Here is a 92,318-nt window from a genome sequence, read left to right on the forward strand (position 1 = left end):
TTCCTGTATTACTTTATTTATTACCGATATTCAGTTGCAGAAATAAAACCCCTTTCGACGAATCAAAATTTATACAACTCTTTTTCTACGCACAATCGATTTTAGGGTCTAGCTGTAGACTCTCTTTTAACAAAAACAAAACAAATTACTTTGGAAATATCTTAACAATAAAGTCCCCGGTCTACTTTTAGACCTAAGTCAAAAATGTTTCAAATTCAACTAATTAACACTCATTAATAGGCAAGTCTATAATTAGACTCGACGAAAATATTCCCTGACCAACTGTTTTTTAAGATAATTCTTTATGTCGATCAAAAAATGATCGCATCAGTGTATGAGGCCTCTTATGAACACCCGTATTGCGCCCGTTTCAGGCAATGAAATAACAACAGTGCTTGGCGCTAAGCCTCTTAAGCACATTGAAAAAATAATCGATAATGTTTTGCCGCATACGGAAAGATGCATCATGGCTAAAGGTGAAGTCATCCATTATTATTCCGGTGATATCCGCCAGTGCTTTTTACTGTTACATGGCAGCGTGGCATTGCATCGTCGAGGTGACGGTATCGTCTTAAATTCCGAATCCGCACCTTTTATACTCGGCGTGAGCAGCCAGTTTTCTTCTGAGCACCTCTACGTCAGAGCGCTGGAAACTTCAGAGGTGGCTAGCGTTACGCTGGAGCGTTTTAATCACGTAGTCGCACAACAGAATTTATGGGAGTCCTTCTCGAACCTGCTGATCTATACCGCATCGCGCGTTTACGAACATTGTGCCCAGATATCGCAGATGTCGGCTTACGACATTATCCGCTTTCAGCTGGTAGAACTGATGCAGGAGCCGGAAGCCATAAGACAAAGCATTACCGCCGCAGCCTATATCAAAAGCCGCACCTATCTTTCACGCAGCGGCATTATGCGGATCCTGGCGGAGTTGCGGACGGGAAAATACATCACTATGGAGCGCGGCGTGCTAATCGAGATCCATCACTTACCCCGCAAGTACTGAGGTTGTTTTTATCTCTGGAGAAGGTGGAAAATAAGAGCGACACTATAGAAAGTACAGTCTCTTTCCAGGTTAACGCTATGTCTTCTGACAAACCATCGCATCGCGGCTCTCCCTATGCCCAGGAACTGATTTCCCACTTACAGCCGCACTGCGCCACGTATAAAACCGATCCCGGTGAGCAACTTGATCTCCAGGTTAACGGGCAGAGTATGTGTTATTTAATTCTCGAGGGCACAATCGCGATATACAGAAGAAGCGACGACATGATGCTTACCACCGCGCGCAGTCCCGCCCTGTTTGGCCTCGCTAACCTGACGGACATATATTTTAACGATTATCTCAAAACGGTGACGCCATGCCTGATCGGCGTGCTAGCAACCGATCGGGCGGCAGAAGTTATCAAAGAGAAGGCGTTATGGGGGCTGCTTTCTAATCATCTGATGTTTGTCTATAACCGCCTTTATCACAACGTCATGCCGAAAGGTGCGCCAACGGCTTACGAGATGATTCGTCAGCAGCTCATGATGCTGATGCAGGAAGATGACAACTACCGACGCAGCGTGACGGCGGAAAGGTACATCCGGGATAAAACCCGGCTTTCCCGCAGCGGCGTAATGCGGATCCTGGCTGACCTGAAAACGGGCGGGTTCATCGAAATGGAAGAAGGCCGGCTCATTAAAATTAACAAACTGCCTGCCAAATACTGAGTTTCAGACACAAAAAAGGCCGCACGGGCGGCCTTTTCTTCACTGCTCAATGGACGTGAACGCCCAACCGCCAGGCAAAGTAGATCTCTTCTTTCAGCTCGTTTGAAGAGAGCGCCAGCAAATCCGTAAATTCCAGCTCAAGTTGTTTCAGCTTTTTCAGGTACTGCGCCGGAGACAGATTGCTTTTATCGCGACGTAAATATTCAATTGCCAGCTGTGTTGGGGTTATTTCAGTATCCATGATGTCCTCGCTTATGTTCAAAACGTGACCAGTATATCACAATCAGGCGGCTAATTTTTGACCAAAAGCAAGACATTCGGAAACTTTACACAACGGCCGTCGTCAGTCTGGATGAACAACACAGGCGATCCTGCTCGTCCAGAATATCAATCTGCCACACCTGATGACGACTTCCGGCGTGCAGTGCGCGGCAAACACCGCGCACGCGCCCGCTGCGAACGGAGCGGATGTGGTTGGCATTGACCTCCAGCCCGACCACCTTCTGCTCCCCTTCCGTACACAGGTAACCTGCGACCGACCCCAGCGTTTCGGCCAGCACGACGGACGCGCCGCCGTGCAGCAGGCCAAACGGTTGATGAGTACGGCTGTCTACTGGCATCGTCGCTTCAAGTTCGGTATCGCCAATGCGCGTAAACTGGATATCCAGCAAACCGACCATGTTTTCCGCACCCATGGCATTTAAGGCCTGCAGAGTGACCGCACGTTTCCAGATCATCCGATAATCTCCAGTAAAGCCTGCAAGGGATGGCGAACGCCGTTACCTTCCACCCGTTTCACCTGGCTGCGGCAGGAGTAGCCCGTCGCCAGACAGCGGTTACGCGGCAGGCGCTGCATTGCCTGGTGCCACGACAGCTCGTAAATGCCGAGCGAGTTAGCGTGGTTTTTGACTTCATGACCGTAGGTTCCGGCCATACCGCAGCAGCCCACGCTGACGCTTTCCAGCTTCGCGCCAAAGCGCGCGAAGATAGAAGCCCATTGGGCAGGCGCCGTCGGCAGCGCGGTCACTTCGGTACAGTGCCCAAACAGGTACCAGGATTCTCCGCTGACCTCCTGAGGGGCCGTTTGCTTCAGCACCGCAGGCAGCCACTCATGCACCAGTAAGACCTGAAAATCACCACGCTTATCGCCGAGCGTCTGCTTATATTCATCCCGGTAACAGAGCACCAGCGCCGGATCGACGCCCACCATTGGCATATCGAGCTGCGCCACGCGATTCAGGAAATCTGAAGTTTTCTGCGCGGTTTTCGCGAAGCGGGTCAGGAAACCTTTAATGTGCTGCGCCTTGCCGTTCGGCGAGAACGGCAGTACCACCGGCTGGTAGCCAATTTTCTCTGCCAGACGGACAAAATCAGCCACCACCTGCGCATCGTAATAGCTGGTAAACGGATCCTGCACCACCAGCACCACCTTCGCTTTCTGCTCAGGGCTTAATGCTTCCAGTTGTTCCAGGGTCATGTTCGCCGAGCGGTGCCCCACCAGCCGACGCTGGAGCGATGGCACCGACAGCAGCGGCAGATCCACCATGCCGATATGTTTTTCAGACAGTTTGCGCACCAGCGGCTGATTGATAAAGAAGTTAAAGGTTTTTGGCGCACGAGCCATTAGCGGCGCGTAACTCTCCACCGTTGCCACCAGATGATCGCGCATCGGGCGCAGATAACGCGTGTGGTACAGCTGGAGGAAGCGGGAACGGAATTCCGGCACGTCAATTTTAATCGGGCACTGGGTTGAACACGCCTTGCACGCCAGGCAGCCGGACATCGCCTCTTTCACCTCATGCGAGAAATCGTATTCGCCTTTATTCGCATGCCAGCTGTTGCGGGTCCGTTCGATGAGCCCGCGCAGGCTGGCGCGTTTTTCCGGCAGCTCCTGTTCCAGCTTGAGCGGGTCAATGCCGCGGTCGGCCAGCAGGCGCAGCCATTCGCGCACCAGCGTCGCACGTCCTTTTGGGGAGTGGATGCGGTTGCTGGTGATTTTCATCGACGGACACATCGGGCTTTTCACATCGAAGTTGAAGCACAGCCCGTTGCCGTTGCACTCCATCGCGCCGCGCCAGGAAGCGCGAACCGCAATCGGAATTTGTCGGTCATAGGTGCCGCGCTTGACGGCGTCTACCTGCAACATCGGCGCATCAACGCCCTCTGGCGGGCAGATTTTACCCGGGTTAAGACGGTTATCAGGATCAAAAGCGGCTTTCACCTTACGCAGCTCGGCGTAGAGTTGTTCACCAAAAAACGCCGGGCTGTACTCGGCGCGGAATCCTTTGCCATGCTCTCCCCATAACAAACCGCCATATTTGGCCGTAAGGGCCACGACCTCGTCGGAGATCTCCTTCATCAGGATCTCCTGCTGCGGATCGCACATGTCCAGCGCCGGGCGCACGTGTAGCACACCCGCGTCAACGTGCCCGAACATGCCATAGCTCAGACCATGGCTGTCGAGCAGCGCACGAAACTCCACAATATAATCCGCCAGATGCTCCGGCGGCACGCAGGTATCTTCCGCAAATGGAATCGGCTTCGCCGCCCCTTTCGCGTTACCGAGCAGCCCCACCGCCTTTTTACGCATCGCGTAGATTCGCTCGATGCCGGAGAGGTCGTTACACAGCTGCCAGCCAATGACGCCGCCTTCCCCCTGTGCAATCAGCTCATCCAGACGCTGGCAGAGCGTGCTCACCTGGCTCTCAATCAGCTCTGCGTCATCGCCGGCGAACTCGACGATGTTCAGACCGAGCATCTCTTTATCCGGCACGTCGGTAATCAGTTCGCTCACCGAATGCCAGACAATATCTTCCCGGGCCAGGTTCAGGACTTTTGAATCAACGGTTTCCACCGACAGCGCCCGCGCCTCCACCATAAACGGGGCATTACGCAGCGCGGAGTCAAAGGAGTTGTATTTGACGTTCACCAGACGGCGCACCTTCGGCAGCGGGGTGATATCCAGACGCGCTTCGGTGATAAAGGCCAGCGTCCCTTCTGACCCGGTCAGTACGCGGGTAAGATCGAACTGGCTCAGATCGTCATTAAAGACATGGCGCAGATCGTAGCCCGTCAGGAAGCGATTGAGCTTCGGGAATTTGTCGAGGATCAGTTCGCGATTTTCGCGGCAGCGCTCCAGCACGGTGCGATAAATCCGTCCGCTGGTGGTGCTCTCTTTTGCCAGCGTTTCAGCCAGTTCGACCGGCAACGGCTGGGTATCGAGAATATCGCCCCCCAGCAGCACCGCCCGCACACCCATGACGTGATCGGAGGTTTTGCCGTAGACCAGCGAGCCCTGCCCTGAGGCATCGGTGTTGATCATCCCGCCAAGGGTTGCGCGGTTACTGGTGGAAAGCTCGGGCGCAAAAAAATAGCCATACGGTTTTAAAAACTGATTCAGCTGATCTTTGATTACCCCCGCTTCCACACGCACCCACCCCTCTTCCGGGTTGATCTCAATGATGCGATTCATATAGCGGGACATATCAACGATGATGCCCTGGTTCAGCGCCTGCCCATTGGTGCCCGTCCCGCCGCCGCGCGGGGTAAAGACCAGGGAGCTGAAACGCTCCTGCGACGCCAGACGGGCGATGAGGGCCACATCGGCGGTAGAGCGCGGGAAAACGACGGCATCGGGAAGAAGCTGGTAAATACTGTTATCGGTTGCCATCGTCAGCCTGTCGGCATAATCGGTGGCGGTATCACCTGTAAAACCCTGTTGCTCCAGTGCCTGCAAAAAATTAAGCACCAGTTGAACGACGCCCGGTGCCTGAGAAATCTGTGGGATCATTGCTGTCGACCCTAATGAGAATAGTGTGAAATCGTTTGCGTTGTGTCTGGAAAGTTTTATCACATTTTTTTCTTATGTGCTTCGTAGAATTACGGGCAAAATCCGCCTGTCAAAAATCGCTGAAATCACTAATGATTAGAGAGATGCGGTTTATATTCCCATCAGCCTTGCTGGTGTTCATTTAAGGAAAGTTTCGTTTATGGTCAATCTTCGTCAGCCCAGGGATGTCGCACAGATACTGCTGTCGGTGCTGTTCTTAGCCATTATGATTATTGCGTGTCTGTGGATTGTTCGTCCTTTCGTGCTCGGATTTGCCTGGGCCGCGACCGTCGTGGTCGCAACCTGGCCTTTACTCTTACGTTTGCAGAAACTGCTGTTTGGTCGCCGCGGCCTTGCCGTGCTGGTGATGACGCTGCTGCTGTTCCTGCTGTTTATTATTCCCATTGCGCTGCTGGTTAACAGCCTGGTTGACAGCAGCGGCCCGGTTATTCGCGCGGTCACCAGCGGTGACATGACGCTGCCGGATCTCGCGTGGCTGAACAGCATTCCTGTTGTGGGCGCAAAACTATACAGCGGCTGGCACAGCCTGCTGGAGATGGGCGGTAGCGCCCTGATGGCCAAAGTGCGCCCGTACATCGGCACAACCACCACCTGGTTTGTCGGGCAGGCTGCACATATTGGTCGCTTCATGATGCACTGTACGTTGATGCTGGTCTTCAGCGCCCTGCTGTACTGGCGCGGCGAGCAGGTTGCGCTGGGGGTACGCCATTTCGCCACCCGACTGGCAGGTAAACGCGGCGATGCGGCCGTGCTGCTGGCAGCCCAGGCCGTTCGCGCGGTGGCGCTCGGCGTGGTGGTCACAGCGCTGGTGCAGGCGGTGCTTGGCGGTATCGGGCTGGCGGTTTCCGGCGTACCTTATGCCACCATTTTCACCGTTGTCATGCTGATGACCTGTCTGGCACAGCTTGGTCCGCTGCTGGTGCTGGTTCCCTGCATTATCTGGCTTTACTGGACGGGGGACACGACCTGGGGCACGGTGCTGCTGGTCTGGAGTTGCGTGGTGGGCACCATGGATAACGTGATTCGTCCTCTCCTCATCCGCATGGGCGCTGATCTGCCGCTGATTCTGATCCTGTCCGGGGTGATCGGGGGGTTGATTGCCTTCGGCATGATTGGCCTGTTTATCGGTCCGGTGCTGCTTGCGGTAACCTGGCGTCTCTTCTCTGCCTGGGTGCATGAAGTGCCGCCACCCGGAACCGATCCGGACCTCATCTTAGGCGAACTTGAAGAGCTGGAAGATAAGAACGCGCAGTAATAACCTTTGCCGGGTGGCGCTAACGCTTACCCGGCCTACACTCTTCGCAGGAATACTTAAACGTTGCTAAACTATTTATTCTCTGCGCACTGGTCAGACCCGCCTTTTCATGCCTAAAACCGTCATTCTCTTCAAGAAATCTTTACCTCCCTTTAACTATTGAGACGAATCCGATCGACTCATAAAGTTGGCATGCCTACTATTAAGACTCGGTTATAAATCAACACCTTGATTTATAAGCATGGAAATCCCCTGAGTGAAACAACGAATTGCTGTGTGTAGTCTTTGCCCATCTCCCACGATGGGCTTTTTTTTATTTAACTTATGCTGAGAGCACAGGATTTTGGCGTGTTTTAAACGAAAAAACCGTTCATTACAGACGAATGAATAGCGATGAAAGAGTTTTACTGTTTAGTTCCATTCGTCATAAGCATATGCCATTTCACTATCTTCTGAATATCTTTCTCGTACCGCTAGCTGTTCCTTTTACTCTGAATTATTAGTAGCCTCTGCCCGTTCATCAGCGCGAGCACGTTCACGTTGTAATGAGCATCACCACGTTTAAGGCGGCTGACCACTCCAGGAGCAGCGCCTGCACCTTTTTCTTCTGTCAATAATAGTTATGTGGGTTATTTTCCCGCCATAAGAAAAAAGATAAACATCAAGGCAAGCACAGTAAATGATATAACAGCCAAACTGGCGTTCCTAAAAACGCCATCATTTAGCTTTATCTTTTATACTTTTTTCAACCTGAGCATGAAGATTCATGCAGTTTATATACCCTTCTCTACGCGCTGCGTTGACTTCCGTAGCGTGTCTTAACTCCATTGCTAACAACTTATCTTCCATGACAGAAAGGCGATAAATCAGGGCGCACACAATCATTAAAAGAATAATGAATAACACCGAAATATCTACAACCACTTAACCTCTCCAGTTACTTATTGAATCCTGAGTTCTGACGCTATGCACTGTAGGTCTTCGTTTTCCCTGCATTGCGTTGTCATGTAGCCGTTGCACAGGGAACTTAAATCAGACAGAGTCCGTATCTTCATTTAAATTTCATCTTTTATAGCTCATCAAACCTATCAGGCTATCTGGCGCAGTCCTGCAACCAGCAGACGGTGAGGAGTAGCTATATCAGTTCCAGGCTCAGAGCAAGGCGGCTAAGACTATTCTTATGCGAACTATTTTTTTAAGTTATTAGTGCTTTGTAAGTTCATTTTCCTCTTTTGATTGCTTGAAAGAGGACTCGCCTTTGTGGCCAGGCGAGTCCTGAATATTAATTTTTACAAATTTCACTCCTACTCAACATCTGCCATTCCCCCTCCAGCACCCGCGTCTCCCCGGTCACCTGCACGTTCACCACCTCGCGAATATCCGCCGAGGACGCGCCAACCTGTAGCTCAAATTCACCTGGCTCGACAATCCGCTTCCCGTCCCGGCGGGTGAAATTAAACATCTCCACCGGCAAGGTAAAGGTCAGGGTGGCGGTTTCTCCCGGTGAAAGCGTAACGCGTTGAAACGCTTTCAGCTCCTGAAGCGGACGAACCTGCGTCGCGACTTTGTCATGCACGTACACCTGTATTACTTCGCTGCCGCTGCGCTCCCCGATGTTGCTGACATCGACGCTTAACACCACCTCTCCGTCGACCGGGACGTGGCTTTCAGCGAGACGCGCCGCACTCCAGTGAAACTGCGTCCAGCCAAGACCGTAACCGAACGGGTAAAGTGCGCCGAAATGGAACGCAAACGGCGTGCCGCCGCTTTTCAGCTTGTGGTTATAGTAGTACGGCATCGCCCCGGCGTTTTTCGGCACGCTGACTACCAGCCTGCCCTGCGGCTCCGCGCGGCCGGTTAAGATATCGGCAATCGCCCAGCCCCCTTCCTGCCCCGGCGCCCAGGCCATCATCAGCGCGGCCACCTTCTCTTCCAGCCCCTGAAGGTTATAAGGACGCCCGCCCGTCATGACGACAATTACCGGCTTGCCGGTTGCCACCAGCTCCTCAAGCAGCTGTTGCTGCACGCCCGGCAGATTCAGCGAATCGGTATCCGATCCTTCCCCCACGGTGCCGCTCTGGAATAGCCCGGCGAGGTCGCCCACGCAGGCCACCACCACGTCACTCTCTTTTGCCGCGCTCACGGCTTCGGGGATCAAATCCGTGCGTTGTGAAACCGGCGATTGCTGCATCGGTTTACCGCCGCTGTCGCCCGGGAACACCGGCGCACCCGCCATCCGTTTTTCGATAATGTGGCACCCTTTGGCGTAACGTATCTGCGATGCACCAAGGTACTGTTCCAGCGCCGCGCGCGGGGTTGTCACCTGCGAGGTCTCTTCAACCATATCGCTGATGATCAGGTGAACCGGGAAGCTGTAGCCGCTCAGCAACGCCAGCGGATCGTCCGCCGTCGGCCCCACTACCGCTACACGGGGTTTTCCGCCGAGGGGCAAAATGCCGTTATTTTCCAGCAGCGTGATCGATTTTGTTGCCACCTCGCGCGCCACCTGCCGGGTCGCCTCATTCTGCAAATCGATACCTTTTTCGTCGGCGTACGGTTTTTCAAACAGCCCGAGACGGAATTTTTCACTTAGCACGCGCGCCACAATCTCATCCACTTTCGCCATTGAGATAAGCCCACGCTCTACCGCTTCCGCCAGATGACGGGCGCAGTCATCCTTCGGCAATTCCACGTCCAGCCCGGCGTTAAACGCCAGCGCCGCCGATTCTGCTGGATCGTGAGAAATCCCGTGGTGCTGGTGCAGCAGGCTGACGCCGCCGTAATCCGCGACAATAATGCCGTCGAAGCCCCACTGATCACGCAGCACGGTGGTGAGCAAGAAATGGTCGCTGTGCCCTGGCTGATTATCGATGTCATGATAGGCTGGCATCACCGAACCAGCGTTGGCCAGCTTCACCGCCATCTCAAACGGTAGCAGGAAGGTATCGTTTAGCTCGCTGAAACCCAGATGGACCGGCGCATGATTGCGCGCCCCTTCGCTGAAGGAGTGCCCCACGTAATGTTTCAGGGTCGCCAGCAGATCGCGCTTATCGCCCTGCAACCCCTTCACGTACGCCGTCGCCATCACCCCTACCAGCCACGGATCTTCCCCAAAGGTCTCTTCCGTCCGTCCCCAGCGCACATCGCGCGAGACATCCAGCACCGGGGCCAGCCCCTGCTGGCACCCGACAGACCGGGCCTCGTTGCCAATCTGCTCCGCCGCGCGCTGCACCAGCGCCGGGTCCCAGGTGGAACCGTAGTTCAGCGACGACGGGAACAGGGTTGCATCTTTGCACAGCAGCCCCACCAGACACTCCTCATGAAACAGCGCCGGAATGCCGAGCCGGGTCTCCTCCATCATCATACGTTGCAGGCTGTTAGCGGCACGCACGCCGGTTTTTGCATCAACAATGTGCGTGCCGAGCGGACGGGTGATCTGCCCGACGCCCAGCTTCAGCCTTTCGCTGAGGGACGCCTGTTCGCTCACGCCAGCGAACTCATCGCTCAAATCGCTGCGTTCGCGGTGGTTGCCGTGTTCATCGAGGATCAGCCAGTACGCGTGCATCTGGGCAAATTTCTCTTCCGGCGTCATACGCGCCAGTAAATCGGCGACACGCTCGTGTACGGGACGTCCCGCGTCCTTGTAGATCGCAGTCATGGTTTACTCCTGTAGTGCGGATTGGGTTACCGGGCTGAGCTGCCCCGCATCGTTTCGAATTTCTCGCTTGCTGGCCAGCTCACGGGCAATGGAATCCACCAGTCGGCTGTTGAGTTTGTAGATAGCAAGGAGCGCCACCATGCAGAGGAACAGCGCGCAGGGGATCAGGGTGAACAGGGCATTGATGGTTGCGAGGACGTGAGGCGCCTGGTTTGCCTGTCCGGGCGCGTAATCCACCATGCCCAGCACCCAACCGACTACCGCCCCACCCAGCGCCAACCCAAACTTGATGGCAAACAGGGCGGTAGAAAAGACCAGCCCGTCCAGACGGCGGCCGCTGCGGTGTTCTTCGTAGTCCACCACATCGGAGAACATGGTCCATTGCAGCGGCGTGGTCAGGTTCTGAATAAAACTAAACACAATATTCAGACCGAATATCAGCCACACCTGCGAAGGAGGAATGAAGAAAATCAACGCGCCAAAAATAACGAAAGAAATAATGGTCCACTGATAGGCACGTACGCGATCAAATTTCCCCAGCAGGCGTTCAGATAATAATGCGCCGCTTAAGGATGCCACCATGCCGGAAACAATAAAGGCAAAGACCAGTTCAGGACGTAACAGAACATAGTTAACGTAATACATGGTCGCAGAGCCACGCGTCACGACGGCGGTTAACAGTAAAATATTAAACAGAAAAACAATTCGCCACTGGCTGTTGGCGGCCAGCAGTTTTAAATCCGTCAGCATCGAGCCGGAGGTGTCATTGCGTGGCGAGTAACGCTCCCGGGTCATAAAGAAGCAGCAGAAGAATAAAATAATACCCAGCAGCCCCATCAGGCTCATGGCATAGAAATAACCTTTTTGCACATTCCCCTGACCTAATAATGAGACCAGCGGCAGCGCGATGACCGTTACAATCAACCCGCCGATAAACGACAGGCCAAAGCGCCAGGATTGCAGCGAGTGGCGCTCGCGCGGGTCGAGCGTCAGCGCGCCGGGCATGGCGCAGTATGGAACGTTAATCGCGGAGTAGATCAGGCTCAGGATGGCATAGGTTACGCAGGCATAGACAATTTTCGCCGTCTGCCCGGCATCCGGTACGTAGAAGGTAATCAGGCAGCTCACGCCAAACGGAATGGCAAACCAGAGCAGCCAGGGACGAAAACGACCGTGGCGGGTCTGAGTGCGGTCCACCAGCGCGCCAATGCACGGATCGACAAACGCATCGATCACGCGCACCACTAAAAACATGGTGCCCATAATGGCCGCCGGCAAACCGAATACGTCCGTATAGAAATACGCGAGAAATAACGTTGCCGTTTGCCAGACCAGCGCGCTGGCCATATCACCGAGGCCATAACCTATTTTATCTTTGGTACGTAATACAGAGGAGATTGTCATTGTTATTTGCCTTTTTATCAGGTTAAAACGTATTTCAACCAGTCGCGCATCATCCCGACGGATGTACGCGGTAAGGCTCAAGTATTAGCAACGCCCTGCCCACTAACAATTGTCTAAATTAACAGATAAATTATGATATTTGGTTTTTTGCTTTATTTGTGATGGTGAGCATATTCGCAGGAAAATAAAAAAGGCGAGGACAGATCTCCTCGCCTTTTTCAGATTATGCAGGTTTTACTTGTTCAGCTCTGCCAGGCTCAGCCAGGTTTGCACCACGGTGTCCGGGTTCAGGGAGAGGCTATCAATCCCCTCATCCATCAGCCAGGCCGCAAAGTCTTCATGGTCAGAAGGACCCTGCCCGCAGATCCCGACATATTTACCCTGTTTCTTCGCCGCACGGATGGCCATGGAGAGCAGCGCTTTCACCGCCTCGTTACGCTCATCAAACAGCTCAGAGACAACGCCGGAGTCGCGGTCCAGGCCGAGCGCCAGCTGCGTCATATCATTCGAACCAATGGAGAAGCCGTCGAAGTGCTCCAGGAACTGCTCGGCCAGCAGGGCGTTGGACGGAATTTCACACATCATGATGATCTTCAGCCCGTTCTCGCCGCGCTTCAGCCCCTGACGCGCCAGCTCATCCACCACCGCTTCCGCCTGATCCACGGTACGGACGAACGGGATCATGATTTCCACGTTGGTCAGCCCCATGTCGTTGCGCACGCGTTTTACCGCTTCGCACTCCAGCGCGAAGCAGTCGCGGAAGCTTTCCGACACGTAGCGTCCGGCGCCGCGGAAGCCCAGCATCGGGTTCTCTTCTTCCGGCTCGTAGCGTTCGCCGCCCACCAGGTTGGCATATTCGTTGGACTTAAAGTCCGACAGACGCACGATCACGCGTTTCGGGTAGAAGGCCGCGCCGAGCGTGGCGATGCCTTCCGTCAGGCGGCCGACATAGAACTCTCTCGGCGAGTCGTAACCCTTCATCATCTCGCGGATTTCGTTTTGCAGCTTCGCGTCCTGGTCGTCAAACTCCAGCAGCGCGCGCGGGTGAACGCCGATCATGCGGTTGATGATGAATTCCAGACGCGCCAGGCCCACGCCTTCGTTCGGCAGGCAGGCGAAGTCAAACGCGCGATCCGGGTTACCGACGTTCATCATGATTTTCAGCGGCAGGTCCGGCATGGTATCCACGCTGGAGCTCTTCACGCTGAAGTCGAGGATATCGGCATACACGTAACCGGTATCGCCTTCGGCACAGGAGACCGTCACGTTCTGGTCGTCCTTCATGCGTTCGGTCGCGTCACCGCAGCCGACCACCGCCGGGATCCCCAGCTCACGGGCGATAATAGCCGCGTGGCAGGTACGGCCACCGCGGTTGGTGACGATAGCAGCCGCTTTCTTCATGATCGGCTCCCAGTCCGGGTCGGTCATGTCGGTCACCAGCACGTCGCCAGGCTGAATGCGATTCATCTCGCTGATGTCGTGGATCACTTTCACCGGACCGGCACCGATGCGGTGGCCGATTGCGCGGCCTTCCGCGACAATTTTGCCCTGCGCGTGCAGGGTGTAGCGCTCCATGACCTGACCGCGCGAACGGACGGTTTCCGGACGCGCCTGCACGATAAACAGCTTGCCGGTGTGTCCGTCTTTGGCCCACTCAATGTCCATCGGACGGCCATAGTGTTTTTCAATCTGCACCGCCTGCTTTGCCAGCTCTTCCACTTCGGCGTCGGTGAGCGAGAAGCGATCCCGCTGCTCCTGCGGCACATCTTCAATGGTGACCTGCTTGCCATGCTCTTGCGTCGGGGCATAGATCATGCGGATTTTTTTCGAGCCCATGGTGCGGCGAACCACTGCCGGACGGTTAGCCGCCAGCGTAGGCTTGTGCACGTAGAATTCGTCAGGGTTCACCGCCCCCTGCACCACCATCTCGCCCAGACCCCACGCGGAGGTGATAAACACCACCTGGTCGAAGCCGGATTCCGTGTCGATAGAGAACATCACGCCGGAAGAGCCCACGTCGGAGCGCACCATGCGCTGTACGCCTGCGGAGAGCGCGACGCCGCGGTGGTCATAGCCCTGATGCACGCGATAGGAGATGGCGCGGTCGTTGAACAGGGAAGCAAACACATGCTTCACCGCCACCAGTACCGCCTCGTAACCCTGGACGTTGAGGAAGGTTTCCTGCTGTCCGGCGAAAGAGGCATCCGGCATATCTTCCGCGGTAGCGGAAGAGCGCACGGCAAAGGAGGCCTGCGCGTCGTCAGCGGAGAGCTGGTTGTAGGCGTCATGGATCGCTTTTTCCAGTTCCGGCTGGAAAGGTGTGTCGATAATCCACTGGCGGATTTGCGCCCCGGCTTTGGCAAGCTCGGTGACATCATCAATATCCGTTTTATCCAGCAGGTCGTAAATGCGCTGGTTTACACCGATCTGGTCTAAAAACAGGTTAAACGCATCGGCGGTTGTGGCAAACCCGTTTGGTACGGAGACACCCATACCGGACAGATTTGTAATCATTTCACCCAGGGAGGCATTTTTGCCCCCAACTCTGTCTACATCATTCATGCCGAGTTGGTTATACCAAAGCACCAGCGGTGACGAGCCATTGTTGGACATCGAAACAATCCTTTTGTGATATTTGATCGGAGTAAGAAACACCTGACTACGTATTTATACTGGCATATTTATTTCCGCTAAAAAAACGGTGAATCGTGTAAGCAATTTAAATTTTCAACTTTTCGGACAGTTTCCCCGCACTCGCTAACCCGATGATTCCTATAGATTCCGGCAAAAACCATAGAAATAACGCCGCTAATCAGAAAATGAAATCCACTTTTCAGGAAAATCAAAAACACCATTTCATTTTAAATTCAGATAAGTTCTTTGCTGTGCAATTAACTTTTTTAATTTATGCTTTCAGGCAATTACGTACGCTATTCAGGGTGGATAAAATGGATAATGCTGTCGATCGCCACGTTTTTTATATTTCTGATGGGACGGCGATTACCGCCGAGGTGCTGGGACACGCGGTGATGTCGCAGTTTCCCGTGTCGATAAACAGCATCACGCTGCCGTTCGTGGAAAACGAGAGCCGGGCCAAAGCGGTCAAGGACCAGATCGACGCCATTTACCAGCAGACCGGTGTTCGTCCGCTGGTGTTCTATTCCATTGTGATCCCTGAGATCCGCAACATCATTCTGCAAAGCGAGGGCTTCTGTCAGGATATCGTGCAGGCGCTGGTTGCACCCTTGCAAAGCGAGCTGAAGCTCGACCCGACGCCGATCGCTCACCGTACCCACGGGCTGAACCCCGGCAACCTGACCAAATACGATGCGCGTATTGCCGCCATTGACTACACTCTGGCGCACGACGACGGGATCTCGCTGCGCAATCTGGACCAGGCGCAGGTCATTTTGCTAGGTGTGTCGCGCTGCGGTAAAACCCCCACCAGCCTTTACCTGGCAATGCAGTTTGGCATTCGCGCCGCTAACTACCCCTTTATTGCCGATGATATGGACAACCTGGTGCTGCCTGCCGCGCTCAAGCCGCTTCAGCATAAGCTATTTGGGCTGACCATCAACCCGGAACGACTGGCGGCGATCCGCGAAGAACGTCGCGAGAACAGCCGCTACGCCTCAATGCGCCAGTGCCGAATGGAAGTCTCCGAAGTCGAAGCGCTGTACCGGAAAAATCAGATCCCCTGGCTGAACAGTACCAACTATTCAGTAGAAGAAATTGCCACCAAGATCCTCGATATCATGGGACTGAATCGCCGCATGTACTAATATGCTAGTACATTAATCCAGTTTCAGTTATTATCATGCCATCCTCGGGGCGACGTGCCCCGAACTTGAAATCAGCAGGGATTGGTTTAAGGTGATGCCCATCACTTCCCGGTAGTCTGCCGATGAAGCAAAAAATTTCTGAGACATTCCATGAACAAAACCGACGAACTGCGCACCGCGCGCATTGATAGCCTGGTCACCCCGGCTGAACTGGCCCGGCTGCACCCCGTTTCCGACGAGGTGGCGGACCATGTGACGGCCTCCCGTCGCCGCATCGAAAAAATTCTCAATGGTGAAGACAAACGTCTTCTGGTAGTAATTGGCCCCTGCTCCATCCACGACCTGGACGCGGCGATGGATTATGCACAACGCCTTCAGACGCTGCGCGGCACGTATCAGGATCGCCTGGAGATCGTGATGCGTACCTACTTTGAAAAACCGCGTACTGTCGTGGGCTGGAAAGGATTGATATCCGATCCCGATCTGAACGGTAGTTACCGGGTGAATCACGGCATTGCGCTGGCGCGTAAGCTGCTGCTACAGGTTAACGAGCTGGGCGTGCCGACCGCTACCGAATTTCTGGATATGGTGACCGGACAGTTTATTGCCGACCTCATTAGCTGGGGCGCGATTGGCGCGCGTACCACCGAAAGCCAGATCCACCGTGAAATGGCGTCGGCGCTCTCTTGCCCGGTGGGCTTCAAAAACGGAACGGACGGCAATACCCGCATCGCCGTTGATGCCATCCGCGCGTCACGCGCCAGCCATATGTTCCTCTCCCCGGATAAAAACGGCCAGATGACCATCTACCAGACCAGCGGCAACCCGTTCGGACATATCATTATGCGTGGCGGTAAAAAACCGAATTACCATGCAGAAGATATTGCCGCCGCCTGCGAAACGCTGGCGGAATTTGACCTGCCGGAGCATCTGGTGGTGGATTTCAGCCACGGCAACTGCCAGAAACAGCACCGCCGCCAGCTGGACGTCTGCGATGAAGTCTGCCAGCAGATCCGCAGCGGCTCGACCGCCATTGCAGGAATTATGGCGGAGAGCTTTATCAAAGAAGGCACGCAGAAGATCGTCGCCGGACAGCAAATGGTGTACGGCCAGTCGATCACCGACCCGTGCCTGAGCTGGGAAGACAGCGAGCTGCTGCTGGAGAAGCTGGCTTCAGCCGTGGACACGCGCTTTTAAAATCCTGCCGGGTGACGCTGCGCTTACCCGGCCTACGGTACGTGCCCTTCTCCCTCTCCCCGTGGGAGAAGGTCGGGGTGAGGGCATCAGACCGCACCTCTCCCCCAAATTTGATCCCGTCACACAATTTTCATAAAAACGCTTGCCGTGAATTTGCAGTTTATTGATAATGATTATCATTGTTACATTGATTGTTATTTATAAACATTATGTCACCGACCGATAACAGCGCGGCAACGCCAGTAAAAACACACACAGCGCCGTCCCCTGCTCCCACCGATCGCCGAATCGACAGCAAAAGCCTGTTGGGTGAGGAGGGACGGGTCATTATCGAGCATGACGGCCAGCACTACCTGCTGCGCCAGACCAATGCCGGAAAACTGATCCTGACTAAATAATCCAGACAACACATTCGCCAGCCACCCAGGTGATCCCCAGGCAGCCAGCGCTTTTCAATTCTTATGGAGAGTTGCTATGCCACACCTGCAATCCGCGTCTTTACGCCCGTCTCTTCTGGCGCTGGCAATTGTCAGCACCCTGCCGGGCGTTGCGTTTGCCGCCACAGACGATATCACCGTTACCGCCACCGGCAATGCCCGCAGCGCCTTCGAAGCCCCCATGATGGTAAGCGTGATTGACGCCACCGCGCCGGAAAACCAGACCGCCAGCTCCGCCGCCGACCTGCTGCGCAAGGTGCCCGGCCTGACGCTGGACGGCACCGGGCGCACCAACGGTCAGGACGTTAACCTGCGCGGTTACGACCGACGTGGCGTGCTGGTGCTGGTGGATGGCGTACGCCAGGGCACCGATACCGGACACCTGAACAGCACGTTCCTCGATCCGGCGCTGATCAAACGTATCGAAGTGGTACGTGGCCCTTCCGCCTTGCTGTACGGCAGCGGCGCGCTGGGCGGCGTAATTTCATATGACACCGTCGACGCCAGCGATCTGCTGGACGCAGGTAAAAATAGCGGCTATCGCGTATTTGCTACCGGTGCAACGGGCGATCACAGCATCGGGATGGGCGCCAGCGCCTATGGCCGCACCGATACCCTGGACGGTGTGGTCTCCTGGTCCAGTCGCGATCGCGGCGACATTCGCCAGAGTGACGGCGCGAGGGCGCCAAACGACGAATCCATCAACAATATGCTGGCGAAAGGCAGCTGGAAAATTGATCCGGCTCAGACGCTGAGCGGCTCCCTGCGCTACTACAACAACGACGCGCAGGAGCCGAAAAACCCGCAGACCACGGATGCCAGCAGCAGTAACCCGATGACCGATCGTTCCACCATTCAGCGCGATGCCCAGCTTGGCTACCGCATTGCGCCAGCCGGAAACGACTGGCTGAACGCCGATGCGAAAATTTACTGGTCCGAAGCGCGGATCAACGCCCAGAACATCGACGCCAGCGGCGAGTTCCGTAAGCAGACCACCAAAGGCGGCAAAGTGGAAAACCGCACCCGCCTGTTCAGCGACTCCTTCGCCTCGCACCTGCTGACCTACGGCGGGGAATACTACCGTCAGGAGCAACACCCTGGCGGCGCGACCACCGGCTTCCCGGACGCTAAAATCGACTTCAGCTCCGGCTGGTTGCAGGATGAGATCACCCTGCGCGACCTGCCGGTAACGCTTCTCGGCGGGACGCGTTACGACAACTACCGCGGCAGCAGCGACGGTTACGACGACGTGGATGCGGATAAATGGTCATCACGCGCCGGGTTAACCGTGAGTCCAACCGACTGGCTGATGCTCTTCGGCTCTTACGCCCAGGCCTTCCGCGCGCCAACGATGGGGGAGATGTATAACGACTCAAAGCACTTCTCTATCGGCAGCTTCTACACTAACTACTGGGTGCCGAACCCGAACCTGCGTCCGGAGACCAACGAAACCCAGGAGTTCGGTTTTGGGCTGCGTTTTGACGATCTGCTACTCGCCAACGACGCGCTGGAGTTCAAAGCCAGCTACTTCGACACCAAAGCAAAAGATTACATCTCTACCACCGTCGATTTTGCGGCGGCCACTACCATGTCCTATAACGTACCAAATGCCAAAATCTGGGGCTGGGACATGATGGCAACCTACGCCACCAGCCTGTTCAACCTCGACGTGGCCTACAACCGCACGCGCGGGAAAGATACCGACACGGGTGAATATATCTCCAGCATCAACCCGGACACCGTCACCAGCAAGCTGGATATCCCGGTGGCGCAAAGCGGCTTCTCCGTGGGCTGGATCGGCACCTTCGTCGAACGTTCAACGCACATCAGCAGCAGCTACAGCGAGCAGCCTGGCTACGCAGTAAATGATTTCTACGTCAGCTATAAAGGCCAGCAGCAGTTCAAAGGCGTCACCACCACCCTCGTGCTGGGGAACGCCTTCGACAAAGCCTACTGGTCACCGCAGGGCATCCCGCAGGATGGCCGCAACGGCAAGATCTTCGTCAGTTATCAATGGTAATTCCCTTCGGGGCAACGATTCAGAAGGATAAGATTATGGGTCACTACACACGCTGGCTTGAGCTTAAAGAAGAACATCCGGGTAAGTACGCCCGTGATATCGCCGGATTAATGCACATCAGCGAAGCAGAGCTGGCATTTGCGCGCGTTGGACACGACGCCTGGCGGCTGCGCGGTGAAATCCGCGAGATTCTGGCAGCGCTGGAGTCCGTGGGGGAAACCAAATGCATCTGCCGTAACGAATACGCCGTTCACGAACAGGTTGGAGCGTTTACTCACCAGCACCTCGGCGGTCATGCCGGGCTGGTGCTGAATCCGCGCGCGCTGGATCTGCGTTTGTTCCTCAACCAGTGGGCGAGCGCGTTTCACATTAGCGAAACGAACTCCCGCGGCGAACGTCAGAGCATTCAGTTCTTCGATCATCAGGGCGACGCTTTACTGAAGGTCTACACCACGGATCACACCGACGTTGCCGCCTGGGGCGACGTCCTGACCCGTTTTATCATTGCCGATAACCCCGCTCTGGCGCTGAAGGCTGTCGAAGCCCCCGCGCATTCCGACGGTGCAGATGCAGGCTCGGTGGAGAAAGAGTGGCGCGCCATGACCGACGTGCATCAATTCTTTAGCTTATTGAAGCGCCATAACCTGAGCCGCCAGCAGGCGTTTCGTCTGGTGAGTGACGATCTGGCCTGTAAGGTGGATAACAGCGCGCTGGCACAACTGCTGGAGAGGGCGCAACAGGACGGAAACGAAATCATGATCTTCGTCGGCAACCGCGGTTGCGTGCAGATCTTCACCGGTGTGGTGGAAAAACTGACGCCCATGAAGGGCTGGCTGAACATCTTCAACCCAACCTTTACCCTGCATCTGCTGGAGGAGACTATCGCGGAGACGTGGGTTACGCGTAAGCCCACGGCAGACGGACACGTTACCAGCCTGGAGCTGTTTGCTGCGGATGGAACTCAGATCGCCCAGCTCTACGGGCAGCGTACCGAAGGCGAGCCGGAGCAGAGCCAGTGGCGCCGCCAGATTGACGCTCTGACGCCAGAAGGGCTGGCCGCATGAAAAACTGGTTTGCCCTGCTCTGCGCCCTGCCGCTGGTCGCCGTCGCCGCGCCGGAGAGAATTGTCGCCCTCGGCGGCGACGTGACGGAGATCGTCTACGCCCTCGGCGCGGAGTCTTCTCTGGTTGCGCGCGACAGTACCAGCCAGTGGCCGCAGGCGACAAAGGCGCTGCCTGACGTGGGGTATCTCCGCCAGCTGAATGCGGAGGGAATTCTGTCTGTACGCCCGACGTTGGTGCTGGCAAGCGACCAGGCGCAACCCTCTCTGGCGCTGAAACAGGTTGAACAGAGCCACGTCCGGGTAGTTACCGTTCCCGGCACGCCTGACCTGCGCACGATTGACGAAAAAGTGCGGGTGATAGCTCAGGCGACGCATCATGAGGTGCAAGGGGAAACCCTGCGCAACTCGCTGCGTCAGGCGCTGGCGGCTCTGCCCTCAACACCGCTCAACAAGCGGGTGCTGTTTATCCTCAGCCACGGCGGAATGACCGCAATGGCGGCCGGGCAACAGACCGGCGCGGATGCGGCAATACGCGCCGCCGGGTTGCAGAACGCCATGCAGGGCTTTACCCGCTATCAGCCGCTCTCCCAGGAGGGGGTAATGGCCAGCCAGCCGGATCTGGTGGTGATTTCGCAGGACGGCCTTAACGCGCTGGGCGGCGAACAAAATCTGTGGAAACTGCCCGGTCTGGCGCAAACGCCAGCGGGGCGAAGCAAGCAGGTGCTGGCTATTGATGACATGGCACTGCTGGGCTTCAGCGTCCGCACGCCGAAAGCCATACAACAGTTGCGTGCCAGAGCGGAGCAACTGCCCTGATGTCCCGGCGCATCACGTTATCGTTATGGCTTCTGGCGGGGTTGCTTACCGTCATGACGTTCATGGCTACCGGTTTTGGGGCGTTACGCCTGCCGGTGAACGTGCTGTGGAGCGGCAGCGATGAGACGCTACGCCAGATCTGGCTCACCATCCGTCTGCCCCGCGTGCTGCTGGCGCTGGTGATTGGCGGGTCGCTGGCGCTCGCCGGCTGCGTCATGCAGGGGCTGTTCCGCAATCCGCTGGCCGACCCGGGCCTGCTCGGGATCAGCAGCGGTGCGGCGCTGGCCGTCGCCCTGTGGGTGGTGCTCCCGCTCTCGCTGCCCGCGCTGGTGATGCTTTATGCTCCGATGCTGGCGGCATTTTTTGGGGCGCTGGCAGCCACAGGCGTGATCTTCCTGCTCAGCAAGCAGCGTGACACCTCTCTGTCACGTCTGTTGCTGGTGGGTATCGCCATCAATGCCCTGTGCGGTGCGGCAGTGGGTGTGCTTTCGTGGGTCAGCAATGACGCCCAGTTGCGTCAGCTTTCACTCTGGGGAATGGGAAGTCTCGGTCAGGCGCAGTGGTCAACGCTGCTCGCCGTGATCTCGCTGATGGTGCCTGCCGCTCTGGCGATCTGGCGTTGTGCCAGCGCGTTAAATTTACTGCAACTGGGTGAAGAGGAAGCGCATTATCTCGGCGTGGACGTTGCCCTTGTACAGCGAATATTACTGTTATGCAGCGCTCTGCTGGTCGCTGCGGCTGTCGCCGTCAGCGGCGTGATTGGCTTTGTCGGACTCGTGGTGCCGCACCTGATGCGCATGTGGCTGGGCGCCGATCACCGGGCAACCCTCCCCGGCACGGTTCTCGCGGGCGCTTTTCTGCTGCTGGTGGCGGATACGGTAGCCCGCACTCTGGTCGCCCCGGCAGAAATGCCGGTCGGGTTGCTCACCAGCATCCTTGGCGCCCCCTGGTTCTTATGGCTCATTTTTCGTCGTGGAGAACAGCATGGCTGAACGTTATACGGCTGAAAATCTGACTTTTACCCGGTCTGGCCGCACGCTGACAGATAACGTTTCGCTGTCACTGTCGCAGGGAGAGCTGGTTACATTGATCGGTCCCAACGGCGCGGGGAAATCCACGCTGCTGCGACTGCTGACCGGCTACCTGAAACCCGACAGCGGCGGCTGTTCGCTGGCGGGGAAAGCGCTGGATGAATGGCACCCGGAGACGCTGTCCCGCTATCGGGCAGTGATGCGTCAGCATACTCAGCCTGGATTTGACTGGCTGGTGGAGGAGATCGTTGGAATGGGGCGTGCGCCCTGGTCGCGTCAACCTGAACCGTCGATTGTGCGTGAGGTGATGCAGCTGACCGGTTGCCTGCCGCTGGCTGGCAGACGTTATCATTCCCTCTCGGGCGGCGAGCAGCAGCGCGTTCAGCTCGCCCGCGCGCTGGCGCAGCTGTGGCGTGAGGGTACGCCGCGCGGCTGGCTGTTTCTCGACGAACCCACTTCAGCGCTGGATCTCTACCACCAGCAGCATCTGCTGCGCCTGTTGAAATCGCTGACCCGTCTGGGTCATCTTCACGCCTGCGTGGTGCTGCACGATCTTAATCTCGCCGCGTTATGGTCGGACCGGATCCTGCTGTTACACAACGGCAGGATTGTTTCTCAGGGCATACCGGAGACGGTATTGCAGGCCGACGCGCTGGCGCGCTGGTACGGTGCGCAGGTGCACGTCGGCAGACATCCGGCGCACGCCGCGCCGCAGGTTTTTCTCGCCCCTTAGCTTGAGCAGCTCACTTCCAGTCGCTTGCCCCAGTCCGGCGGGCGGCTGACATAGTCATCCTCCCGGTCAGCAAACGGCGTGCGCAGGGCGATATGCAGCCGATGCAGCTCGGCATAATCCCCCTGCTCTGCCTGCTCAATAGCCCGCTGCGCCAGCCAGTTGCGCAACACCATCGCCGGGTTAACCGCCTTCATCCGCGCCTGGCGGGTATCGTCATCAATCTGTTCCTGCTGTAAACGCGCCCGGTAAGTGGCAAACCAGTCATCAAACGCCTGTCGATCGATGAACTCGTCACGCAGCGGTGAAGCGGCGCTCTGTTGCGCCGTCTGGCTTAGCATACGGAAGGTTCGGGTATAGTCGCTGCCTTCACGCGCCATGATGGCAAACAGCCCATTCAGCAGCGCGTTATCGCCTTTTTCCTGCGTCATCAGCCCCAGCTTGTTGCGCATTAACACACCATATTCCCGCAGCAAGACCTCCTGATAGGTGTCGAGCGCATCGTTCAGGGCATCGACGTCGATAAACGGCGACAGGCTTTGCGCAAGCCGCTGAAGGTTCCACAGCCCCACCGCAGGCTGGTTGTCGAAACGGTAACGCCCCTGATAGTCCGAATGGTTACAGATGTAACCCGGTTGATAGTCATCAAGGAAGCCGTACGGACCGTAGTCAAACGTCAGCCCTAACAGGGACATGTTGTCGGTATTCATCACCCCGTGGGCAAAGCCGACGGCCTGCCAGCGGGCAATCATTGAGGCGGTGCGCGCGACAATATCACGGAACCAGAGAACATAGCAGTCCGGTTCGTCTTGCAGGTGCGGCCAGTGACGTCGAAGGGCGTAGTCGGCAAGCTGGCGGACTTTATCCGGCTCGCGGCGATAGTAGAAGTGTTCAAAATGACCGAAACGCAGATGGCTTTCCGCCACGCGGATCAGCATCGCCCCCTGCTCTATCGTCTCACGGGCCACCGGCGTGTCGCTGGTGACAATGGACAGCGCGCGTGAGGTGGGGATCCCCAGGGCATGCATCGCCTCGGAAGCCAGACTTTCACGAATGGTTGAACGCAGCACCGCGCGGCCATCCCCCATGCGTGAGTACGGTGTTAACCCTGCCCCTTTCAGGTGCCAGTCGAGCGTTTCGCCATTCGGCAGAACCTGTTCACCCAGCAGGATGCCGCGACCATCGCCGAGCTGTCCCGCCCAGACGCCAAACTGATGTCCGCTGTAGACCTGAGCCAGAGGCTTCATGCCCGGAAGCAGCGTTTCGCCGCCCCAGACACCGGCGCCCTTTTCTGGCTGAAAAAGTGTCGAAGGGATGCCAAGCGAATCCGCTAATGCATCGTTATGCCAGATAAGACGCGCGTTCTGTAAAGGCGTGGGCTTAAGCGCGGTGTAAAAGCCGGGTAATTCATCGTGCCAGTGAGCAGTAAAAGACAGGGTCATAAGTCCTCCTGCTTTAAGTGTAGAGGGTTTCCCTTGACGTAAACACGGGAGAAGAAAGGGGTTATTGCTGAACGAGGGTCGTTACGCGTTCTGCCGGGACGGCAGGCCACAGGGTTCCCTGCATTGCGCCAAAATTGAAGGGCAGCACGCGTTGTAAGATGCCGTGATCGTCAATTCCCGAGACCATGACCGACTGACAATGCGGCGCGATCTGCCAGAGAATGGCGCGCATAAATGGCTCGAAAGAGAGCGCCGAGACGCGCTGATGAATAAAGTTTTTATCCAGAATCACCCGTTTGAACAGACCATCATAAACCGGTTTAAGGGATGCAGCCCCTGCACCAAAGTTAGCCAGCACTAAGGGGAAATGGATCGCCATTCTTGCAAGCGTCAGATCGTCTTTCCCGTTATTTAAACCTGGATAGTTCTCATTAACAGTAAACTCAAGAAACGGATAACGATCAAGGATTGAAACAGCGTTCTCATTAGTTAATAAAAACTCAACAATTGCAGGTATAATATTGATCCATGCAATTAACTGATGCTGAATAAAAAATAGCTTACAGGTATCGAGTAATTGCAGTTTTTCCTGAAACAGCACTAATTCATCTTCCTGAGAAAGATGAGGGATAACCAGTTCAGTCGGGATTCGTACGTCCGTACCCACGCCAGTAAAGTTAACCAAAATCTCTAAACCTTTAAGCAAACCTGCACTATCACGCGCCGGAAGGAGTAAAAGTTCAGACTGGTAAGCATTATCTAGCGTAATAATCATCGCCCTTGTCCTGCATTAAAGATGAGAGAGAACATCCTGGAGCAATTGCAGGCACAATTCCACTGTCTTGATTTTAATAAGATTAATTTCATTCTTTCCGTATTAATTTTCAGATTTTTCCCTGAATCTAAAATAATCTTATCCTGGTTATTGAATAATAGCCAGTTTTAGATAAAACAGGCACATGCTGACAAAAATAAGTGGGCAAAAATTTTACTTTAATCCACCCGCAAGAAAAGCCTGACGTCTATTTTCACCGCCAGGCCCTCCGCACTGCATCTTTATGCAGCGGTTAAATACGCCTGGCCTGCCAGAAATTTTTACGCCAGTAAACATTATCGAGAGAGGAGCGCATCACGCCGCGGCTGGTCGAGGCATGAATGAACTGATTATCGGTGTCATAAATGCCGACATGAAGGCCGCTTTCACCGGAACCTGTTTTAAAAAAGACCAGATCGCCGGGCAGGAGCTCGTCTTTATCAATTTCAGTGCCGATTTTCGCCTGCATACGCGTTTCACGCGGAAGCTGTAGGTCAAATTTATCGCGGAAAGTCATCAGCACAAATCCCGAGCAATCCACCCCGCCCCGGCTCATCCCGCCGTAGCGATAAGGGGTGCCGCGCCAGTTGCTGAGCTGATCGTTCAGGCTGGCAATGACCGTAATGGAATCGGAAAGCCGTGGGTTAGGCGGAGGTGCACGATGGCTGCTGCATCCTGCAAGAAATAGCGCCGCAACAAGGAGAAACCAGAATCGCATTTCAGACGAATCCTCTGCTTTTTTTGTTCTTTCGGTAATTTAGCGTGCATCTATGCGGCTGTGCAAGAAAGGTTATTCCTGCGCCGTGGAAATGAGCATCTTGTGGCCTTCAATATCCAGCCTCCGGAACGACATGTGGTAAGCATTCGCAAGATTGGGGGCCGTCAGCACGCTGTCGCGCGTTCCGCTGGCAATCAGTTTGCCACGCGCCAGCAACCACACCCGATGCGCGTGGCGCAACGTATGGTTTAAATCATGGCTGCTCATCACAATGGCGATGCCCTTGCGACACAGCGCGCTGAGCAGAGTATCCAGCGCTGCCTGCTGGGCAACGTCCAGTCCGCTCATCGGCTCGTCCAGCAGCAGCAACCGCCCGTGAGGATTTCCCACCGGATGAACCTGAAGGATGACGGCGGCCAGACGCACGCGCTGCCATTCGCCACCGGAAAGCTGGCTGGCCTGTCGGGTGAGCTTATCGTCTAACCCGAGCGCCGTAGTAACGTCATGGAGCAATGCTACCTGATTTTTATCAGGCAGGTGCAGCGTCAGGTAGTGCCAGACGGGCATTGCAAAGGGCGGAATCTGCTGCTGAACCAGATAGCTTCGACGGGAGGCAAGTGTAGAGGGTAGCCAGTTGACGAGCGATTGCCCGAGAAAGGTAATCTCCCCTTCCCCGCAAGTCAGCCCCGCCATGCGCGCCAGCAGCGTGCTTTTTCCGGCGCCGTTAGGCCCAACCAGGTGAAGGATTTCACCTGCGTTGACTGCGGCGGTAACAGGCTCAAGACGTCCCTTCCCGGCAACGCCTGTGAGCTGCATCAGCAGCGTCATTATTTCGCCAGCGCCAGTTTGATTGATTCCATCACGATAGGATCTTCAGGCGTCATGTCAGGCGAGAAACGCTGCACGACCTGACCGTCACGGCCAATCAGGAATTTTTCGAAGTTCCACAGAATATCGTCCGGATAGAGCGGCGCGCGACCTTTGCTCGCCATACGCTCATAGAAACCACTCTCTTCAGGCGCAACGGCGGTCGGCGCCGCGGCCACCAGTTTGGCATACAGCGGATGTCGATTCTCCCCGTTCACATCAATTTTGCTGAACATCGGGAACGTCACACCATAGGTTGTGCTGCAAAAGGTCTTAATCTCCTCTTCGCTGCCCGGCTCCTGGCCCAGGAACTGGTTGCACGGGAAGCCGAGTACGGTAAAGCCGTCTTTTTCCCAGGCTTTATGAATGTTTTCCAGCTGTTCATACTGCGGCGTAAGGCCACATTTCGATGCCACGTTCACGATGAGCAGTACCTTGCCCTTGTAGCCTTCCAGCGTGGTTTTCTCGCCGTCAATGGTAGTCACTTCGGTATTCAGAATATCAGACTGCATAGCATTCCCTCAGGTTGACTTACAGGTTGTGTTTTAACGTCCAGCTTTTAATAGTAGCCAGATAAAGACCGGTGCGCCCAGCGTTGCGGTCACCACGCCTATCGGCAACTCAGCGGCCGTCAGCGCAAGCCGGGCGATGATATCGGCAATCAGCAGCGTTGCCGCCCCGGCAACCGCCGAGGCCGGAAGCAGGGTTCGGTGGTCCGTAATACCGCACAGGCGCAGCATATGCGGGATCACCAGCCCAATAAAGCCAATCGCCCCCGCCAGCGCCACGCTTACGCCCACCATCCAGCCGATAGCGATAACCAGCACGTTGCGCCAGAAGCCAATCGGCATCCCAAGCTGGCGAGCAGACGTTTCGCCCAGCGCGAGAATATTTAGCGGCTGCGCCTGGAACGCCGTCCACAGGATGACCGGGATCAGGAGCACCATCAGCCACCCCTGACGCCAGTCAACGCCACCAAATCCCCCCATCATCCAGTACATTAACTGGCGCAGATCGAAAGAGGTGGAGAAGTAGACGGCCCATGTCATCAGCGCGCTACAGATGATCCCCAACGCTACCCCGGCAAGCAGCAGCCGGCTGGTGGATAAATGGCGACGAGCAAAGCGCAGAAGGATAAGGGTTATCAACAGCGCGCCAAGGATGGCGCTGAGGCTAATCCCCCAGGCGGAGAGCTCGCCTCCCCCCAGCATCACGGCGGCGATAAGCCCGACGCCTGCGCCATTCGACACCCCGAGAAGTCCGGGTTCCGCCAGAGGGTTTTCAAATAATGCCTGCATGATCGTGCCGCACAGCGCCAGCGCAGCGCCGACTAAAAGCACAGCCAGCGTCCGTGGCAGGCGGATCTGCCAGACAAAGAGCTGTCCCTCAGGCGTAAACCAGCTTTCCGGTCCCAGCCACCGATCGCCCGCACACAGGCTGACGGTGGTGGCGACAATCATCAGCACCCCGAGCAGACACAGGCGGCGGAGATCGGAGCGGTGCTGAAGACGGGCAAGATCAAGCATAGACGATAGGTTATCCGGTTGAGATATCATTGATTTTACGGCGGGTTTAGCAAATAGCGCAAAGAAAAAAGGCCGCGTGAGCGGCCTTTTTAGTTAGTTCATATTACTCTGCTTTGGGCGTTGCGTTTTCGACACGGCTTTTTAACTTCTGTCCGGGTCTGAAGGTCACCACGCGGCGGGCTGTAATGGGAATATCTTCCCCCGTCTTCGGGTTACGGCCCGGACGTTGGTTTTTGTCTCGCAAATCAAAATTGCCAAAGCCGGAGAGTTTAACCTGCTCACCATTTTCCAGAGCACGACGGATCTCTTCGAAAAACAGCTCTACCAGCTCTTTGGCATCCCGTTTGCTAAGCCCTAGCTTATCAAACAGATATTCTGACATTTCAGCTTTTGTAAGCGCCATAGGTTCAATCCCTCAATGATGCCTGGAATCGCTCTTTTAATGCCTCTACACATTTGGCGACGGTAGCGGCAATCTCCTCTTCTTCGAGTGTACGGCTGGTATCCTGAAGGATAAGGCTAATAGCGAGGCTCTTGAAACCTTCTGCTACGCCCTTGCCGCGGTACACGTCAAATAAGTTTACGCCAACTACCTGATTTACGCCAACTTTCTTACATTCGGCCAAAATATCTGCTGCGGGCACATTTTCAGCGACCACAACCGCGATATCACGGCGGTTTGCCGGGAAGCGTGAGACGTCCTTTGCCTGAGGAATGACGCGGTCTGCAACCGGGTTCCACTCCAGCTCGAATACGATGGTACGGCCATTCAGATCCAGCTTACGTTCCAGCTCCGGGTGAACAACCCCAATAAAACCAACACGTTTGCCGTCTAAATAGATCGCCGCACTCTGGCCCGGATGCAGGGCTGGAATCGCTTCTGCGCGGAATTCAATTTCGGATAATTTACCGGTCAGATCGAGAATCGCTTCCAGATCGCCCTTCATATCGTAGAAATCAACCGTCCCTTTTGCCAGGTCCCAGTGCTCTTCATAGCGGTTACCGCTGATGGCGCCGGCCAGCATGAGATCCTGACGGATGCCTAAATTGGCCTGAGTATCCGGTACAAAGCGCAAACCGCTTTCGAAAATACGCACGCGGTTCTGCTGACGGTTCTGGTTATAAACGATAGTACCCAGCAGTCCCGTCCACAGGGACAGACGCATCGCTGACATCTCGCTGGAGATCGGGCTTGGCAGGATCAGCGCTTCCTGACCCGGGTGGATCAGCTGTTGCAGCTTAGGATCAACGAAGCTGTAGGTGATCACTTCCTGGTAGCCTTTGTCGTTCAGCATGGTTTTCACACGCTTCAGTGACAGATCGGCTTCGCGATGGCTGCCCATCACCAGACCCGCCTGCACCGGCTCGTCAGGAATATTGTTGTAGCCGTACACGCGGGCCACTTCTTCCACCAGATCTTCTTCGATCTCCATGTCGAAACGCCAGGATGGCGCAACGGCTTTCCACTCATCCTGACCTTCAGTCACTTCGCAGCCCAGACGCGTCAGAATGTCGGTCACCTGCGCATCGGCAACGTGGTGACCAATCAAACGATCCAGCTTGCTGCGGCGCAGAGTAATGGTCGCACGCTTCGGCAGCGCCGCTTGGTTGGTCACATCGATAACCGGACCCGCTTCGCCGCCGCAGATGTCGATCAGCAGGCGAGTCGCACGCTCCATCGCTTTGTATTGCAGCGCAGGATCCACCCCACGCTCATAGCGGTGAGAAGCGTCAGTGTGCAGACCGTGACGGCGTGCGCGGCCGGTGATGGAGAGCGGGCTGAAGAACGCGCATTCCAGCAGGACGTTTTGCGTTTCGTCGTTGACGCCAGAGTGCTCGCCGCCGAAGATCCCGCCCATCGCCAGCGCTTTGTTGTGATCGGCAATTACCAGAGTGTCGGCGTTCAGTTTCGCTTCGCTGCCGTCCAGCAGAACCAGGGTTTCGCCCTCTTTCGCCATGCGCACAATAATACCCCCTTCGATACGATCTTTATCGAAGGCGTGCATTGGCTGGCCCTGCTCCAGCAGAACATAGTTGGTCACGTCAACCACAGCGTCGATAGAACGGATACCACAGCGACGCAGTTTCTCTTTCATCCACAGCGGGGTTGGCGCTTTAACGTTAATACCTTTCACCACACGACCGAGGTAGCGCGGGCAGGCCTCAGGCGCGTCAACCTGAATCGGCAGCACATCACTGATGGTTGCCTCAACCGGAGCGATCTCCGGCTCGTTCAGTTCGGTCTGGTTCAGCACGGCCACGTCGCGGGCTACACCGATGATACCTAAGCAGTCGGCACGGTTTGGCGTCACGCTGATTTCGATGGTGTTGTCATCAAGCTTCAGGTATTCGCGGATATCGGTACCCACTGGTGCATCCTGCGGCAGCTCGATAATCCCGGAGTGATCGTCGGAAATGCCCAGCTCGGAGAAGGAGCACAGCATGCCTTCAGACGGCTCACCGCGCAGCTTAGCCGCTTTGATTTTGAAATCGCCCGGCAGTACCGCGCCGACGGTCGCCACGGCTACCCTCAGGCCCTGTCGGCAGTTTGGCGCACCGCAGACGATATCCAGCAGACGGTCACCGCCCACATTGACTTTTGTTACGCGCAGTTTGTCGGCGTTAGGGTGCTGACCACACTCAACCACTTCACCTACCACGACGCCGGTAAAGGCGCCAGAAACAGGATCCACGCCATCAACTTCCAGACCCGCCATGGTGATCTGGTTAGAAAGCGCGTCGCTGTCCAGCGTGGTGTTAACCCATTCGCGTAACCACAGTTCACTGAATTTCATTGTTCTTTCCTGCCCTTATTTAAACTGTTTGAGGAAACGCAGATCGTTTTCGAAGAACGCACGTAAGTCGGTTACGCCGTAGCGCAGCATGGTAAGACGCTCCATGCCCATACCGAACGCAAAGCCGGAGTATACTTCCGGATCGATACCTACGTTGCGCAGTACGTTTGGATGCACCATGCCGCAGCCCAGCACTTCCAGCCATTTACCGTTTTTACCCATCACGTCAACTTCCGCAGAAGGTTCAGTGAACGGGAAGTAGGACGGACGGAAACGAACCTGCAAATCTTCCTCAAAGAAGTTGTTCAGGAAATCGTGCAGTGTGCCTTTCAGGTTGGTGAAGCTGATGTTTTTATCAACAATCAGACCTTCCATCTGGTGGAACATTGGGGTGTGGGTCTGATCGTAGTCGTTACGGTATACGCGACCCGGCGCGATGATGCGGATCGGTGGAGCCTGCTCCTTCATGGTACGGATCTGAACGCCAGAAGTCTGAGTACGCAGCAGACGGGTGGCGTCAAACCAGAAAGTGTCGTGGTCAGCGCGTGCCGGATGATGGCCAGGAATGTTAAGGGCATCGAAGTTGTGGTAGTCATCTTCAATTTCCGGGCCAGTCGCCACGGTAAAGCCGAGCTCACCGAAGAAACTTTCAATACGATCGATAGTACGGGTAACCGGATGCAGACCGCCGTTTTCGATACGGCGACCCGGCAGAGAAACGTCAATCGTTTCTGCCGCCAGACGCGCATTCAGTACTGCACTTTCCAGCTCGGCTTTACGTGCGTTCAGCGCCTGTTGTACCTGCTCTTTGGCTTCGTTAATCACCGCACCTGCTGCCGGGCGCTCCTCTGCTGGCAGTTCACGCAGGGTAGTCATCTGAAGGGTCAGATGCCCTTTCTTGCCCAGATATTCGACGCGGACATTGTCTAACGCGGCAACATCTGAGGCCTGGTTAATGGCGGCCGTTGCACTGGCAACCAGCTCTGCGAGATGTGACATGGTTTTCCTCATTATGTCGGTGCAGACACCGAATTGTTGGACGTAATCTCTCAAATTCAGGCACAAAAAAAGCCTCCATCGGGAGGCTTATCTGGCGCTGTTTTTCGTTTCATCTTTCACGCGCTAGCCTCCTGAAGTCAGGTGCTAAAGTAAAAGAAGAAGCGGAAAATAGCAGCATTCATGCTTGCGTTACCTTGTAGGGTAAAAACCGTTAAGACCTTATTGAAAAGCCTGGACGGGTAAATGTCAATCTTCTGATAAGGCGATATGAAAAGAGGGAGCAAAGCCCCCTCTTTCAACTGGCTTATGCCAGTGCTGCTTTCGCTTTTTCGACCAGAGCGGTGAACGCTACTTTGTCGAATACTGCGATGTCAGCCAGGATCTTACGGTCGATTTCAACAGAGGCTTTTTTCAGGCCGTTGATGAATTTGCTGTAAGAAATACCGTTCTGACGTGCTGCTGCGTTGATACGCGCAATCCACAGTTGACGGAACTGACGCTTACGCTGACGACGGTCACGGTAAGCGTACTGACCTGCTTTGATAACAGCCTGGAAGGCAACGCGGTATACGCGTGAACGCGCACCGTAGTAGCCTTTAGCTTGTTTCAAAATTTTCTTGTGACGTGCACGTGCAATTACACCACGTTTTACGCGAGCCATGTGTGCTCTCCTGTATCTATTCTAAGTTAAAAAAGTTAAACGTTAACGACTTATGCGTACGGCAGGCACGCGATGACCAGGCCCAGATCGCCTTTAGAAACCATGGCTTTTGGACGCAGGTGACGTTTACGCTTGGTAGCTTTCTTAGTCAGAATGTGACGCAGGTTAGCGTGCTTGTGCTTAAAACCACCTTTACCGGTTTTTTTGAAGCGCTTAGCAGCACCGCGTACGGTCTTAATTTTTGGCATTTTAATAACTTCCACTTCGCATTGTTAAATAAACGAAACATAGGCGAACAAAACCTATGGGGCCCGAAGGCTCCACAGATTTTGCTGCTTGAAGGCCTTACTGTTTCTTCTTAGGAGCGAGCACCATGATCATCTGGCGGCCTTCGATCTTCGTTGGGAAGGATTCGACTACTGCCAGTTCACTCAGATCTTCACGGACGCGGTTAAGCACTTCCATACCAATCTGTTGGTGGGCCATCTCACGACCGCGGAAACGCAGCGTGATCTTGGCCTTATCGCCATCTTCCAGAAAGCGAATCAGGCTGCGGAGTTTTACCTGATAATCGCCATCGTCGGTACCAGGACGGAATTTGATTTCCTTAACCTGGATAACTTTTTGCTTCTTCTTCTGTTCCTTAGAAGATTTACTCTTTTCATAAAGGAACTTGCCGTAGTCCATAATACGACAAACTGGCGGTTCGGCGTTAGGGCTGATTTCAACTAAATCTACTCCAGCTTCTTCAGCTTTTTCGATCGCTTCTCTCAGACTCACAATCCCCAGTGGTTCACCTTCAAGATCTGTTAAGCGAACTTCCTGGGCGCGAATCTCGCCATTGATACGATTCGGACGTGCCGTTTGAACTCGTTTTCCGCCTTTAATACCTTATTCCTCCAGTTGTTGAAGACTGCGGCTGCGAATCTCTTGTTGCAGCTTCTCAATCACTTCACTTACGTCCAGGCTCCCCAGATCTTTACCACGGCGGGTGCGAACGGCAACTTTGCCTGCTTCCACCTCTTTATCACCACAGACCAACATATACGGGACACGACGTAAAGTGTGCTCGCGGATTTTAAAGCCAATCTTCTCATTTCTCAAGTCTGCTTTTACGCGAATGCCCGCATTTTGTAGTTTCTGCGTCAATTCTTTAACGTAATCCGCCTGAGAATCGGTAATGTTCATCACAACTACCTGCACTGGCGCAAGCCAGGTTGGGAAGAAGCCCGCGAACTCTTCAGTCAGGATGCCGATGAAGCGCTCCAGTGAACCGAGAATCGCACGGTGAATCATAACCGGCACCTGACGCTCGTTGTCTTCGCCAACATAAGAGGCGCTTAAACGCTGCGGCAGGGAGAAGTCCAGCTGTACCGTTCCGCACTGCCATGCGCGATCGAGGCAGTCATACAGGGTAAATTCAATTTTTGGACCGTAGAATGCGCCCTCGCCCAGCTGGTATTCGAACGGAATACCGTTCTCTTCCAGCGCCACGGCGAGATCCGCCTCTGCGCGATCCCATGTCTCATCGCTACCGATACGTTTTTCCGGACGCGTTGAGAGTTTGACCACGATCTTCTCGAAGCCAAAGGTGCTGTACATATCGTAGACCATACGAATACAGGCGTTAACTTCATCACGTACCTGATCTTCAGTACAGAAGATATGCGCATCATCCTGAGTAAAGCCACGAACACGCATCAGACCGTGCAGCGCACCTGATGGCTCGTTACGGTGGCAGCTACCGAACTCCGCCATACGCAGCGGCAGATCGCGGTAGGATTTCAGACCCTGGTTGAAGATCTGAACGTGGCCCGGACAGTTCATTGGCTTGATGCAGTATTCACGGTTCTCAGACGAAGTGGTGAACATAGCATCTTTGTAGTTGTCCCAGTGGCCGGTTTTTTCCCACAGCACACGGTCCATCATGAACGGGCCTTTCACTTCCTGATACTGGTACTCTTTCAGCTTGGAGCGCACGAACGTTTCCAGTTCACGGAAGATTGTCCAGCCGTCGTTATGCCAGAACACCATCCCCGGCGCTTCTTCCTGCATATGATACAGGTCAAGCTGCTTACCGATTTTACGGTGGTCACGCTTAGCCGCCTCTTCCAGGCGTTGCAGGTACGCGTTCAGGGCTTTCTTATCGGCCCATGCGGTACCATAGATACGCTGCAACATTTTATTGTTGCTGTCGCCACGCCAGTAGGCGCCTGCGATTTTCATCAGTTTGAAGTGATGACAGAAGCGCATATTCGGCACGTGCGGTCCACGGCACATGTCGACATATTCTTCGTGATGGTACAAGCCAGGCTTGTCATCATGAGCGATGTTTTCATCAAGAATCGAGACTTTATAGCTCTCGCCGCGCTTCACGAAGGTTTCACGCGCTTCATGCCAGCTGACTTTCTTCTTGATGACGTCATAGTTCGTTTCGGCGAGCTCATGCATACGTTTTTCGAGCGCGTCGATATCTTCCTGTGTCAGGGTGTGGTCAAGGTCAACGTCGTAGTAGAAGCCGTTGTCGATAACCGGGCCGATCGCCATTTTGGTGTTGGGCCACAGCTGCTTAATAGCATGACCTAACAGGTGCGCACAGGAGTGACGAATGATCTCCAGACCTTCTTCGTCTTTCGCGGTGATGATCGCAAGCGTTGCATCGCTTTCAATCAGATCGGACGCGTCTACCAGCTCACCGTTTACGCGGCCTGCAATGGTTGCTTTTGCGAGTCCAGGACCGATATCCAGGGCAACATCCATTGGGCTTACAGCGTGGTCGAAATGGCGTTGGCTGCCATCAGGAAGAGTAATTACAGGCATTTTATATCCTTATTTGCAGTGATGCCCCACACATAAGAGCATATACAAAGAAAATAATCGTGATTAAACAGTAGATTACGAAACCATCTGACCAACAATCGTCAAATTGGTTCGTCATCATGCACCTGCCGATTCAGATAAATGCGGATTTACGGCAAGCAGCGTAATGGTAACACTATTAACAGGGCGAATGCACCTTCCCGCGACCGATTTGAACCGCTCATCCTTATGTCTGCGTTCATGAACTTTTGTTGACGGGGGCTCGCAATCCGAAAGTGCTGAGCTATTCTTGATCTGGTCCTTAAACATCGAAGGGGTATCACATGAATGTATCGAGCAGAACCGTTGTGATATTGAATCTACTTTCCGCTGCTGGTCTGGTATTGATACTGGCCGACAGATTCCACTGGTTTTAAGCCGAACCGCTGTTCTGACATAACCTGTTGTCCCGGGTAAAGCGCTTTCTGGCGCAGACTTTGGTAGACTAAGGGTATCAACTGACAAGGATTGGGTTATGCCAACAAAAAGATTTGCCGTTAAGCACTGGAAAATGGTCGTGGTGTTAATCGCTATTTGCGGCGCGATGTTGCTGCTGCGCTGGGCCGCGATGATCTGGGGCTAATATTATGTCAGCGAAAACGTGCCGTGAATTTACTGAATAAATCTTAACTATCTTTACGAAAATTTATGGCCCAAAACCGGTACGTCATAATCCGGTTTTCGCCAGGCTGTGACAGCGTATATATTCCATCACATGTGGCAGTTGAAATATCAGGACCACTCACCCGCCACCAGCTTGTGTACATCAAATGCATCATTCATTGACTGGCCGGTAGACTGGGAGCCAGGGGCAATGTTGGAGCCTGCTTCAACATCAGAGGCTTTAGCGATCCCGACTGGGCTGTTAACGTCACTGGCAGGTTGCGTCATATTATCAGCAGCAAATACGCCAAATGAAAGTGCGGAAAGCACCATCGCTGCTGTAGCGGTTTTGATTTTTTTCATAATTCTGTTCTCATACTTAATTAATGCAGAAATGCCTGAGGCGAGTTTTTTGCCTGTACCGTAAGTGTAGATCTGGATCACACTTTTGCCTAGTCAAATTATTTATCAAATCGTGTCAAATAAACTGAATAAGGCCTGGTCGCCTAATTATGGAGAAATTATGAAGACGAAAGCATGCCTATTATTTCAAAACGCCGTTTAATATAAATAAGCACAGTTTCAAAAAATAAAAAACAGGCCGAGAATAGTCCCGGCCCGAAGAAATTACATTTTATAACCTAAAGAAATCGTGGTTCGGCGATCGGTATGTTCCGGCGCGGAATCAGGCGGTGAAGAGTTCCAGGTTACGTTGTACGCCACCTTGAGTCCAAAGTGTTCATTGATAGCCACGTTCAACGCACTTTCAGAGTTCAGCGTTGTATCTTCAGCACCAAACACCGACACACCCTGGGTGAATTTCGCGTTGTCAGTCATTTGCCATGCGTAGGTGCCCGATGCATAACCCAGCGGCTGGGTTTCATCTTCGCCGTTGGTGTACTCGTCGTAACGGATACCCGGACCGAATTCAAAACGGAGGCTGTGCACTGGTCCATTCAGGAACTGACGACCATAACCCGCAGTCATGACATCGCGCTGGCGATAGCCGTTGTAGCGGTCAGTAAGCCAACTCGCCTGCCCAAACAGGTAGTCATAATCTGTCATGTTGTATCGGCTACGCCCACCTACCGCGTATTTCTCAGAGGAGCGTTCATCGTTAGCAGACGTGTTGCTGGCATTGCCCCACAGCGACCAGGCCGTGGTGTTGCCGTACCAGGTCAGGGTGCTGTCTGCGGTCATGGAGGAGCTTTTCGTGTTACCGGATTGCGCCAGATACCCGGCATTCACGTTACCTTCAAAGGGTTTTTTGGCAGTGGAGGGATCGTCCATGACAGTAAAAACGGTATCATCGGCGGTTGCATTCAGTGACGCAAATACGCCACCCGCCAGCATCAGTGCTGCGGGTACTGTCTTCAAAAGCTTCATTTATTTTAGGAGTCCGTACAACATAAAAAGAGACCGTCACGGTCTCGGAAACTTTCTTGCGGATCAATGACAAGGCGACCATAGAAAGGTAACAAATTATAAAAAGCCGCAAATAACATAGCAATAATTTCTTCTTTCATTTTTTGAATAAGAACGATCCCAAAACGCGATTTAATGTATATACCCGGCCAAGGTTTTTTGTCAGCATTCATTTTTAAAATCATACTGTTATTTACGTTGCCTTCCTGCCAAACGGTGCCAGGCTTAAAATAACCCATGATAAAAGGAGGTCATGATGGCTTCGATTTACACGCTGACGCTCTCCCCTTCCCTCGACTCTGCGACCATGACGCCGCAAATCTATCCAGAAGGTAAGCTGCGCTGTAGCGCGCCGGTGTTTGAGCCGGGCGGCGGCGGCATTAACGTGGCGCGCGCAATTACCCATCTCGGCGGAAAAGCAACCGCCATCTTCCCCGCTGGCGGCGCCACGGGTGAGCATCTGGTTGCGTTGCTGGCAGATGAACAGGTTGCCGTAGATACCGTTGACGCCAGAGACTGGACCCGGCAAAACCTGCATGTCCATGTTGAATCCAGCGGCGAGCAATATCGTTTTGTGATGCCAGGGGCGAAGTTGAGCGATGATGAGTTTCGTCAACTGGAAGAGAAAGTGCTGACCATTGAAAGCGGCTCATTGCTGGTGATCAGCGGTAGCCTGCCGCCGGGCGTCAAAACAGAAAAGCTGACGGCACTGGTTCAGGCGGTGCTCCAGCGCGGCATCCGCTGCATTGTCGATAGCTCAGGCGATGCCCTGAAGGCGGCGTTAGAGCCCGGACAACTTGAACTTGTCAAACCTAACCAGAAAGAGCTCAGTGCGCTTGTCAATCGCGAGCTCAACCAGCCTGATGACGTGCGTACTGCCGCAGAAGAGCTGGTACGCACGGGCAAAGCGCATCGCGTTGTAGTCTCTCTCGGTCCTCAGGGTGCGCTGGCCGTCGACAAGACGGGCTGCGTGCAGGTTGTTCCACCACCGATGAAAAGTCAGAGTACCGTGGGTGCCGGTGACAGTATGGTTGGCGCGATGGTGCTGAAGCTGGCGCAGGGCGCTTCGCTTCTGGAGATGGCACGCTATGGCGTCGCGGCAGGGAGCGCTGCCACCATCAATCAGGGAACCCGTCTGTGTTCGCTTGCGGATACCCAGAAAATTGTCGATTACCTGGCGAGAAGCTGAACGTGCTTCCCCTTCCCGTGGAGGGGGAAGTCGCCAAATATGGCTTATCGACTATGCTAAGAAAACTTTCAGGATAACAACGAGGTGAATTATGAGCAGTGGTGATATCACCCGCTACGTCGTAACCGTCAATATTCATGAAGCATCGCTGACCGAACTGAATGAACTCAACAACGCTTTCACGCGGGCGAATTTTCTGCTCACGCTGACGGACGATGAGGGCAATATTCACGATCTCGGCTCGCTGGCCTTTGGCCTGATAAGCCCGCTGAGTCAGGAGGAGGTGAAGGCGCTGGCCAGTAGCCTGGTGGAAAGCGTGACTGACAAAGCCACGGAAATTGATGTGGATAGCTGGGAAAACTGGCATAAAAAAGAACAATAAGTGCCCTGTACAAAATTAAACCGCTCAGTTGTGCGTTAGTTCCTGTTTTTTTATAGCCGTTTTGCGCTAACTTTATGATCTGGCAGACAACATGGGAGAGACATCATGTGGCAGGCTATCAGTCATCTTTTAAGTGAGCAACTGGGTGAAGGTGAAATTGAACTGCGTAACGAACTGCCAGGCGGAGAGATCCATGCCGCATGGCATTTACGTTACGCCGGGCGCGATCTCTTCGTGAAATGTGATGAGCGCGAATTGCTCCCCATTTTTACGGCCGAAGCCGATCAGCTTGAGTTGTTATCGCGCAGTAAAACAGTCAACGTTCCACAGGTTTTAGCCGTTGGCAGCGATCGTGACTACAGCTTTCTGGTGATGAACTATCTTCCGGCGCGCCCTCTGGATGCGCACAACGCCTTTATTCTCGGCCAACAGATCGCCCGTTTGCACCAGTGGAGCGATCAACCTCAGTTTGGGCTCGATTTCGATAACGACCTCTCTACCACCCCACAGCCAAACGCGTGGCAACGCCGCTGGTCGACTTTTTTCGCCGAGCAGCGCATAGGCTGGCAGCTGGAGCTGGCCGCTGAAAAGGGACTAGCGTTCGGCAACATCGACGCGATTGTTGAACACATTCAGCAGCGTCTGGCTTCGCATCAGCCTCAGGCTTCCCTTCTGCACGGTGATTTATGGTCGAACAACTGCGCGCTTGGGCCTGATGGTCCCTATATATTTGACCCGGCCTGCTACTGGGGCGACAGAGAATGTGACCTGGCGATGCTGCCGTTGCACCCTGAACAGCCGCCGCAAATTTATGATGGCTATCAGTCTGTCTCGCCGTTACCTGCGGGTTTCCTTGAACGTCAGCCGGTTTATCAGCTGTACACCTTGCTAAACCGGGCGATTTTGTTTGGCGGGAGTCATCTTTTGAATGCCCAGCGGGCGCTGGACCGTATCCTGGCGGCATAGCGGGAGGGGGCGGCAATTCGCCCCCTTTGACATTACAGGAAGCCGAGCAGCGTAAAGAAGAAATACCCGGCCACAATGATAATAACCGGCAGGATATAGAGCGGGAAAAACTGCACAAAAATGGTATGACGCGGAACGACAATGCGCGATTCGATCTGCTCGCGGCTCATCCCGTCAGGGCCTTTCGCCTTCTCAAGTATCAGCTGATCTTCTACCCCTTCGCGTAAAAAGCGGGTCTGGCGGCTCATGCGCGCGCCGGAGGCCTGCAACGCCATCGCGATAAAGATCAACGCATAGATTATCCAGAACCCGACATTCAGCTGGTGGTGAAAATCCGGGGTGGGCGAGTTGAACCAGAAGACGTTCAGGAATGGGGTGTTAAACCGCATCATCTCAATCATGACGTGGGCAAAATCGAGCATGACGGCATTAATGCCCGGCTGTTTTTCGCTGTGATCGTACATAAATTTAAGTACGGAGATCAGCGTTGAAATCAGGGCGGGAATGAAAATAACCCAACCAGCAATACGTTTTAAGACTGCGATGCGTCCAGCTTGTTGATACGTCATTAGTTCCTCTTCATAAAGACGCGTTATTTGTGCCTAAGTCTACCTGCTGTCGGTCATTTTCGCCCGATCTTTGAATGCAATATGCTAAATTGCTTGTGCTTAGCACCGTTCGTCTTACCCCCAAGATAAGGAGATGTTGTAATGTCGACACCGTGCCAGATACTTGCCGCTATTTTTGACATGGATGGATTGTTGATTGATTCCGAACCCCTGTGGGATCGGGCTGAACTGGACGTGATGGCCAGCCTCGGCGCCGATATCAGTCGTCGTAATGAGCTTCCCGATACCCTGGGGCTGCGCATCGATATGGTGGTTGACCTTTGGTATGCCCACCAGCCATGGGTTGGCCCGGATCGCGACGAAGTTACGGCGCGCATTATCAACCGTGCTATCTCCCTTGTAGAAGAGAATAAGCCTCTGTTACCGGGCGTACGCGACGCTATCGCCCTGTGCAAGGCGCAAGGGCTGAAAGTGGGGCTTGCCTCTGCCTCACCTCTGCATATGCTGGAAAAAGTGCTGACGATGTTCGGGCTGCGCGACAGCTTCGACGCGCTGGCCTCGGCCGAAAAGCTTCCTTACAGCAAGCCACATCCGCAGGTGTATATGGACTGCGCCGCGAAACTGGGGCTGGATCCGCTTACCTGTGTGGCGCTGGAAGATTCGGTTAACGGCATGGTGGCGTCCAAAGCCGCACGTATGCGCTCCATCGTTGTGCCGGCTGAAGAAGGCCGACACGATCCCCGCTTTGCCCTCGCGGATGTCAGGCTGACGTCTCTTGAAGAATTGACTGCCCGCCATCTGCGCGGAGAGTAACGCTCTTTCAGGCAGCTTCGGCTGCCTGTATCACAAAATCAAAACAACGTTTTACTTTATTTGCTTTTCTCATTCCAGACTCCTATCCTTACGTGCAGAATGACAATAACCTGACTTCTGAGGCGCGTATGATAGTGGATGCTTTTACTCTGGCAGGAAAAGTGGCGATGGTGACCGGGTGCGATACCGGTCTGGGGCAAGGCATGGCCATTGCCCTCGCCCAGGCAGGATGCGATATCGTGGGGGTAAACCGCAAGGTTCCTGACGAAACGGCAGCGCGCGTCACGGCGCTGGGACGGCGCTTTATCGCAATTCGCGCCGATCTCGGCAAGCATGAGAGTATTCAGAGCGTCGTGGATACCGCCATCACAGAGATGGGCCGCATCGATATTCTGGTTAATAATGCCGGCACCATTCGTCGGTGCGATGCGCTGGAATTTAGCGAGAAGGACTGGGACGAGGTCATCGATCTCAATCTGAAATCGGTCTTTTTCCTCTCTCAGGCAGTAGCGAAACAGTTTATCGTGCAGGGTCAGGGCGGCAAGATTATTAACATTGCCTCCATGCTCTCCTTCCAGGGCGGCATTCGGGTGCCGTCCTATACGGCTTCGAAAAGCGGCGTCCTCGGGCTCACCCGCCTGCTGGCAAACGAATGGGCGCCGCTAGGTATTAACGTGAACGCTATCGCGCCGGGTTATATGGCGACAAATAACACCCAACAACTTCGCGATGATGAGCAGCGCAGCCAGGCGATCCTCGACCGTATTCCGGCGGGCCGCTGGGGACTTCCGGAGGATTTACAGGGTCCGGTGGTGTTTCTGGCCTCGGCGGCGTCGGATTACGTTAACGGCCATACCCTTGCCGTAGACGGTGGCTGGCTGGCGCGCTAACCGCCGGTTTGTGACAAAGAGTTACACCGTCACCTCTTTCACACACTGTATAAAAACCCTATACTGTATGGATTGACAGTTTACCGGGTTTTATCATGACGGCGGAAGGCCACCTGCTTTTTTCACTTGCCTGTGCAGTGTTTGCTAAAAACGCTGAACTGACCCCTGTGCTGGCCCAGGGGGACTGGTGGCATATTGTCCCTTCTGCCGTGCTGACCTGCCTGCTGCCGGACATCGACCATCCAAAATCATTCCTTGGTCAGCGGCTGAAGTGGATTTCAAAACCCATCGCCAGAGCCTTTGGTCATCGAGGTTTTACCCACAGCCTGCTGGCCGTATTTGGCCTGCTTACACTCTTCTATTTGAAGGTTCCCGAGAGTTGGATAGTCCCGGCGGATGCCATTCAGGGCATGGTGCTCGGCTACTTAAGCCATATCCTCGCCGATATGCTGACGCCAGCGGGCGTTCCGCTGCTCTGGCCCTGCCGCTGGCGTTTCCGCCTGCCAATCCTCGTGCCGCAAAAAGGCAACCAGCTGGAGCGCGTTCTGTGCATGGCGCTGTTTGCCTATGCCGTCTGGATGCCGCAGACATTGCCCGAAAATGGTGCAGTGCGCTGGTCATCGCAGATGATCAACTCGCTGCAATTTCAGTTCAATCGTTTTATTAATCACCAGATTGAACATTAAACCGACAATATAATCACTTTTGTCATAAACCATTCCATATGGATATAAGCGCTACATCACACTTCTGATAACCTTGCGCCAACAGGTTCGGTAAAAACCGACCGTATAATAAATCAGGAGAACGGGGATGAATTTTCCACTCATCGCGAACATTGTTGTGTTCGTCGTATTGCTATTGCTTCTCGCCCAGGCTCGCCACAAACAGTGGAGCCTGGCGAAAAAGGTACTGGTTGGTCTTGTCATGGGCGTGGTGTTTGGCCTGGCCTTACACGCTATTTACGGCTCCGACAGCCCGGTACTGAAAGATTCCATTCAGTGGTTCAACATTGTCGGTAACGGCTATGTACAGCTGCTGCAAATGATCGTTATGCCGCTGGTATTCGCCTCAATTCTGAGCGCCGTAGCCCGCCTGCATAATGCTTCTCAACTGGGTAAAATCAGTTTCCTGACCATTGGCACCCTGCTCTTCACAACGCTGATTGCGGCGCTGGTGGGTGTGCTGGTTACCAATCTGTTTGGCCTGACTGCTGAAGGTCTGGTGCAGGGTAGCGCTGAAACCGCGCGTCTGACGGCGATTGAGACCAACTACGTGGGTAAAGTGGCCGATCTGACCGTTCCGCAGATGGTGCTCTCCTTCATTCCGAAAAACCCGTTTGCTGACCTGACCGGTGCAAGCCCAACCTCCATTATCAGCGTAGTGATCTTCGCTGCGTTCCTGGGCGTGGCTGCGCTGAAGCTGCTGAAGGACGATGCGCCGAAAGGCGAGCGGGTTCTGACTGCCATCGATACCCTGCAAAGCTGGGTAATGAAGCTGGTGCGTCTGGTCATGCAGCTGACGCCGTACGGTGTCCTGGCGCTGATGACCAAAGTCGTGGCAGGTTCTAACCTGCAAGACATCATCAAGCTTGGCAGCTTTGTGATTGCCTCGTACCTCGGTCTGGGCATCATGTTTGTTGTGCACGGCATCCTGCTGGCGGTGAACGGCGTTGGCCCGCTGAAATATTTCCGCAAAGTCTGGCCGGTGCTGACCTTCGCCTTCACCAGCCGTTCCAGCGCGGCATCGATTCCGCTGAACGTGGAAGCACAGACACGTCGTCTGGGCGTACCCGAGTCTATCGCCAGCTTCTCGGCCTCCTTTGGCGCCACCATCGGGCAGAACGGCTGTGCGGGTCTCTACCCGGCGATGCTGGCCGTGATGGTTGCCCCAACCGTGGGTATTAACCCGCTGGATCCGGTCTGGATTGCGACGCTGGTCGGTATCGTGACCATTAGCTCCGCCGGTGTTGCGGGCGTGGGCGGCGGCGCGACCTTCGCTGCGCTGATCGTTCTGCCTGCGCTGGGGCTGCCGGTAACGCTGGTTGCCCTGCTGATCTCTGTTGAACCACTGATCGATATGGGTCGTACCGCGTTGAACGTGAGTGGTTCAATGACCGCCGGTACCCTGACCAGCCAGTGGCTGAAGCAGACCGACAAAACGATTCTCGACAGTGAAGATGATGCCGAACTGGCACATCGTTAATAACTGCTGAAATAAAAAAACCGCCATCGGGCGGTTTTTTTATGGCTGTTATTCTTCAACCTCTTCATCCTGGCGGGTCTGCATTGCCCATCGCTGCGCCGATTCCGGCACCGTAAACGCAGGGGAGCGACGGAAGTGCTCGCCAATCAGCACGAAGGCAACGTATTTACCCCGCAGCATCCAGACATCGCGAAAACCATCCACCTTCAGGGCATGGTCTGGCGGCGCGGGCTCAACGCGGGGTACATAGCTAATAACCTGGCGGTTTTGTTGACGAAGAGGTTTCATAAGCGACGGGTTCACTAAAGCAAATTCTTAAAGCAGGAAATTTCTATCATAGCCGATTCTCCCCCCGCCCGTCGCGCCTGACGTATCGCAGATGGCTCCTTTCGCTAATCAATATCTGAAAACGCTTCGTTCGCCTGCTAATTCTTAACATTGTTCTATCCTTAATAGGGTTTTTAGGAATGAACAAAGGAGAAGCGTGCAATGTCGAACAATGATAAACCACATCAGTCACCCATTCATGGGACTGAAGAATCTCAACCGGGAATGGACTCACTTGCCCCAGCCGACGGCTCACACAAACCATCACCGGGTCCTTCCGCACCGGGTGAACAGCCTACCGCCCCGGGCAGCATGAAAGCCCCGGAAACGGAAAACGAAAAGCTGAAATCGCTCGATCCTCACCGCAAGGGCGGTGAAGGCCATGCGCTGACCACGAACCAGGGCGTTCGCATTGCCGATGATCAGAACTCCCTGCGCGCCGGAACGCGCGGCCCGACGCTGCTGGAAGATTTCATCCTGCGCGAAAAAATCACCCATTTCGACCATGAGCGTATCCCTGAGCGTATCGTCCACGCTCGCGGCTCCGCGGCGCACGGCTATTTCCAGCCGTACAAGAGCCTGAAGGAGATCACCAAAGCAGATTTCCTTTCCGATCCGAACAAAATCACACCGGTGTTTGTGCGTTTCTCTACCGTACAGGGCGGCGCGGGTTCGGCCGACACGGTGCGTGATATCCGCGGCTTCGCCACCAAATTCTATACCGAAGAGGGCATTTTCGACCTCGTCGGGAATAACACCCCGGTTTTCTTCATACAGGACGCGCATAAGTTCCCTGACTTTGTCCATGCGGTAAAACCAGAACCACACTGGGCCATACCGCAGGGACAAAGTGCGCATGACACATTCTGGGACTACGTCTCCCTGCAACCGGAAACCCTTCACAACGTGATGTGGGCGATGTCTGACCGGGGGATCCCGCGCAGCTATCGCACCATGGAAGGCTTTGGTATTCATACCTTCCGTCTGATTAACGCTGAAGGTAAAGCGACGTTTGTGCGTTTCCACTGGAAACCGGTCGCGGGGAAAGCGTCGCTGGTGTGGGATGAAGCGCAGAAGCTGACCGGACGCGATCCGGACTTCCACCGTCGCGAACTGTGGGAATCCATTGAAGCCGGTGATTTCCCGGAATACGAGCTGGGGTTACAGCTGATCCCGGAAGAAGACGAGTTCAAATTCGACTTCGACCTGCTCGACCCGACCAAGCTTATTCCTGAAGAGTTGGTGCCGGTTCAGCTGGTGGGTAAAATGGTGCTTAACCGCAACCCGGATAACTTCTTCGCGGAAAATGAGCAGGCAGCGTTCCACCCGGGCCATATTGTGCCGGGGCTGGACTTCACCAACGATCCGCTGCTGCAGGGTCGTCTGTTCTCTTACACCGATACGCAGATCAGCCGTCTTGGTGGACCTAACTTCCATGAGCTCCCAATCAACCGTCCGACCTGTCCGTACCATAACTTCCAGCGTGACGGGATGCATCGCCAGGATATCGATACCAACCCGGCGAACTACGAGCCGAACTCCATTAACGATAACTGGCCGCGTGAAACCCCGCCGGGGCCAAAACGTGGCGGATTCGAGTCGTATCAGGAGCGCGTGGACGGAACAAAAATTCGCGAGCGCAGCCCGTCATTCGGCGAATATTACGCTCAGCCTCGCCTGTTCTGGAACAGCCAGACCCCGATCGAACAGCAGCACATTATCGGCGGCTTCAGCTTCGAGCTGAGCAAAGTGGTGCGTACCTACATTCGCGAGCGCGTGGTCGACCATCTGGCGCATATTGATATCCAGCTTGCTCAGGGCGTGGCGAATAATCTCGGCATTACGCTGACTGACGAGCAATGCCATGCTGCACCGCCTAAAGACGTGAACGGGCTTAAGAAGGATCCGTCCCTGAGCCTGTACGCGGTACCTGGCGGGACGATCAAAGGCCGCGTAGTGGCTATCCTGCTGAACGATAAACCGCGCGCCAGCGACGTGCTGGGGATCATGAGGGCGCTCAAGACTCAGGGCGTACATGCCAAACTGCTTTACTCACGCATGGGTGAAGTGACGGCCGATGATGGCTCCGTCCTGCCGATTGCCGCGACCTTCGCCGGGGCACCGTCCCTGACGGTTGATGCGGTGATTATGCCGTGCGGCGACGTTGAGAGTCTGCTCGGTAACGGTGATGCCGCCTATTATCTGCTGGAAGCCTATAAGCACCTGAAGCCAATCGCCCTCGCAGGCGATGCGCGGAAGTTTAAATCGCTGCTGAAGGTACCGGATCAAGGGGAAGAAGGCATTGTCGAAGGTGATAACATTGACGATGCGTTTATGACCCGGCTGTTTGACCTGCTCGCCGCGCACCGCGTGTGGTCGCGCAGCAGCAAGATTGACCAGATACCGGCGTAAAAAAAACCGGGTGGCGCTACGCTTACCCGGCCTATATTTCGACTGATGTTGTAGGCCCGGTAAGGCGAAGCCGTCCCCGGGCTTTATTTTGCTCACAAATCCCTGAACGTCCCCAGACGATACCCACGCTCGGCAATCGCATACTTCAACGACGCCGACGTTAGCACGTCCAGTTCCGCCAGACGCGGCCAGCAGTAGGCGCTCTTACGTACGATGTTATCGACAAACGCCGGATGCGCCATTACCTCAAGCGAGCGCTCCCCTTTTGCGGCGGAGGCATCCAGCACCTTCAGGAACAGCGCTTCGTCGATATCGTCGCCATAAAATGCGCTGCTGAACCCCTCCGTTGACGTCACCGCAACGTCCGGCAGTCCGCGCACCTCCCGATCCACGCGCATCGCCACGCCTTTACGTTTGGCAAATTCTGCCACAAGCGGGAAAATCGCCGGGATCATATGCACATGATGATGACTGTCGATATGGGTGGGCTCGCGGCCAAACACATCCACAAAGCGGTTAAACTGGCAGTCCAGCTCGCGGACAATCTCATCAAGCGGCAAAGCGTCCTGCTCCGCCATTTCCCAAATCCATTTACCCAGTTGCCCGTCGCGCGTCAGCCCCGGCATCGGTGAAAGGGGCAACCCAAGCGTCAGCACAAAGTGCATGCCCACGCCCAGTTCGGGCAGCTCACGGCTTAACTGCGCCGCATGTTCCACCGCCTCACCGTTGATGAGCGCTGTTGTAGAGGTCACGACGCCCCGGCGACAGGCTTCGATAATGCCGTAGTTCTGCCCTTTTGACAGGCCGAAATCATCGGCATTGACGATCAGCAGGTTTTCCATCGCGCCTCCTCTTAACGGTGTGTGAGTTTCAGTTTCTCAACCGTTGCAGCAAAGTTTGGCAGCCATTTCTCATGCGCCAGGATCATCTCACTCGCGAGTTTTTCAGCGTCACGGTCAGAATGCACCAGCGGGCTCAGGTTCAGCGCCAGCAGCACGTCATTCAGCTCGCCGCTCAGGGCCGCATTGCTCGCCGCCACTTCAAAGCCTTTGATGGTGTGAATCAGGCCCATCACCTTATCGTCGAAGTGGGTAATGCGGGGATGCGGTTTTGCACCCTCGCGCCCAAGGATGCAGGTCATCTCCACGGCCCAGTCTGCCGGGATATTGTCGATGTGCCCATGATGCGGAACGTTCACATAGTGCTCGGCCTGCTTGTCATTGTAAATGGCGTTGATCACTTCACACGCGGCATCTGAATAGTATGCCCCACCGCGCTGCTCAAGCTCTTTCGGTTTGACGTTCAGGTTCGGATCTTTATACAAATCAAAAAGCTGCTTCTCTACTTTCTGTACAACCTGAGCGCGTGCGCCACCTTTGTAGTATTCGCCCATTTCAATCGCCAGCATCTCTTTCTGCTTGAAGTAGTAAAGCAGATACGAGCACGGCAGCAGATTCAGGGAGCGGATCAGCCCTTCGCTGAACGGCAGATCGAAGATGTTTTTCACCGAGGCCGCGGTCAGGCGACCAGAGGCAACGCCATCAAGCAGCTCCGCAAAGCGCGATTGCCCGTTCACAATCACATCTTTGATAAAGACCATGTGGTTCAGGCCGAACAGGTCAATGGACAATTCATCGTTATCGGTTAGCGCCAGCACATCGCGGATGAACATCTTCATGCCGATCGGAATATTGCAGACGCCGATAAAGCGTTTGAAACCGGTGTGACGATAGACTGCCTCGGTGACCATCCCGGCCGGGTTGGTAAAGTTAATCACCCACGCGTTCGGGCAGATCTCCTCCACGTCTTTAATGATGTCAAAAATGACCGGAATAGTACGCAGACCTTTAAACAGGCCACCTGCCCCGTTGGTTTCCTGGCCCAGATAACCGTGGCTCAGCGGAATACGCTCGTCCAGCTCACGCGCCTTCAGCTGGCCGACGCGCAGCTGGGTGGTCACGAAGTCAGCATCTTTCAGCGCCAGGCGGCGATCCAGCGTTTTATGCACGGTTAAAGGCACGCCCGCTTTTTCAACCATGCGTTTGCACAGTTCAAAAATAATATTTAGCTTCTCCTGACCTTCTTCAACATCCACCAGCCATAATTCGCTGACCGGTAATTCATGATAACGTTTCAGGAAACCTTCAAGTAATTCCGGGGTATAGCTGCTTCCGCCACCAATGGTTACGACTTTTAATTTCTTTTGCATAAACTCTCCCTTAGCTTATCAGGGTAATCGCCTGCAAGGTATAGCGTACTCTTCCCGCTATTTGGGCAAGCCATTACGTCAATATTCCTGGCGGATAAACCGCCGAAAGTTAATTAATTACCGTTAAATTTTTGCGGTAACTGTTCGGTGTGAATGAAGTCATTTTCTTAAAGGTTTTAATAAACAGGCTGGGGCTGCTGTAACCCGATTCGTAAGCGATATCGGTGACAGAGTAGTTAGTAATTTCCAGCTGTTTTTTGGCAAAATTGATGCGGATTTCATTAATAATTTGAACAGGCGTTTTACGGTAATAGCGCTGCGTGGCGCGCGTTAAATATTCCTGCGATTTACCCGACAGCGCCACCATGTTTTCCAGGGCGTTATCGCTGAACTGTCCTTTGTCGTGCATCAGCTCCACGGTACTGCGCAGCCACTGAGGAATATCATCCACCACCTGCTGTTCTTCACGGTGATGGCGAAGACGGTTCATGACGTAGAACGTCACGGTTTCAATAAATTCATCAAATTCATTGTCGCGGAAATTCAGCGAGGCGATAACCGTTTCAATCCAGGTCATAAACTCATTTTTAACGCGATACACCTGTGACGCCACAAAGCAGAACGGAACCAGCGGCAGATAGTGCTTCTCGAAGAAACGTCTGCTCACCCCTACGTTAAGAATGCGCGTCGCACCAAACTCATAAAAGCTCTGGTGATAGGACCCCATCGGCAGGAAGACGAAATCGCCACGCTCAAGCAGGACGCGCTTACCGTTAATCTCCTGATAGTAGCGGCCGGTCAGAACAATCGTGAACTCGTAGTAGTCATGCTGGTGCAGACCGCTGGCGCTCTCCGTTTTGTTGTAAATCACCACGTGAAAATTCTTGCCATTAAACAGCTGCTGCTCATGTGCGGTTTTGATTTCCATCGTGCTGACCTCCTGGTGCCTGTTCAGACTTACTGCATCTTCTCGTGAAGCTCGATGAGCTCCGCTACCATCTCGCGCGCCAGCATGGAGGTCATCAGGTGATCCTGCGCATGTACCAGCACCAGACTCACTTTCATCTTTCCTTCGCCCTGGTCGCTTTCGATGAGTTTCGTCTGCACCAGATGCGCTTCGTTTAACGCCGTACGGGACTGCTCCATCATGGTTTTCGCGGCAACAAAATCGCCCTGCTTAGCCTGCTTAAGCGCCGCATACGCCAGGCTTCGCGCCTGCCCGGAATTGATGATGAGCCCCATCACCACCTCTTCCAGATCGTTCACTGCGGTTTCTTCGGCAACGATACTCTCTAAATCTAACATCTTTAAGCTCCTTTACGCTGGCGCGGGTTGCCCCGCGCCGTGCAATTTTAGAATTTCAGTGCGAGGGCGATATCCTCTTCGCTCTCTTCTTCATCGATAACCGTTGCAGCCTTGTTCGCAATCGCCACGAACGGCATGTAGAGCAGGGTTGCAATCCCGAGGTTGAATATCGCCAGCAGGAAGGCGGCCACGCTACCGTTGGTGTTGAAGAACGCGCCCAGACCAGCTGGCATCGTCCACGGCGCAATGTTGGTCACCGGCGGGATAATGCCCAGGTAATACGCCGTCAGCGTAATCGCGGCCAGCAGCGGCTGAACCAGGATGAATGGAATGAACATCACCGGGTTCATGATAATTGGCAGACCAAACAGGATCGGCTCGTTAATCTGGAAGATGCCTGACGGCAGGGCCAGCTTCGCAACCTGACGATGGTCGGCGCGGCGAGAGACAATAAAGACCGCGATGATCAGACCCAGCGTCGCCCCGGTACCGCCCAGGAAGATATAGGAGTCAAGCATCGGCTTCGCCCACACATGGAAGGTTTTACCGGCCGCCAGCGCCGCATCGACGGAGCCGTACTGCTGGTAAAGCGCGACGTTTTCCAGTGCCCACGGGGTCATAATACCGCTGTCCAGCGCCGCCAGTGCCAGTGAACCATGCACGCCGAAGAACCACAGCAGGGAGGTAAAGATGACATACGCCCAACCGACCACGCTACCCATCGACGCCAGCGGCGTTGAGATAGAGTCCATAATGATCTGGTGGAAGTTAGTCCCCCAGTGAGAGAGCGCCCAGGCAATAATCCCCATGATGGAGAGAATAATGAAGCCCGGTATCAACGCGGAAAATGAACGAGAAACGGAGGCCGGAACGCTATCCGGCAAGCGGATAACCCAGTTGCGGCGAATAATAAAGGTGAACATTTCGGCCACCACCAGTCCGATAATAATACCGGAAATGATGTTTGCTCCACCCAGCCAGTTGGCGCCCACGGCGTAAGCGTCGCCCACGCTGTACGGCGTGACGGTCATAAACGCGGCAATGGACAGTAAGCCCGCCGCCAGCGGATCCACTTTACGCTCTTCCGCCAGCGCCATTCCAATAAAGAAAGGCGCCATTAGCGACATAATACCCAACGTACCGTTGTATACGTTGCCGCCAATGGCTTTTAAACCATTAAGGGTTTCAATAGTGGAAGCATCTAACCTAATTCCTAATGAATAAAAAAAGGAACCTTCTCCAAAGCTGAGAAAAACGTTGTTAATTAAAACGAACATTGCCCCGGCTAATGTCAACGGCATTAATTTAATAAAGCCGTTCTTAATGGCATTAACGTGAGGCTGCTTTCCTATTTTAACAGCAAAAGGAAGGAGTACCTTTTCAAGTGAAGCGATGACTTTACTCATAGGAAAATACCCTTAAATGCCGCAACGACCGTTACGGCGTATTGTGTGTGAAATAACTCTTTGACGGGAAAAATAAAAAATTAATTAGCAGCTTTTTTAATCGCCGCAACAGCAGCTTTTAATACACCTAAACCATCAATCTTGCCGTATAAAACGGAATCGATCACTTCGACCGGCTTATTAGGGAGCAAACGTTGAATTTCTGGCAGCATATAAGCGATTTGTGGCCCGAGTAAAATTACATCTGCTGTCTGGCCCTTTTCGCCCGCCAGCGTTTCCGGAAACGCCTCAATCACCACAGGGACTTCATATTTTTCGGCCTGCGCGCGCATTTTTGAAACCAGCAGCGAAGTGGACATGCCCGCAGAGCAGAACAAGTAGATATGTTTCTTTTCCATGATAATTTCCCTCTTATTGGTCTGACCGCCGTCGCGCTATCACTCGACTCGCTATCCTGGCTGACGGGCAGTGTGCTGAACATTGTTTGTCGTTGAAGTGAGTATACGCAATGGTACAGGGAGGGGATAATTCTGGATAGACTCAAATTGTCTCTCATTGACCTGGCTTGTTGACTACCTTCACATTTCAGGCAAATATTTCGCGCTAAGAAATAAGATTTACGTATGCATAAAAAAACCGGCCATCAGGCCGGTTTGTTAACACTTTCAGGCAAGCGCGGTTACTGCGCCTTAGGTGCCTGTGGATCAGTGTCGTATTCAGCGCAGGTCTGGTAACCCGAATTGATCACGTGACCGGTATCATCCAGGGCGACAAAGTAGGTTTCTGCCTTACCATTACGTTGACCCAGAATATAGGTCTGGCAGGTGCCACGCGCGTGGATCATAGTGACTTCTGAAGAAGGTTTACCGGCAATGGCTGCAACCTGGGAACGCGTCATGCCTTTTTTGACGTCTTTTACCACTGGCTGTGTGAACTGATCTGTGGTGCGATCGTAAGCTGTACACCCAGCCAGCATAGTCAGTACCGCCGCTGCGCTTAAAATTCCTGCTACGTTCTTGTTCATATTCCGTCCTCTTGTTTATCAGCGTGTTAACTAAGCATGGGATAAAAATTACTATTGTTCAACTTTGCGAGTTACGCCAGACGAATTTCGGAAAATTCTAATAAAACAACGATAAGCTGCTAAATCGCTGTAAAACAGTACACTCAAAACTGTGATCCTTGTCGTTTCCCCGACAAAGGGTTAGTTTTAACAGATCACACTTTCTGTTTGGTTCTGCATAGGGAGGGCGTAATGGCTCTGCAACAAGAAATTATTCAGGCGCTGGGCGCGAAACCTGCGATTAATGCCAATGAAGAGATCCGTCGTAGCGTTGATTTTTTGAAAGCTTACCTGTCCGCACACCCTTTCCTGAAGACGCTGGTACTGGGTATCAGCGGCGGTCAGGACTCCACTCTGGCCGGTAAACTAAGCCAGATGGCCATCACCGAGCTGCGTGACGAGACCGGTGACACCGCACTGCAATTTATTGCCGTACGTCTGCCGTATGGCGTGCAGGCCGACGAGCAGGACTGTCAGGATGCGATCGCCTTTATTCAGCCGGACCGTGTTCTTACCGTAAACATCAAAGGTTCGGTACTGGCAAGCGAGCAGGCCTTGCGTGAAGCCGGTATTGAACTGAGCGATTTTGTTCGTGGCAACGAGAAAGCCCGTGAGCGCATGAAAGCGCAGTACAGTATCGCAGGGATGACCAAAGGGGTCGTCGTCGGCACCGACCACGCCGCGGAAGCCATCACCGGTTTCTTCACCAAATACGGCGATGGCGGCACGGACATCAACCCCCTCTTCCGCCTGAACAAGCGTCAGGGTAAGCAACTGCTGGCGGCGTTGGGCTGCCCGGAGCACCTGTATAAGAAGGCGCCAACGGCAGACCTGGAAGACGATCGCCCTTCCCTGCCGGATGAAGCCGCGCTGGGTGTGACCTATGACAACATCGATGATTATCTGGAAGGCAAAACGCTCGACGAAGGTACCGCAAAAATTATTGAAGGCTGGTATCTGAAAACCGAGCACAAACGCCGTCCACCCATTACGGTGTTTGATGATTTCTGGAAAAAGTAAAAGCAAAACGGTAACTCAGTTTTGCAGGCCGGGTAAGGCGTAGCCGCCACCCGGCTCTTTTTTAACCACCAAACACCTGCTACACTGTATGCCTGAACAGTATATGGAGCAGTATGTGAGCAGGCGTCAATCCGCCCCGCGTCTTGAGTTTGAAGCGGCGGCTATCTACGAATATCCCGAGCATCTTCGCCCCTGGCTTGAGGCGCTGCCTAAACAGCCTGGCGTCTATTTCTTCCACGGCGACAGCGACACCATGCCGCTCTATATCGGCAAAAGCGTAAATATCCGCAGTCGGGTGATGTCGCACCTGCGTACGCCGGACGAAGCATCGATGCTCAGACAGTCCCGGCGGATCACCTGGATCGAGACGGCAGGTGAACTGGGCGCGCTTCTGCTCGAAGCCCGGCTCATCAAGGAACAGCAGCCGCTGTTTAACAAACGCCTGCGCCGCAACCGCCAGCTGTGTTCCTTGCAGGTTAACGCGGGAAAACCGCAGGTCGTTTATGCCCGGGAAGTGGATTTTTCGCATGAACCGAATCTTTACGGTCTGTTTGCCAACAAACGTGCCGCACTGCAAACTCTGCAATCCCTTGCTGATGAATTACAGCTTTGTTACGGCCTGTTAGGACTGGAAGCGACTACCCGCGGTCGCGCCTGTTTCCGCTCCGCGTTGAAACGCTGCGCCGGGGCGTGTTGTGGAAAAGAGAGCGTTGAAGAACATCATGCCCGGTTTATGGCTGGCCTGGCCTCAATCAGCGTCAACTGCTGGCCGTGGGAAGGCGCGGTGGCGTTGAAAGAGACCCGCGATGCGATGACGCACTATCACGTCATCCGCAACTGGCTCTGGCTTGGCGCGGTTGAAAGTCTGGATGACGCTGCCGCCCTGCTGCGCACACCTGCCGGGTTCGATCAGGATGGCTACAAAATTCTCTGTAAGCCGCTGTTAACCGGTAAATATGAGATAGTCATGCTCAATGACCCGGCAGCCAGGTAATTTCACTGAACAGCAGCGACCCCTTCGTTTCCAGTAGACGGAGGGTATGGCTGCCCTCTTGCCAGCTGGCGCCCTGATCGGCGGTCAGTAATTTATCGCCCAGTTGCCAGGCGCCGCTTAATACGAACGCCACGCCACCGCGTGATGCGAAGGTAGTGAACGTTCGGGTAGCAACGCGCACTTTTGCCTGGCAGTGCTCCCGTCGGGTCATGACATTGAAATCCATCGACATCTGCCCCTCCGTGAGCACGGCTTTCACCGTCAAATCGCCCGCAAAGCCGTAAGGCTGATGGTGTTTCAGGGTATGGCAAAACGCCCTCCCCGCATCCAGCGTCACCTCGCCGCCTTCCAGCAGCGTAATCACCCGGTCAACGCCCGGAAACGCGGAGAATTCGCCGTTACTGGCGATGGAGGCGATGCTGGCCCGCCAGGAAAAATCCCGCGTCGCGGGAGGGAAACAGCAAATCTCACGCGTCTCGCCCGCGCCGTTACGCCAGAGACTGACGGGTATTTTACGGATATCAAAGAATTCCATGACCACTCCTGAAGGACGCACCGTGCGCCAGGGCATTTTCACAGACGTATTATCGGCAACGGTAAGGCCAGACCTTAGGCATGGGGCAAAAGAAAAACCGCCGGTCCTGTCCACAGCGTTTTCGCTTGTGTAGACAGGAGCCCGGCGGTCTTAAGAGAGTGAACCGATTATTCGGCTGGTGCAGGCATTTTACCTTCCGGCGCTGCACGTTCTGTCAGACGCTTCTCAAAATTGGCATTAAATTGCTTTTTCTGTTCCGGCGTCAGAATGTTGTAAATCTTGTTCTGGGTTTCCATGTGGGCCAGCATGCGCGCTTTATGCTGCTCGGCCATTTTGTCGATCTGCGCTTCTGCTTTTGCTTTGTCGAAGCTGTCGCTGGCAATGATGTCATGCATCGCGCGGCGCTCTTCCAGCGGAGGACGTTTCATCTGGTCACGCTGACTTTTCCTGATGTCGCGGATCTGCTGCTTCTGCGCATCGGTCAGGTTCAGATCTTTAAACATCATCATCTCATGATGCATACCCGGCTTGCCTTTATGATGCATCATCATTTTGCCTTCTGCCGGCGCGGCGGTAGTGGTCGCGGTATCGGCGGCGAACGCCATGCTGGTAGCGCCCAGAGCCAGGGTAGAGGCAACAAACAGTGCAGTTAATTTACGCATAATGTCTTTCCTTACTTTCAGTTATTCTTCGGCGCTATGCCGTGTTGACGAGATTAACTTTACGGGGTTTATCGTCAATTAGTCAGAGCAACGGTAAAACAATGAAAGTATAAAAAACACGTTTTCGCCAATTATGGAGAAATTAAGGAAAAAGCGTGGAGAGATGAAACAAAAATATTCAACAGGATGATTTTAAAGAGATTGTGGAGGAGTATAGCGAAGTGCCGTTTAATAATAAAGCAATTCTCCAGGAATATTCCGCAAACACTTCCAGAGCGCTTTTAACGTTAAGAAATTAATTCTTCGTTTCCCCTCCGGTCTGCGCGAGGGGAGACGATCAGGGCATTTTTTCCAGCATCAACCCGGCTCGTAAACCAAACGCGACTGACGGGTTAGGAAATAAAACATATTCCGTGGGGTTCTGTACCGCATAGCGCGTCTCACCATCTTCCGCCAGCAGGACGCCCTGGCGAAACGGCGTGAAGTTCAGCGTATGGGGCGCCATATGAAGCTGGAAAGCTTCACTTTGACGCGTGATCTGCTGTACGACCCGATAGCGCACGACAGGTTCCCGGGTGGGTTCCGGCGCAACCCCTGCGAGCAACGCCCGAAGCGCCTGATGCGTAGGGGCAAAACGCGTCAGGTCGTTTTGCCCGAACGGCAGCGCTTTTCCCAGCTCCAGCGTGCAGGACAGCGCGCCGAAATTCTCGCAGGTGAAGTGGGTAAACGTGCCGCCCGGCGTCTGGTGGAAAACCAGCGCTTCCAGTCCCGCGTCGCCAAGCCAGGTCAGAAACGCCTCATCCCACGGCTGATGGCGCTGCGGTAACACGCCAAAACGTACGTGGTACGAGGCGCGGATGGCGGTATGCAGATCGAGGTGCCAGCGCGTCTCCCCCGCCCCGGCAAAAAACGCCGTGACCACCTTCTCCAGCCATTGCGCACGTGTCGTTTCATCACTCTGTGGAAATTGCGCCCAGCGGCCACCAAACATTCGGTTGATGTCGCTCACGAGATACCGTTTGTTTTGCGCCAGCGCAGGCGGATTTCCCAGTACCACCAGCAGACGGCAGTGCAGCGTGATCTCTGCGCGATACAGCGCGCGCAGCAACAGATCGACAATCTCCACGGGCGCGGTTTCATTCCCGTGAATGCCGGTAGAAAGCAGCAGCGACAGGTTATATTGCCACGTCGGCGTCAGTTCAAGCACGCCCGGCCCCAGCCATCGCCAGTGGAACGAAGGGCCTTCCCCCTCGTGCCGCTCCGGTGTCTCTTCAGCCAGCGTCAGCGCCAGAAAGTTTTCCATATCGTCTCCTTAGCGCTGGAACGGATAAACCGATCCCAGTTGCAGGATGGTCGATAATGCATCCAGCGCCTCGCGGCCTTCGCGCAGCAGCTGCGGATCAACCAGATCGGCCTGAACCAGACGGTCACGATAGTAGCGGTCCACCCAGTCATTGAGGGTATTGAACAGCGTGTCGTTCATCATCACCGACGGATTCACGGCCTGCATTTCCTCCGGCGTTAACACCACGCGCAGTCGCAGGCACGCCGGTCCCCCGCCGTTGGCCATACTTTCCCGCAGATCAAACACGCGCAGTTCATCAATCGGGTTATCCGCCTGCACCAGTTCGCTGAGATAGCGCCAGACGCCCTGATGGTTGCGGGACTCCTGCGGCAGCACCAGCATCATGCTGCCGTCATCCCGGCTCAGCAGCTGGCTGTTGAACAGATACGTTTCGACCGCATCCTGCACGCTTACCGCCTGCGTGGGCACCTGAATCGGCATAAATCCCGGCACGCGTTCGCGCAGCGTGGCCAGCAACTTTTCCTGATGGGCAAACGCCTGCTCGTGGCAGAACAGCACCTGACGGTTGGAAACGGCAATCACGTCGTTATGAAAAACGCCCTGGTCGATCACCTGCGGATTTTGCTGGGCAATAATCACCTGAGTAGGATTAACCTGGTTCAGCCGTGCAACCGCCTGGCTTGCGGCTAAGGTTTGTCTCGCCGGATAACGAACCGGCGCGGCGTGGCCGCCCTCTTCCCGTCCATAGATAAACAGCTGCAAACCCGGATCGCCGTAATCGCCACCCAGACGGTTGTGGTTTGCCGCCCCTTCGTCGCCAAACATCGCGACCTGCGGCAGCGCCGAATGCACCTCAAAATGCGCATCATGATTAAAAATGGCGCGCAGCACGCGCCCGGTGGTCTCCGCTTCGCTGGCGCGGTGGAATTTGTTGTTCAGGTTAGCGACAGTCAGATGCACTTTGCCGTCCAGCGTATCCGCCGACGGCGCGACGGTGGCGGCATTCGCTACCCACATTGAAGAGGCTGAACTGGCCGCGGAAAGCAGCTGTGGGGACTGCGTACCGGCTTTTTCAACCACCTGTTCATCCGTACCGCTGAAGCCCAGCTGGCGCAGCACGGCCACGTTCGGCCGCTCCTGCGGCGGGATCACCGCCTGCGGGAAACCGGCATCGGACAGCGCCTTCATTTTCAATAGCCCCTGCTTGGCCGCCAGCTTCGGGTTCGAGACCTGGAAACGGTGCTTCGTCGAAGCTTCATTGCCGAACGACAGCCCGGCATAGTGGTGCGTCAGCCCCACCAGTCCGTCAAAGTTAACCTCACGCGCTTTCATGGGCGTCACCCTCTGTAAAATCCAGCCCCGGATTCAACGTCTCCGGCAGCGTCAGCGCCGGGGTTTCCAGGCTTGCCATCGGCCACGCGCAGTAATCGGCGGCATACCAGGCGCTGGCGCGATGGTTGCCCGATGCCCCTACGCCACCAAACGGCGCGGTGCTCGCCGCGCCGGTCAGCGGTTTGTTCCAGTTCACGATCCCGGCGCGCGCTTCCAGCAGCAGCTGGTCGAATTTCTCGCGATGCGGGGATATCAGGCCGCTCGACAGGCCATAGCGGGTGTTGTTGGCCATCTCGATCGCCGATGCAAAATCGTCATAGCGCCAGACGCACAGCAGCGGGCCAAAGACCTCTTCATCCGGCACGTTGCTCGTCGCACTCATCTCAATAATCCCCGGCGTCAGCAGCGATGTGCCCGGCAGAACCAGCTTCGGCTCCAGCAGGGTTTTCGCCCCGCGCGCCACGTGCTCCTGCCACGCTTTCAGCACGTTCAGCGCCGCCTGCCCGGAGATCAGCCCGCCGATAAACGGCTGCGGCTCGGTATCCCATTTCGCGGGAACCAGACGCCCGCTCACCTCCACCAGACGCTTAAGAAACGCATCCCCCTGCGCGCCGCGTTTAACCAGCAGGCGGCGGGCGCAGGTGCAGCGCTGTCCGGCGGTAATGAATGCCGACTGAATGGTCAGGTGGACCGCAGCATCGATATCATCCGGATCTTCCACAATCAGCGGGTTGTTGCCACCCATCTCCAGCGCCAGAATTTTTTCCGGCTGCCCCGCCAGCTGACGATGCAGCTGATAACCCGTTCCGGCACTGCCGGTAAACAGCAGACCGTCAATGTCGCTCAGCGCACTCAGCGCCTGACCGGTTTCACGCCCGCCCTGCACCAGATTCAGCACGCCCGGCGGCAGCCCCGCCTGCTCCCAGAGTTTTACCACCGCTTCTCCGGTTAAGGGGGTTAACTCACTCGGCTTGAAGATGACGGTATTTCCCGCCAGCAGCGCAGGCACAATATGCCCGTTCGGCAGATGCCCGGGGAAGTTGTACGGGCCAAACACCGCCAACACCCCGTGCGGACGGTGGCGCAGCGTGGCGGCGCCGTCCGGCATCCCGGTATGCTGCTCACCGGTGCGGGCATGGTACGCCTTCACCGATATACCGATTTTATTGATCATCGCCGTCACTTCGGTTGTTGCCTCCCAGCGCGGCTTGCTGGTTTCGCAGGCAATGATGCGGGTCAGCTCTGCTTTATTGGCCTCCAGCAGCGCAGCAAATTTCTCAACCAGCGCCTGGCGCTCGGAGAATGGCCGTTTCGCCCATGCCGGAAACGCGCGGCGTGCAGCCTGGTAGGCCTGCTTAACCTGCCCGGCGCTGGCGTCGCTCCCCGACCAGAGCACCTCCTGGCCGACCGGGTTAGTTTTTGTCCGCGCATCACCTTCGCCCGTTACCCAGTCACCGTTAATCCATAGAGTCATGCTGTTTTCTCCTCAGGGCAGAGCCGCACCAGGCGAACCGTGTCGCCAGCGTTACATTTCAGGGCATCCAGTTGCGCAGCCGTCAGTACCAGACGCTCGCATGTTGGGTTGGTTCGCACCAGCATGGCGCGGAAGTTGGCGTAATTCTCGTTCGAGACCAGGCAGGCTGGCCACTCGCCCGGCGCGGGCTGGCCTTCTGAAACCTCAACCAGGCGGCTTTTTCGGATGGCGCGTACGCGGTCAATGTCGCATTCCAGCGTCGGACCGCCGTCAAAGATGTCGACGTAATTACGGTAGCGAAATCCCTCTTTCTCCAGCACTGCACGGGCCGGAGCGGTTTGCGGGTGAACTTCGCCGATCACCGCCTGCGCTTCCGGCGTTAAGAAATGGGTATAAATAGGATGCTTCGGCATTAACTCGGCGATAAACGCCTTCTGACCGGTACCGCACAGGTAATCCGCCCGGCTGAATTCCATGGAGAAGAAGCGTTCGCCCAGGCTCTCCCAGAACGGCGAGTAGCCCGTCTCATCAATTACGCCGCGCATCTCCGCGACCACTTTTTCGTTGAAGCGGTCGCGAAAGGCGGCCATAAACATGAAGCGCGATTTGGAGAGCAGATAACCGTTACCCTCTTTGCGCCAGTCCGGATCGAGAAACAGGGTGCAGAGTTCGCTGGCGCCGGTATGGTCATTACAGAGAAAGAGCGTCGGCAGCGCGTTGTAGACGTTCAGCTCTTTCGAGGCGTGGACCATCGTGCCGACGCGGTAGTTGTACCACGGATCGTTGAGCCCGACGGCCACCTCAATGGCGCAAATCCCCGCCACGGTTCCCGTGTCGGTCTCTTCCAGCACGAACACATAGCCCTGTTCGCTTTTTGGCAACGTCCCCTGCCAGGTTTGCAGGGCGCGCTCAATGCGCGCCGACAGCGTTTTTTCATCGGCAGGCAGCGAGGTCAGCCCGCCCCCTGTCTTACCGGCAAGCTGCATAAGCCCGGCGAGATCGCCGTGCGCAACGGGACGGATGACCATCATGATGACACCCCGGACTTCACCTGTTCGCAGGCCAGCGCAAAACGATCTAACCCGGTTCTGACCTCTTCCTCACTGACGATCAGCGCAGGGGCAAACCGCACCACGTTAGCGCCGGCAATCAACACCATCACGCCCTGCTTTGCCGCTTCCTGTGAAATCAGCTTCGCTTTGCCAGCAAACTCAGGGGCAAGCTCACAGCCTATCAACAGCCCCAGACCGCGGATCTCTTTGAACATGCCGGTCTGGTTATTGATGGCGGTAAGACGCTCAACAAACCACTGGTGACGCTGCTTCACGCCGCTAAGCACCTCAGGAGTGTTGATGATATCCAGCACCTGTCCGGCGACAGCGGTTGCCAGCGGGTTACCGCCGTAAGTGGTGCCATGGGTGCCCACGGTCATCACGCTGGCGAATGTATCGGTGGTCAGCATCGCCCCCACCGGGAAGCCGCCGCCGAGCGCTTTGGCTGTTGAAAGCACATCCGGGGTCACGCCATAGTGCATGTAGGCGTACAGCTCACCCGTGCGGCCCACGCCGGTCTGGACTTCGTCAAAAATCAGGACCGCGTTATGCCGATCGCACAGCTCGCGCAGCCCTTGCAGGAACGCTTTCTGGGCGGGCATGACGCCGCCTTCCCCCTGCATGGGCTCGACAATCACCGCACAGGTGGTGTCGTCAATCAGCTCGCTGGCAGAGTGTAAATCGTTATACGCCGCATGACGGATATCCGGCGGCAGCGGCGCAAAATCCTGAGAATATGAGGGCTGACCACCCGCACTGACGGTAAACAGCGTGCGGCCATGGAAGGCATTTTTAAAGGCTACGATGCCGCTCTTGTGCGGGCCGAATTTATCGTGCGCATATTTGCGCGCCAGCTTCAGCGCCGCTTCGTTCGCTTCCGCGCCGGAGTTACAGAAAAAGACTTTTTCTGCGAAAGTGGCGTCGATCAGCTTCTTCGCCAGACGCAACGCCGGTTCGTTGGTATAACCGTTGCCGGTATGCCAGAATTTCGCCGCCTGATCATTCAGCGCCTGCCGCAGCGCCGGGTTTGCATGCCCCAGCGCATTCACCGCAATCCCACCCGCAAAGTCGATATACTCTTTGCCCTGCTGATCCCACAGGCGAGAGCCTTCCCCACGTACCGGAATAAAAGCCGCCGGAGCGTATACCGGCATCATCCATTCATCAAAATTTTCACGCGTAACTGACAGAGACATAGCGACCTCATCCGGTAAATAAAAGGTTGTTTAAATGTTAAATAATTGAGTGTTTGCACTGTGAATGTAGATTGCAGCGTTCGTGCCAGCCAGCGATAAAAATGCATAAACGGATTTGGGTAACAGAATATCAATGAGTTACAATATGGAGTTATTCACTATTAATGCATAAATAGTGAATATTTTTACAGCAAGCGGCGCTTTGCCGCACGAAAACAAGAAAGAGTATGCACATGCCAAATATAATTCTGGAATTGTGATCGCTCGCGAAATTTATCGGTCCTTTACGCCCTGTTCGAGGGCAAAACGCGTCGAAATGGTGCAAATATTGCACCGTCGGCATTATCTGTCGCAGTAATTGGGCGAAGCGGATAACAGACGACGTAAATTCTGCTACCATCCTTGCACTATTCACCTTGCATTGGCAGCGACTATGAAATTTGTCTCTTTTAATATCAACGGCCTGCGTGCCCGCCCTCACCAGCTCGAAGCGATTGTTGAGCAACATCAGCCAGATGTGATCGGCTTGCAGGAGACAAAAGTTCACGACGATATGTTCCCGCTCGAAGAGGTAGCGAAGCTGGGCTATAACGTTTTTTACCACGGTCAGAAAGGCCACTACGGCGTTGCGCTGCTGACCAAAGATACGCCGGTGTCGGTGCGTCGTGGCTTTCCGGGTGACGGTGAAGAAGCACAGCGTCGTCTCATCATGGCTGAGCTGCCTTCCCCGCTGGGTAACATCACAGTGATTAATGGTTACTTCCCGCAGGGTGAAAGCCGCGACCACCCGACCAAATTCCCGGCCAAAGCCAAATTTTATCAGGATCTGCAAAACTACCTTACGACCGAACTCAACAAAGATAATCCGGTGCTGATCATGGGGGATGTGAATATCAGCCCGACTGATCTGGACATTGGCATTGGCGAAGACAGCCGCAAGCGCTGGCTGCGCACCGGGAAATGTTCCTTCCTGCCGGAAGAGCGCGAGTGGATGCAGCGCTTGCTTGACTGGGGGCTGGTGGATACCTTCCGCACCGCTAACCCGGAGACGCAGGATCGCTTCTCGTGGTTTGACTACCGCTCTAAAGGCTTCGATGACAACCGGGGCCTGCGTATTGATCTGCTGCTGGCGAGCGCCCCCCTGGCCGAACGCTGCATCGAAACCGGTATCGACTATGATATTCGCAGCATGGAAAAACCGTCCGACCATGCGCCGGTATGGGCAACGTTCAAGCTGTAATCCTCAGTGAATATAAAAAAAATCAGTCTCCTGTGCGCCCTTCTGGGCGCATTTGTTTTAATCGTTGTTTTGCTTCCTCCGGGCATGCTCTCCCTCGACACGCTAAAAATACACCAGCAAACGTTGCTCGATCGTGTGGAGCAGGCGCCCCTTCAGAGCGCGCTGATCTATTTTGCGGTTTACGTTCTGGTCTCTGCGCTGTCGATACCCGGGGCTGCGCTTCTGACGCTGCTCGGCGGGGCGATTTTCAACCTGTGGGAGGCGACGCTGTTGGTGTCATTGGCCTCGACGCTCGGCGCCACGCTTGCCATGCTCGTCAGCCGTTATCTGCTGCGTGACTGGGTGCAACGGCGCTTTGCCGCACAGATGAACACGATCGATGTGGGGATGGTTCGCGATGGCGCGCGCTACCTTTTTGCCCTGCGCCTGATGCCGTTGTTTCCGTTCTTTCTGGTCAATTTGCTGATGGGGCTAACCCGTATCCAGGTGCGTCACTACTGGTGGGTCAGCCAGCTTGCGATGCTACCTGCCACCGTCATTTATCTGAACGCCGGACGCGAGCTGGGAAAACTCACCACGCTGCGCGATATTCTGTCGCCGGGACTGCTGTTCGCCTTTACACTATTAGGGTTATTACCGCTGGTCACTCGCTGGCTGTTTTCCCGTTACATCCCTTCGATTAAAAAGTGAGGCATTATGCGCCGGGTGCGTTTTTGCGCGTTTCTGACGAGTCTGCTGCTGGCAACCTCTGCCTTCGCCGCAGAAAGCTGGCAATCCATTCAGCAACAGGCCACCGGGCAGACCGTCTGGTTTAACGCCTGGGGCGGTGACGAGGCCGTTAACCGCTACCTCGACTGGGTGAGCGGCGAGATGAAAACGCACTACGCCATTAACCTGAAGATCGTTCATCTGGCCGATGCCGCCGATGCGGTGAAGCGGATCCAGACGGAACAGGCCGCAGGACGTAGCAGTAACGGGTCGGTGGATCTACTCTGGGTAAACGGGGAAAACTTCCGCACGCTGAAGGAGGCAAACCTGCTGCTCACCGGCTGGGCGCAAACCCTGCCCAACTGGCATTACGTCGATACCCGTAAACCGGTCACGGAAGATTTTGCCATCCCGACCGATGGGGCGGAATCCCCATGGGGCGGCGCGCAATTAACCTTCATCGCCCGTAAAGCGAGTATGCCGATGCCTCCGGCAGATCCCCACGCGCTGCTGGCTTACGCTCAGCAGCACCCTGGCAAGGTGAGCTATCCGCGACCGCCGGATTTTACCGGCACGGCGTTTCTTGAACAGCTTCTGCTGGCATTGACCGCCCATCCGGAGGCGTTAAAAAACGCGCCGGACGGCACCTTTGCAGAGATCACCGCGCCGCTGTGGGACTATCTTGATACGCTGCATCCCCTGCTGTGGCGCGAAGGGAACGATTTTCCTCCGTCGCCTGCGCGCATGGATACGCTGCTGGCCAGCGGCAGCCTGAACCTGTCGCTCACCTTTAACCCCGCTCATGCGATGCAAAAGGTGGCGAGCGGTGAACTGCCTGCCGACAGCTACAGTTTCGGCTTTCTCAAAGGCATGATCGGCAACGTCCATTTTGTCGCTATCCCGGCAAATGCCAGTGCGAGCGCAGGGGCGAAAGTGGTGGCAAATTTCCTGCTGTCACCGCAGGCGCAGATCCGCAAAGCCGATCCTGCCGTCTGGGGTGACCCGAGCGTGCTGGATGGTGCCAAACTACCTGCGAAAGCGGCAAAACAGCTTCATGCCTTTACCCCTTCAGGCACGCCTGATGTGCTTCCCGAACCGCACGCCGCCTGGGTTAACGCCCTGGAGCAGGAATGGCTTCGCCGCTACGGAACCCACTAAGCGGGCTGGTCTGGGCGGCAATGGCGGTCATCTATCTGCCACTGCTTCCCGCCAGCGGCATGCTGCTGGCCCCGGCGTTTTCTCTCAGTAACTGGGCGGCGCTGTTTGCCGACCCGCAGCTGCCGCAGGCGCTGGCCGCTACGCTGGTATCAACCCTCATCGCGACGCTGGGTTCACTGTTTATCGCCCTGAGCCTGCTTGCGCTTCTCTGGCCGGGTGATGGCTGGCAGCGCCTGAGCACCCGTCTGCCGTGGCTGTTAGCCGTGCCGCACGTCGCCTTCGCCACCAGCGCGCTGCTGCTGTTTGCGGAAGGCGGTCAGTTTTACCGGATCTGTACAGTCTGTTCGCCGCAGCTTGACCGCTACGGTATCGGGCTTGGCCTGACGCTTGCGGTCAAAGAGAGCGCGTTCGTTCTGTGGGCAATCTACGCCGCGCTGCCTGAAAAGCGCCTCGCACAGCAGAAAATTGTCCTGCATACCTTCGGCTACGGACGAATGCAGGCGCTCAACTGGCTCGTCCTCCCGGCTATCGCCCCCGCGCTGGGCGCCGTGATGCTGGCGGTGCTCGCCTGGTCGCTTTCCGTGGTGGATGTGGCGATCGTGCTCGGGCCGGGCAACCCACCTACGCTGGCGGTGCTGGCCTGGCAGTGGCTCACCCAGGGCGATGCGCAGCAGCAGACAAAAGGAACGTTGCTGTGTCTGGTGTTGCTCCTGCTGCTGGCCGCACTTGCCGCGGTGGGATACAGCCTCTGGACGGCTTGGCGGCGCGCCCAGCCTGACGTCTCGGGGGTACGTCGCGCTTCGCATACCGCGTTGCCCGCACGGACGCTGGGCGGGTTACTGCCGCTGTGCGGCGTGCTCTGTGCGCTGGTTCTGCTGATGCTGGCACGCCGGGGCGACATCGGCCCCGTCAGCGACAGCCTTTCACTGGGACTGCTGTCCAGCCTGACAGCGCTGGCCATCCTCATGATCTGGCTTGAGTGGGGACCCCAGCGCGGCGCGGTGTGGATCTGGCTGCCGCTTGCCCTCCCGGCGCTGCCCCTCGTGTCCGGGCAGTATGCCGTGGCGCTGTGGCTGGGCATCGACGGCCAGTACGCTGCGGTGCTCTGGAGCCATATGCTCTGGGTTCTCCCGTGGATGCTCCTGGTGCTGCAACCGGCCTGGCGCAGGCTCGATCCCCGGCTTATCCTCACCGCCAGAACGCTGGGCTGGCGACAGGCGAAAATTTTCTGGTTAGTGAAATGTCCCCTGATGGTTCGTCCGGCCCTGCTGGCCTTTGCGACCGGCTTTTCCGTGAGCATGGCCCAGTACATGCCCACCCTCTGGCTGGGAGCGGGTCGTTTTACTACTCTGACGACGGAGGCGGTCGCCCTCAGCAGCGGCGGCAGCGTTCCGATCCTCGCCAGCCGGGCGCTGGGTCTGTTGCTGTTGACCAGCAGCGTATTTGCCCTTGCCGCGCTGCTCGCCCGGTTCGTGGGCCGTCACAGACAAGGATTACGTTAATGCTGAACGTGAAAAATCTCACCATTGCGCCACTCTTACGTGAGGTCAACTTCCGCGTCCCGGCAGGGGAGATTCTCACGCTGATGGGACCCTCCGGGAGCGGGAAATCGACCCTTTTCGCCTGGATGGTGGGCGCGTTATCCGCTGATTTTAAGGCGCACGGCGAGCTGTGGCTGAACGATCGTCGCTGCGATATGCTCCCCGTGGAAACGCGCGGGATCGGCATTCTGTTTCAGGATGCCCTGCTGTTTGACGCCTTCAGCGTGGGGCAAAACCTGATGCTGGCGTTGCCGGCGCACATTGCCGGACGCGCGCGGCGCGACGCGGTAGAGCAGGCTCTTGAATCTGCCGGGCTGGAAAACCTCTACGCCAGCGATCCGGCGACCCTTTCCGGCGGCGAGCGCGCCCGGGTCAGCCTGCTGCGCGCCCTTCTCGCCCAGCCGCAGGCATTGCTGCTCGACGAACCGTTCAGCCGACTGGATAAAACGCTCCGCGCTTCATTCCGGGCGTGGGTATTCGAAACCACTCGCCAGCGCAAGATCCCGGTGGTGCTGGTCACGCATGATGAGGAAGATATCCCGCCCGGCGGAGAGGTGTTTGAGATTTCTCGCTGGCAATAATGTGCTAACGCAATGTTTTTGGCTTCAGGAGAGACGACAATGCCACCCTCTTTTAATGACGTCAGGTTTTTCGATGAAACGTGTTTCTCAACTGACCGCGCTGGCTCTGATCTGCGGCCTCGCCTCACTCTCCTCCATGGCGGCTGATATGCCCCACTCCCTCACGCTGGACCAGCTCCAGGCGCAAAACGGCGCGGTAATTGATACGCGCGTCAGTGCGTTCTTTAACGGCTGGCCGCAGACGCTGCGCGGAACGTCCGGGCATGAACCCGCCGCGCTTAATCTCTCTGCAGGCTGGCTTGGGGCAATGAGCGATGAACAGCTCAGCGGCTGGGCAAAACAGCATCGGATTACGCCCGACATGCCGGTTGCGCTCTATGGCAACGATGATGACAACAAGACCGTCAAAACGCGGCTGGAAAAAGCGGGTTTTACCCACGTTTCCATCCTGAGCGATGCCCTGCAACAATCCGACCGTTTGCAACGTCTGGCACATTTTGAACAGCTGGTTTATCCGCAGTGGATCCACCTGTTGCAGCAGGGCAAACCCGTTACCGCCGCACCAGCCGGAGAGTGGAAGGTGATCGAGGCTGGCTGGGGTGCGCCGAAGCTTTATCTCCTGAGCCACATTCCCGGCGCGGGCTACATCGACACCAATGAAGTGGAAAGCGAACCGCTGTGGAATAAGGTCGCTGACGAAAAGTTGAAAGCGATGCTGGCGAAGCACGGGATCCGTCACGATACCACCGTCATTCTGTACGGTCGCGACGTATATGCCGCCGCGCGCGTGGCGCAGATCATGCTCTACGCGGGCGTGAAGGATGTGCGTATTCTGGACGGCGGCTGGAAGGCATGGTCAGACGCCAGCCTGCCCGTTGAGCGCGGAACGCCTGAGAACGTGAAGCCAGCCCCTGATTTTGGCGCGCCGATCCCGGGCCAGCCCCGGCTGATGGTGGATATGGAACAGGCCCGGGGAATGCTGCACCGTCAGGATGCATCCCTGGTGAGCATTCGTTCCTGGCCAGAGTTTATCGGTGAAACCAGCGGCTACAGCTATATCAAGCCAAAAGGTGACATTGCCGGTGCGCGCTGGGGCCATGCGGGTAGCGACGCGACCCACATGGAAGATTTCCACAATCCGGATGGCACCATGCGCAGCGCCGATGATATTGCCGCCATGTGGAAGACGTGGAATATCCTGCCGGAGCAGCACGTTGCGTTCTACTGTGGTACCGGCTGGCGCGCGTCTGAAGCCTTTATGTACGCCCGCGCCATGGGCTGGCAAAACGTTGCCGTCTACGACGGCGGCTGGTACGAATGGAGCAGCCATCCGCAGAACCCGGTCTCCACCGGGGAGCGTGGACCGGAGAGCGCACGCTAGCGGGGGAGTGACTTTAGCGTCACGTAACCGCTCCAGATGCGCGTTGTGGTGGTCAGCCAGCACAACGCGCCAAACGCCCAGGCGAACAGCGTGAAGTGTGCCGGAAACAGGCAGCACAGCACAAACAGCGCGATGGTCTCCGTTCCTTCCGTTAATCCTCCAATGTAATAAAGCGACTTGTGCGCGTAGCCGGCGTTGTCGATATTATGCTTCCCCGCCAGCGCGGCAAAGGCCAGGAAACTGCTGCCCGTCCCCATAAACGCGAACAGCAGCCAGGCGGCGGCGATCGCATTGTCAGCCGGAGCGGCCAGCGCGAAGCCAAACGGTACCAGCGCGTAAAACAGGAAGTCGAGGGCGATATCAAGAAATCCTCCCGCGTCCGTCAGGCCACGGCGACGCGCCAGCGCACCGTCCAGACCATCCAGCAGCCGGTTCAGCACAATGGCGACCAGCGCCGCCAGATACCAGCCCAACGCCAGAAACGGTAACGCCAGTACGCCAATCGCAAACCCGGCGAGCGTTAACCCATCAGGCGTAATAAACGGTTTATCCAGCGCGGCGGCCAGCTGATTTAACCCGGGCTTCAGCCGTGGATGCAGATGTTTATCCAGCATGCGGTTCACCTTTAAACGTGGCACACAGGCCCTGAGCCGGGATATCCAGCGCGGCGTTAAAGCGGGCGGAAAGGTTCTGAAAGGCAATCAGAGCCGTCATTTCGGTGATAGTCTCTTCGCTAAAGTGGCGCTTCAGCTGGTTTTTGATATTTTCATCCACCTGAGGCGGCGTGGCGGTGACCGCTTCCGCATAGGCCAGCGCCGCGCGCTCCTCTTCGCTGAACAGGGTGGAATTTTGCCAGTCGTTGACGGCCTGCACTTTATCCAGCGCCCCGCTCCGCTCGGCCAGACGCAGGCTGTTGGCATCAATACAAAATGCGCAGTGGCAGATCTGCGAGACCCGCGTCATTAGTAACGAACGCAGAACCGGCGTCAAACGCGCCTTGCGCCGCTCCAGATAGCCAACAAATAGCGCTACCAGCCAGAAAAGACGCGGCATACGCCCCCACCAGCGCGTGGGGTTCAGCACCGCGCCGAAGTGTTTTTTCTGCATGGCAGCAATGGGCTTGAGGCTGACGGGAAGGGTTTCCATGGGCGCAACCCAGGCGGCTGTCTCTTTCACCTGATTCTCCTGATGACTGGACTCTTTGGCAGGGCACGATAATATGTCGTTTTTCGCTATTAATTATTGACGAACATGCTGAAAACACTCGATGTTGTTGCGGCCATCCTCGAAAAAGAGGGCAAGATCTTGCTGGCGCAGCGTCCCGAACATGCCGATCAGCCAGGAATGTGGGAATTTGCGGGCGGAAAGGTTGAAGCCGGTGAGACCCAGCAGGAAGCGCTGATCCGCGAACTACGCGAAGAGCTCGGCATTGAAGCCGTGCCCGCGCGGTATGTGGCAAGCCACCAGCGGGAAGTGTCGCAGCGGCTGATCCACCTCCACGCCTGGCACGTGCCGGAATTTAGCGGCGAGCTGAAGGCGCACTACCACTCGGCGCTGGTGTGGTGCACGCCAGAAGACGCGTTCACGTATGATTTAGCCCCGGCGGATATACCGCTCCTGGAAGCGTTTATTCTTTTACGCGACGCCAGACCAGCGGGTTTGTACTGAGGGTGCGCTCATCACGCTGGCACTGCAACAGCACGCCATCCGCCCTGACCACTGCGCCTTCGGAATAGTTTTGATCCTGATAGATACAGCACTGATTACACGGCTGCGCACGCTGGCCGCCAGCGCTAAAAACCTCTGGCGGTACGTTAACTTCGACATCCGGGCGAATACGATCAGCCTGTGCCCCGGCGGACACCATCAAACATAACGCGGCCATTGCGAAACGGTTCATAGACTTAATTTCCTTTGCATCGTTTATATCTATAACGGTAGATCCTGGCGGGATCTTTAATTTATCTCGTCATCGCTTTTGGTTATGACGCGCGGCTTGTCATTAATTTCCCTTTCGGCCTAAATTTCTGCTTGCCTCTCAAAGCGGTGCGGGTGGTATAGTCAAAAAAACGACACAAAACATCTCCGCCACACGCACAAATTATTATAAGAGGTTCTTATATCTATGGATCAGACACGCTCTCTGGAAAGCTTTCTTGCCCATGTTCAGCAGCGCGACCCGCACCAAAGCGAGTTTGCCCAGGCCGTTCGTGAAGTCATGACCACCCTGTGGCCCTTCCTTGAGGAAAATCCGCGCTACCGCCAGATGGCGCTGCTTGAACGTCTGGTGGAGCCGGAGCGCGTCATCCAGTTCCGCGTGGCGTGGGTGGACGATCGCAATCAGGTACAGGTCAACCGCGCGTGGCGCGTGCAGTTTAACTCCGCCATTGGGCCGTTTAAGGGCGGGATGCGCTTCCATCCCTCGGTGAACCTGTCGATTCTGAAATTCCTCGGCTTCGAGCAGACCTTTAAAAATGCGCTCACTACCCTGCCGATGGGCGGCGGTAAAGGCGGGAGTGATTTCGATCCGAAAGGCAAGAGCGAAGGCGAAGTGATGCGCTTCTGCCAGGCGCTGGTCACTGAGCTCTATCGCCACCTTGGGCCGGACACCGACGTTCCTGCCGGGGATATCGGCGTGGGTGGTCGTGAAGTGGGCTTTATGGCCGGGATGATGAAAAAGCTCTCCAACAACAGCGCCTGCGTCTTTACCGGCAAAGGTCTGTCGTTTGGCGGCAGCCTGATTCGTCCGGAAGCGACGGGTTACGGTCTGGTCTATTTCACTGAAGCGATGCTTAAGCGTCACGGGCTGAGCTTCGAGGGGATGCGCGTGGCGGTCTCCGGCTCCGGCAACGTGGCGCAGTACGCTATCGAGAAAGCGATGGCGTTTGGCGCGCGCGTAGTGACCGCCTCCGACTCCAGCGGCACCGTGGTGGATGAAGCTGGCTTCACAGCAGAAAAACTGGCGCGTCTGTGCGAAATCAAAGCCAGCCGTGACGGCCGCGTGGCGGATTATGCCCGAGAGTTTAGCCTGACCTATCTGGAAGGTAAACAGCCGTGGGGTGTGCCGGTGGATATCGCCCTGCCGTGCGCGACGCAAAACGAGCTGGATGTGGATGCCGCCCGGACGCTGATTAGCAATGGCGTGAAGGCGGTAGCGGAAGGGGCAAATATGCCCACCACCATTGAAGCGACCGATCTGTTCCTGGACGCGGGCGTACTCTTTGCGCCAGGCAAGGCGGCGAACGCGGGCGGGGTGGCAACATCCGGTCTGGAAATGGCACAAAACGCCGCGAGAATGGGCTGGAAGGCGGAGAAAGTGGATGCCCGTCTGCACCACATTATGCTTGATATTCACCATGCCTGCGTGGAGTACGGCGGTGAGGCTTCACAGACCAACTACGTGCGCGGCGCCAACATCGCCGGGTTCGTGAAGGTGGCCGATGCGATGATCGGGCAGGGTGTGATTTAGTTTCGCTGCATTCTCGCCCTTGCAGGCCCGGTAAGCGTTAGCGCCACCGGGCTTTTTTCAGGCCGCAGAGCTGCTTTTTGCCGGGTGGCGGCTTCGCCTTACCCGGCCTACGGTTTAAGCGGTGGTATTTTTGGCTGCGCTTTTTTTCTTTTTGAACGGTTTCTTCGCCCCGCCACCCGGGGCAACCATCCCCCGGAATCGCTTCACTGGCGTGCTGCGCGCCTGATCAATCAGCTGATAAAGCGTCCCCACCAGCGGCTGCATAAAGTCCTGGTAACGGCACTGCTTTTCGCTGATCTGCGTCAGCACCGACTCCCAGTGCGCGGTCATGTCCGGTCTGGCGGCCAGCTCTGGCAAGGAGTGAATCAGTGCCCGGCCCGGCTCTGTCGAATGGATATAGCGCCCTTTTTTCTCGAGAAAACCACGCTTAAACAGCAACTCGATAATCCCCGCGCGGGTTGCTTCCGTACCCAGACCGTCGGTGGCGCGGAGGATCTTCTTCAGATCTTTATTCTGCACAAAACGGGCGATCCCGGTCATGGCCGAAAGCAGCGTCGCATCGGTGAAGTGGCGCGGCGGCTGGGTCTGACGTTCAACCACTTCGCCTTTTTCGCACAGCAGTTCATCGCCTTTGGCTACGACCGGCAGCGGCGTGCCGTCGTTCTCTTCGTCACGCTCTTTGTTGCCGAGCAGCGTGCGCCAGCCCGCTTCCGCGAGGAAACGCGCTTTGGCGATAAATTTGCCTTTGGCAATTTCCAGCTCAATAACGCACTTGCGGAAAACCGCGTCCGGGCAGAACTGCATCAGATACTGACGCGCGATCAGGTTATAGACCTTTGCTTCGTTGTCGTTCAGGTTGACGTTGCTGGTGCGCGCCGTCGGGATTATCGCGTGGTGGGCATCGACTTTTTTATCGTCCCAGCAGCGGTTATGGGTATCCGGGTTTACCGCCGGCTGCGGCAACAGATCCGGCGCATGGACACCAATGGCATTCATCACCGAGTGGCGTCCGGCGAAGTGTTCCTCCGGCAGATAGCGGCTGTCCGAACGCGGATAGGTGATCAGCTTGTGGGTTTCATAGAGCTTCTGGCAGATATCGAGCACGTTCTGCGCGCTCAGGCCAAACTTTTTCGCGGCCTCGATCTGCAACGCCGAAAGGGAGAACGGCAGCGGTGCGGGCTCTGATTCCCGTTTGTCGTTATAGCTGGTAACGATCGCGGGCTGGCCGGTAATGCGGTTAACCACGTGCTCCGCCAGCGGACGATGCAGCAGCCGTCCCTCTTCGTCCTGATATGACTCACAGGCATCGCTCGGCTGCCAGACGGCGGTAAAGCGTTCGTCTTTCGGCGTGACGATATGCGCTTTGACTTCGAAGAAGTCTTTGGCGACGAAATTTTCGATCTCTTCGTCGCGACGCACCACCAGCCCCAGCACCGGGGTTTGAACACGCCCAACAGAGAGTACGCCCTGATAGCCCGCATTGCGTCCCAGGATGGTGTAGGCGCGGGTCATGTTGATCCCGTACAGCCAGTCGGCACGCGCACGCGCCAGCGCGGAGACACACAGGGGAATAAATTCGCTGTTGGCGCGCAGGCGCGAAATCGCGCGCTCCACCGCCTGCGGGTTGAGGTCGTTAATTAAACAGCGCTGCACCTGCTGGCGCTTTTCCGGTGCCAACTCCAGGTAGTCGAGCACTTCGTCGACAAGCAGTTGCCCTTCCCTGTCCGGGTCACCCGCGTGGACCACTTCCGTCGCCTCATGCAGGAAACGCTTAATGACGTTGAGCTGTTTGGTGACGGAAGGACGCGGTTGCAGACGCCACTTTTCCGGCACGATCGGCAGATCGTTGAGGTTCCAGCGGGCGTAGCGGTTGTCGTAGACATCCGGCTGCGCCTGTTCAAGCAGGTGACCGATACACCAGGTGACCACCTGCCCGTTACCGCATTCGATAAAGCCATCACCTTTGCGATGCGGCTTGGGCAGCACGTCGGCGATGGCTCGCGCCAGACTCGGCTTTTCGGCAATAAACAACCGCATCGAATTAACGGATCTCAATCATCGGGCGGCCACCGCGGGCGGTCACCAGCTCGCCAATGGCCGTCAGGGTGATGCCAAACTCGGCCGCCGTTGCCTGAACGTCAGCTTCTGCTTCCGGCGTCACCGCCAGCAGCAGGCCGCCGGAGGTTTGCGGATCGCACAGCAGATTGCGCCACGCTTCCGGCATTTCGCCCATTAAATGGCCGTAGCTGGCGAAGTTGCGCTGCGTCCCGCCCGGAACGGCGCCCTGAGCAATGTACTCTTCCACGCCCGGCAGCTTCGGCACATCCTGATACCAGACCTGCGCCTGCACGCCCGCGCCCTGACAGACTTCAGAGAGGTGTCCCAGCAGACCAAAGCCGGTCACGTCGGTCATGGCCTTCACGCCGTCGATACTGGCGAATGCCGCACCGGCAAGGTTCATCTGGCACATCACTTCCGTTGCCAGACCAATATGCTCGGGCTTCAGCAGGGATTTTTTCTCGGCGGTTGTCAGTACGCCAATGCCCAGCGGCTTGGTGAGGAACAGCTTGCAGCCCGCCTGCGCGGTGCTGTTGCGCTTCACGCGTTCGGTCGGCACCACGCCGGTGACGGCCAGGCCGAAGATCGGCTCCGGCGCATCGATAGAGTGACCACCGGCCAGGGCAATACCCGCCTGCTGGCAGGCAAAGCGTCCGCCTTCGATGACATCGCGGGCAATCTCCGGCGGGAGGGTGTTAATCGGCCAGCCCAGAATGGCGATCGCCATAATCGGCTTACCGCCCATCGCGAAGATATCGCTGATGGCGTTGGTGGCCGCAATGCGTCCGAAGTCGAACGGGTTGTCGACAATCGGCATAAAGAAGTCAGTGGTGCTGATAATGCTGGTGCCGTTACCTAAGTCATAAACCGCTGCATCGTCACGCGTTTCGTTACCGACAAGCAGGTTCGGGTCGACAAACTTCGCCTGTTCACTGTGCAGGATGGTCTCCAGCACTTTCGGGGAAATTTTACAACCGCAACCGGCTCCGTGGCTGTATTGCGTTAAACGAATGGTTTGCTCGCTCATGGACGTCTCCTGTCATCTCAATCGCGCTATGGTAGCGCTCATTCCATAAAGAGGTAAGTATGACTGTCTGAATTCTGCGGCGGATGCTCAGAATCCAGACAGTTTAGCGCGTGTAATTAAAAACGGCTGACGAAAGGCGTGGTGTCCGGCACGCTAATGGTGCTGGAGGCTTTAAGCTGTGGGGTGCCGAGATAGAGGAAGCCGACAATTTTATCGTGTTCACCGCAGGAGAAGCCTTCCCGCACGGCGGCGCTCCCGGTCAACGGCCCGGTACGCCAGATGCCGTTAAAGCCCTGCGCGACGGCGGCCATCTGCATTGCCATTACCGCGCAACCGGCAGACATCTCCTGCTCCCAGACCGGCACTTTATGGTCGGCCTGGCATTTTGCGACTACCGCGATGATCATCGGCGCACGGAACGGCGCGTTGCGGGCTTTATCAATCCCCTTCTCATCCTGGCCTGCGGCAACCGCCCCCTGCTCCAGCAGCTGGCTGAAGCGGTCGCGCCCTTCGCCTTCAATAATAAAGAAGTGCCACGGCTGCAATGTGCCATGGTCCGGCGCACGCATTCCGGCACGCAGAATGTTTTCCAGCTGTTCGCCGACGGGGGCCGGGTCGGCCAGGCGGGAAGCGCTACGACGGTTAACAAGCAGTTCAAGTGCGTCCATTGGTTAACTCCTTTCGTGAAATTTACTCACAAAATTAACACGACAGCAGAATTTGTTACAGCGTGGCAGGCGATTCCTGCTGACAAGTGGCGGTTGGGTCATTACGATAACCGCACATTACCGTCCTGTGGCGACGGAAACAGTCCTTTTCTGGTTAGGGAGAATACATGCGAACCCTTTGGCGAATCTTTGCCGGTTTCTTTAAATGGACGTGGCGACTGCTCAACTTCGTCCGCAACCTGGTGATGAATATCTTCTTCATCTTCCTGGTCCTGGTATGCGCAGGTATCTGGATGCATCTCAGCAGCGCCAACCAGGCGCAGAATTCGACGCGCGGCGCACTGCTCCTCGATATCACCGGGGTGATTGTTGATAAGCCATCGACCAGCAATCGTCTGGGCGTGATTGGCCGCCAGCTGTTCGGCGCGACTTCAGACCGCCTGCAGGAAAACTCCCTGTTTGATATCGTCGACACGATCCGTCAGGCCAAAGACGATCGCAACATTACCGGTATCGTGCTGGATCTGAAAGATTTTGCCGGAGCCGATCAGCCTTCGATGCAGTACATCGGGAAAGCGCTGCGGGAATTCCGCGACAGCGGTAAACCGGTCATTGCCGTCGGCGACAGCTACACCCAGGGGCAATATTATCTGGCGAGCTTTGCTAACAAAATCTGGCTCTCTCCGCAGGGCACGGTCGATCTGCATGGCTTCGCCACAAATGGTCTGTACTACAAATCGCTGCTCGACAAGCTGAAGGTCACTACCCACGTCTTCCGCGTCGGGACCTATAAATCTGCCGTGGAGCCGTTTATCCGTGATGATATGTCCCCTGCCGCCCGTGAAGCGGACAGCCGCTGGATTGGCGAGCTGTGGCAGAACTATCTCGGCACCATTGCCGCTAACCGTCAAATGACCGCTGAGCAGGTCTTCCCGGGCGCGCGCGGTGTGCTGGAGGGCCTGCGCAAAGTGGACGGCGATACAGCGAAATACGCGCTTGATAACAAACTGGTCGATCGGCTGGGTTCCAGCGCTGAAATCGAAAAAGCGCTGACCAAACAGTTCGGCTGGAGTAAAGAGGACAAGAACTACAGCGCCATCAGCATGTATGACTACGCCGCGAAAAAGCCGGATGACAGCGGTGACAGCATCGCCGTGGTGTTTGCTAACGGGGCCATTATGGACGGTGAAGAAACGCCGGGGAACGTCGGCGGGGACACCACCGCGTCGCAGATCCGCGATGCGCGTCTGGATCCGCAAGTGAAGGCGATTGTCCTGCGGGTGAACAGCCCTGGCGGCAGCGTCAGCGCCTCCGAGGTGATCCGTGCTGAGCTGGCCGCCGCGCGTGCCGCGGGCAAGCCGGTCGTGGTCTCGATGGGGGGCATGGCGGCTTCAGGGGGGTACTGGATCTCGACGCCAGCCAACTACATTGTGGCTAACCCAAGCACGCTGACCGGTTCGATTGGCATCTTCGGCGTGATCAACACCGTAGAGAACAGCCTGGATTATCTCGGCGTTCATACCGACGGCGTTTCCACCTCGCCGCTGGCGGATGTGTCCGTGACTAAATCTCTGCCGCCTGAGGTGTCCGAGATGATGCAGCTCAGCATTGAGAGTGGCTATAAGCGCTTCATCACGCTGGTGGCGGATTCCCGTAAAAAGACGCCAGACCAGATTGACCAGATCGCGCAGGGCCACGTCTGGACCGGCCAGGATGCGAAGAGCAACGGTCTGGTAGACAGCCTGGGTGACTTCGACGATGCCGTGAAGAAAGCGGCGGAACTGGCGAAGCTCAAGCAGTGGCACGTTGACTATTATCAGGACGAACCGACGTTCTTCGATATGGTCATGGACAGCATGTCCGGCTCCGTCCGCGCCATGCTGCCGGAAGCGCTTCAGGCGTATCTGCCGGCGCCGGTGGCGACGGCGGCTAAAGCCATGAAAGCGGAGAGCGATAAGCTCGCGACTTTCAACGATCCGCAAAGCCGTTACGCGTTTTGCCTGACCTGTGCGAACGTGCGTTAAAAACCGTCCCCTCTTCCCGTGAAGAGGGGATTTTTTCTTTTGAAGAACAAGAACTCATTACCATGCAGAAGAAATCAATATATGTCGCCTATACCGGCGGTACCATCGGTATGCAGCGCTCAGAAAATGGCTATATCCCGGTTTCTGGCCACTTGCAGCGCCAGCTGGCGCTGATGCCTGAATTCCACCGTCCGGAAATGCCGGACTTTACCATCCACGAATATGAGCCGCTGATGGACTCCTCCGACATGACGCCGGAAGACTGGCAGCATATTGCGGACGATATTAAAGCCCATTACGACCAGTACGACGGCTTCGTGATCCTGCACGGCACCGACACCATGGCGTTCACCGCCTCGGCGCTCTCCTTCATGCTGGAGAACCTGGGCAAGCCCGTCATCGTGACCGGTTCGCAGATCCCGCTGGCGGAACTGCGTTCAGACGGGCAGATCAACCTGCTTAACTCCCTGTACGTGGCCGCTAATTACCCGATCAACGAGGTAACGCTGTTCTTCAACAACCGACTGTACCGCGGGAACCGTACCACTAAAGCGCACGCTGACGGCTTTGACGCGTTTGCCTCACCTAACCTGCAACCGCTGCTGGAAGCGGGGATCCATATCCGTCGTCTGGGCACGCCGCCCGCGCCAAATACTGCAGGCGAGCTGATCGTTCACCCGATCACCCCGCAGCCGATTGGCGTGGTGACGATTTATCCGGGTATTTCCGCCGACGTGGTGCGCAACTTCCTGCGCCAGCCGGTGAAGGCGCTGATCCTGCGCTCCTATGGTGTGGGTAACGCCCCGCAGAACGGTGAGTTCCTGAAAGAGCTTCAGGAGGCGAGCGATCGCGGGATTGTGGTGGTCAACCTCACCCAGTGTATGTCCGGTAAGGTCAATATGGGCGGCTACGCCACCGGCAACGCCCTGGCGCACGCTGGCGTGATCAGTGGTTTCGATATGACCGTTGAGGCAACGCTGACTAAACTTCACTATTTACTGAGTCAGGATCTGGATATTGATTCCATTCGCCGCGCCATGATGCAAAACCTGCGCGGTGAACTGACGCCGGACGAATAAGGAGTTCCCATGAAGCAACGCGCCCTGTTACTGGTTGATTTGCAAAATGATTTCTGTGCGGGCGGTGCGCTGGCCGTCGCGGAAGGCGACAGCACCGTAGACGTCGCGAATTCGTTGATTGAGTGGTGTAAGGCTCGTGGTGAAGCGGTGGTGGCGAGTCAGGACTGGCATCCGGCAAACCACGGCAGCTTTGCCAGCCAGCACAACGTTGAGCCTTACAGCCAGGGCGAACTGGACGGACTGGCGCAAACCTTCTGGCCCGATCACTGCGTGCAGCAGACGGAAGGCGCTAAGCTGCATCCGCTACTGAACCAGAAGGCCATCGACGCGGTGTTCCACAAAGGTGAAAACCCAACCATCGACAGCTACAGCGCATTCTTCGATAACGGTCACCGCCAGAAGACGGCGCTTGACGCATGGTTACGCCATCATGAGATCACCGAGCTGATTGTGCTGGGCCTGGCGACGGATTACTGCGTGAAGTTCACCGTGCTGGATGCGCTCCAGTTGGGCTATACCGTGAATGTCATTACCGACGGCTGTCGCGGGGTGAATATTCAGCCGCATGACAGCGCCCAGGCGTTTATGGATATGGCCGCAGAAGGCGCAACGCTGTATACGCTGGCTGACTGGATGGAGACGCAGGCGTAAGCTTTTTTAGCCGTGTGGCGGCTTCGCCTTACCCGGCCTACTTTCTCTGGTTTTGTAGGCCGGGTAAGCATCAGCGCCACCCGGCAAAACCCCTCCCCGATCTCCCGTAAAGTGAACTCCCTCGCATCACAAGCGAGGCGGCGATGGTATTCTCTTCAGGCTGTTTTTTCGCCACGCCTTTTCTGTGGCGTGGTTATTTTTATTCAGTCAAAGAGGAACTTATATGAAACGTTTGCCCTTGCTGGCAGCATTACCCTTGCTTTGTGCGTCACTGGCTTCCGCCGCGCCCCTGATGTCCGTGGGCTACTTCAATGGCGGTGGCGATGTTACCGCCGGACCGGGTGGCGATATCAATAAACTCGATGTCCGCCAGATCACACACCTCAACTACTCGTTTGGTCTGGTCTATAACAACGAGAAAGACGAGACCAACCCTGCACTGAAAGATCCGGCAAAACTGCATCAAATCTGGTTATCACCCAAGGTGGCATCCGACCTGGCGTTACTTCCTCAGCTTCGTAAACAAAACCCGAATTTAAAAGTGCTGCTTTCCGTTGGCGGCTGGGGCGCACGTGGTTTTTCTGGCGCAGCGGCTACCAAAGAGAGCCGCGCGGTGTTTATTCGCTCCGCGCAGCAGATCGTCAGTCAATACGGCCTGGACGGGATCGATCTCGACTGGGAGTTCCCGGTCAACGGCGCGTGGGGACTGGTCGAGAGCACCCCAGCCGACAGGGATAATTTCACCGCGCTGTTAAAAGAGATGCGTGACGCGTTTGGTAAGAAAAAACTTGTCACGATTGCGGTGGGCGCAAATGCAGAAAGTCCGAAAAGCTGGGTGGATGTGAAGGCCATTGCCCCCCTGCTCGATTACATCAACCTGATGACCTACGACATGGCGTACGGGACGCAGTATTTTAACGCGAATCTGTATGACTCCAGCGCCTGGCCAACGGTGGCTGCCGCAGACAAATACAGCGTTGATTTTGTGGTGAATAACTATCTGGCCGCCGGCCTAAAGCCGCAGCAAATGAACCTCGGAATCGGTTTTTACGGTCGTGTACCGAAGCGCGCCGTTGAACCGGGTATCGACTGGAGTAAACCGGACGCGCAAAACAATCCGGTCACCCAGCCCTACTTCGGGCCGCAGGAACTGGGCCTGTTCAAATCGCTTGGCTATGACCTGACCAAAGATACCTACGTGAAATACAACGATATCGTCCGCAAACTGCTAAACGATCCGCAGAAACGCTTTACCGAGCACTGGGACGAACAGGCGAAGGTGCCGTGGCTGTCGGTAAAATCCGGCGACGGGAAGGCGCTGTTTGCGATCTCCTATGAGAACCCGCGTTCCGTGGCGATTAAAGCAGATTACATCAAGGAGAAAGGTCTCGCCGGGGCGATGTTCTGGGAGTATGGCGCGGATGACAACAACCAGTTAGCGAAGCAGCTGGCGGAGTCGCTTGGGATCCCGCACTAAGGTGTAGTGTGCCGGGTGGCGGCTTCGCCTTACCCGGCCTACATGGGAGATTTATTTGAAGGTTGCAATCGGCTTCGGCGTGATGCCGAAGTCTTCTTTCAGTTCGCGCTTACTTTTCATCACCATCTGACCGTTAGTGTCGATGGTCATGTGCTGGGCGTTGGTATTGTGACGCGCCTGCCACAGCATCACCAGCTGCAAGCTGTTCTCTTTTTGCTCAGGTGTGAGCGCCACACCGTCCGGCCATTTTCCCAGCTCAACGGCCGTCACCAGGCGCTGATAAACCTCCGGGGTCATGCCTGCAATCATGTCATCAATATTCACGATCTCTCCCTTTCAAAGGAATAATTTGCTGAATCGTTTTTTCAACCCTTGGTCTGGTCGCCGTTTTCGTCATCGGTAAAGCTCATCGAAGCCGAATTTACGCAGAAACGCTCCCCCGTCGGCTGCGGGCCATCCGGGAAGACATGCCCGAGATGGGCGTCGCAATTCCCACAACGAATTTCGGTGCGCACCATGCCGTGCGAGGAGTCCGTCAGATAGCGGATCGCATCATCGCTGACAGGCTCGTAAAAGCTTGGCCAGCCGCAGCCAGAATCGTACTTAGTCTGGGAGTTAAACAGCGGTGCATCACACACCAGGCAGTGGTAGACGCCTTCCCGTTTATTGTGCAGCAAACGCCCGGTAAACGGCGGTTCCGTGCCGTGATTTTGCGTTACGTAAAACTGCATCTCTGTAAGGTTTTTTTTCAAATCGTCGGGGTTATGTTGGTTCGACATATGCTTACATCTCGCTGTTGAAACAGACATCTTTTAACCCAGATTCTAACAAAACATTAACACCCGCGCGTGCACTTTTGATCTAAACTTATGTGTCGCGAAAAGGCGGTCAGGCAATTGTGATCAATTTCACATTTTAATCCTGCGAGGCCTTTAAAATTCCGGGCGCAGCCCCCATGTGGTTGCTAGCTCAAAGGGAAAGTGAGGCGAGTCAGTCGCACAAACGTTAGTCACAGGATTGATTTGTCGCAATGATTGACACGATTCCGCTTGACGCTGCGTAAGGTTTTTGTAATTTTACAGGCAACCTTTTATTCACTAACAAATAGCTGGTGGAATATATGACTATCAAAGTAGGTATCAACGGTTTTGGCCGTATCGGCCGTATTGTTTTCCGTGCTGCTCAGAAACGTTCTGACATCGAAATCGTTGGTATCAACGATCTCCTGGACGCTGAATACATGGCGTACATGCTGAAGTACGACTCAACTCACGGTCGTTTCGACGGCACCGTTGAAGTGAAAGACGGCCACCTGGTTGTTAACGGCAAAACCATCCGCGTTACTGCTGAGAAAGACCCAGCTAACCTGAAATGGAACGAAATCGGTGTTGACGTTGTAGCTGAAGCTACCGGTATCTTCCTGACCGACGAAACTGCACGTAAACACATCACTGCGGGTGCGAAGAAAGTTGTTCTGACTGGTCCTTCCAAAGACAACACCCCAATGTTCGTTCGCGGTGCAAACTTCGAAACTTACGCTGGCCAGGACATCGTTTCCAACGCATCCTGCACCACCAACTGCCTGGCACCGCTGGCTAAAGTTATCAACGACAACTTCGGCATCATCGAAGGTCTGATGACTACCGTTCACGCTACCACCGCTACTCAGAAAACCGTTGATGGCCCGTCTCACAAAGACTGGCGCGGCGGCCGTGGCGCGGCTCAGAACATCATCCCATCTTCTACCGGTGCTGCTAAAGCAGTAGGTAAAGTACTGCCAGAACTGAATGGCAAACTGACTGGTATGGCGTTCCGCGTTCCAACTCCTAACGTATCCGTTGTTGACCTGACCGTTCGTCTGGAAAAAGCTGCTTCTTACGAAGAAATTAAGAAAGCAATCAAAGCTGCTTCCGAAGGCCCAATGAAAGGCGTTCTGGGTTACACCGAAGACGACGTTGTTTCTACCGATTTCAACGGCGAAGTGTGCACTTCCGTGTTCGATGCTAAAGCAGGTATCGCACTGAACGACAACTTCGTGAAACTGGTTTCCTGGTACGACAACGAAACTGGCTACTCTAACAAAGTACTGGACCTGATCGCTCACATCTCCAAATAAGTTGAGATGAGTGCTTGATCCTAAAAGGCGACTTCGGTCGCCTTTTTTATTGTTTTTAGACAGAGGATTGCTTAATGATTAATAAAATTTTTGCACTTCCGGTAGTCGAACAACTTACCCCTGTGCTCTCCCGCCGTCAGAGTGACGGCGCCGATATCATCGTCGTCGATCATCCGCGCGTTAAAGCCTCCGTAGCGCTCAATGGCGCCCACCTGCTCTCCTGGAAACCAGAAGGCGAAGAAGAAGGCCTGTGGCTGAGCGAGGCCACCTCGTTCAAAAAAGGGGCGGCGATCCGTGGCGGCGTACCGATCTGCTGGCCATGGTTTGGTCCGTCAGCGCAGCAGGGATTGCCGTCTCACGGTTTCGCCCGTAACCAGCAGTGGACGCTGAAAGCCCACAACGAAGATGATAACGGCGCGGTGTTGACCTTTGAACTTCAGGCAAATGATGAAACGCGCGCCCTGTGGCCACATGAATTCACCCTCTATGCCCGCTTCAAGCTGGGTAAAACCTGCGAGATTGAACTGGAAGCGCACGGCGAATTCGAAACAACGTCCGCCCTGCACACCTATTTCAACGTAGGCGACATTCAGGCCGTTAAGGTGAGCGGACTTGGCGATACCTTTATCGACAAAGTGGACAACGCGAAAGAAGGCAGGCTGGACGACGGCGTTCAGAGCTTCCCGGACCGTACCGACCGCGTGTATCTGCACCCGGAAGCCTGTAGCGTCATCCACGACAGCGCGTTGAACCGCGGCATTGACGTGGTTCACCACCACCATAGCAACGTGGTGGGCTGGAACCCGGGCCCTGCCCTTTCCGTCAGCATGGCAGATATCCCTGATGACGGTTACAAGACCTTCGTGTGTGTGGAAACCGCGTGCGTGACCGCCCCGCAGAAAACCAGCGAAGAAAAACCGTCCCGCTTAGGCCAAACGATCAAGATTGTGAAGCGCTAATATTTATCAGGCACCATAAAAAACAAACGGGGCGCAAGCGCCCCGTTTTAATACATCACGTTCTGGTCAGAACTTGTAGGTCACACCCACGGAGAAGATGCCGGACCAGGACTTGTCGACCATCGGACTGTCCTTCACTTCGTCGCTCAGACGGGTATAACGGCCAGTACCGTACACGTTCCAGTCACCGAGGAAGTTATACGAGGCGGTGAGTTCCAGGTACGGATCCCAGCCATCATCAGCGCTGTAGCTCTTCAGACCACTGCGGCGAGACTCAGCCTTAGACACGCCATAGTAGTAGTCATTGTAATTCTCGCTGCTGTACTGCACACCGATACCCGGCGTCAGGGTCACCGCGCCGTTGGTATAGCGATAAAGCCACGCCAGATCCCAGATGAAGCCATTGCTGTTGTCCAGGGTATCGCCCGCCAGCGCCGTGCGCAGGAAGCCATACTGGGTGTTATGCACATATGAAAGCCCCGCCATCAGCGAGCTTCTGCGCTTGTCCAGCTGACGAAGCGCATTGCTGTCGCTGTCGCCTGGTTTAAAGTACGTTGGGTCGTAATAGGCCATGATGGAGAGCTTATCGGCCGTATCGTTCCACAGATAGTAGCCGCCGCCCAATCCACGGAACCAGAAGTTATCGCCTTCATAGGTGACAACGGGGACAGGATAAACGTCGCGGTCATACTGCTTGTACGGGCTGTTGATCACGCCAGCACCCGCGCCAACAGTCCACTGGCTCTCAGCCTGTACGGTGCTCGCTGCGGTAGCGGCAAGGATGCCCAATGCCAGAAGTTTGAGTTTGGTCACAATCCATTCTTTCCTGTAGTCAAATAATCAGCGGGTGAAGTGTAACCGCCATTCCCGTACATCCCAAAATTTTTTGCGCGCGAATCCATTTGATTAACCCGTTATTTTTCATTTTTCAGATGACATCCCGCTTTCATTTATGTGACCGATAAATGAAAAACCCCCTTTTCGCTTATAACCGCAGTGGAAATTTTTGGATGAGTTATTGATATGTCATTGAAAGTAGATTTTATCCGTATGCAAGTTTTGCAATTGCCATCTACGCTTTAATTTAAGAAGAGGTTTTGCTGAACACCCTGCGGTTCATAGCCTTCGACCTGGCACACAGGTTGCTGCTCTGGCAGTGAGGTGCGAAAGATTCTCTTCCGGGAGCCTCCACTACTCATACGAACGGCTCTTATCCTGTGCTAAAAAACGAAAGGACGGCATGCCATGAATATATTCGATCACTATCGCCAGCGCTACGAAGCTGCCAAGGACGAAGAGTTCACACTGCAGGAGTTTCTTACCATTTGTCGGCAAGATCGCAGTGCCTATGCCAATGCGGCAGAACGGCTATTGATGGCTATCGGTGAGCCAAACATGGTTGATACTGCCCTGGAGCCACGGCTTTCCCGTCTTTTTTCGAATCGGGTAGTCGCCCGATACCCGGCGTTTGAAGAGTTCTATGGTATGGAAGATGCCATTGAGCAGATCGTCTCCTACCTGAAGCATGCCGCTCAGGGGCTGGAAGAGAAGAAACAGATCCTTTACCTGCTGGGTCCCGTCGGCGGGGGTAAATCCTCCCTGGCTGAACGGCTGAAAGCGCTGATGCAGCGCGTGCCGATCTATGTGCTGAGCGCCAACGGCGAGCGCAGCCCGGTCAATGACCATCCGCTGTGCCTGTTTAATCCGCAAGAGGATGCGCAAATTCTGGAAAAAGAGTTTGGCATTCCGCATCGCTATCTCGGTACGATCATGTCGCCGTGGGCGGCAAAACGCCTGCACGAGTTTGGTGGGGACATCACCAAATTCCGCGTCGTGAAAGTGTGGCCGTCTATCCTCGAGCAGATCGCCATTGCTAAAACTGAACCCGGTGACGAGAACAACCAGGACATCTCGGCGCTGGTGGGTAAAGTCGATATCCGTAAGCTGGAACATCACGCGCAAAACGACCCGGATGCCTACGGCTATTCCGGTGCGCTATGCCGCGCCAACCAGGGGATTATGGAATTCGTCGAGATGTTTAAAGCACCGATCAAAGTGCTGCATCCGCTGCTGACCGCCACCCAGGAGGGGAACTACAACGGGACGGAAGGTATTTCCGCCCTGCCGTTTAACGGGATTATCCTCGCCCACTCGAACGAATCTGAATGGGTGACCTTCCGTAACAACAAAAACAATGAGGCGTTCCTTGACCGTGTGTACATCGTCAAAGTGCCTTATTGCCTGCGGATCTCCGAGGAGATCAAGATTTACGAAAAACTGCTCAACCACAGTGAGCTGGTCCATGCCCCTTGCGCACCGGGAACGCTGGAAACGCTGTCGCGCTTCTCGATTCTGTCGCGCCTGAAAGAGCCGGAAAACTCCAGCATTTACTCCAAAATGCGCGTGTATGACGGCGAAAGCCTGAAGGATACCGACCCGAAAGCCAAATCGTACCAGGAATACCGCGATTACGCCGGGGTCGAGGAAGGGATGAACGGCCTGTCGACACGTTTCGCGTTTAAGATCCTCTCCCGCGTCTTTAACTTCGACCACGCAGAGGTGGCCGCCAACCCGGTTCATCTGTTCTACGTGCTGGAACAGCAAATTGAACGTGAACAGTTCCCACAGGAGCAGGCTGAACGCTACCTGGAGTTCCTGAAAGGCTACCTGATCCCGAAATACGCCGAGTTTATCGGCAAAGAGATCCAGACCGCCTACCTGGAATCCTATTCCGAATACGGCCAGAACATTTTCGATCGGTACGTCACCTACGCTGACTTCTGGATCCAGGATCAGGAGTACCGCGACCCGGATACCGGCCAGCTGTTTGACCGTGAATCTCTGAACGCAGAGCTGGAAAAAATTGAGAAACCGGCCGGGATCAGCAACCCGAAAGACTTCCGAAACGAGATTGTGAACTTCGTGCTGCGCGCCAGAGCGCATAACAACGGCCGCAATCCAAACTGGACCAGCTACGAAAAACTGCGCACAGTTATAGAGAAGAAAATGTTCTCTAACACGGAAGAGCTGTTGCCGGTTATCTCGTTCAACGCCAAAACCTCAACCGACGAGCAGAAAAAGCACGACGATTTTGTCGACCGTATGATGGAAAAAGGCTATACGCGCAAACAGGTCCGCCTGCTTTGTGAATGGTATCTGCGCGTGCGTAAATCGTCTTAAAACAAGTGCCCGGTAACGCGCTTACCGGGCCAACAAAATGTCCGGCACTTACGGACGCTGCAAGTTGGCAAATGCAGTACGGGGGATATATGACCTGGTTTATTGACCGGCGTCTTAACGGCAAAAACAAGAGCACGGTGAATCGCCAGCGCTTCTTGCGCCGTTATAAAGCGCAAATTAAACAGTCGATCTCCGAGGCCATCAACAAACGCTCGGTGACCGACGTCGACAGCGGCGAATCCGTCTCCATTCCCAACGATGACATCAGCGAACCGATGTTTCATCAGGGGCGTGGCGGTCTTCGCCATCGCGTGCACCCAGGTAATGACCACTTCGTCCAGAATGACAGAATCGAGCGGCCACAAGGCGGAGGCGGCGGTTCTGGCAGCGGTCAGGGACAGGCCAGCCAGGACGGTGAAGGCCAGGATGAGTTCGTCTTTCAGATTTCAAAAGACGAATATCTCGACCTGCTTTTTGAGGATCTGGCCCTGCCGAATCTGAGAAAGAATCAGCACCGTCAGCTCAACGAATACAAAACCCATCGCGCGGGTTATACCGCAAACGGGGTGCCCGCCAACATCAGCGTGGTGCGTTCACTGCAAAACTCGCTGGCGCGACGCACGGCGATGACGGCAGGCAAACGGCGCGAACTGCGCGAGCTGGAAACCAACCTGAAAGTGGTGGAAAACACCGAACCGGCGCAACTACTGGAAGAGGAGCGCCTGCGAAAAGAGATTGCCGAACTGCGGGCGAAGATCGACCGGGTGCCGTTTATCGACACGTTCGACCTGCGCTATAAGAACTACGAAAAACGTCCGGAGCCTTCCAGCCAGGCGGTGATGTTCTGCCTGATGGACGTGTCAGGTTCAATGGATCAGGCCACCAAGGATATGGCTAAGCGTTTTTATATTCTGCTCTATCTGTTCCTGAGCAGAACGTATAAGAACGTGGAGGTGGTCTACATCCGCCATCACACTCAGGCGAAAGAGGTGGATGAGCATGAGTTTTTCTACTCGCAGGAGACCGGTGGCACCATCGTGTCGAGCGCCCTTAAGCTGATGGATGAGGTGGTGAAGGAGCGCTACGACCCGGCGCAGTGGAACATCTACGCCGCCCAGGCATCGGATGGCGATAACTGGGCGGATGACTCGCCCCTGTGTCATGAAATTCTGGCGAAGAAGATCCTGCCGGTGGTGCGCTACTACAGTTACATTGAAATTACCCGTCGCGCCCACCAGACGCTGTGGCGAGAGTATGAGCATCTGCAAGCGATGTTCGATAACTTTGCGATGCAGCACATTCGAGACCAGGATGACATCTATCCGGTCTTCCGGGAACTGTTCCAGAAGCAGAGTTCTACAACCTCCAATTAAATGTTATTAATCAGCCAGTTAACTATGTTTTTCTGGCTGATTTTATTGCATTTTTATCCTTAATTTTCACTATATTTTTCATTCGCTTAGCTTTTATTTTGGGGAATGCGATTTTTAAGAAGTGCTTATGCAAAACTTCCTTTAAGCTTTAGAATGACCATCATGCGATGGAGGTAAAATCCTATCGAGCCCACCAAAACTACACAAAAAAAACCAGCCGCTTATGGCTGGTTTTTTGCCTTCAATGACGTAGGGTGAAACTCTACCTATATTGCAGGGCAATCATCATCTAATGCTCGGTTGATGAAAAACGTCACTCTTCCCAATACTTCTACCTCTTCCAGAGCGGTTCCCTCAATCGCTTCACCATCATCAGTTATGAGCGCCCTGTCCATCAGCTTGGCAAACTGCGTATGACCGTCGCAAAGGATAAGTAACACATTTCCAGGTGTCTTGTTCACTACAGGTTCGATAATCGCAAACCCCAAATCAGTTTCGAGTACACGACTATCGGCACCCATGTTGCACAATACTTCGGGAGTGATCTGGCGCTCGACGTAATCGGAAGCGGGTGATGCAAACCCCATTACAAGACCCTCCCCATATTGCGCAGGATCCAGTACCTGTTATCGCTGTTGTCAGTGGTTTTGTCGGCGAAGTCAGGCTGGTAACGCTCTATCTAGGTGTTAGCATCAGATCGGGTGAAGTGCCAATTGAAAACCCGCAACTTCTCAATGAAGACATCTGTGCTCAGATAGCGATAACCCTTGGGATTGAGCTGTATGGCCGCAACGAAGGCGGTGTGTATATCTGCTGTGCGTGGCATAATTACCTCACAAAATAACTGTATGTATATACAGTATCGTTAATTATGAGGGTCGATCAAGTTTCACAGTGGTGCTAAACTTGAGGCCTTTCAGAATTTACTGATTTATATAATGTTAAAGTTATTCGCCAAGTACACATCAATAGGTGTTATCAACACAATCATTCATTGGGTTGTGTTTGCTGTTTGCATTTATGCGTTTCACTCAGGGCAAGCTCTTGGAAACTTCGCCGGGTTCGTCGTGGCGGTGTCATTCAGCTTCTTTGCAAACGCTAGGTTCACGTTTAAGTCTTCCACAACAACGATGCGCTACATGCTCTATGTAGGGTTTATGGGCTCGCTGAGCGCAGCTGTTGGTTGGGCTGCCGATAAGTCCGGTATGGCGCCGATTGTGACTCTCATTCTCTTCTCCGCAATCAGTCTGGTGTGCGGTTTTATTTATTCAAAGTTCATTGTCTTTAGGGATGCGAAATGAAAATTTCTCTGGTCGTTCCCGTCTTCAACGAAGAAGACGCGATACCTATTTTTTATAAAACGGTTCGGGAATTTGAAGGGCTACAGCAGCATGAAGTTGAGATAGTCTTCATCAATGATGGCAGCAAAGACACTACAGAATCAATCATCAACACGCTTGCTGTTGCCGATCCGCTTGTTGTTCCTCTGTCATTCACAAGAAACTTTGGCAAAGAACCCGCTCTGTTTGCTGGACTTGATCACGCTACCGGCGAAGCGATTATCCCGATTGACGTTGACTTGCAGGATCCAATAGAAGTGATTCCGCACCTAATAGAAAAATGGCAGGCAGGGGCTGATATGGTGCTGGCTAAGCGCTCCGATCGCTCAACTGATGGTCGGCTGAAGCGAAAGACCGCTGAATGGTTCTATAAGCTGCATAATAAAATAAGCAATCCGCAAATTGAAGAGAACGTTGGAGATTTTCGTCTGATGTCTCGCGAGATTGTCGAAAATATCAAGCTTTTACCAGAGCGTAATCTTTTCATGAAAGGTGTGCTTAGCTGGGTTGGCGGCCGTACCGATGTTGTCGAATATGCCCGCGCCGAGCGTATTGCCGGCAGCACAAAATTCAACGGATGGAAGTTGTGGAATTTGGCACTCGAAGGAATAACCAGCTTCTCAACGTTCCCTCTACGCATTTGGACTTACATCGGCCTTCTCGTTGCTGGAGTTGCATTCCTATACGGAGCCTGGATGATTATTGACACGCTTGCATTTGGTAATGCTGTCAGAGGTTATCCTTCCCTTCTCGTTTCCATACTATTCCTTGGTGGAGTTCAGCTAATAGGCATTGGTGTTTTAGGTGAGTATATTGGAAGGATTTATGTAGAAGCAAAGCAACGCCCAAGATATATAAAAAAGATTAGTAAATTAAATGGAGAAGGTAATGAATAATTTAATTAGGAATAACTGGTGCAAGTTTGCTTTATTCATTTTTGCATTTATTTTGATATGGCTTAGGAGGCCAGACATACTTACAAACGCACAATTTTGGGCAGAGGATTCAGTTTTTTGGTACAAGGACGCATATGAAAACGGATTTATTAATTCACTAACAACCCCTAGGAATGGATATTTCCAGACCGTATCTACATTTATAGTGGGTTTGACCACATTATTAAATCCAGATTATGCACCTTTTGTTGCCAATTTCTTTGGAATAATATTCCGCGCGATAATTATATGGTTTTTATTCACAGAAAGATTTAATTTCCTAGGGTTAACAACTAGAGCTTTCTTATCTGTTTATTTGGTTTGTATGCCTGGATTAAGTGAAGTCCATGCCAATATAACCAATGCACATTGGTACTTATC

The 92,318-nt window shown here is 55.2% G+C and carries 91 protein-coding genes, 1 other RNA gene, 2 pseudogenes and 1 other annotated feature; of the genes and pseudogenes, 43 read left to right on the forward strand and 51 right to left on the reverse strand.

Going from position 1 to position 92,318, the window contains the following annotated elements; genetic code table 11:
• The first annotated feature begins 346 nt into the window (after nucleotides 1–346).
• Both IPZ49_RS20690 and IPZ49_RS20695 read left to right on the forward strand, forming a co-directional pair.
• Entirely contained in the window at nucleotides 347–1,006 is a 660-nt protein-coding gene (locus IPZ49_RS20690; protein WP_022647860.1) for a winged helix-turn-helix transcriptional regulator, read from the forward strand.
• A gap of 77 nt (nucleotides 1,007–1,083) precedes the next feature.
• On the forward strand, nucleotides 1,084–1,713 hold the full coding sequence (locus IPZ49_RS20695; protein ID WP_063146058.1) for a helix-turn-helix domain-containing protein: 630 nt from the start codon (nucleotides 1,084–1,086) through the stop codon (nucleotides 1,711–1,713).
• Between the two features lie 46 nt (nucleotides 1,714–1,759).
• Here the strand turns inward: IPZ49_RS20695 and IPZ49_RS20700 are convergent, their stop codons facing one another.
• The 3 genes from IPZ49_RS20700 to IPZ49_RS20710 all read right to left on the reverse strand — a co-directional run bounded on the left by IPZ49_RS20700 (nucleotide 1,760) and on the right by IPZ49_RS20710 (nucleotide 5,503).
• Nucleotides 1,760–1,954 (reverse strand): YdiH family protein, encoded by a 195-nt coding sequence (locus IPZ49_RS20700; protein WP_003857766.1) that lies wholly within the window; start codon nucleotides 1,952–1,954, stop codon nucleotides 1,760–1,762.
• A gap of 85 nt (nucleotides 1,955–2,039) precedes the next feature.
• A complete protein-coding gene (gene menI, locus IPZ49_RS20705) occupies nucleotides 2,040–2,450 on the reverse strand; it encodes a 1,4-dihydroxy-2-naphthoyl-CoA hydrolase (protein WP_022647858.1) in 411 nt (136 codons plus the stop codon).
• A complete protein-coding gene (locus IPZ49_RS20710) occupies nucleotides 2,447–5,503 on the reverse strand; it encodes an FAD-binding and (Fe-S)-binding domain-containing protein (RefSeq protein WP_063146059.1) in 3,057 nt (1,018 codons plus the stop codon). Before IPZ49_RS20710 ends, menI begins: the two co-directional genes overlap by 4 nt.
• Nucleotides 5,504–5,702: 199 nt before the next feature.
• On the opposite strand from IPZ49_RS20710, the gene ydiK reads away from it, so the two are divergent.
• Nucleotides 5,703–6,818: an AI-2E family transporter YdiK gene (gene ydiK, locus IPZ49_RS20715; RefSeq protein WP_063146060.1), complete on the forward strand. Its 1,116-nt coding sequence runs from the start codon at nucleotides 5,703–5,705 to the stop codon at nucleotides 6,816–6,818.
• A 209-nt stretch (nucleotides 6,819–7,027) separates the two neighbouring features.
• Nucleotides 7,028–7,135: antisense sRNA RprA (gene rprA, locus IPZ49_RS20720), an RNA gene on the forward strand.
• A 400-nt stretch (nucleotides 7,136–7,535) separates the two neighbouring features.
• Here rprA and IPZ49_RS20725 read toward each other — a convergent pair.
• The 4 genes from IPZ49_RS20725 to ppsA all read right to left on the reverse strand — a co-directional run bounded on the left by IPZ49_RS20725 (nucleotide 7,536) and on the right by ppsA (nucleotide 14,493).
• A complete protein-coding gene (locus IPZ49_RS20725; protein WP_022647855.1) occupies nucleotides 7,536–7,742 on the reverse strand; it encodes a hypothetical protein in 207 nt (68 codons plus the stop codon).
• Nucleotides 7,743–8,100: 358 nt separating this feature from the next.
• Complete coding sequence (locus IPZ49_RS20730; RefSeq protein WP_063146061.1) at nucleotides 8,101–10,476, reverse strand: glycoside hydrolase family 3 N-terminal domain-containing protein; 2,376 nt, start codon at nucleotides 10,474–10,476, stop codon at nucleotides 8,101–8,103.
• Between the two features lie 3 nt (nucleotides 10,477–10,479).
• Nucleotides 10,480–11,880 carry an MFS transporter gene (locus tag IPZ49_RS20735; RefSeq protein ID WP_022647853.1) on the reverse strand — a complete coding sequence of 467 codons (1,401 nt, stop codon included), beginning with the start codon at nucleotides 11,878–11,880 and terminating at the stop codon, nucleotides 10,480–10,482.
• A 234-nt stretch (nucleotides 11,881–12,114) separates the two neighbouring features.
• Nucleotides 12,115–14,493, reverse strand: coding sequence for a phosphoenolpyruvate synthase (ppsA, locus tag IPZ49_RS20740; RefSeq protein WP_193762868.1), 2,379 nt, complete (start codon nucleotides 14,491–14,493; stop codon nucleotides 12,115–12,117).
• 335 nt (nucleotides 14,494–14,828) lie between these two features.
• Between ppsA and ppsR the strand changes: the two genes are divergently transcribed.
• From ppsR to IPZ49_RS20780, 8 genes are all read left to right on the forward strand, one after another.
• Nucleotides 14,829–15,662: a posphoenolpyruvate synthetase regulatory kinase/phosphorylase PpsR gene (gene ppsR, locus IPZ49_RS20745; protein ID WP_017384644.1), complete on the forward strand. Its 834-nt coding sequence runs from the start codon at nucleotides 14,829–14,831 to the stop codon at nucleotides 15,660–15,662.
• Between the two features lie 150 nt (nucleotides 15,663–15,812).
• Nucleotides 15,813–16,859 carry a 3-deoxy-7-phosphoheptulonate synthase AroH gene (gene aroH, locus IPZ49_RS20750; RefSeq protein WP_063146063.1) on the forward strand — a complete coding sequence of 349 codons (1,047 nt, stop codon included), beginning with the start codon at nucleotides 15,813–15,815 and terminating at the stop codon, nucleotides 16,857–16,859.
• A gap of 209 nt (nucleotides 16,860–17,068) precedes the next feature.
• On the forward strand, nucleotides 17,069–17,257 hold the full coding sequence (hemP, locus tag IPZ49_RS20755) for a hemin uptake protein HemP (RefSeq protein ID WP_022647850.1): 189 nt from the start codon (nucleotides 17,069–17,071) through the stop codon (nucleotides 17,255–17,257).
• A gap of 76 nt (nucleotides 17,258–17,333) precedes the next feature.
• A complete protein-coding gene (locus IPZ49_RS20760) occupies nucleotides 17,334–19,316 on the forward strand; it encodes a TonB-dependent hemoglobin/transferrin/lactoferrin family receptor (protein ID WP_063146064.1) in 1,983 nt (660 codons plus the stop codon).
• A 35-nt stretch (nucleotides 19,317–19,351) separates the two neighbouring features.
• Nucleotides 19,352–20,380 (forward strand): hematinate-forming heme oxygenase ChuS, encoded by a 1,029-nt coding sequence (gene chuS / locus IPZ49_RS20765; protein ID WP_063146209.1) that lies wholly within the window; start codon nucleotides 19,352–19,354, stop codon nucleotides 20,378–20,380.
• On the forward strand, nucleotides 20,377–21,195 hold the full coding sequence (locus IPZ49_RS20770; RefSeq protein ID WP_045621453.1) for a hemin ABC transporter substrate-binding protein: 819 nt from the start codon (nucleotides 20,377–20,379) through the stop codon (nucleotides 21,193–21,195). Before chuS ends, IPZ49_RS20770 begins: the two co-directional genes overlap by 4 nt.
• Nucleotides 21,195–22,187 carry an iron ABC transporter permease gene (locus IPZ49_RS20775; RefSeq protein ID WP_023299913.1) on the forward strand — a complete coding sequence of 331 codons (993 nt, stop codon included), beginning with the start codon at nucleotides 21,195–21,197 and terminating at the stop codon, nucleotides 22,185–22,187. Before IPZ49_RS20770 ends, IPZ49_RS20775 begins: the two co-directional genes overlap by 1 nt.
• Nucleotides 22,180–22,959: a heme ABC transporter ATP-binding protein gene (locus IPZ49_RS20780; RefSeq protein WP_045621450.1), complete on the forward strand. Its 780-nt coding sequence runs from the start codon at nucleotides 22,180–22,182 to the stop codon at nucleotides 22,957–22,959. Before IPZ49_RS20775 ends, IPZ49_RS20780 begins: the two co-directional genes overlap by 8 nt.
• On the opposite strand, the gene selO is transcribed toward IPZ49_RS20780, so the two are convergent.
• The 14 genes from selO to thrS all read right to left on the reverse strand — a co-directional run bounded on the left by selO (nucleotide 22,956) and on the right by thrS (nucleotide 35,598).
• Complete coding sequence (gene selO / locus IPZ49_RS20785; protein ID WP_063146065.1) at nucleotides 22,956–24,398, reverse strand: protein adenylyltransferase SelO; 1,443 nt, start codon at nucleotides 24,396–24,398, stop codon at nucleotides 22,956–22,958. The genes IPZ49_RS20780 and selO overlap by 4 nt on opposite strands.
• A 61-nt stretch (nucleotides 24,399–24,459) precedes the next feature.
• Nucleotides 24,460–25,173: an EAL domain-containing protein gene (locus IPZ49_RS20790; RefSeq protein ID WP_063146066.1), complete on the reverse strand. Its 714-nt coding sequence runs from the start codon at nucleotides 25,171–25,173 to the stop codon at nucleotides 24,460–24,462.
• Between the two features lie 292 nt (nucleotides 25,174–25,465).
• Nucleotides 25,466–25,930 carry an NlpC/P60 family protein gene (locus tag IPZ49_RS20795; RefSeq protein ID WP_015570730.1) on the reverse strand — a complete coding sequence of 155 codons (465 nt, stop codon included), beginning with the start codon at nucleotides 25,928–25,930 and terminating at the stop codon, nucleotides 25,466–25,468.
• A gap of 72 nt (nucleotides 25,931–26,002) precedes the next feature.
• On the reverse strand, nucleotides 26,003–26,758 hold the full coding sequence (btuD, locus tag IPZ49_RS20800; RefSeq protein WP_063146067.1) for a vitamin B12 ABC transporter ATP-binding protein BtuD: 756 nt from the start codon (nucleotides 26,756–26,758) through the stop codon (nucleotides 26,003–26,005).
• The gene (locus IPZ49_RS20805; RefSeq protein WP_022650905.1) at nucleotides 26,758–27,309 is read right to left on the reverse strand and encodes a glutathione peroxidase; all 552 of its coding nucleotides are present in this window, start codon (nucleotides 27,307–27,309) and stop codon (nucleotides 26,758–26,760) included. Before IPZ49_RS20805 ends, btuD begins: the two co-directional genes overlap by 1 nt.
• A gap of 33 nt (nucleotides 27,310–27,342) precedes the next feature.
• Nucleotides 27,343–28,323, reverse strand: a complete 981-nt coding sequence (gene btuC / locus IPZ49_RS20810; protein ID WP_023305965.1) for a vitamin B12 ABC transporter permease BtuC — start codon at nucleotides 28,321–28,323, stop codon at nucleotides 27,343–27,345.
• 103 nt (nucleotides 28,324–28,426) lie between these two features.
• Entirely contained in the window at nucleotides 28,427–28,726 is a 300-nt protein-coding gene (gene ihfA, locus IPZ49_RS20815) for an integration host factor subunit alpha (protein ID WP_003857805.1), read from the reverse strand.
• Between the two features lie 4 nt (nucleotides 28,727–28,730).
• On the reverse strand, nucleotides 28,731–31,118 hold the full coding sequence (gene pheT / locus IPZ49_RS20820; protein ID WP_063146068.1) for a phenylalanine--tRNA ligase subunit beta: 2,388 nt from the start codon (nucleotides 31,116–31,118) through the stop codon (nucleotides 28,731–28,733).
• A gap of 15 nt (nucleotides 31,119–31,133) precedes the next feature.
• Nucleotides 31,134–32,117, reverse strand: coding sequence for a phenylalanine--tRNA ligase subunit alpha (pheS, locus tag IPZ49_RS20825; protein ID WP_022647837.1), 984 nt, complete (start codon nucleotides 32,115–32,117; stop codon nucleotides 31,134–31,136).
• 62 nt (nucleotides 32,118–32,179) lie between these two features.
• Nucleotides 32,180–32,304, reverse strand: a sequence feature (Phe leader region).
• Nucleotides 32,255–32,299: a pheST operon leader peptide PheM gene (pheM, locus tag IPZ49_RS20830; RefSeq protein WP_001386830.1), complete on the reverse strand. Its 45-nt coding sequence runs from the start codon at nucleotides 32,297–32,299 to the stop codon at nucleotides 32,255–32,257. It overlaps the preceding feature by 45 nt.
• A 117-nt stretch (nucleotides 32,305–32,421) precedes the next feature.
• Nucleotides 32,422–32,778 carry a 50S ribosomal protein L20 gene (rplT, locus tag IPZ49_RS20835; RefSeq protein WP_000124850.1) on the reverse strand — a complete coding sequence of 119 codons (357 nt, stop codon included), beginning with the start codon at nucleotides 32,776–32,778 and terminating at the stop codon, nucleotides 32,422–32,424.
• 50 nt (nucleotides 32,779–32,828) lie between these two features.
• A complete protein-coding gene (rpmI, locus tag IPZ49_RS20840) occupies nucleotides 32,829–33,026 on the reverse strand; it encodes a 50S ribosomal protein L35 (protein ID WP_001124225.1) in 198 nt (65 codons plus the stop codon).
• Nucleotides 33,027–33,123: 97 nt separating this feature from the next.
• Nucleotides 33,124–33,666 (reverse strand): translation initiation factor IF-3, encoded by a 543-nt coding sequence (infC, locus tag IPZ49_RS20845; RefSeq protein ID WP_059443439.1) that lies wholly within the window; start codon nucleotides 33,664–33,666, stop codon nucleotides 33,124–33,126.
• A 3-nt stretch (nucleotides 33,667–33,669) separates the two neighbouring features.
• A complete protein-coding gene (thrS, locus tag IPZ49_RS20850) occupies nucleotides 33,670–35,598 on the reverse strand; it encodes a threonine--tRNA ligase (protein ID WP_006809077.1) in 1,929 nt (642 codons plus the stop codon).
• A gap of 323 nt (nucleotides 35,599–35,921) precedes the next feature.
• On the opposite strand from thrS, the gene yncL reads away from it, so the two are divergent.
• Nucleotides 35,922–36,014 (forward strand): stress response membrane protein YncL, encoded by a 93-nt coding sequence (yncL, locus tag IPZ49_RS20855; RefSeq protein WP_071785204.1) that lies wholly within the window; start codon nucleotides 35,922–35,924, stop codon nucleotides 36,012–36,014.
• Between the two features lie 98 nt (nucleotides 36,015–36,112).
• Complete coding sequence (gene yniD, locus IPZ49_RS20860; protein WP_003857815.1) at nucleotides 36,113–36,220, forward strand: small membrane protein YniD; 108 nt, start codon at nucleotides 36,113–36,115, stop codon at nucleotides 36,218–36,220.
• 149 nt (nucleotides 36,221–36,369) lie between these two features.
• Here yniD and IPZ49_RS20865 read toward each other — a convergent pair whose 3' ends face one another.
• The 3 genes from IPZ49_RS20865 to IPZ49_RS20875 form a co-directional block, all read right to left on the reverse strand.
• Entirely contained in the window at nucleotides 36,370–36,603 is a 234-nt protein-coding gene (locus IPZ49_RS20865) for a hypothetical protein (RefSeq protein ID WP_032622263.1), read from the reverse strand.
• A gap of 264 nt (nucleotides 36,604–36,867) precedes the next feature.
• Nucleotides 36,868–37,626 carry a YdiY family protein gene (locus tag IPZ49_RS20870; protein ID WP_063146069.1) on the reverse strand — a complete coding sequence of 253 codons (759 nt, stop codon included), beginning with the start codon at nucleotides 37,624–37,626 and terminating at the stop codon, nucleotides 36,868–36,870.
• 5 nt (nucleotides 37,627–37,631) lie between these two features.
• Nucleotides 37,632–37,904, reverse strand: coding sequence for a hypothetical protein (locus IPZ49_RS20875; RefSeq protein WP_022647832.1), 273 nt, complete (start codon nucleotides 37,902–37,904; stop codon nucleotides 37,632–37,634).
• A 17-nt stretch (nucleotides 37,905–37,921) separates the two neighbouring features.
• Here IPZ49_RS20875 and pfkB point away from each other — a divergent pair, with 17 nt between their 5' ends.
• The 3 genes from pfkB (at nucleotide 37,922) to IPZ49_RS20890 (ending at nucleotide 40,202) form a co-directional block, all read left to right on the forward strand.
• Entirely contained in the window at nucleotides 37,922–38,854 is a 933-nt protein-coding gene (gene pfkB, locus IPZ49_RS20880; RefSeq protein ID WP_022647831.1) for a 6-phosphofructokinase II, read from the forward strand.
• Nucleotides 38,855–38,945: 91 nt separating this feature from the next.
• Nucleotides 38,946–39,236 (forward strand): type V toxin-antitoxin system endoribonuclease antitoxin GhoS, encoded by a 291-nt coding sequence (ghoS, locus tag IPZ49_RS20885; RefSeq protein ID WP_003857822.1) that lies wholly within the window; start codon nucleotides 38,946–38,948, stop codon nucleotides 39,234–39,236.
• Between the two features lie 105 nt (nucleotides 39,237–39,341).
• Entirely contained in the window at nucleotides 39,342–40,202 is an 861-nt protein-coding gene (locus IPZ49_RS20890; RefSeq protein WP_048966333.1) for a fructosamine kinase family protein, read from the forward strand.
• Nucleotides 40,203–40,234: 32 nt separating this feature from the next.
• On the opposite strand, the gene IPZ49_RS20895 is transcribed toward IPZ49_RS20890, so the two are convergent.
• The gene (locus IPZ49_RS20895) at nucleotides 40,235–40,771 is read right to left on the reverse strand and encodes a YniB family protein (protein ID WP_015570741.1); all 537 of its coding nucleotides are present in this window, start codon (nucleotides 40,769–40,771) and stop codon (nucleotides 40,235–40,237) included.
• Between the two features lie 141 nt (nucleotides 40,772–40,912).
• Here IPZ49_RS20895 and hxpB point away from each other — a divergent pair, with 141 nt between their 5' ends.
• From hxpB to tcyP, 4 genes are all read left to right on the forward strand, one after another.
• Nucleotides 40,913–41,584, forward strand: coding sequence for a hexitol phosphatase HxpB (gene hxpB, locus IPZ49_RS20900; RefSeq protein ID WP_063146070.1), 672 nt, complete (start codon nucleotides 40,913–40,915; stop codon nucleotides 41,582–41,584).
• A 128-nt stretch (nucleotides 41,585–41,712) separates the two neighbouring features.
• A complete protein-coding gene (gene kduD / locus IPZ49_RS20905; protein WP_063146071.1) occupies nucleotides 41,713–42,474 on the forward strand; it encodes a 2-dehydro-3-deoxy-D-gluconate 5-dehydrogenase KduD in 762 nt (253 codons plus the stop codon).
• A 95-nt stretch (nucleotides 42,475–42,569) separates the two neighbouring features.
• Nucleotides 42,570–43,160: a metal-dependent hydrolase gene (locus IPZ49_RS20910; protein WP_015570742.1), complete on the forward strand. Its 591-nt coding sequence runs from the start codon at nucleotides 42,570–42,572 to the stop codon at nucleotides 43,158–43,160.
• A 127-nt stretch (nucleotides 43,161–43,287) separates the two neighbouring features.
• Nucleotides 43,288–44,679, forward strand: a complete 1,392-nt coding sequence (gene tcyP, locus IPZ49_RS20915; RefSeq protein WP_022647826.1) for a cystine/sulfocysteine:cation symporter — start codon at nucleotides 43,288–43,290, stop codon at nucleotides 44,677–44,679.
• A 48-nt stretch (nucleotides 44,680–44,727) separates the two neighbouring features.
• On the opposite strand, the gene cedA is transcribed toward tcyP, so the two are convergent.
• A complete protein-coding gene (cedA, locus tag IPZ49_RS20920; RefSeq protein WP_022647825.1) occupies nucleotides 44,728–44,967 on the reverse strand; it encodes a cell division activator CedA in 240 nt (79 codons plus the stop codon).
• Between the two features lie 201 nt (nucleotides 44,968–45,168).
• Here cedA and katE point away from each other — a divergent pair, with 201 nt between their 5' ends.
• Nucleotides 45,169–47,418, forward strand: a complete 2,250-nt coding sequence (katE, locus tag IPZ49_RS20925) for a catalase HPII (RefSeq protein WP_023299905.1) — start codon at nucleotides 45,169–45,171, stop codon at nucleotides 47,416–47,418.
• Between the two features lie 92 nt (nucleotides 47,419–47,510).
• Here katE and chbG read toward each other — a convergent pair whose 3' ends face one another.
• The 7 genes from chbG to osmE all read right to left on the reverse strand — a co-directional run bounded on the left by chbG (nucleotide 47,511) and on the right by osmE (nucleotide 53,362).
• Nucleotides 47,511–48,260: a chitin disaccharide deacetylase gene (gene chbG / locus IPZ49_RS20930; RefSeq protein ID WP_058647213.1), complete on the reverse strand. Its 750-nt coding sequence runs from the start codon at nucleotides 48,258–48,260 to the stop codon at nucleotides 47,511–47,513.
• An 11-nt stretch (nucleotides 48,261–48,271) separates the two neighbouring features.
• Nucleotides 48,272–49,627, reverse strand: a complete 1,356-nt coding sequence (locus tag IPZ49_RS20935; RefSeq protein WP_022647822.1) for a 6-phospho-beta-glucosidase — start codon at nucleotides 49,625–49,627, stop codon at nucleotides 48,272–48,274.
• A gap of 109 nt (nucleotides 49,628–49,736) precedes the next feature.
• Nucleotides 49,737–50,582, reverse strand: coding sequence for a transcriptional regulator ChbR (gene chbR / locus IPZ49_RS20940; protein ID WP_255248587.1), 846 nt, complete (start codon nucleotides 50,580–50,582; stop codon nucleotides 49,737–49,739).
• A 2-nt stretch (nucleotides 50,583–50,584) separates the two neighbouring features.
• Nucleotides 50,585–50,932 carry a PTS N,N'-diacetylchitobiose transporter subunit IIA gene (gene chbA / locus IPZ49_RS20945; RefSeq protein WP_022647820.1) on the reverse strand — a complete coding sequence of 116 codons (348 nt, stop codon included), beginning with the start codon at nucleotides 50,930–50,932 and terminating at the stop codon, nucleotides 50,585–50,587.
• Between the two features lie 47 nt (nucleotides 50,933–50,979).
• The gene (chbC, locus tag IPZ49_RS20950; RefSeq protein ID WP_017384664.1) at nucleotides 50,980–52,338 is read right to left on the reverse strand and encodes a PTS N,N'-diacetylchitobiose transporter subunit IIC; all 1,359 of its coding nucleotides are present in this window, start codon (nucleotides 52,336–52,338) and stop codon (nucleotides 50,980–50,982) included.
• A gap of 80 nt (nucleotides 52,339–52,418) precedes the next feature.
• Nucleotides 52,419–52,742 (reverse strand): PTS N,N'-diacetylchitobiose transporter subunit IIB, encoded by a 324-nt coding sequence (gene chbB / locus IPZ49_RS20955; protein WP_225303350.1) that lies wholly within the window; start codon nucleotides 52,740–52,742, stop codon nucleotides 52,419–52,421.
• A gap of 275 nt (nucleotides 52,743–53,017) precedes the next feature.
• Nucleotides 53,018–53,362: an osmotically-inducible lipoprotein OsmE gene (gene osmE / locus IPZ49_RS20960; RefSeq protein WP_022647818.1), complete on the reverse strand. Its 345-nt coding sequence runs from the start codon at nucleotides 53,360–53,362 to the stop codon at nucleotides 53,018–53,020.
• A gap of 231 nt (nucleotides 53,363–53,593) precedes the next feature.
• Here osmE and nadE point away from each other — a divergent pair, with 231 nt between their 5' ends.
• Together nadE and cho are read left to right on the forward strand one after the other, a co-directional pair.
• Complete coding sequence (gene nadE / locus IPZ49_RS20965; protein WP_022647817.1) at nucleotides 53,594–54,421, forward strand: ammonia-dependent NAD(+) synthetase; 828 nt, start codon at nucleotides 53,594–53,596, stop codon at nucleotides 54,419–54,421.
• 115 nt (nucleotides 54,422–54,536) lie between these two features.
• Nucleotides 54,537–55,415, forward strand: coding sequence for an excinuclease Cho (cho, locus tag IPZ49_RS20970; RefSeq protein ID WP_032624399.1), 879 nt, complete (start codon nucleotides 54,537–54,539; stop codon nucleotides 55,413–55,415).
• Here cho and ves read toward each other — a convergent pair.
• The 7 genes from ves to IPZ49_RS21005 form a co-directional block, all read right to left on the reverse strand.
• On the reverse strand, nucleotides 55,393–55,950 hold the full coding sequence (gene ves, locus IPZ49_RS20975) for an environmental stress-induced protein Ves (RefSeq protein WP_022647815.1): 558 nt from the start codon (nucleotides 55,948–55,950) through the stop codon (nucleotides 55,393–55,395). The two genes, cho and ves, sit on opposite strands and share 23 nt — an antisense overlap.
• Before the next feature lie 167 nt (nucleotides 55,951–56,117).
• Nucleotides 56,118–56,612 carry an ATP-independent periplasmic protein-refolding chaperone Spy gene (spy, locus tag IPZ49_RS20980; protein ID WP_022647814.1) on the reverse strand — a complete coding sequence of 165 codons (495 nt, stop codon included), beginning with the start codon at nucleotides 56,610–56,612 and terminating at the stop codon, nucleotides 56,118–56,120.
• A 337-nt stretch (nucleotides 56,613–56,949) separates the two neighbouring features.
• Nucleotides 56,950–57,915 carry a succinylglutamate desuccinylase gene (gene astE / locus IPZ49_RS20985; RefSeq protein WP_063146072.1) on the reverse strand — a complete coding sequence of 322 codons (966 nt, stop codon included), beginning with the start codon at nucleotides 57,913–57,915 and terminating at the stop codon, nucleotides 56,950–56,952.
• A 9-nt stretch (nucleotides 57,916–57,924) separates the two neighbouring features.
• Nucleotides 57,925–59,250, reverse strand: coding sequence for an N-succinylarginine dihydrolase (astB, locus tag IPZ49_RS20990; protein WP_063146073.1), 1,326 nt, complete (start codon nucleotides 59,248–59,250; stop codon nucleotides 57,925–57,927).
• A complete protein-coding gene (gene astD / locus IPZ49_RS20995; RefSeq protein ID WP_063146074.1) occupies nucleotides 59,237–60,724 on the reverse strand; it encodes a succinylglutamate-semialdehyde dehydrogenase in 1,488 nt (495 codons plus the stop codon). The genes astB and astD overlap by 14 nt, the downstream gene beginning before the upstream one ends.
• Nucleotides 60,721–61,755, reverse strand: coding sequence for an arginine N-succinyltransferase (gene astA, locus IPZ49_RS21000; RefSeq protein ID WP_022647810.1), 1,035 nt, complete (start codon nucleotides 61,753–61,755; stop codon nucleotides 60,721–60,723). Before astA ends, astD begins: the two co-directional genes overlap by 4 nt.
• A complete protein-coding gene (locus IPZ49_RS21005) occupies nucleotides 61,752–62,972 on the reverse strand; it encodes an aspartate aminotransferase family protein (protein WP_022647809.1) in 1,221 nt (406 codons plus the stop codon). The genes astA and IPZ49_RS21005 overlap by 4 nt, the downstream gene beginning before the upstream one ends.
• A gap of 433 nt (nucleotides 62,973–63,405) precedes the next feature.
• On the opposite strand from IPZ49_RS21005, the gene xthA reads away from it, so the two are divergent.
• The 6 genes from xthA (at nucleotide 63,406) to IPZ49_RS21035 (ending at nucleotide 69,581) form a co-directional block, all read left to right on the forward strand.
• Nucleotides 63,406–64,212 carry an exodeoxyribonuclease III gene (gene xthA / locus IPZ49_RS21010; protein ID WP_023299900.1) on the forward strand — a complete coding sequence of 269 codons (807 nt, stop codon included), beginning with the start codon at nucleotides 63,406–63,408 and terminating at the stop codon, nucleotides 64,210–64,212.
• A 6-nt stretch (nucleotides 64,213–64,218) separates the two neighbouring features.
• Nucleotides 64,219–64,902: a TVP38/TMEM64 family protein gene (locus IPZ49_RS21015; RefSeq protein ID WP_063146075.1), complete on the forward strand. Its 684-nt coding sequence runs from the start codon at nucleotides 64,219–64,221 to the stop codon at nucleotides 64,900–64,902.
• Between the two features lie 6 nt (nucleotides 64,903–64,908).
• The gene (locus IPZ49_RS21020; protein WP_074143088.1) at nucleotides 64,909–66,078 is read left to right on the forward strand and encodes an ABC transporter substrate-binding protein; all 1,170 of its coding nucleotides are present in this window, start codon (nucleotides 64,909–64,911) and stop codon (nucleotides 66,076–66,078) included.
• Complete coding sequence (locus tag IPZ49_RS21025; RefSeq protein ID WP_045621418.1) at nucleotides 66,051–67,580, forward strand: ABC transporter permease subunit; 1,530 nt, start codon at nucleotides 66,051–66,053, stop codon at nucleotides 67,578–67,580. The genes IPZ49_RS21020 and IPZ49_RS21025 overlap by 28 nt, the downstream gene beginning before the upstream one ends.
• Nucleotides 67,580–68,200: an ATP-binding cassette domain-containing protein gene (locus tag IPZ49_RS21030; RefSeq protein WP_063146076.1), complete on the forward strand. Its 621-nt coding sequence runs from the start codon at nucleotides 67,580–67,582 to the stop codon at nucleotides 68,198–68,200. Before IPZ49_RS21025 ends, IPZ49_RS21030 begins: the two co-directional genes overlap by 1 nt.
• Before the next feature lie 73 nt (nucleotides 68,201–68,273).
• Nucleotides 68,274–69,581, forward strand: coding sequence for a sulfurtransferase (locus IPZ49_RS21035; protein ID WP_063146211.1), 1,308 nt, complete (start codon nucleotides 68,274–68,276; stop codon nucleotides 69,579–69,581).
• On the opposite strand, the gene IPZ49_RS21040 is transcribed toward IPZ49_RS21035, so the two are convergent.
• Both IPZ49_RS21040 and IPZ49_RS21045 read right to left on the reverse strand, forming a co-directional pair.
• Nucleotides 69,578–70,195 (reverse strand): CDP-alcohol phosphatidyltransferase family protein, encoded by a 618-nt coding sequence (locus IPZ49_RS21040; protein ID WP_063146077.1) that lies wholly within the window; start codon nucleotides 70,193–70,195, stop codon nucleotides 69,578–69,580. The two genes, IPZ49_RS21035 and IPZ49_RS21040, sit on opposite strands and share 4 nt — an antisense overlap.
• Entirely contained in the window at nucleotides 70,185–70,757 is a 573-nt protein-coding gene (locus IPZ49_RS21045) for a carboxymuconolactone decarboxylase family protein (protein ID WP_038415879.1), read from the reverse strand. The genes IPZ49_RS21040 and IPZ49_RS21045 overlap by 11 nt, the downstream gene beginning before the upstream one ends.
• A gap of 75 nt (nucleotides 70,758–70,832) precedes the next feature.
• Here IPZ49_RS21045 and IPZ49_RS21050 point away from each other — a divergent pair, with 75 nt between their 5' ends.
• Nucleotides 70,833–71,249 (forward strand): pyrimidine (deoxy)nucleoside triphosphate diphosphatase, encoded by a 417-nt coding sequence (locus tag IPZ49_RS21050; RefSeq protein WP_022647800.1) that lies wholly within the window; start codon nucleotides 70,833–70,835, stop codon nucleotides 71,247–71,249.
• On the opposite strand, the gene IPZ49_RS21055 is transcribed toward IPZ49_RS21050, so the two are convergent.
• Entirely contained in the window at nucleotides 71,209–71,481 is a 273-nt protein-coding gene (locus IPZ49_RS21055; protein ID WP_022647799.1) for a YnjH family protein, read from the reverse strand. The genes IPZ49_RS21050 and IPZ49_RS21055 overlap by 41 nt on opposite strands.
• Nucleotides 71,482–71,706: 225 nt before the next feature.
• Here IPZ49_RS21055 and gdhA point away from each other — a divergent pair, with 225 nt between their 5' ends.
• Nucleotides 71,707–73,050: an NADP-specific glutamate dehydrogenase gene (gene gdhA / locus IPZ49_RS21060; RefSeq protein ID WP_023305947.1), complete on the forward strand. Its 1,344-nt coding sequence runs from the start codon at nucleotides 71,707–71,709 to the stop codon at nucleotides 73,048–73,050.
• Between the two features lie 114 nt (nucleotides 73,051–73,164).
• Here gdhA and IPZ49_RS21065 read toward each other — a convergent pair whose 3' ends face one another.
• From IPZ49_RS21065 to IPZ49_RS21075, 3 genes are all read right to left on the reverse strand, one after another.
• A complete protein-coding gene (locus IPZ49_RS21065; RefSeq protein WP_063146079.1) occupies nucleotides 73,165–75,087 on the reverse strand; it encodes a DNA topoisomerase III in 1,923 nt (640 codons plus the stop codon).
• 4 nt (nucleotides 75,088–75,091) lie between these two features.
• The gene (selD, locus tag IPZ49_RS21070) at nucleotides 75,092–76,135 is read right to left on the reverse strand and encodes a selenide, water dikinase SelD (protein ID WP_022647796.1); all 1,044 of its coding nucleotides are present in this window, start codon (nucleotides 76,133–76,135) and stop codon (nucleotides 75,092–75,094) included.
• Between the two features lie 116 nt (nucleotides 76,136–76,251).
• Nucleotides 76,252–76,803, reverse strand: coding sequence for an NAD(P)H nitroreductase (locus IPZ49_RS21075; protein WP_022647795.1), 552 nt, complete (start codon nucleotides 76,801–76,803; stop codon nucleotides 76,252–76,254).
• Between the two features lie 167 nt (nucleotides 76,804–76,970).
• Between IPZ49_RS21075 and sppA the strand changes: the two genes are divergently transcribed.
• From sppA to IPZ49_RS21095, 4 genes are all read left to right on the forward strand, one after another.
• Nucleotides 76,971–78,827, forward strand: a complete 1,857-nt coding sequence (gene sppA, locus IPZ49_RS21080; RefSeq protein ID WP_063146080.1) for a signal peptide peptidase SppA — start codon at nucleotides 76,971–76,973, stop codon at nucleotides 78,825–78,827.
• A 62-nt stretch (nucleotides 78,828–78,889) separates the two neighbouring features.
• Entirely contained in the window at nucleotides 78,890–79,906 is a 1,017-nt protein-coding gene (ansA, locus tag IPZ49_RS21085) for an asparaginase (RefSeq protein WP_023305945.1), read from the forward strand.
• Nucleotides 79,907–79,915: 9 nt separating this feature from the next.
• Complete coding sequence (pncA, locus tag IPZ49_RS21090) at nucleotides 79,916–80,557, forward strand: bifunctional nicotinamidase/pyrazinamidase (protein WP_063146081.1); 642 nt, start codon at nucleotides 79,916–79,918, stop codon at nucleotides 80,555–80,557.
• Nucleotides 80,558–80,780: 223 nt separating this feature from the next.
• Nucleotides 80,781–82,034: a glycoside hydrolase family 18 protein gene (locus tag IPZ49_RS21095; RefSeq protein WP_063146082.1), complete on the forward strand. Its 1,254-nt coding sequence runs from the start codon at nucleotides 80,781–80,783 to the stop codon at nucleotides 82,032–82,034.
• A 51-nt stretch (nucleotides 82,035–82,085) separates the two neighbouring features.
• On the opposite strand, the gene IPZ49_RS21100 is transcribed toward IPZ49_RS21095, so the two are convergent.
• Nucleotides 82,086–82,358 carry a YeaC family protein gene (locus tag IPZ49_RS21100; protein ID WP_022647791.1) on the reverse strand — a complete coding sequence of 91 codons (273 nt, stop codon included), beginning with the start codon at nucleotides 82,356–82,358 and terminating at the stop codon, nucleotides 82,086–82,088.
• Between the two features lie 41 nt (nucleotides 82,359–82,399).
• Complete coding sequence (gene msrB / locus IPZ49_RS21105; RefSeq protein ID WP_022647790.1) at nucleotides 82,400–82,813, reverse strand: peptide-methionine (R)-S-oxide reductase MsrB; 414 nt, start codon at nucleotides 82,811–82,813, stop codon at nucleotides 82,400–82,402.
• Between the two features lie 341 nt (nucleotides 82,814–83,154).
• Between msrB and gapA the strand changes: the two genes are divergently transcribed.
• Entirely contained in the window at nucleotides 83,155–84,150 is a 996-nt protein-coding gene (gene gapA, locus IPZ49_RS21110; protein ID WP_006809136.1) for a glyceraldehyde-3-phosphate dehydrogenase, read from the forward strand.
• Between the two features lie 74 nt (nucleotides 84,151–84,224).
• A complete protein-coding gene (locus tag IPZ49_RS21115) occupies nucleotides 84,225–85,109 on the forward strand; it encodes a D-hexose-6-phosphate mutarotase (protein WP_063146083.1) in 885 nt (294 codons plus the stop codon).
• A 66-nt stretch (nucleotides 85,110–85,175) separates the two neighbouring features.
• Here IPZ49_RS21115 and IPZ49_RS21120 read toward each other — a convergent pair whose 3' ends face one another.
• Nucleotides 85,176–85,922 carry a MipA/OmpV family protein gene (locus IPZ49_RS21120; protein ID WP_023299885.1) on the reverse strand — a complete coding sequence of 249 codons (747 nt, stop codon included), beginning with the start codon at nucleotides 85,920–85,922 and terminating at the stop codon, nucleotides 85,176–85,178.
• Nucleotides 85,923–86,354: 432 nt separating this feature from the next.
• Here IPZ49_RS21120 and yeaG point away from each other — a divergent pair, with 432 nt between their 5' ends.
• Together yeaG and IPZ49_RS21130 are read left to right on the forward strand one after the other, a co-directional pair.
• Nucleotides 86,355–88,289 carry a protein kinase YeaG gene (gene yeaG, locus IPZ49_RS21125; protein ID WP_063146084.1) on the forward strand — a complete coding sequence of 645 codons (1,935 nt, stop codon included), beginning with the start codon at nucleotides 86,355–86,357 and terminating at the stop codon, nucleotides 88,287–88,289.
• A gap of 89 nt (nucleotides 88,290–88,378) precedes the next feature.
• Nucleotides 88,379–89,662: a YeaH/YhbH family protein gene (locus IPZ49_RS21130; protein WP_023305941.1), complete on the forward strand. Its 1,284-nt coding sequence runs from the start codon at nucleotides 88,379–88,381 to the stop codon at nucleotides 89,660–89,662.
• Nucleotides 89,663–89,928: 266 nt separating this feature from the next.
• Here the strand turns inward: IPZ49_RS21130 and IPZ49_RS21135 are convergent, their stop codons facing one another.
• The gene (locus IPZ49_RS21135; protein WP_063146085.1) at nucleotides 89,929–90,249 is read right to left on the reverse strand and encodes a hypothetical protein; all 321 of its coding nucleotides are present in this window, start codon (nucleotides 90,247–90,249) and stop codon (nucleotides 89,929–89,931) included.
• A pseudogene (locus IPZ49_RS23275) lies at nucleotides 90,249–90,488 on the reverse strand (hypothetical protein). Before IPZ49_RS23275 ends, IPZ49_RS21135 begins: the two are co-directional and overlap by 1 nt.
• A gap of 112 nt (nucleotides 90,489–90,600) precedes the next feature.
• On the opposite strand from IPZ49_RS23275, the gene IPZ49_RS21145 reads away from it, so the two are divergent.
• From IPZ49_RS21145 to IPZ49_RS21155, 3 genes and pseudogenes are all read left to right on the forward strand, one after another.
• Entirely contained in the window at nucleotides 90,601–90,963 is a 363-nt protein-coding gene (locus IPZ49_RS21145) for a GtrA family protein (protein ID WP_193762869.1), read from the forward strand.
• A complete protein-coding gene (locus tag IPZ49_RS21150) occupies nucleotides 90,960–91,898 on the forward strand; it encodes a glycosyltransferase family 2 protein (protein ID WP_063146088.1) in 939 nt (312 codons plus the stop codon). Before IPZ49_RS21145 ends, IPZ49_RS21150 begins: the two co-directional genes overlap by 4 nt.
• Nucleotides 91,891–92,318 (forward strand): annotated as a pseudogene (locus IPZ49_RS21155) (glucosyl transferase); the annotation flags it as partial. The gene IPZ49_RS21150 and the pseudogene IPZ49_RS21155, both read left to right, overlap by 8 nt.

The sequence above is a fragment of the Enterobacter cloacae complex sp. S2 genome, assembly GCF_015159675.1.
GTDB lineage: Bacteria > Pseudomonadota > Gammaproteobacteria > Enterobacterales > Enterobacteriaceae > Enterobacter > Enterobacter intestinihominis.

What these genes read in the sequence shown, in the direction of transcription:
- selO (WP_063146065.1), bottom strand. Translation starts at nt 24,398, where the DNA reads ATGACCCTGTCTTTTACTGCTCACTGGCACGATGAATTACCCGGCTTT.
- IPZ49_RS20870 (WP_063146069.1), bottom strand. Translation starts at nt 37,626, where the DNA reads ATGAAGCTTTTGAAGACAGTACCCGCAGCACTGATGCTGGCGGGTGGC.
- osmE (WP_022647818.1), bottom strand. Translation starts at nt 53,362, where the DNA reads ATGAACAAGAACGTAGCAGGAATTTTAAGCGCAGCGGCGGTACTGACT.
- IPZ49_RS20775 (WP_023299913.1), top strand. Translation starts at nt 21,195, where the DNA reads ATGTCCCGGCGCATCACGTTATCGTTATGGCTTCTGGCGGGGTTGCTT.
- katE (WP_023299905.1), top strand. Translation starts at nt 45,169, where the DNA reads ATGTCGAACAATGATAAACCACATCAGTCACCCATTCATGGGACTGAA.
- IPZ49_RS21115 (WP_063146083.1), top strand. Translation starts at nt 84,225, where the DNA reads ATGATTAATAAAATTTTTGCACTTCCGGTAGTCGAACAACTTACCCCT.
- nadE (WP_022647817.1), top strand. Translation starts at nt 53,594, where the DNA reads ATGGCTCTGCAACAAGAAATTATTCAGGCGCTGGGCGCGAAACCTGCG.
- pheS (WP_022647837.1), bottom strand. Translation starts at nt 32,117, where the DNA reads ATGTCACATCTCGCAGAGCTGGTTGCCAGTGCAACGGCCGCCATTAAC.
- IPZ49_RS20735 (WP_022647853.1), bottom strand. Translation starts at nt 11,880, where the DNA reads ATGACAATCTCCTCTGTATTACGTACCAAAGATAAAATAGGTTATGGC.
- IPZ49_RS20910 (WP_015570742.1), top strand. Translation starts at nt 42,570, where the DNA reads ATGACGGCGGAAGGCCACCTGCTTTTTTCACTTGCCTGTGCAGTGTTT.
- IPZ49_RS21150 (WP_063146088.1), top strand. Translation starts at nt 90,960, where the DNA reads ATGAAAATTTCTCTGGTCGTTCCCGTCTTCAACGAAGAAGACGCGATA.
- gdhA (WP_023305947.1), top strand. Translation starts at nt 71,707, where the DNA reads ATGGATCAGACACGCTCTCTGGAAAGCTTTCTTGCCCATGTTCAGCAG.
- ydiK (WP_063146060.1), top strand. Translation starts at nt 5,703, where the DNA reads ATGGTCAATCTTCGTCAGCCCAGGGATGTCGCACAGATACTGCTGTCG.
- sppA (WP_063146080.1), top strand. Translation starts at nt 76,971, where the DNA reads ATGCGAACCCTTTGGCGAATCTTTGCCGGTTTCTTTAAATGGACGTGG.
- IPZ49_RS21005 (WP_022647809.1), bottom strand. Translation starts at nt 62,972, where the DNA reads ATGTCTCTGTCAGTTACGCGTGAAAATTTTGATGAATGGATGATGCCG.
- thrS (WP_006809077.1), bottom strand. Translation starts at nt 35,598, where the DNA reads ATGCCTGTAATTACTCTTCCTGATGGCAGCCAACGCCATTTCGACCAC.
- IPZ49_RS20730 (WP_063146061.1), bottom strand. Translation starts at nt 10,476, where the DNA reads ATGACTGCGATCTACAAGGACGCGGGACGTCCCGTACACGAGCGTGTC.
- IPZ49_RS20935 (WP_022647822.1), bottom strand. Translation starts at nt 49,627, where the DNA reads ATGCAAAAGAAATTAAAAGTCGTAACCATTGGTGGCGGAAGCAGCTAT.
- yeaG (WP_063146084.1), top strand. Translation starts at nt 86,355, where the DNA reads ATGAATATATTCGATCACTATCGCCAGCGCTACGAAGCTGCCAAGGAC.
- IPZ49_RS20790 (WP_063146066.1), bottom strand. Translation starts at nt 25,173, where the DNA reads ATGATTATTACGCTAGATAATGCTTACCAGTCTGAACTTTTACTCCTT.
- ihfA (WP_003857805.1), bottom strand. Translation starts at nt 28,726, where the DNA reads ATGGCGCTTACAAAAGCTGAAATGTCAGAATATCTGTTTGATAAGCTA.
- IPZ49_RS20805 (WP_022650905.1), bottom strand. Translation starts at nt 27,309, where the DNA reads ATGCAGTCTGATATTCTGAATACCGAAGTGACTACCATTGACGGCGAG.
- yniD (WP_003857815.1), top strand. Translation starts at nt 36,113, where the DNA reads ATGCCAACAAAAAGATTTGCCGTTAAGCACTGGAAAATGGTCGTGGTG.
- ghoS (WP_003857822.1), top strand. Translation starts at nt 38,946, where the DNA reads ATGAGCAGTGGTGATATCACCCGCTACGTCGTAACCGTCAATATTCAT.
- astE (WP_063146072.1), bottom strand. Translation starts at nt 57,915, where the DNA reads ATGGAAAACTTTCTGGCGCTGACGCTGGCTGAAGAGACACCGGAGCGG.
- rpmI (WP_001124225.1), bottom strand. Translation starts at nt 33,026, where the DNA reads ATGCCAAAAATTAAGACCGTACGCGGTGCTGCTAAGCGCTTCAAAAAA.
- astD (WP_063146074.1), bottom strand. Translation starts at nt 60,724, where the DNA reads ATGACTCTATGGATTAACGGTGACTGGGTAACGGGCGAAGGTGATGCG.
- IPZ49_RS20875 (WP_022647832.1), bottom strand. Translation starts at nt 37,904, where the DNA reads ATGGGTTATTTTAAGCCTGGCACCGTTTGGCAGGAAGGCAACGTAAAT.
- spy (WP_022647814.1), bottom strand. Translation starts at nt 56,612, where the DNA reads ATGCGTAAATTAACTGCACTGTTTGTTGCCTCTACCCTGGCTCTGGGC.
- IPZ49_RS20690 (WP_022647860.1), top strand. Translation starts at nt 347, where the DNA reads ATGAACACCCGTATTGCGCCCGTTTCAGGCAATGAAATAACAACAGTG.
- chbG (WP_058647213.1), bottom strand. Translation starts at nt 48,260, where the DNA reads ATGGAAAACCTGCTGATCGTCAATGCCGATGATTTCGGCCTGTCAAAA.
- IPZ49_RS20760 (WP_063146064.1), top strand. Translation starts at nt 17,334, where the DNA reads ATGCCACACCTGCAATCCGCGTCTTTACGCCCGTCTCTTCTGGCGCTG.
- IPZ49_RS20890 (WP_048966333.1), top strand. Translation starts at nt 39,342, where the DNA reads ATGTGGCAGGCTATCAGTCATCTTTTAAGTGAGCAACTGGGTGAAGGT.
- IPZ49_RS21095 (WP_063146082.1), top strand. Translation starts at nt 80,781, where the DNA reads ATGAAACGTTTGCCCTTGCTGGCAGCATTACCCTTGCTTTGTGCGTCA.
- msrB (WP_022647790.1), bottom strand. Translation starts at nt 82,813, where the DNA reads ATGTCGAACCAACATAACCCCGACGATTTGAAAAAAAACCTTACAGAG.
- ansA (WP_023305945.1), top strand. Translation starts at nt 78,890, where the DNA reads ATGCAGAAGAAATCAATATATGTCGCCTATACCGGCGGTACCATCGGT.
- IPZ49_RS21025 (WP_045621418.1), top strand. Translation starts at nt 66,051, where the DNA reads ATGGCTTCGCCGCTACGGAACCCACTAAGCGGGCTGGTCTGGGCGGCA.
- IPZ49_RS21075 (WP_022647795.1), bottom strand. Translation starts at nt 76,803, where the DNA reads ATGGACGCACTTGAACTGCTTGTTAACCGTCGTAGCGCTTCCCGCCTG.
- menI (WP_022647858.1), bottom strand. Translation starts at nt 2,450, where the DNA reads ATGATCTGGAAACGTGCGGTCACTCTGCAGGCCTTAAATGCCATGGGT.
- pfkB (WP_022647831.1), top strand. Translation starts at nt 37,922, where the DNA reads ATGGCTTCGATTTACACGCTGACGCTCTCCCCTTCCCTCGACTCTGCG.
- IPZ49_RS21135 (WP_063146085.1), bottom strand. Translation starts at nt 90,249, where the DNA reads ATGGGGTTTGCATCACCCGCTTCCGATTACGTCGAGCGCCAGATCACT.
- tcyP (WP_022647826.1), top strand. Translation starts at nt 43,288, where the DNA reads ATGAATTTTCCACTCATCGCGAACATTGTTGTGTTCGTCGTATTGCTA.
- kduD (WP_063146071.1), top strand. Translation starts at nt 41,713, where the DNA reads ATGATAGTGGATGCTTTTACTCTGGCAGGAAAAGTGGCGATGGTGACC.
- IPZ49_RS20865 (WP_032622263.1), bottom strand. Translation starts at nt 36,603, where the DNA reads ATGAAAAAAATCAAAACCGCTACAGCAGCGATGGTGCTTTCCGCACTT.
- IPZ49_RS21065 (WP_063146079.1), bottom strand. Translation starts at nt 75,087, where the DNA reads ATGCGGTTGTTTATTGCCGAAAAGCCGAGTCTGGCGCGAGCCATCGCC.
- chuS (WP_063146209.1), top strand. Translation starts at nt 19,352, where the DNA reads ATGGGTCACTACACACGCTGGCTTGAGCTTAAAGAAGAACATCCGGGT.
- hemP (WP_022647850.1), top strand. Translation starts at nt 17,069, where the DNA reads ATGTCACCGACCGATAACAGCGCGGCAACGCCAGTAAAAACACACACA.
- IPZ49_RS21050 (WP_022647800.1), top strand. Translation starts at nt 70,833, where the DNA reads ATGCTGAAAACACTCGATGTTGTTGCGGCCATCCTCGAAAAAGAGGGC.
- IPZ49_RS20780 (WP_045621450.1), top strand. Translation starts at nt 22,180, where the DNA reads ATGGCTGAACGTTATACGGCTGAAAATCTGACTTTTACCCGGTCTGGC.
- IPZ49_RS21030 (WP_063146076.1), top strand. Translation starts at nt 67,580, where the DNA reads ATGCTGAACGTGAAAAATCTCACCATTGCGCCACTCTTACGTGAGGTC.
- IPZ49_RS21130 (WP_023305941.1), top strand. Translation starts at nt 88,379, where the DNA reads ATGACCTGGTTTATTGACCGGCGTCTTAACGGCAAAAACAAGAGCACG.
- ppsA (WP_193762868.1), bottom strand. Translation starts at nt 14,493, where the DNA reads ATGTCCAACAATGGCTCGTCACCGCTGGTGCTTTGGTATAACCAACTC.
- hxpB (WP_063146070.1), top strand. Translation starts at nt 40,913, where the DNA reads ATGTCGACACCGTGCCAGATACTTGCCGCTATTTTTGACATGGATGGA.
- IPZ49_RS20895 (WP_015570741.1), bottom strand. Translation starts at nt 40,771, where the DNA reads ATGACGTATCAACAAGCTGGACGCATCGCAGTCTTAAAACGTATTGCT.
- IPZ49_RS20795 (WP_015570730.1), bottom strand. Translation starts at nt 25,930, where the DNA reads ATGCGATTCTGGTTTCTCCTTGTTGCGGCGCTATTTCTTGCAGGATGC.
- selD (WP_022647796.1), bottom strand. Translation starts at nt 76,135, where the DNA reads ATGAGCGAGCAAACCATTCGTTTAACGCAATACAGCCACGGAGCCGGT.
- IPZ49_RS21035 (WP_063146211.1), top strand. Translation starts at nt 68,274, where the DNA reads ATGAAACGTGTTTCTCAACTGACCGCGCTGGCTCTGATCTGCGGCCTC.
- pncA (WP_063146081.1), top strand. Translation starts at nt 79,916, where the DNA reads ATGAAGCAACGCGCCCTGTTACTGGTTGATTTGCAAAATGATTTCTGT.
- xthA (WP_023299900.1), top strand. Translation starts at nt 63,406, where the DNA reads ATGAAATTTGTCTCTTTTAATATCAACGGCCTGCGTGCCCGCCCTCAC.
- ppsR (WP_017384644.1), top strand. Translation starts at nt 14,829, where the DNA reads ATGGATAATGCTGTCGATCGCCACGTTTTTTATATTTCTGATGGGACG.
- astA (WP_022647810.1), bottom strand. Translation starts at nt 61,755, where the DNA reads ATGATGGTCATCCGTCCCGTTGCGCACGGCGATCTCGCCGGGCTTATG.
- IPZ49_RS20710 (WP_063146059.1), bottom strand. Translation starts at nt 5,503, where the DNA reads ATGATCCCACAGATTTCTCAGGCACCGGGCGTCGTTCAACTGGTGCTT.
- chbC (WP_017384664.1), bottom strand. Translation starts at nt 52,338, where the DNA reads ATGAGTAAAGTCATCGCTTCACTTGAAAAGGTACTCCTTCCTTTTGCT.
- IPZ49_RS20770 (WP_045621453.1), top strand. Translation starts at nt 20,377, where the DNA reads ATGAAAAACTGGTTTGCCCTGCTCTGCGCCCTGCCGCTGGTCGCCGTC.
- chbA (WP_022647820.1), bottom strand. Translation starts at nt 50,932, where the DNA reads ATGTTAGATTTAGAGAGTATCGTTGCCGAAGAAACCGCAGTGAACGAT.
- pheT (WP_063146068.1), bottom strand. Translation starts at nt 31,118, where the DNA reads ATGAAATTCAGTGAACTGTGGTTACGCGAATGGGTTAACACCACGCTG.
- IPZ49_RS21020 (WP_074143088.1), top strand. Translation starts at nt 64,909, where the DNA reads ATGCGCCGGGTGCGTTTTTGCGCGTTTCTGACGAGTCTGCTGCTGGCA.
- gapA (WP_006809136.1), top strand. Translation starts at nt 83,155, where the DNA reads ATGACTATCAAAGTAGGTATCAACGGTTTTGGCCGTATCGGCCGTATT.
- btuC (WP_023305965.1), bottom strand. Translation starts at nt 28,323, where the DNA reads ATGCTTGATCTTGCCCGTCTTCAGCACCGCTCCGATCTCCGCCGCCTG.
- aroH (WP_063146063.1), top strand. Translation starts at nt 15,813, where the DNA reads ATGAACAAAACCGACGAACTGCGCACCGCGCGCATTGATAGCCTGGTC.
- IPZ49_RS21040 (WP_063146077.1), bottom strand. Translation starts at nt 70,195, where the DNA reads ATGCTGGATAAACATCTGCATCCACGGCTGAAGCCCGGGTTAAATCAG.
- IPZ49_RS20695 (WP_063146058.1), top strand. Translation starts at nt 1,084, where the DNA reads ATGTCTTCTGACAAACCATCGCATCGCGGCTCTCCCTATGCCCAGGAA.
- cedA (WP_022647825.1), bottom strand. Translation starts at nt 44,967, where the DNA reads ATGAAACCTCTTCGTCAACAAAACCGCCAGGTTATTAGCTATGTACCC.
- IPZ49_RS21145 (WP_193762869.1), top strand. Translation starts at nt 90,601, where the DNA reads ATGTTAAAGTTATTCGCCAAGTACACATCAATAGGTGTTATCAACACA.
- IPZ49_RS21055 (WP_022647799.1), bottom strand. Translation starts at nt 71,481, where the DNA reads ATGAACCGTTTCGCAATGGCCGCGTTATGTTTGATGGTGTCCGCCGGG.
- ves (WP_022647815.1), bottom strand. Translation starts at nt 55,950, where the DNA reads ATGGAATTCTTTGATATCCGTAAAATACCCGTCAGTCTCTGGCGTAAC.
- IPZ49_RS20700 (WP_003857766.1), bottom strand. Translation starts at nt 1,954, where the DNA reads ATGGATACTGAAATAACCCCAACACAGCTGGCAATTGAATATTTACGT.
- rplT (WP_000124850.1), bottom strand. Translation starts at nt 32,778, where the DNA reads ATGGCTCGCGTAAAACGTGGTGTAATTGCACGTGCACGTCACAAGAAA.
- astB (WP_063146073.1), bottom strand. Translation starts at nt 59,250, where the DNA reads ATGAAAGCGCGTGAGGTTAACTTTGACGGACTGGTGGGGCTGACGCAC.
- yncL (WP_071785204.1), top strand. Translation starts at nt 35,922, where the DNA reads ATGAATGTATCGAGCAGAACCGTTGTGATATTGAATCTACTTTCCGCT.
- btuD (WP_063146067.1), bottom strand. Translation starts at nt 26,758, where the DNA reads ATGACGCTGCTGATGCAGCTCACAGGCGTTGCCGGGAAGGGACGTCTT.